The following is a 115,343-nucleotide window of genomic DNA, read 5'->3' as shown; positions in this document are numbered from 1 at the left end:
GCAGCAAAGATACCAGCTGTAAAGCCGATACATTGCCCTGCTGGGGTTGGAATAAGTCGTCACTTTGCGCCTGCTGCGGTGCAAATTGTGTCACCTCAAGCTGCAGGCCATATACCGGCGCAGTCAGGCGATGGCTTTCCAGTTGTAACTGACACAGTTTCAGCCAGTTTGCCGCGCGGTATTCACCCTGTGCCGAACCGACGCTGTAGCTTTTTGTCTCGCTGTCACGGCAATACAAACGCAGCGTCAGTTGATGGCACAAGGTATTACTGCGCTCCAACTGTTGCTGTAGTTGCTGCAGCAACTTGCTAAGCGGCGCACTGAGCACCGCCATATCACTGATGTCATACAGCAGCTCCAGATAACGGCTGAAGCCGGGCCCGGGCCGGATATAATCCAGCGCATGAAAAAACTCACCGCGTAAACGGCCAAGATAACTGACCAAACGGTTATCAAAACGCCGCGCCAGCTCTGCTGTTGATAACGCCAGTAAACGCCCCAGGCTATCAATACCCAAACGTTGCAGCTGCTGTTGGATATCCGGCTCAAGCTCAGTAAAGCTAAGCGGGCTGCGTTTAAGGGCAGCGTCTGTGCCGGTGCAGTCCTCTGTCAGTAAATTAAGCCGCTGCAGCGCCAGACATTTAGCCGCCAGTGGTGTAGCGGCGCTGGCGTAATAATACTGATATGGCAATAGCGCCAGAGCAGCCATTAACGCCGCGCGGTAACCAGCCAAGCCCTGATATAACTGCAACATATTACACAAGCGTAAATACAGGCCGTCCGGCTCGTCTAATGCAATATCAGCGCTTAGCTGATACAGCTGCTGTGCAATCGACATTAATACCGCCTGCTGCTGATGTTGCTGATAAGGCAGCAGGTGCAACTTATGGCATAGCGCTGCGGCGCTGGCCAGCCCCATATCTAATTTAACGCCCTGCTGCGCGGCCGCTGTGTTTAACTGCACAATACGATGCTGTGCATCCACTACCGCTACCGGCAAGCCGGCCGTTTCGGCATCCGCTAAACTGTCGCATTGCAAAGATGGAAAATGTAAGTACAGATACAGCGCCATCTTAGCCGGCCTTACGCTGTGGTAATGCCGGGCTGTCCGCCGCCGGATACAGCGCCGGCCAGTACTGCTGCATATCCAGCAAAAATGCCGCTGCCGGCCAGCCACCTTTGCGTTTATGCACGCTAAGCTGCAGCCCCTGCCGGTGCGGTTTTAACTCCAGGCTTAAATTTACCGGCAAACTCAGGCCGGCTGCCGGCCGGCGCAGCAACACCAGAGTGGCTGCGCCCTGCTCTGCCGCCAGCTGTAAACGCCGTGCCAACGCCAGTTTCAGCGGCACCTGCCACAATAACACCGCAGCGGCGCAACCACTTTGCAAACACTGCTCTGCTGCCCACAGTGCTTCTTTGGCCGTTTCAGGCGTAATAATCACTAACTGCGACAGCACTATGCCGGCAGCGGCCAGCATATCGGCACACGGCTGTGCCGGAGGTGAGATAAATACCAGCAAACGGCCGCTGCGCTGCTGTTGTTGTAAATAGGGCAGCAACAGGCGTAGCTCGCCAATACCGGTGTCAGTTTGAATATCAATAAGGCCGGTAGATGGAAAGCCGCCGGCCAGCTGTTGATCCAGCTGTGGGTAGCCGGAGCTTACCGCCTGATACGCTGCCTGCTGGCTATTACCATGCCATACCAACTGGCGTCTGGCTAATTGTTGAAGTAACGCCGACATAACACACCCAATATTACTGTATATTGATACAGTATATACTGTGCTATGCAGGATGCAACTGCGGGGCTAAACCCGCCTTTGCAGCAGTGTCAGCACTTCATAATGATTACTGTGAGCAAACATATCAAAAAGCTGTACTTTCAGAAGTTTATAGTCTGTTAGTGCCGCTAAATCCTGTGCCAGGGTTTGCGCATTACAACTGGAATACAGCAACCAGCGTGGTGCCAGCCGCACAATATCCTGACACAGCGGTTTACCCAAACCGCGTCGCGGCGGATTAACCACCAGTAAGTCAGGCGCCTGTGCTGACGCTGCGGCAAATGCGGCGGAGTCCAATGTCTGAAATTGCACCTTGCTTAATCCCAACTCTGCAGCAGAGCGCTGTGCGCTGGCAATGGCAGCCGGCGCAATTTCAATGCCGGTTAGCTGCTGTGCCGGCTTAGTCAGGTGCAACCCAAAGCCGCCGACACCGCAAAACAGATCCCAAATCCGGCTGAAGTCACCCTGTTGCTGTTGCAACTGTACCGCCCAGTCGGCTGCCGTTTGGTAAAGCGCCGCGGCCATCACCGGCTGGGTTTGAAAAAAGCTTTGCGGCGTTAAATACAGCGGCACCTGGTTTAGCTGCTCAGCTAACAGTGTTTGCTCTGTCAGGATAATTTCTTCTTCGCCCTCCAGCAGCGCAGCCGCTTTAGGTTGCAGGTTTACTGAGCAGACCTCCAACTCTGGCCACTGTGCCAATAACCAGGGTAAGTGTTTTTCAATCGATGCCAGACAGTTTTTTGAGCGCAGTACAAAGCGCAGCATAAAACGGCCACTGTGCCGGCTTTGGCTAAGCAGAATAAACTTCAGCTCGCCGCGCCTGGCTGCAATATCGTAAGGGGTGAGTGTTGCCCGCCGTATAAAGGCTTTACACAATGTAAAGGCCGCAGCAAACGCAGGCGGATACAGCGGACAATCGCTTAAATCGACCACTTCAGCCTGGTTGTTAATAATGCCCAGCACCGGTTCGTCTACCGTGCCCAGCGCCACCATCTTGGCTTTGTAGCGAAAGCCCTGCTCCGCCGATGCTACCGGTTCAAGCAACGGCTCCGGATTAAACGGCGCCAGTAAACTTGCCAGCTGTTGCTGCTTTTCATTTAGCTGCACCGTATAGGGTTTATCCAGCCAGTGGCAAGACAGGCAGCGCTTTGCTGCAAAATGGGCGCAGTGCATAGATTATCCGCCGGCCGTTAAAAATTGGCGCCATTCTAGCGCAGCTGGCGGTTATACGCACCCATCCGCTACTGTACACGTAAGCGTTGACTGGCAACTCCACCCAAATCATCCACTACCCGCAATTGAAACTCCCCTGCTTCGCCCTGCCAGAATAAGGTTTCACCCGGCGCCACGGCACCGAGGTAACGGCTGTCAATAAACCAGTGTGCCCGGGTTACCGCGCCGTCAAAGCTGGCTTGCAGAGCGATTTTTTGTTGCTGAGCATTTTTGCCCAGCTGGTAAGTAAGGTTGTGCTGTGGCGAGCGAATTTGCGGCGCTTGTTGTGCAGCCAACGCCGTGCCACTGCAGGCGTGCTGATATTGCGGCGGCGTTAATACAAGACCGGACAGCTGATAAGCGCGGGCAATATCCGATGGCCAAAACTCAAATACTTTCAGTTCAGTTTGCGGCGGCTGATGACTACAGGCGCGCAGCCCGGTGGCGCGATATACCGGCACCGCACGATGCACATCAGACACTTTAATCGGTGATACGCCGGGAATAAACCAGCCGGGCCGGGTTTGCGGGCAGTATTTATTCGGTAATTCGCCACTGCGGCTACACAGCTCCACCTGCTTCAGGTTCAGCTTATCAGCGGCGCTGAATAAACGCTGCTCTGCGGCTTTATCACGCGGTAACAGCGCTAACAGCTCAAATAATAATGGCCCGGCTGCAGTGAGCCCCACCAGATTAGGGTTGCTGCTGCCGTCAAAATTACCCAACCATACCGCCAGCACATAGTCGCCGCTAAGTGCGACAGACCAGGCATCGCGAAACGCATAAGAAGTGCCGGTTTTCCATGCCACCGGCGCGCTGTCGGTTAGCTCGCTCAGTAAGCCGGCCTGTGGTTTAGCATGTTGGCGCAGCATATCCAATGTTAAAAATGCCGCTTCCGGCGTTAATAATGTTTGCCTTGTTGCAGGCATGGCGTCAGTTTCAGCCTGCCACTGCAGCGCTTGCCAGCTCCCGCCGTTAGCCAACATCGCATATAACTGTACCAGCTGCTGCATGCTGATTTCCATGCCGCCCAGCACCAGCGCCAGGCCATAATGTTCGGCATTTTGTGGCAGCGGCACCTGTGCCTGCTTTAACCAGTGGTAAAAATCCGGCTTATTTAAGCCGGCCTGCAGTTGCACCGCCGGCACATTGCGGCTGTTAATCAATGCTTCAGTGGCACTTATCGGCCCGGCAAACTGGCGGTCAAAATTTTCCGGGTTAAAGCTGCCATAGCGCCGCGGCAAATCCGTTAAAAGGCTTTGCGGATGAATAATGCCTTGCTGCAGCGCTAATGCATAAACAAACGGCTTTAGCGCTGAGCCCGGCGATCGCAGTGCCGTTACACCATCGACCTGGCCGGCAATGGCCGCATTATAAAAATCGGCCGAACCAATCCAGGCCTGCACCTGCATAGTGCTGCGTTTTACCAGCAATACACTGGCATTGCTGAAACCTTTATCGGCATTGCGGCGCAAATAGGCTGTCACTCCTTGTTGCATCTGCTGCTGCAAACCGTATTGCAGGCTGGTGTAAAAACGGCCGCCGCTGAGGCCCTGCGCTTGTAACTGATTAATAAAATGCGGTGCCGTGTAAGCTAAATCGGTGCGCTGATAATAGTTCAGCGGCAAGCTTAACCGCTGTGCCAGCTCCTGTTGTGAAGAGCCCTGCTCTGTCGGTGAATACTCTGCTAACCACAGCGCAGTTAAACGCTGCCGGGCCAGCTCCAGTTGCTGCGCGCCTTGCGTGCTCAACGGGCTGCGCTGGTTCGGGTTTTGCGGAATAACGCTCAGTGCTAAGGCTTCGGCCAGTGTTAAGCGCTGCGCTTCTTTGCCAAAGTAGATCAGGCTGGCGGCGGCGACGCCTTCAATATTGCCGCCGTAAGGTACATAGTTAAAATAGGCTTCGAGGATCTGTTCTTTACTAAAATGCCGCTCCAGATACAGCGCATACGCCAGCTGCTGTAACTTACCGCTAACGCTGGCGGTATTAAGCCCGAAACGCAACCGTGCCAGTTGCATAGTTAACGTGGATGCGCCCTGACGCCGGCCGCCTTTGATTACACCTTGCCAAAACGCCCGGCCAACAGCGCTGATATCCACGCCAACATGGCGATAAAACTGCCGATCTTCATATAACAGCGTAGCCTGTTGCAGTGCCGGAGCAATATCGGCCAGCGGTACCCGCAGCCGGTAGCGCTGATCCGCCGCCAGTCGCAGGCTTAACAGCTTACCGTCTGCAGCAAAGTAGGCACTGCTTTGCTGGTAGTGCGCATACAGCAGCGGTTTTGCCGACAGCCACAGCAAAAGCAGCACCGCCAGTAACATAATGCCCGGCGGCAACACCAGCCAGCACAGGGCTTTTTTAATGCGCACTGCCTGTACCGTCCGTCTTAATGCGTGCCGGCGGCAGTTACAACAAAGCGCCCCGCCGCCGTATTAGCATATACCGACAAATCATACATCGACTGCGCCGATACAGTTGGCAACACAAAGTCGCCGGCTGCGGTCACTTTTACCTGATAACGCAGCTCGGTCATTTGCGGGCCAAAGCCGGCGTAATACACCACTCTGTCTTCGCGGATATCGACATAGTCGGCACGCCAAACCCCGCTTTGACGTGGCACCGAGCTGCGCACCACCGCAAAACCGGCCGGCAGTAAATCCACTACCGCCACATTGCTGTGCCAGCTATCGGTTAAACTGCGCAGGCGCAGGCGAACGGTAAGCTCTTGTCCCTGTTTTGCCGCAGTAACCACTTTGCCTTCGGCATCCAGGTAATCGCGCACCACTTCCAACTGCTGTGCTACAGCTTTGGCCGGCGGCGTTTTAGCAAAACCGGCTTCGCTTAACGCATAAAACAGCTGCTGTTGGCTCTCTATCAGTATTTGCTCTGCCGCTGCACTAAAGGCCGCGCGTGGTATAGCACCGGCGTTATCGGCCGGGGTTAATGCCGTACGCGCACCTTTGCCATCTAATTGATAAAACGCTGGTGGCGTGGCGCCGGCGTCAGTTTGCAGTTGGCCATAGGCCGACAGCGCCAGTACGGTATAAGCCGAGGCAATAGTGTTGTACTGCCCTTTAAACACCGGCTGTAACAGGTTAAGAATATCTTTACCATTCAGCGCTTTGGCCTGCTCAGCAAAATGGCTGGAAAGTAGATACACATATTGCGCATCCAGGCTCAGCTGTGACTGAAACGCCGGGTTAGCAAAAGGCGGTAATGGCGTGGCGATGCGCGCCAGGTAGCCGCTTTGCAGCGCTGAGGTTTTACCCAGGCGATAACCGGATAATAACCCCCGTGCCAGCTCCGGCTTTTGCAGCAACTGATAACTGGCGGCGATATAAATGGCGGCAATATCGCCCTGCCAGGCTTGTTTATGTTGTTTTTCCAGCCGCTCGTGTAACTCAACCAAATAGTTGGTCGTTACCTCACCACTGCGGGTTAACAGGTAAATCGCATTAGCACGTAAGCGTGCCTGGTATAAATTACCGCCGCTTTGCCGCGCTACGTTACGCAGATATTCCAGCCCCTGGCTGTAAATATAGTCCGGCACCGCCAGGCCCTGCTCGCGTGCCGCCAACAGGAAGTGCATAACATAAATACTGGGGAAATCGGCACTGCTGTAACCGCCCGGCCAAAAACTAAAGCCGCCGTCACTTTGCTGGCGCTCTGCCAGCTTCTGGATTAACACGGCAAATTTCTCGTTCAACATCGGCCACTGCGCCTGATAGCTACTTTGTTGCACTAAACCAATCCAGGGAAATACCTGCGACACCACCTGCTCGGTACAGCCGTGCGGGTATTGCGCCAGGTAATCGGTAAAGCTCTCTGCCAGCACCAACGGGTTGGCCGAGGCAATAACATGCTGCTGGGCAAATTCGGTATACAGCGGATAACGGGTATCAAGCGTCACCGGGCCCTTGTCGGCGTAACCGGCCTGCAGGCTGGTGTGATAATGGCTGGCAGGGCGAATGCTCAGGCTGATACTGCGGCTGGCTTCTTCCACCAGGTCGCCCTGCTGATAACGGGCACTGAAGCTCAGGCTGGCTTCGCCGGGTACATCGCCGGCTTTTACCCGGAAGCGGGCACTTTGTTCGCTGTTTTCGCTGATATTAAGCCGCTGCTCAGTCGCACCTGTTGCGCTCAGGCTGTCAGGCAAGGTTAGTGTTACCGTCACGGCAGCATCTTTACCCGAGCCTTTTACACCATTGGCTACCGACACACTGATATCAAACTCATCGCCGGGCGCCGCACTGGTAAGGACATCCGGCGTTAACACAAAGGGGCCGCGCACGCGTAAATCACGGCTTACCGCCGATAAGGCTTCTGCACTTACCGCAACCGCCATCAGTTTTAAATTGCCGCTAAAGCTGGCCGGCACGGTAACCTGCTGCGTCGCCAATTCGCTTGAGGCTTTTACCACGCCTAACCAAAATACCCCCGGCTGTTCGGCGCGACGGGCAAAAGGATTAAGATTACTGTCTAACATCATCGCGGCCATGGCGCGGCGCTCGCTGTCACCGCCTACCCCGGCTAACTGGCGCTTAAGTGCACTGAATTCCGGCAGAATAAGATCCAGCATTTGTAAGCTGCGCACCTGCAGCGCGCGTTTTTGCAGGTAGTGCGATAACGGGTCCGGCAACTGATAACCGGCCACCTGTAAAATGCCCTCATCGACCCCGTACAGCAACAAATCGGCCGGCTGGTCGGTTTTATAACCCAGGGTAAAGGCTTTGCCCGGCCGTACTTCCTGCGGCGCCACCAGACTGATCGCCAGCTCACGCTTGCTACGGTCGATATTAAACGGCACCACCGCATAGCTTAGCGGGCTGACAAACAGCGCATCAGACTCACTGCCACGGACAAAGCTGACATTAATATAGGCGTTACCCTCAATACCGTCCGGCAGCACTATATGCTGAATACTGCTGGTGGTGTCGGCAGTAAACCAACTGAAAGCATGCACTTTGTCGGTTTCAATGCTGATTAAACCACTGCCGGTATAAGGTGCAGTAATATTCAGCTCGATACGCTCACCGGCTTTATAATCGGCTTTATCCAACCGCACGCTAAGGGATGCATTTTTTTCCAGCATGGCGCTGATATTACCGGCGCCTATTACGCTAAACGCCACACTGCCCAGCAGTTGTTCGCCCTGCAACAGTTGCAGCTCAAAATCACCGGCTTCAGCGGTGGGTACCTGATACGCCGTGCCGGTAGCGGCAATACTGAACGGCGCTTCACTGACCACAATATCCTGCACTATGCTCTGGTACTGATAAGTGCCGTCATGTTGTTTTACCAGACTCGATAACGGCCGCTTTTCTACCAATTTCAGCGTTAACTCATCCAGCGCTATCTGCGCTAAGCTGCGGTTAACGGCGATAAACTGCAGGCTGCGGCTTTGTTGTTTTTTCAGATAACCCAGCTCACCATCGCTTTTTACCCCCACCAATGCATTTAGCGGTGACAACAGCGCACTGTGCATACTTTGCACGCTTTTTCCGCCACCGCCGTCAAAGCCTTCTGTGGTCAGTACTAAGCGGTAAGTACCGCCGCTGTATTGTGCCAACGGCAGGTTAAAGTTGGCTTTACCGTCGGCATCGGTTTGTTGCTCATCCAGGTTTTGCCGCACGCTGCTACGGTTAAGTTGGCCGTCTTTTGGCGCGATAAAGCGATAGTCTTTATATTCGTTAAAGCTGAACGCCGCGGGGATCAGCTCAAATTTAGCGGTTACGCGGCGCTGCTGTGCCGGGGTACCGAATAAGTTATCCAATTGTACCTGCGCCACTAAATCCTGTGGCGATAACCAGCCTTCGCCCTGTTGGTTAAAACGGCTGGTTATTTTTAATGTGTCGGGCTGAAATTCTTCCACCGCAAAGCTGACCGAGCCCAAATGCCGCGCGGTATTGCCTTTGCTGTCCAGCAGGCTGATATTGGCATGGTAATTACCGGTATCGCTGTGCGCTTGAGTGTCCAGACTAAAGCTGTGCATACCCAGGCCGGTTAAACGGAAGTTTTGCTGCCAAAAGATACTGCCGCGCGGGCCCTGCACCTGAATTTTCAGCGGCAGTTTTTGCTCTGCCAGCGATAAATCGTTATGGCGGATAATAGCCGCCAGTTGCACCTGCTCGCCCGGGCGGTAAATGCCGCGGTCACTGAACATATAGGCACTTAATGCCTTGCTGCTTTGTTCATCCTGATAACGGCCACTGGTATTAAATTTGGAGTAATCTAACTGGCGGCTGTACCTGTCGTACGGAATAAAGCTGCTGTCTGTCACACCATCACGGCTGCGGCTAACCAGATACACCACCGGCTGACGCTCGCGTACCAGGCCATTGGTTTTAGGCAGCTTAACACTGCCCTGTGCATCGGTAGTGCCGCTTTGCACCGCCACGCCGTTTTTACCGAGTAATTCTACCTTTGCCCCAGCCACCGGTTTGCCATCGGCTACCGACATTACAAACACCTGTTGCGTGGTGTCGGCATTATGTTTTACCAGCAAGCCCAAATCGGTTACCAGTATCACGCGCTTATCCAGCTCGCGGCCTTCGCGTTTTGGCCGTGAGGGATCAAATTCGGATAGCTGAATAAAAAATACCCCCATGCCGGCTTGAGCCAGATAGGGCTTCAGCTCCAGTGCCAGGTAATTGGCCTGTTTGGCATGGCTGTTGGCCAGGCTAAAGGTTTTTTCATGCCGGCTGCCGATATTGCTTTCATCAAAGTTATAGTTAAAAAAGTACGGCTGGCTGATATCGCCACCGGTTTGGCTGATAAAGTGGTTCAGCTGCTGTGGCAGCAATTTATGCAGTTTTACCCGTACCCCTTTTACCCCACGGCTAAGCAACTGCACGGTTTGCTCGCCACTTAGGGTTAACATGGCGCCTTCACCCACTATGCGCGCCTCTACCGGATACTGCGGTGCCTGCACCACAGCGCGATACTCATTGGCCAGGGTAAACTCGCTGGCCGACTGCAACCCTTTGGGCACACTGACAAACAAGCTCTGGCCGGGTGGCAGATCCAGCTTAATGCTAAAGGCACTGTCATGCTGCTCTGCGGTGGGCATCAGCTCAAAACTGAGTAAATTGGCTTGCTGCAATACACTGCTATTTACCTCGCCGGCCGCCCAATAGTGCGAATTGCGCTGCGGGTGTTTGGGTAATACATACAGCTTCAGCTTATTTTTCAGCTCGGTACGGTCGATACGATCGGTAAAACTCAGCAACAGCATTTGCTCCGGCTCTTGGTCAAGCTGTTGCTCAGAGCCGCGGATAATGTCAGTGCGCAACTCTTCTACTTTTAAAAAGCTGCTTTTATCCGGCACCAACAGCTGCTGTGAGCTGTCTTGTGTGGTTTTGCCATTGCCGGCTTGTGCCTGCACCCCGGCTTTTAGCAGCAAAGTTAAATATTGCTCATGCTCAGGCAAGCTAAGCGCTGCCGACTGCACATACACCTCGCGGCCGGTTTTATCTGTGGTTAGCGTATACTCCAACGCATTACCTTTGCTGCGCACATCGCCGCCGTCGGGCCGCATCGTCATCGCGAGCTGCTTTTTCAGGCTGTCGATAGCTACCGGATGGCTGAAATTTAACGTAGCCACTATTTGCCGCGTAGTTTGTTCTGTGGGGTGCTGATAAAAACGCAGCCGGTTAATGGTCGCCGTTAACGGCGCAGTGTTAAAACTATATTGCTGTTTTGCCAGTAAAGTACCGGCGGCAAAAATGCGTTTGTCCAGTGTCAGCTGATACGCTATTGCCGCAGGCCAGGCCTGCTCCGGTGTAAACGTCAGGGTATTGTCATCCTGCCACAACCATTTACCGGCAATGGCGGGGCTGATACTTACACCTTCGCTTAATACCTCGCCGATTAAATCCAGCCGCGCCGCCGAAAGCTGCGGCACCGGCGCAATGCGCCCGGCCTGATCGCTCATATCATAGCTAAACTGCAGCCGCAGCGGCGTGGGCTGCTCAACATCATCCTGATAATGCCCAACTGCCGGGCTGTATACTGTTGCTTTAACTTTCAGCGGTTTAGGTAATTGTTGATAGTAATAATAGCCCCCTACTGCCGCACCGCTAAGCAACAGTAGCAGCGCTATACTGCCCCAAAAACCGGCCGGACGCTGCCTGGCATATTGTTGCAGCCGCTGTAACCACAGCGGTGCGGTCCAGTTTACCGAGCCGAAAATTTTACTGAGAAATGACGCAGAGGCAGGCATAACCAATCCTTGTTATTGGAGTGTCGTTGTTCGGGTGTGTTGGCCGAGTATAAGCGGCGAAAATTAATCACCGATGAACTATAGCAGTTTGTATTTAAACTCTTAATCCCCTAAGGGTAAAGAGTTGTTATATCGCTACTTTATTACCGGCATACGCGTTTTGCCGTAAAATGCGCCACTGCCGCCGGACAGGCATTGCGCGCAAAAAGACAAATAAATGATAAACATATGATACGAAATTATCATTTGACCAAGCTGAATTTCCACTGTTGACTGAATGCGCTTTAAGCAAAGCAATCAAGGTTTATTCAATATAAAACAGGACAATAACATGAAAAAAACACTTACAGCTTTAGCACTATTGCTTGCATCAGGTTCAAGTATGGCAGCGCAAATGGAGTGCATGGTTGATACCGCCGCTTATGATCGCTGGTCAACTGGTGGTTGCTGGGGATTTGAAAATACGCTTGATAATGCACCAAATGATGCGCTTTGGCGTATTGTTGACGTAACCAAAACCATATCATCTGTAATTTGGCAGGAAACAACATCAGGTTGTCCGTCAAATGCAACCTATTGCACTAAAGCTATCCAGCCTTATCAGGAGCATCTTGGTAAAGCAACAGTGTTGTATACCGATGGCACCTATGAAGTTCTGCAAGCTACAGCCCAATTTGAAACAGGTTTCTAAGTACCCGCTATTTAAACATTAAGGGGCGCTGCTCCTTAATGTTTATCTCAATCTAAAGGTTGTCAAAGGCTGATAACTAACGCCACTGCCACTATTTTTTGAACAATACAGTGCAAATTCAGTGACATTAAATATCAGTGGCGGCACGGGCCGGTAACAATCTTCAGCACAAACAGCGTGCCGTGCCAGGGTAATATGTGGCCGGTAGCTATCATGGATATCGCTAAAACCTTCTGCCTTACAACATTGCGCCACGCGCTGCTGCAGTTGCAACAGCGCATCGGGTAGCTGCGACGGTGCCAGATACAAAATTTTCGGTTTGGCAAAGCAGCTCAGCGCGTCCAGCGTCAGGCTAAAGGCAGACAGTTTAATTTGCTCTGCCGCGCTACTCAGCCGCTGTTGCTGTTCGCTATCTGTCTGGCTTAAGAAAAACAGCGTTAAGTGCAGATTGTCAGTATCGACCGCTTTGGCATCGGGGCACAATTTTAACACTTGCTGCTGATACGGCAGCAACTGCTGTTGCTGCGCGGTGGAGAACTTAAGGCTGAAAAACAGCCGCTGCATTAGCCTTTTGGCCGCTGTGGTGTTTTAGCTCCATGACTTTTACCACCGGCCTTTGCTGCTGGTTTGCCATTGGCGCTAAACGGCTTTTTGCCCTGCTTGTCGCCTTTTACCGGCGTTTCACTCTGGCTACGACTGGCAATCGCCTTCGCTGCGGGGTTTAAACCGGTGTGGCGGCTAAGCGCCGGTTGGCCGCCTTTTTGTGGCTTTTTAAACTGCTCGTCTTTGCCCTCTTCCGGCACCAAACAACCTTTACCGCGGCCAATTAAGTGCTTTAAGCCCATCTTTATTAAGGCTTCGCGAATCTGCGGCCAGCCTTTAGGGTCGTGGTAGCGCAGTATGGCTTTATGCAAACGGCGCTGACGCTCACCTTTTGGCACGGCTACTACTTCGTCATTGGCCTTGTTAATGTTTTTCAGCGAGTTCATTTCCGTGTGGTAAATGGTGGTCGCGTTCGCCATTGGGCTGGGGTAAAAGTTTTGTACCTGGTCCAGTTTAAAGTCGCGCTCTTTAAGCCATAGCGCCAGGTTAACCATGTCCAGATCGGTGGTGCCCGGGTGCGCAGCAATAAAGTACGGAATTAAGAATTGCTCTTTACCGGCTTCTTTACTAAAGCGGTCGAACATTTCTTTAAACTTATCGTAAGCGCCCATGCCCGGCTTCATCATTTTCGATAACGGGCCGTTCTCGGTATGCTCCGGCGCTATTTTTAAATAGCCGCCAACATGGTGCTGCACCAGCTCGCGCACATAGTTAGGGTCTTCTACTGCCAGGTCATAACGTACGCCCGAGGCCACCAACACCTTTTTAATACCGGGCAAGGTACGCGCTTCGCGGTACAGCTCTACCGTCGGGCTTTGGTCGGTGTCCATATGCTCGCAGATGGTGGGGTAAACACATGAAGGCCGACGGCAAGTTTGCTCGGCTTTGGGGTTTTTGCAGTTTAAACGGTACATATTGGCCGTTGGGCCACCAAGATCGGATATCACGCCGGTAAAACCAGGAACTTTGTCGCGAATATCCTTAATCTCCTGCATAATCGATTCTTTCGAGCGGCTTTGAATAATGCGACCTTCATGCTCGGTAATCGAGCAGAACGAGCAGCCACCAAAGCAGCCGCGCATAATATTCACCGAGGTTTTAATCATCTCGTAAGCGGGGATTTTTTCTTTGCCATACACCGGGTGCGGCACGCGCTGATACGGCAGGCCAAACACCAGATCCATTTCTTCTGTCGAAAGCGGAAAGGCCGGCGGGTTTACCCAAATATGCCGGTCGCCATGACGCTGCATTATCGCACGGGCACAACCCGGGTTAGTTTCCTGGTGCAAAATGCGCGAGGCATGGGCGTACAACGGTTTATTAACGCTTACCTGCTCAAACGCAGGCAGCTTAACGTAAGTTTGCTCCCACGGCTTTTGCCGTGGCGGCTGCACCATAATCGGTTTGGCTTCAACTTCTTGCGGTTTGGTTAAATCGATACCGGCTTTAGCAAATTCAGAATAGCTGCTGCAACCGACATCATCGGCGCCATAGGGGTTAGATATCGGGTCTATTTTGCCGATCTTATCCAGCGCAGTAGAATCCACCCCACGCCAGCCCGGCAGCGGCTCTTTACGAATAACCGCCGTGCCGCGTACATCTTGTATCTCGCTGATGGGCACGCCTGAAGCTATACGGTGCGCCACTTCTACCAATGGCCGCTCGGCATTACCGTAAATTAAAATATCGGCCTTGGCGTCAAAGATTACCGAACGGCGTACTTTTTCTGACCAGTAATCGTAATGCGCAATACGGCGTAAGCTGGCTTCAATGCCGCCGATTATCACCGGCACGTCTTTATAGGCTTCTTTACAGCGCTGGGTGTACACCGTAACCGCGCGGTCCGGCCGCTTGCCGCCAATATCACCGGCGGTGTAAGCATCGTCATGGCGCAGCTTTTTATCGGCGGTGTAGCGGTTAATCATCGAGTCCATATTGCCGGCCGACACGCCGTAAAACAGGTTTGGCTTACCCAGGCGCATAAAATCGTCTTTGCTGTGCCAATCCGGCTGGCAAATAAGCCCCACGCGGTAGCCCTGAGCTTCTAACATGCGCCCTACTACGGCCATACCAAAGCTGGGGTGGTCAACATAAGCATCGCCTACTACCAAAATAACATCGCAGCTGTCCCAGCCCAGTTTATCCATCTCGGCGCGTGACATAGGTAAAAACGGCGCCGTGCCATAGCACTCGGCCCAGTATTTCGGGTAGCTGAATAAATCGCGCTCAGGCGCCATGCGTGCTACAGGGGCAGACTTGCGGGAAACGGCAGTAGCAACAGTGGACATAAATTAAGCACCAGAGCGGAACAAGGGCGCGTATTATACAAGGAGTGTAAGGGAAAGGCGAATTAGGTTGATAGGTTCAGTCTGCCCCCAATTCTACGCACGTCCGACAAACCACCAAGTGGTTCAGCAGAATTCAAAAGACCAACTTTTTTATGCAGATAAAGTGTAACAAGCCTATTTTGAGTTTAGAGCTTTAAGTGCTTCGATTATGATATTGCTTTGGTTGATATCAGGCTCATTCTTCGAAAAAACCTGCATGATGAGCTTAATTTTAGTGTTACGCTGAAATTCCAATCGTTCCTGATCATTCATTTCTTTGCAATCTAGCGAATTCGTTATTTGCTCAGCTAAAATACCAGCCTTAAGCATTGTCATTTTTTCAGTGTTTAATGAAATAATATGTTTTATTAAATAGAAAAACACACCGGATAGACCACCAATTATAAGAGTGGTAGCGGCAACCAAAGGGAGTCTACTCAGTAAAATATTCCAGCCGCTTACATGTAACAAATAAGGAAATGAATCACTAAAATTTTGACTATTCCAATAGATATAAACAGCCATACACAACAAACCTGTAAAGGTCGCAGCAGCGAACAAGTAATAGGCTACCAATTGTCGACTAGTTTCAGTTGAGTGTCCTAATGTATCAAAATTTGTTAAGTTCTTTTCTCGTTTGGCATCAGCAAGCTCTGTTTTAATTGCTGTTAACGATTCACTAGCCTCACCTAATTCTTTCTGAAGTAATTTCAGTCTGTCTTCTTCCTTTTTAAGCAAACTAGTCTCGACTTTTAGTTTTGCTTGCACTGTTACTAACTTATCATTCTCATCAACGACTGAGTTGACTAATTTTTTGAACTCTATACTATTTTTGTCTAGATCATTGCGAACTTTATCTAATGCTGCTCTAGTACTTTCAAGAGTGCTTTCCGCATGAGATTTCTCAAGCTCAAGAGCATGAATATCTCCTTGAATCGTATTAAAAACGTCTCGACTTCGACTAATTATTGAATTTATTTCATTTGATTTTATTATTAAGTTCTGAACTTCTATCTTAGGAAGATCAACTGCCTCTTGTAACGACCTCCTTGCCTGATCTAACTTTTTATAATCTAAAAGCAATTCTTTATACTGGGCAACTTTTACAGATTCAAACTTACTTCTTTTTGGCAAAATAAGCCCAAAAACCATATCATAAATCAAATAAGTTTTTACTACTGTTTTACCCCTCCCCAAATCAACATAGTAAGATTTCCTAGTGGAAAATCTCTTCTCTTCAAATTTATGAGATATTAAACGAATTGTATCCTCTCTTTCATCCTCATAGCCTTTAGCACAATTTAAATCAGAAACTATAACAGGCTCTGAAAACAATATTACACACTCACCCCGCAAAGAAAATTCGTCATAGTTTGCAAACTGCAGTGATTTTGACGCAAAATCTAAAGAATCATCATCAAGCTTCTCGACATCAAAATTATTAAAGAATCGCATCAATGATTTGCGGGAATCCTGATGATACTCCGAGTAAAAACCACTCAAAAAACCCACATACTTCTCGAAAGATTCATTTATTTTTTTAAAATCAATGCCATCAAAAAGAGCTTTTTTATCAATTTGTTCAAAAAAATCGTTATTATTCATATCATTCATACTTTTAATATTATTCAGCACCAAAGAAAAATTTCTAGCCTTCGGACAGCCCCACTCCAACGGCAATAGAACTGATTGTTAAGCCTTAAACAAACGATTTAATTTACCGAAAAACCAAACTTGGTCAAGGCTTTATTTGCTGCAAAAGCAAAGGGCGCAAATATGCGCCCCTACTTTGGTTTGGTGCAGCAGCTATGCCGCTGGCTTTACGCTGAATTGCAAGCCAAGTGCTTTCGCTACTTTTAATACCGTGCTTAATTGGGGGTTGCCATCAACGGATAGTGCTTTATATAAACTCTCGCGACCCAGGCCGGTGTCACGCGCTAATGTTGCCATGCCTTTAGCGCGGGCAATGTCACCCAGCGCTTTGGCAACAAAGCTGGCATCTCCATCGCATTCGGCTATTGAGGCCTCAAGATAAGCCGCCATCTCCTCAGGTGTACGCAGGTGCTCTGCTACATCGTAATCTTGCAGTTTTATGCTCATGCTACACCTCAAGGTTGTTTACCAATTGATAGGCCATTTCGATATCGTTACGCTGGCTTGCTTTATCACCGCCACACAGCAGAATTATCATCACATTGTGCCGCTGCGTGTAATACACCCTGTAACCTGGCCCTACATCAACTTTCAGCTCAGATACGCCGAATTTTAAATTGCGATGTACGCCCGGGTTACCGGCAGCCAAGCGCTGAATTCGGGCCTGAATGCGTGCTCTGCCTTGAATATCTTTTAAATCATCCAGCCAATTGCTGAACTGCTCTGTTGCTTTAATTTGCTTTACCTTCACAGTGTATCCCTCAAGATACTTTTTGCAAGATTAACTTGTGTTACAAGCAATTCTTGTAAGCATGCGTAAATCGCTGCGCGCTTAAACTTAACTTTTAATTAACCTTAGCAAGCAACAGAAAGTAAGCAAATTTTTGGCATGATGGGATTAGGTGCTTAGTAGGTGGATGGCATCAAACCGCGTCAAAATGGTAAATATGATCTGCATAGCGCTTTCCGGCAATACTGTGCGCTTGTGGCACTTTTTCTGCCAGCTGAAAGCCTGTTTTTTGCAGCACCCGCTCTGATGCGGTGTTACCTTCAGTGACCACGGCTTTAAAGTGGCTAATATCCTGCGTGGTTGCGGCCCATTGAATAAGCGCTTGCAGCGATTCGGTGCCAAAACCCTGACCATAAAAAGCCGGTAGCAGTAAATAGCCTACTTCTGCCCTGCCTTGCGACAAACACATGCCGGTAACACCAATGGCCTCGCCGCTGCCATGTTGTCTTATTACCAAACATTGCCAATGATCAGCATCTTTATGCCATGGCGCTAAACGCTGCTGAAATTTCTGCTGCAACACTGTGTCGGGAAGTGGGTCAAAACATTGTGCTATCACTTGCTCTGTGCTGTGTAACGTTTGAAACAACGGCCAGTCATCTTTCCTAAGCGGCGTCATTTCCAGCCGTGCTGTGCGGATATTCATGGTACAGAGTTCTCAATGTAAGATGTTTGCATGAAAATAGTGCTGGTACATTTGGCTAAAAATCTAATCTGGTCAAGGCTTTGTTTGCTGCAAAAGCTAAAGGCGCGATATTGCGCCCTTACGATACATTGATGCACCGGTAAGTTTAGTGCGCGGCTAGTTGGTGGTAGAACTCGGGGTTATCCTGAATAGTGGCCAGCACTTTGGCTGCAAGGCCGGTTGGGTTACGGCGCTTGCTCTCCCAGCTTTTAATGGTATCGACACTGGTACCCAGCGCTTGTGCTAACTGTGCTTGGGTAATGGCTAAACTTTCGCGCAGGGTTTTAACATCAGCGACTTCATAGCGGATAACCCGGCTTGCTTCTTTTCTGCCTTGCTTAATATCCACCGCTTTGGTCAGAGAATCCTTTAGCTCGTTAAAGATACTCATACTCCCCCCCAAAGTTAATCTGCTCCGGCGCTTACTGAAATCGCCATCCAAATTTCATCACGATGCTTTCTGGCGCGATTAAGCGGCACAAAACCCATTGCGGTATATATATCAGTGAGTTTCTGGTGTGCTGCCTGCAGAGCCAACAGATCCAAAGTCACCAACTCTGATATTTTCTGTGCCATCAACATAATTTCTGCTATCACAAGCTCAGATAGCTTAAAGCCCGTTTGCTGAAATTGGGTTTTGCGATAGCTTGGCAATACATAAAGATAGTCAATAATCAGCCAACTGGTTTTCTGTTCAGGGGCGGCAAGTGACAACGTAAACAGCGCTACAATTTCATTGGTTGCGAACACACGCACATAATACAGGGTCGCTTCGCGGCGCAGGCTTCGCTCAAAGCAATGAAACAACCAGCTTCGTTCGTATTCAGATTGCGGAGAGAAAGCACTGACGGCCTTTTTGACTACAGAGGGTAAACGGTAAGCCTTGGGTAATACTACTTTTTCAAATAGTAAAACCTGAGACATCAGGCAACAGACGCCTCAGTTTTGATAAACCTCATGGCTTCCAACAAGCGCGCAGAAGCTTTGGCATTTTTCGCACGCTTAACTGCTGCAGCTGAAAAGTGAGGTACTTTCTGCGGCTGAGCATTTTGCGTGTTCGACTTTGTGCTGGTTTTGCTATCGGTCATATTTTCACCTCTAAGAGCTGGAATAATAGCACAGCATCTATAAATTCTGTAAGCCATTAGCGGGCAAGCTTTAACTTGCTTTTGATGTCATCCCAGCTAACCCCCTGAGTTTCACCAGACTCAAGCTCAAGTAGCCGTTGTTCAGCCACTGATGTCCAGGCGGCATCAACATTGTCATCCCGGGTTGTATCAAGGCTTGAAATCAGGCAGTGTGCCAACAACGCCCTATCGTTTACAGAGAGTGCTTTGGCATCTTCTATCACTTTTTCAAGTTTTACAGTCATCAGAAGATCTCTCTGTTCACAGTTAAATGAAGTCTAGCATGGAAAACCAATCGCTAAAACTAAGGGGCGCAATAATGCGTCCTTACGTTAGTTTGGTGTACCGCTCAGATCAGTGTGCCGCCAGTTGGTAGTAGAACCCGGGGTTGTCTTGAATAGTGCCCGGCACTTTGGCAGCAAGGCCGGTTGGGTTACGGCGCTTGCTGCTATTCGATTTATATCATTTTGACGACTGTAAACGCCTGTTAATGCTAGCCAGGCTATTCGCTGAGTTTTTGCTGCATTGTTGAATTTTCTCAATGACAGTTGAGAGCTTTTCTTTAAGGTTGGGAACCGTCGTCCAGCCGGAAAACGTGCGCTTGACTAATTCAGCCTCCTGCAATGAACAAGCCGTGAGAAAGTTATATGGAAACCATTGCAATTTATCATCAGCAATACGGTTACTTATCCTGGCTTTATTAGAGCGGAAAAACTCAGCGACAAATTCCCGATGCCTCGGTTGAAATGCCGGAAACTGAAACCGGTAGTCAATAACAAACTCATTGGTAACGTCGGAGAGTAAGAACTGATAAAACGCACTCAGCTGCTCATGCGTTGATACGTAGCCCAGCGCATTTAACAGGTCGTCTTTGACACTGCTATCTGCAGTAGCAAACATATCCAATAATGCGGTGTACTGTTGCATCGTGGCTATTGAAACAATGACACGCAAAACAGCCAGGCGATGCTTTAACTCTGTCAGCTTTGTTGTGCTATAGGCTTTTTTTGCAGCTTTAATGGCTTCATCCTGCTGCAGATACACGCCGTAAAACTCCACCCATTGCCCACCATTTTCCTGCTGCAGCAGGATATCCCACTGCAGCGCCTTCGGTAATCCGGCAACCAGATACTCTGCATAGTCGGCAATAAGCTCTTGGGGTAGCAATTCAATAAAGGCGTTTTGCAACGCTGACAGCGCTTTGGTCGCCTCCTCGCTGTGGTGAGGCAGTGTATTCAGAATATGCACCAAGCCATCGGTATACTCCATATAATCAAGGTAGGACGCTGTCGCTAACGCCTCCTGGTTGTTCATATATGACATTTTCTCCGGTTTTGACAATAAGCTGACAGGAAACGGTGCATTGCCTGTTTTATCATAAGACAGGTAATAACCAGCCCCGGATGTATCAATGAAAAAACTGTTGTCAGGGTTCACACTGTTTAGCTGCAAGCGCTTTCCCTGTAACACAACCGGAGTGTGTTTCACGATATGACCGTCCCACTCTTTTATCGTAAGCGGTATCGTCCATAACTTATCTTTTTCCTGTTGAAAACTCTGTTGCTGCAAATACAGTCGATTGTCTTGCCTGGTTAACGATACTAACGGATAGCCTGATTGCTCTGTGAACGACTGTAATAAAGCCGGAGCAAATGAATAAGATGAAAAATAATCAGAAAATATCTCAGATGCCGTATTTCCGCCGGCAACCTGTTTAACATATTCACGCATATGCTTTTTAAAATCTGCAGCGCCTACTGCTTGCTCTAACATTTCCAGGACCGTGCGGCCTTTTGTATAGGCCAGCTCACCAATCCCTTCGTTATCACTACGAAACCTTACCAATGAGCGAAGAGGTCTGGAGCGGACATTATCATCGGCAAACGCGCTAAACTGCGGCGTATAAATGCAGCGGTCTGTATCCGGATAGTGCTGTTGGATAATTTTGGCGGCAAAAAATTCCGCGAAGGACTCATTCATCCAGTAATCGTTATACCATTGCATGGTGATATGGTTGCCAAACCACATATGAACGATTTCATGAGCAATTAATTTACGAAAATGGCAGATGTCATTTTTGCCGGAACCGGCCTCCGGCAGCTGATTAGAATGCAGTGCGATTAAACCAACATTCTCCATTGCGGCCAGGGTAGAGATTGGCGCAACAAAAAAATCCAGTTTGTCGTACGGAAACGGCAACTTAAGATAGTCCGCCATGTAACTCACGGAGTTATTAATCAGTGCATCAATATCATCCGGCAGAGCAACATTCTGGCCTTCAGGCGAATAAAACGACGAGTTATAAGCGGTATTTGCTAATGTTACTTTCCTGAATTTGCCCACTGCCAGAACCAGAACATCTGTATATAATCTCGCTGTTTTCGCAAACTTGATAATTTTTTGGCTACCTGACACTGCAATAGAAACAGGATGGCTGTTATGCAAAGCGTCAAGATCCGCCGGTATTTTAACCGTAAATTCAAACACTGCTTTTTGACCGGGGTCATCAAAAGCAGGAAATACACTACGCGCTTCCATTTCCTGAAACTGAGAGAATATATAGGGTGAACCGGTGTTTTTCCCGTGCACGAATAACCCCTGAACATTGTCATTTATCTTGCCGGAGTAACTTATGTTAAGTGTGACCGGTCCGGAAATAGCCTTCTTAAGCTGATGGCGGACAATGTCGTATTCATCCGGGGCGACAACAGGCAGCCTTACTTTCTTATCCCCGTTAACCAGTTCTACCGATTTTATGGTTAAGTCACGGCTGTGATAAGAAATAACATCCGTTGCCTGGTCTATTGAAATATTTAAGCTTGTTTCACCAAGAAACGTTGCTTCATGCGGGGCGAGGGAAAGGTTCACCTTCTGCTGATTAAGCGTTACGCCTTCAGGTAAACGATATTCCACAGCGGCGCAATTAAGGGAAAGCAGCAGTAAAAAGAGGCTGAAGAAAACAGGAGTAGGCAATGTTATATTCCAAATTTGCAGCGGCTGAAAAATATAGCTTGTTACATTTACCGAAAAACAGAACATGGTCAAGGCTTTAAATCAACCCAGCTTAGGTTTTAACTGCGCATCGGATATGCCGATTATTATTACCTGCGTATTATCACTACTGCTTAACTGCACAATGCCCGTTTCATTACTCAGACTAAGCATATGCTGCGCTTGCAACGTTAGGCGCTTTGCACCAATCACTGCATTAACGCTGCCGCTGGCAATATAGATAAGCGTTTGTGTACTTAGCGCCAATGTTTGTTGCGTACGGCCAATCGTCAGCACCTGCAGGTTTGCCTGCACAGCACCGCGGCGGGTCATCAGGTTAAAATCACGCACGGCGCCGCTCATTAAACTGCAATGAATTGGCGTTTCACCGGCAAAGGCAAACGGCATAAGCGGTGTATCTAATAGCTGTGGGTTTGCGCCCACGCCATGCAGGCTAAAGCCCCCGCCACTAAGCAGCATAATAATACGGTCGATATTATCAAAGCGGGAAAAAGGCCCGTCGCTGGCCACTTCAGCAATCGACACACGCCACAACAAGCCTTGCTCATCGTCCTGCCGGCACAGCTGGTGGGTAATGCCGCCACCGTTTTGCCAGCGCTGGGTTTGCCATTGCTGTGGCGTAATCATTTCTATGCTCATAGTGTCTCTATTAAATGCGCAGACCAAAGCGCGTTATTTTACTTTAGTGGTTTGACTAATTGCCGGTGCCGGGCGGGATTGTTTTTGTTTCTGAACCCGTCTGTTGCCACGGCCATTTGCCGGTTAGCTCAAGCTCCAGAGTAAAGCTTAAAAAGGTGCGGATTAACACCACCAGCGCCAGCACGGCCACGGTTTCAAAGGTAAGCTCTACGGCAACGGTATGGATAATGTCTGCCGCGATTAACAGCTCCAGCCCGAGTAAAATACCGCGCCCCAACTGCTGACGCACCTGTTGCTGAATATCACTCAATGTATCGCCCTTTATTAAGCGTACAGCCCCATGCGCGAGGGAGTACACCGCAATAACTGTAATAATAGCAATACCCAACATTTCTATCGCCACAGCGCACCACTGTGGCACCGAACCCGGCATATTTGTTATTCCGTTTGTCATTTTTGAGCTTTCCCTCAGCTGTTTATCAATCACTGTAACGGCAAATGTTATAAGGCGATAGTTGTACCGGGCTAAAACCGGCAACATTAGCCAGCCCATACTTTGCCGGCAAAGCGTTAAAACAAGCATTGCTTAAGCCGCTATGGCTGTTAAAATCGGGCCTTATGTTAGCACGCAGCAAAGCAGAACCATTATGAGCAAAACCAACAGCGGCGCCCTGGCCTATCAGCAGCAGGAACAAGGCTATCGTGATAAAGCGCTGAAAATGTACCCTTGGGTGTGTGGCCGTTGTGCCCGCGAGTTTGTGCATTCCAATTTGCGCGAATTAACCGTGCATCATATTGACCACAACCACAGCAATAACCCGGCAGATGGCAGCAACTGGGAGTTACTGTGTATTTATTGCCACGATAACGAGCACAATAAATTCCACGAATTTGTGCTGTACGGCGGCACCACTGAGCAAAAAGTCGCGCCGGCGACCCATAACCCTTTTGCGGATTTAAAAGCGTTATTAAATAACCCTAAAACGAAGTAGCACCGCCATGCCGTGCCAGCTAATCGTTGAGACTCCATTAGTCGCTGAGAATAAGTACCACGATAACCAATAATGCTGCAGACGCCAATTGTGCCAATGTCAGTAACGGCAACAGCGTGCTGTCTGTGCTTAGCAGGCTGTTGTATGCCAACATCAGCAGCGGGGCCGGCAGGCAAAACAGTGCTATGACCACGCTGCGACGATGCTGCCACAGCCAAAGCCTGATTTTTTGCTGTAATGTCAGTTTCAGCATAGAGCGTTACTCCTGTCCAACGTAGTGCGCGCCTGCATCATATAGGTCTTTACGCTACCCAACGGGATCTGCAGTTTAGCTGCAATTTCAGTTTGCGAATACCCATAAAACTCAGCATAAACAAAAACTTGCTGTTGAATAGTTGATAACATCGCAATCAGCGTAGCGGCATCCAGCTGTGCGGCAGTGTTATCGCTATGGCTAAGTTTATCGGGTTCTGCAGCGAACCAGCGCTGTTTAAGCGCGGAGAGAATATTACCTGAGCGTTTAGCCTGCAGCATTTCATTGATAGCAATCCGCAGTAACCAGGTAGAAAACTGCGCTTGTTGCTGAAACTGCTGAATATTTAAAAAAGCTTTAACGTAAGTTTCCTGCACCAAATCATCGATTTCGTGGGGCTGTTCGCTTGATTTAAACGCCAGAAAGCCGCGCAACTTACTGTCATAGCGGCTGAATAGCTCATTAAAGGCCGCCGTATCTCCCGACACTTGCACTATGGCAATCAGTTGCTCAACCGAGGCCTGTTTTAGCGACACAGCATGATCTTAATACAGCCTTTGCCGATCAAGCCGGGCCAGCAGTAAAAACGCCAGCCCCAACAGCGCCGGCAAAATAGCAATGCCGTTTAAGGCATCGTTTAAATCCAGATTGCCATTTTGACGAAAATCGGCAAAGTAAGAGAAAGCCAGAATGCTGCCTGACAACACCAACAAGAACACGCCTTTACGGGTATCGCGGTTGGCGGAAAAAAAGTGCAGTGCCACTTCACGAATTGTCTGGGGCGGCAATGTTAGCTGCTGTTGTAATGAGCGCTCTATCATCTGCAAAAACAGACGTTTTTTCTTGTAGTTATACAGCAGTATTAACCCCATCAGCGCGACCAGCGCGCTGAAGACGATAAGCGGCACCAAAATCTCAGCCCATTCTTGTCCATTCATACTTATTTAGTTTCGTTGCCAAAGTTCTGTACCAAGGTACAGCTGCGACAGCAGTTGTTCAAGTACCGCTGTGGCATTGTCACCATTCATAAAAATAACATAACCGTTTTGGCTTTGCGGTGAGAACGCGGCTAAAGTAGACACCCCGGGATCACGGCCGCTATGCAGCAGCAACGACTGCTCCCCCGCAAAGCCACTGAAAATTTCCCAGCCCAAGCCAAAATAATGTTGTGGCCCGATACTGACATGATGCGCTTGCATGTCCTGATATACCGCCGGCATGGCCTGCTGCTGTGCCATAACAAACAGCATAAATTTGCTGTAATCGTCTACCGTGCTGATTAAATTGGCAGCGGCATTTGCCTTGTAGTATTTTTCGGTCTCAAATGCCTTGCCATCACTGTCGTGGTTGCGGGCATAGCGGTTTTCATCAACCCCTTGTGACCACCAAAAATAGGTGTCGGTCATACCTGCCGGTGCAAAGACATACTGCTGTGCCAGGGCTTCGAGCGATTGGCCAAATTTATGCTCCAGCGCGCGGCGTAAATATTCAAAGCCTTCACCGGAATACTGATGTTGCGTACCTGGCTTAAAGTGAAAACGTAAGGTGTTGTCTGTTTCCAGATAGCGCCAGTTGGCAAAGCCGGTTTGGTGCGTCAGCACAATACGTGGCGTCAGCAATAAATGCTTCGGGTCAGCTTTAATATCCGGGTCGACCCAGTAGGCGGCCAGGGGCTCGTCAAGCTGCAATTTGCCTGCACCAACCAGCCGCAACGTCAGCATGGTTACCACAGGTTTGGTTAACGAGGCCACTTTAAACAGGGTATTTTGCGGTGCTGCCCTACCCGGTGTCAGCTCACCATATACTTGAGTGGATACCAGTTTGCCATGCTCAATAATGCCAAGGCCCAGCGCCGGCACCTTATGTTGTTGCAGCAAACTCATAATAGCTACCGCTTGCTCATGCTGAGCCTCAGTCGACTGAGCCGTAGCAAATAATGTCGTGGTAAATAATATGCTGTAACACAGCACAATACAGGTTCGGTTGATAAATGTTTTAAGCGTCATAATAAGTTCCGGTTAGTTAATCTGAAACTTAGATGCACGCCGGATGCGCTTTGGATTTACTGCGGCAAAATATTTTTGTGCAAGCCGGTTAGCCAAGTGCAATATTAAACATATTTTCGGTTACTTTAGCGCCCGGCAATCTGCAGCAAACGCTCAGCATGCAGCTGTAGCGCCTGCTTTAGTTCCGGCGGCTGAATAATACTGAAATCAAACGGCAGTTGGCTTAACCACTGTGCTAAGCAATAACAGCTGTCGGTGCGGGTGTTTAGCAGTAAGCCATCAGCCTGCGGCTTTAACATCGATGCCGTTTCTCCCATCGCTTGTGCCGCTGTATGTTTATCGGTATGCAGCACAATTTGCACATCCAGATTACCCGGCATGCCATACAGGCTTTGGGTAAAATGTTCAGCCGAATCAAACTCAGTTGGTCGGGTAAAGCTATGGTCCAGTAACTCGATATGGTGCAGGCGGTCGAGCCGGAAGGTGCGCAGCTCCTGCCTCAGATGACAATAACCACTCATATACCAGCGGCCACTGCGAAATAACAAGCCATAAGGGTCAACATGCCGGTCTGCCGGCGCCTGCTGATATGACGCATAGCGAATACTGACCGAGCGTTGCTGTTCAATAGCATCAAGCAAAGGCCCAAGCTGCTGGCCGGAGGCACCGGCCTCTGCAGTCGGCAACATCAGTTTAATGCTATCGGCAACAGCACGGGCGCGGGACTTCAGCTTCGCCGGCATCACCCGCTCCAGCTTGGCCTGCACACTGCTGATAGCAGCCTGTGTATCCGCTAACTGCAGATTATTTGCCGCCAACAGCCCCAATGACAACGCCAGCGTTTCGTCATTGGTAAACATCATTGGCGGTAATTTAAAGCCGGCCACCAGCATATAGCCGCCGTCGCAGCCTTGCTCTGTGGTTACAGGAATACCCAACTGCTCCAATGCCTGAATGTAACGGCGCACGGTGCGTTTATCGACGCCCAACCGCGTTGCCAGTTCAGTGCCGCTTAAACGGCCATGCGACTGCAGCAACTCCAGCAAGCTAAGTACACGGATAGTTGGGCCGCTCATTGGATATCTCTGTTATACATCTGCTACTCCTAATGACGACTAATACAACAAGTAAACAAAATATAACCGATAATTAGGACACATTCTGTCCTACATAGCCATTATTGTGTGTCGGTGCCGGCTCTCTGGCACAGCGATGTGCTCAACACCAACAAGGAATAGCATGATGAAACCACTAACTTTATACACCAACCCACAATCACGCGGCCGTATTATTCGCTGGCTGCTGGAAGAACTGAATGTACCTTACGACGTGAAAGTAATGCAGTACGGCAGCGACATAAAAACCGCCAATTTTTTAGCCTTGAACCCAATGGGCAAAGTGCCGGTGATTACCCACGGCGATGTAGTAGTGACCGAAGCGGCTGCCATTTGTGCTTACCTGGCCGATCAATTTGCTGAAAAGCAGCTGGCCCCCAAGCCGGATAGCGCTGAGCGCGCCGCGTATTACCGTTGGTTATTTTTTGCTGCCGGCCCGCTGGAAATGGCTACTACAGCCAAAGCCTATAACTGGCGTATCGATGCCGACAACGCTCAGGCTGTTGGCTGTGGTATCTATGCCGACACGCTAAATGCGCTGGAAACCGCTTTAGCTAAAGGCCCGTATATTTGTGGTGAGCAATTTACCGCCGCCGATGTATACGTGGGCAGCCATATTGAATGGGGCATGATGTTTGAAACCCTGGAGAAACGGCCAGCGTTTATTGAGTACGTACAACGCTTACAAACCCGGCCCGCCGCCATTAAAGCCAATGAATTGGACGATGCGCTGCTGCCACAGCCGGCTTAAGCAGCACTTTACTGCGGCTGGTTAAACCGGCCGTGGTTCACTTTGGCAATAGCAATGCCTCGTCAATAGCAATAAAGCGGCTGGCAGCTTTTACCAGCGCCTGAGCGGTTAAACCCTCAACGCCATAAACTTCTACTTCGGTGTGGTATTTAGTGGTCAGTTTATCTGCCAGCAAGCCAAAATCACCGTCGCCGGAGGCCAGTACCAGCACCTCGCTATGCTGGCCGTATTCAATTGCATCTAACGTTATACCGACATCCCAGTCGCCTTTAGCGCTGCCGTCAGCACGCTGAATAAACGGCTTAAGTTTTACCTCAAAGCCAATGGCACGCAGAATATTCTGAAACTGGCGCTGCTTTTCATCACCGCGATCAATGGCATAGGCAATGGCTTTAACTACCGTACGTCCGGCCGTTACCTGACGCCAGAAAGCGTTGTAGTCAAAATTGCGGCCATAAGCCTCGCGGCTGGTGTAATAGATGTTTTGCACATCGACCAAAATAGTCACACTGGTCATCACAACTCCCTGGCTGGCAAAAGCGCTACGCTAACCGGCAACGCTGCAGCATGCAACTGCTTTTTGTCTGCGGCAATACCGGCTAATTAAGTTGAACCATACTGCGCTAAAGTTGCCGAATAAGCCATAAATATTAGCTAATTACACCATTTCTAATTCAAAAAACTGATTAACATGATAGAGAAATCCGGCTTTCGCAGTTTGCGCTTCAAGTCTATAGTCAATGCACTTATATCAAGCGGGTACTTGCTGTACCCCCTGTCCCCCACGTTGCAAGGAGTAAGATATGGACAATAACAACGGCTCAGCCGGTAAATGCCCGGTAATGCACGGTGGCAACACCAGAGTTGGTGGCACTGGTCCGAAGAATATGGATTGGTGGCCTAATCAGCTGAACCTGAGAATTTTGCACCAGAACGACAAAAAATCTAACCCGCTGGGCGAAGATTTTAACTACGCGGAAGAATTTAAAAAACTGGATTTAGCCGCGGTAAAAAAAGACCTTGAACATGTTATGACTGACTCGCAAGATTGGTGGCCGGCAGATTACGGCCACTACGGGCCTTTTATGATCCGCATGGCATGGCACGCCGCCGGTACTTACCGCATGGGCGACGGCCGTGGCGGTGCAGCTACCGGCAACCAACGTTTTGCGCCGCTGAACAGCTGGCCGGACAACGGCAACCTGGACAAAGCCCGTCGCTTGCTGTGGCCGGTAAAACAAAAGTACGGTAACAAATTATCCTGGGCTGATTTATTTATTCTGGCCGGAAATGTTGCGCTTGAGTCTATGGGCTTTAAAACCTTTGGGTTTGGTGGCGGTCGCGCCGACATTTTTGAACCTGAAGAAGATATTTACTGGGGTGCTGAACGGGAATGGCTGGCTACCAGCGATAAAACCAACAGCCGCTACTCCGGCGAACGTGAGCTGGAAAACCCGTTAGCTGCAGTACAAATGGGCTTAATTTACGTTAACCCGGAAGGCCCGGACGGTAAGCCGGATCCGCTTGGCTCAGGCCGTGATGTACGCGAAACCTTCGCCCGTATGGCGATGAATGACTACGAGACCGTGGCACTGACCGCCGGCGGCCACACCTTTGGTAAAGCACACGGAGCCGGCGATGCCGCAAACGTGGGCGCAGAGCCTGAAGCTGCACCACTGGAACAGATGGGCTTTGGCTGGAAAAACAGCTTCAGAAGCGGTAAAGGCCGCGACACCATTACCAGCGGTATTGAGGGGGCATGGACTCCTACCCCAACCAAATGGGACAACAGCTATTTTGATGTCTTGTTTGGCTACGACTGGCAGTTGGTAAAGAGCCCAGCCGGAGCCCATCAGTGGGCCGCAATTAATCTGGCGGGTAAAGATCATGCGCCGGACGCCGCTGATACCAGTGTCCGTGTTGGGCTGATGATGACAACTGCCGATATGGCGATGCGGGAAGACCCGGCGTATCGCAAAATTTCTGAGCATTTTCATAAAAACCCGGCTGAGTTCGCTGATGCCTTTGCCCGTGCCTGGTTTAAATTAACTCACCGCGATATGGGGCCAAAATCACGTTATCTGGGGCCGGAAGTACCCGCTGAAGATTTGATCTGGCAAGATCCGGTACCTGAAGTAGATCACGAGCTGGTTAACGATGCCGATATTACTCAGCTGAAAACGGCTATTCTGGCATCCGGTTTAAGCGTATCGCAGTTGGTGTACACCGCATGGTCGTCTGCTTCTACCTTCCGTGGTTCAGACTGCCGCGGCGGTGCCAACGGTGCCCGTATCCGCTTGGCGCCACAAAAAGACTGGCAGGTAAACCAACCGGCACAGTTGCAACAGGTGCTAAGTGTACTTGGCACTATTGCGCAACAGTTTAATGCTGCGCAAAGCGGCAATAAAAAAGTGTCGCTGGCCGATATTATTGTACTGGCCGGTGCTGCCGCAATTGAAAAAGCCGCAAATGATGCCGGTGTAGCCGTAGCCGTGCCGTTTGCGCCTGGCCGCACCGATGCCACAGACGAGCAAACCGATGCAGAATCGTTTGATGTATTAGAGCCAATAGCAGATGGCTTTCGCAACTACATGAAAAAAGCTTACACCGTATCGGCTGAAGAGCTGCTACTGGATAAAGCGCAACTGTTAACGTTAACCGCACCGGAAATGACAGTGTTAGTTGGCGGTATGCGGGTACTGGATGCTAACTTCGGCCAAAGCAAACAGGGCGTATTTACGGCAACCCCCGGCACGCTAAGCAATGACTTTTTCGTTAACCTGCTGGATATGAATACACAGTGGGCTCCGGTATCAAAAGACGCGCAGCAGTTTGAAGGCCGGGATCGTAAAACCGGTCAGGTAAAATGGACTGCCAGCCGCGTTGACTTGGTATTTGGCTCCAACTCGCAGCTGCGCGCTATTGCAGAAGTGTATGGCGCCAGCGATGCGAAACAAAAGTTTGTCACAGACTTTGTAAAAGCCTGGACCAAAGTAATGCACGCTGATCGCTTTGATTTAAAGTAATCACTGCCATAAAGGGGTGACAAGCAACAAACGGGCGCCTACACAGCGCCCGTTTTTTATTGCTAATTTTTATCACTACTTGTTTACAGATGCTTAAGGTGAACTGCTACGCAGCTTGTTGATAGCCGCCGCCAGGCTGGCATCAGATACCTCGCCCATATGGCTGTCTACCAGTTGGCCTTGTTGATCAAAATACAAGGTTACCGGCAAGCCGAATGCGCCAAACTGCTGCGGCACCTGCCCGGTGGTATCCAGCAGTACCTGCGAAAACTGTAGCGACATCTGCGTTAAAAACTGCGTTACCGTGTCGGCCGGTTCCCGCTGGTTTATCAGCACAAAATTAATATCCGGGTTGTTTTGCTCTGCTTTAGCCAGTACCGGCATTTCACGCCGGCATGGCGGGCACCAGGTGGCCCAGAGGTTAACCACGGTAAGCCGGCCTTTACTTTGCTGCAGGTTAATACTGGTGCCATCTAACTGCGACAGCGCTATATCAGGCAACTGCGCCTGTTGCCGGCCTGCCGTCACCACGGTAATTAATACTGCAAACAACGCTACAGCAGACAGCGCTCCGCTTAATAAGGCTTTACGCTGTTTTGGGTAACGCTTTATCTGCAGCATAAGCATGATCATGGCTGCCAGTATGCTGGCAGAAAAATCAAAACCCCGGTCGCGGATATCCAGCATTTGCCAGAACGAGCCATAACTTTGTATAAACCGCAGTACAAAAACGATACGGCCAAACAACAAACTTACCAGCAACACCGTTAACAACTGATCAGTCACCGGGCTTTGCTGCTTTTTCGCTACCAGAGAGGCGACAATCAGGCCCACAACAACACTAAACAACAACAGCAGCGGCGGTACCGGTAACGCCAGCGGCCCTATATTAATGGCAATCATAAGTCTCCGAACATAGCTGCCAATATTGTGGCAGAGGGCATACCCTGTATCATCTGAATATCACCGTTAACATCACGGTAGAAACTGGTTGGTGTAGCAGCTACCCCCAGTTGTTGCATTAATACATTGTTTTTTAAAATAACGGCTTCACCTTTTGCTACCGCTGCGTTATCTATTTTGCTACCACCTTGCTCATAGCGCTGAATATGTTGCTGCAATGCCATAGCAGGGTCTTTCGCTCCGAGAATATTCGCAGCTTTGGCTAAACTATCCTGGCGTAAAATACCCACCATAACATGGCGAAGCTGTACCTGGCCTTTGTCGATAAAAGGCGCTGCCGCCTGGCGTAAACGATGACAAAACGGGCAATTTGGATCAGTAAAGGTATAAATAATACGCGGTGCATCTGCTTTGCCGTCGGCCACCCAGTTTGCCTGTTCCAGTTGTTGCCAGGCCAGGTTATTTTGCGGCGCACTGATTAACCGCTGCAACGCAGCCGTGCCCAAATCTTCACCTTTTGCATTAATTAAACTGCCGATCAGTGCATGTTGGTTATCCGGTGTTAGGTAAATACTCAACTCCCGGCCCTGCACTTTGGCCGCATAACCTTTAATGCCAGCCTTAGTTTCAAAGGTACCAGCAATGGTAACACCTTGCTGCTTAATGTACTTTATTACTGCAGGCTCTTCTGCAGCACTAACATAGTTGCTAAAAGCGGTAGTTAACAAAAAAATACTTATACTCAAATTATTCATGGCAAGCTCCAACATGTTAAGTTGCAGCAAAACTATGGGCTTTAGATTAAGTCAGCATTAATTCTGACTTAATCTTGTTAAGCCAGACTGATGCCCTCAAACCGGAGGCACTTATGCAGCTACTACTTATTGAAGATGACACAGCCATTGCCAAGGCTTTAGTTGCAGGGCTGCAACTGCAACATTTCGAGGTGTATCATGCAGCAACTGCTGCCTCTGCCGGGTTGGCAGTTAACGCGTTTAACTTTGATATTGTTATTCTGGATTTAACCTTACCTGACGGTGATGGCATAACCCTGCTGCGCAACTGGCGTGCAGCTAACATGCATACACCGATACTTATTTTATCAGCCAGAGATCAAACTTCAGATAAAGTGCGAGGCCTGCAGCAAGGCGCTGATGATTACCTGCTCAAGCCATTTGACTTTGATGAATTGGTTGCCAGACTGCATTCATTGCTGCGACGCAGCATAGGTAAAGCCAGTGCTATGCTGCAATATGGTGCTTTACAATTTGACCCGTCTGCGATGCAGGTTTATCTGAACAACCAGCCTGTTTCTCTAACCCAAAGAGAAGTGCGTTTACTTGCCAAGTTTATCTACTCACCCAGGCAAATACTGACTACCGCACAACTGGAAGTGGCAATGTCAGGCCACGACAGCGAACTGGAAAGTAATGCGCTAAATGTGCACATTTATCATTTACGCCGCAAACTAGGTGCCGACGTTATAGACACTATCAGAGGCCTGGGCTACCGGTTAGGTTCAGCATTTAGTACCGCCAACATGGCTAAACACGCATGAGTTTAAAGCAGCGCTTGCTGGCTATGTTATTACTGTCATTCACCCTGCTGTGGAGTGTGTCGGCATACTGGCTGTTTGTTGATCTATCAAAACAAATGCAACACACGCTTGATCAGCGTCTGGCCGCGTCTGCCCGTATGGTGGCAGGCTTACTCAATCAGCTCCCTCAGGGCTGGCAACAAAACAGCTCGGCGGTAGAGTTACCAGATATGCCTGCTGTTGCCTGTGAAATAAGCCTGAAAACCGGCGAAGTGCTGCTAAAAACTCATGCCGGGCTAAGTAACAGTATGCGCCAGGCAGACAGCGGCTACAGCTTGCACAATAAAGGTGGTGAAGAATGGAGGGTGTACACGTTAAAAAGTGACGAGCTGGTGATCCGCACCGCAGACCGGATTGCCGAACGTCAGGCATTATCGCGGCAAATTTTGCTTACGGCAGGCCTGCCTTTTATTATTTCGCTCTGCGGTAGCCTACTGCTGGCAGCTTATGGTATCCACCGTGGTTTAAAGCCCTTGCTAGCGCTGAGTGTTAAACTAAAACAGCATAATCCGTTAAGCAGTGCACCTATAGCTATTGCGTCTGCCCCGGCAGAACTAACACCGGTGCTTAATGCACTAAACCATCATCTAGCTTACAGCAGCAGATTGATTAAGCGGGAGCAAGCCTTTGCTGCCAATGCAGCACATGAACTGCGATCCCCGCTTACCGCCATTAAAACCCAGGCGGCAATCAGTAAACAACTTTGCCCACCAGGCCCCGCAGCTGAACATCTACTATTGCTTGGTAACAGTGTTTTGCAATTACAACATACTGTTGAGCAATTACTGCTGCTGGCGCGGTTGGACTCTGCCGAAAACTGGCCGGATGAACCAAGCCAGCCTTTAGCAGAAATTATTGCTCAGTCCTTGTCTAAGCTTAACAAGATAAACCGGGTTGAATGCCTCAATATTGAACCGGTTTACCCTGCGCTACCAGCTGAGCTGGTGAGTGTTATGCTGCGTAATCTGCTGGATAACGCGTTAAAATACAGCCTCAATACTGGCCCGGTTTGTCTTGATACTGAGATTAAGCAATCAGCTTTACACATATATATCAGTGATCCGGGCCCCGGCATTAGCGCGGATGACATTGAGCAGGCCATGCAGCCTTTTTGGCGTAAAGGGCCAATACAGGGCAGTGGCCTTGGACTGACACTGGTACAGAATATTTGCCAACGTTTTAATGCCACACTCAGTTTTAAGCATACCCGGCATGGGTTTACCATTACGCTGACTCTGCCGTTGCAAAGCCACGGATAGCAACGTCACCCCTGACACAGCGGTGCAAACTTAGCGTTGAGTAACGTGCACAAATCTGCTGCGCTTAGCTCAATTTCCAGCCCGCGCCGCCCGGCACTGACATAAATAGTGGCAAACTGCTGCGCCGAACTGTCAATAACGGTAGGCAACAACTTCTTTTGTCCCAGCGGGCTTACACCACCCAATACATAGCCGGTGCTGCGCATAACATCTTGTGCGTTAGCCATATCGGCTTTTTTGGCGCCCAGTGCTTTAGCCGCCAGTTTCATACTTAGCAGCTGATCTACCGGCAATACAGCTACCGCTAACTGTTTTGCATCAAGGCTCAGCACCAGCGTTTTAAACACCTGCTGTGGCAATAAGCCAAGCTTTTCTGCTGCTTCCAGGCCATAAGAAGCGGCAGCTGCATCATGCTGATAGTGATGTAGTTGATGGCTTACCGCCCGTTTTCTTACCAGGTCTATTGCCGGCGTCATAGCGTGCTCACTTTATTTTTTACGTTTTAAATACATGCTCTGCAATATGGAAAAATTAAACACTTAAAACACGCACAATACTAACCGCTTTGTAACCACTTGCGTATTTTTACTGCACCTGACACCAACCTCCTACAACTGTTTTAAATTTAAGCCGTGGTGAAAAACAACACAGAACAAGTTGTATCATGACATTGTTTTTATTAGGATAGCTAAGATAACAAAACAAAATAATTACACATTTTACCGGTTAGCCATACTGTCCGGATCTGGCCTGCGCCCCTTATAACGGAAACACTATGTTAAGTCGTATTAAGCAGTTGTTATTTTTAACTGAGTCAGATCTTAACTCCACTTCTGTTCCGCGATTACAGCAAAGTACCTTAAGAATTATTTTAACCTCCGGGTTATTGCTGGTGCTGACTATTGCTCTGCACAGCTCCTGGCAAGCTTATCAACTGGGTGCCTGGTATATTATTGGCATTACCTCGGGGTTTTATCTGGTACTGCTGCTGGCACTGTATTTTTCTGCACGGTTTTTAGCCATAAGTAAACTGCTGGTACTGGTCGCTGTTTTTGCCGCAGGCCTGTGTATGCTGTTGTTTATTGATAACTTTGAAATATCTAAACTCGGCGTTATTTTTGTCTACACCGCTCCGGTTATTACACTGCTGTTTTTTTCTGCCAGAGCTACATTGGCAGTAATGTTGTTGAATTTTCTACCTTATTTGTACTTAATAAACGGCAATGCTCCGATTAACCTGTTTAATGTTTCTATTACGCTGCCGGCTACCGCAGAATATTTGCACAGCTTGCTGTTTCTGTTTTTTAACCTGTGCATTCCGCTGGCCGTCATGCGTTTAATCAGCACCTTAAAGCGCAACGCCGCCACCTTACAGCAACAAAACATGCAGATAAGTGAAAGCAATCTGCTGTATCAGGATATTTTCAACCACCACAGTAAAGCCACCTTGCTGCTTAGCGCTGATGGCGTGATTTTAAAAGCCAATGCTAAGGCAAGAAGCATTCTTGGTATTAATCATGCCGAACAACGCAATATTATTGAATTACTTAAAGCCACGCAGCCCGGCCAAACGCCGTTCTGGCTGGGGCACGAAACGGAAAGCACCCTGCGCAGCAGCCCGGCAAGCCATATACTGCTGAACCATATATGTCATACACAACAGCAGCATCATCTGGTACAACTGGACGACATTACGCCGTTAAAACAGCTGCACCAAAAACTGTCTGCCAATACCCAAAAAGAAGAGTTGTGGCGCAACTATGATCCACTGACAACCTTGCCTTGCCACAATTTTTTTCTGCAGCTGGTTAAGCAATATGGCGAATGTCCGGCCGGCAGCCTGATGATGATAGTTCGGCTGTGTCACATCAAAGCGTTTAACCATCAACACAGTTATGAAGCCGGCGATGAACTGTTAGCCGTTTTTGCCCGCGAGCTTCGCGCCGCACTGCCGGACCCGGTTATTTGCGCCAGGCTGCGTGGCGTAAAGTTTATTCTGTGGTGCCCGCTGTCAGAGCACAGCACCTCCTTTACCGAAGAAGCGCAGCGCATAAGTCATTTACTGCCTAAAGTGCTTGTATTGTCTGTCGGCACCATGCAACCGGTGTACGAAACCGGCGTAAGCATTTCAAACCAGCCACTGGCCGTGCCGGAGCACATGCGTGAGCAATGCGAGTCGGCCTTAGAGTCAGCAGAGGCCTATGCTAATCCTTTATCTTTTTATCAGGCCGATATACTTGAACAGCGTAATAACGAGCTGCGCTTACTGGCCGAGCTGAAAAAAGCCCTGCAATCGGATACACCTGAGTTGTGGTTACAACCTAAAGTGCATCCGGACGGCAGTATCATCAGTTTTGAAGCCTTGCTGCGCTGGCAAGACAACACCGGTAATTATATTGCACCGGATATACTGGTTGCCCTGGCAGAGCAATACGGCATTATTGTGCAGCTGTCTGCCTGTGTGCTGCGCAAAGCGCTGCTGATCATTGAGCAGTTTAACCGGCAGCAGATACCCTACCCGATAGCCATAAATCTGGCCGGCTCTGACTTACTGGCGAATGAGTTTTACAACACCCTGATTAATGTCGCTACCCACAAACCGGAAGTGCTGCGTATGTTGACGCTGGAATTAACTGAAAACAGCATTGTCAGCCATCAGCAACCATTATTTAATAAGTTACAGGTATTAAACCGGCTGGGCTTTGAGCTGGCACTGGATGATTTTGGTATCGGCCAGGCCTCGCTGAGTATTCTCAGCAAACTGCCGGTAAATTGCATTAAATTAGATAAAAGCTTTTTGCATAAGGTACCGGATGACCAACGGCAAACCCAGTTAATTCAGTCAGTAATGCACATGGCCAAAACACTGAAACTGCAACTGGTGATTGAAGGTGTGGAAACCGATATTCAGCGCCGCTTTTTGCAACGCCTCGGCGCACAGATTATGCAAGGCTACTTTTTTGCCAAACCCATGCCGGTAGAACATTGGTTAAAGCAGCTTAAACCAGCACAGCAAAAAGCCGCTGTTACTGAAGCCTGACGGTTTACTGTTCGGTTTTCCGGGATGAAAACACAGATATTTCGCAATCTTTAAGCTATTGCGTAGTAAGATTATCGCACGTAACCTGAGCAGCAGTTTAGGCAAAAAGGTACAACGTAATGACCTCATCTTTGGCGCCGGTATTTTATCTGCCGCATGGCGGTGGCCCTTTACCTTTACTTGGCGATCCACAGCACCTGGCGCTGACACAATTTTTAACTCAGCTTGGCAGTAAACTGCCAACCCCGGCCGCGATACTGGTGATCAGTGCGCATTGGGAAAGCCCGCACCCGGCGCTTACGGCGGCGGAAAATCCGGCATTGTTGTTTGATTACTCCGGTTTCCCGGCGCAAAGCTATCAGCTTAGCTACCCGGCACCGGGTGCACCACAACTGGCAGCCCAAATAGCAGACAAACTACAGCAGGCCGGTTTTAGCCCTCAGCTAAATACCGGCCGTGGTTGGGATCATGGTGTTTTTGTGCCACTACTAATGCTGCGCCCGCAAGCTGATATTCCTGTGTTGCAGCTGTCACTGCTAAAAGGATTGGATCCGGCGACACATATTGCTTTGGGTGAAGCAATCAGCTTTTTACGTTCACAAAACGTGATGATTATCGGCTCGGGCATGAGCTTTCATAATATGCAGGCGTTTTTCCGGCCGGATCTGGTCAGTGACAATCAGGTTTCTGAATTTAATCAGTATTTAATCGACAGCCTGCAACCACAGCACAGTTACGCTGACCAGGCACAACGGCTGATTAACTGGCAACAGGCGCCCCATGCCCGGCTAATACACCCGCGCGAAGAGCATCTGCTACCGCTGCATGTGTGTTTTGGTGCCGCTAAAGGCGCTACTGCGCAAGTACTGTTTAACGACAAGGTGTTAAACAAGACTGTACTGGCGTTTGGTTGGTAAAACCTCGCCGCTAAAATGCAATAAAGCAGCGCCATACCTGGCACTGCGGCTTTAACGCTGCGTTATTGCACTTTTATCCAACTTGTTTGCTACACCATCAGCCCTTTTGGGCGGCTGGTGTTACGCTAACACGCTCGATATCGGCTTGTATGTTATCCAGTTCAAAATCCAGTTGCACCATTTGCGCCGGATGCAGCTTGCCGGTAGCGGTATACTGCCATTGCGTCAGGGCTCGTAATGCCTCTTTGTCAAACACCTTTTCAGGGCTCGATTTCACAACACTGGCATTGACTACTTTACCTTGTGCATCGACATCAAATTTAATCTGTACATAACCTGAGATCCCCTGCTCTGCAGCTTGCTGTGGGTAACGTGGCTCAATGCGCATAACCGCCGCAAGCTGTTGTGTTTTGCTAACACCCGCCATAACCGGTTGCTGCAGCAATAATGTTGCCCCCATTACCAGTGCCATAGCAGCTAATACTGCCATTCTACTGACACCTTGCTGGCGCTGTAATTGTGTAATGCGTTGTTTCATAGTGTTAAAGTCTCCATAGTGATGAGTAAGCGGCCACCAATTTACTGATGACTGCTGCGCACTGCTTAGTAAGGCATAACCATAAGCAATTCTTTCTGCCTTGCTGGCATTTTTTGTTGCCACTGCATCGCAGGCCAGTTCCTGTGCGTTGCGGTATTGCCGATACGCCAGCCATACCAGCGGGTTAAACCAAAACAGGCTAACCAGCACCAGAGCCAGGTAGTTCAGATGTAAATCACCGCGGCGCCAGTGTGTCAGCTCGTGCTGCAAAATAAGCTGCTGTTGGGTAGCATCAAAGCGGGTAAAGAAATCATGCGGCAATAAAATGCGCGGTACAAAAAGCCCAGTGATATAAGGGCCGCTATTATCATCAGCCTGACGGCAATGCAGTATTGCGGGTGCTAGCTTGAGCGGTGCAGCGCGTAAATACTGCGCCCTGCTACTCAGGTAACTTAACAGTAAGTAAGCGCTGCATAACGCCACACCAAGCATCCACAGCCAAAACAACCAATTTGTCGTACTGACAGCGCTGGAAACCTGTTGCAGCCCAACCTGGTAGCGCTTAATCACGTCGCTGTGAATAGCAACCGGTGAAAAAGAAACCAACATAGTGGTCAACAAAAACACCGGCACCGCCGCCCATAATGCATAAACGCTGCGGGCACCGAGGGGTTTAAGTAACACTTTTTGCGCCAGCAATAATAACAGCAGCAATAGCGTTAAAGGCAGTGACAGTTGCAGCAGATAATCAGTCATTCTTCTGCTCCTGCTCCCATTGTGCAATCAGGCTTTTTAATTGCTGCACATCGTCGGCGTTGAGTTTGTTCTGGCTGGCAAAGCCTGCCACCAGCGGAGCAACCCGACCAGAAAACAAACGGTCAACAAAAGAGCGGCTTTGCTCAAGCTGATAATCCTGTTGTGCCACCAGCGGATAATATAAATAGGCCCTGCCATCTTTATCAAAGCCCAGCGCGCCTTTAGCCACCAAGCGGTTTAATAAGGTTTTTACTGTTTTTTCATGCCAGTCTTTGTCATTACCCAGTGCAGCCACCACATCATTGGCCGATAACGGCTGACGCTGCCACAGCACTTGCATCACACTAAGCTCAGCGTTGCTGATTTCAATCATAAGTTGCCTCAACGATTACACCCGTAATACAAATACTATTACAGATGTAATCAAAGCATGCAAGCTTCAGCTGTTAATTTTTTTATCCCGTACAACTCGCCATCGCTCTCTTATCGTGACTGAACCAGACGCAGCCGATACAATAGCGTTATGTCAGACCAGCGAAATGGTGTCTTATGACCAGTTGGCAAGTTGCCGGTGCCCTGTTGGCAATGCTGTTTATGTTATCTGTTTACCCGCGGGAATTGTTGCCGAAGCTGCGCGATGAGCAAGGCTATCAGCATTTTGTGTTCGCTTCCGTGGTGGCGCTAAGCTTACTCTGGAGTGTGCAGGCCGGTATTAAGGATGGCTTAAACCTGCATTTTCTGCTGCTCACTACTCTGGTGCTGTGTCATGGCTGGCGCATTGCGGTGTGGATTTGTCTGCTGCCCACCTTGCTGTTAGTTTGCTTTGAAAAGCTGCCGTGGCAAGACAGCGGCTTATTTTTACTCAGCACTGTGATACTGCCGGCGCTGTTCAGTTACCTGCTGTTCCTGGCAAGTTACCGCTACCTGAACCGGCATCTGTTTGTGTATATTTTTGTCGCGGGGTTTATTGCCGCAGCGCTGACCATTGTGCTGCAAATTAGCCTGACATCGCTGTGGTTTGGCCTGGAAGGCCGCTATGACTGGCATACGGTTATTAATGATTACTGGCAGTTAGCGCTGTTAATCTGGTTTCCCGAGGCCTTGCTTAACGGCAGCGCTATTACCTTAATGGCGATATACCGGCCGCACTGGTTGCGCACCTTTTATGACCGGGAATATTTGGCTCCGGATAAGTAAAACGCCAGTTGCGGATAAAAAAAAGCCTGCCACAAACCAGGCTTTTTGCTGTATCAGTATTCTTTATGCCGATGCGGTATCCGGCTCGATATCATCTTCTGCGGCTAACTTGTCTTTACTGTGATCTTTGGCAATCAGCATATACACCGACGGCAATACAAACAGCGTAAACAAGGTACCGATGGTCATCCCCAGTACCAATACGATACCGATAGAATTACGCGCTCCGGCACCGGCGCCGGTAGCAAATATCAGTGGTGTATGGCCGGCAATAGTGGCCAGGCTCGTCATCATAACCGGGCGCAAACGTAATACTGACGCTTCGCGTATGGCATCCAGCTTGGCTTTGCCCTGCTCTTGCAGCTTATTGGCAAACTCCACCACTAAGATACCGTTGCGGGCAATAAGGCCGATTAATGTCACCAGGCCCACCTGCGAGTAAATATTTAACGTGCTGGTAAAGGCATCGGTAAAGTGCGGCATCGGTGCCGGTATTTTTAAGAAGGTAAACACTAAGGCACCGAACAGTGCCATCGGCACCGAGCCCAATAAAATTACCATAGGGTCGCGAAAGCTGTTGTACTGCGCCGCTAACACCAGAAAAATCATGGTAATGGCTAACAGGAATGCCGGCAAAAAGGTATTACCTTCACGCTTTAACTGCCGCGATTCACCGGTGTAATCAACGGAATAACTGGCCGGCAGGATTTTTTTCGCTTCAGCTTCCAGATATTGCAGCGTTTCATCCAATGGCTTAATGGTTACAGCGCTGATTTTAACCGCGTTTAACTGCTGCATGCGGTTAATACTGCGCGGCACTGTGCTGTGGCTCAGGCTGGCAATTTGATCGACACGGATCATTTCACCACCAGGACCGGTAATGTACAGATCAGTCAAACTGTCCGGGGTTAAACGCTCGCTGCGTTTTACCTGCGGTATCACTTTGTAACTCTGCCCGGCCATATTAAAGCGGTTAACATAACCACCGCCTAATAAGGTGCCTAAATCGTTAACCACATCACGCATATTCAGCCCTAAATCAGCGACTTTTTCGCGGTCTATATTCAGCAAATACTCGGGTTGATCGACCTTCATATCGATAAGCTGAAACGGAAAGGTGCCGCTTTCGCGCATCACTTTTTCCAGTTGCAGCGCGTAGTCATAAATTTCTTTTGAATTTGCCGTAGAGGTAATAACAAACTCAACTGGGAAATTACCACCGCCAGGCAGTGCCGCCGGCGTAATCGGTAAAATACGCACCCCGGCAATTTGCGATAACTTCTGCTGCACTTCCGGCATCATGTCAAATACCGTGCGCTCACGCTCATCCCATGGTTTGGTAACCATGCCGCCAAAACCGCCGGTCGGAAAGGTGATCTGGAAGGTAAAGTCGGTTTCTTCTACCGACATAAAGGCTTCGTTCACCGCCTTACCGTAAAACGACGATTGATCTACCGTCGAGTTAGCCGGTGAGTCGACAATACCAAATATAACGCCCTGGTCTTCTGTTGGTGCCAGCTCTTTGGGTGACATGCTGTACAGCGGCACACAAAGCGCACTGATACCAATCCAGAACACATAAACACCAATGCGGTTATTCAGGCTTTTATCCAACTGACGGCTGTAAAAATGCTTAAAGCGGTTAAAAATGCCGTCCAGCGGCGCTTTTAAACTGCTGTGTGGTTTGAGCATTTTTGACGCCATCATCGGCGATAAGGTAATAGCAACAATAGCCGAAATGGTTACCGCGCCGGCCAGGGTAATGGCAAATTCACGGAATAAGGTACCGGTTAAGCCGCCCTGCAAACCAATAGGCACATACACAGACACCAGGGTTATGGTCATGGCAATAATGGGCCCACCGAGCTCGCGGGCAGCGACAATAGCGGCTTTAAACGGCTTTAAGCCATCCTGAATATGCCGCTCGATGTTCTCTACCATCACGATGGCATCATCTACCACCAAGCCCACGCTGAGTACTATCGATAGCAAGGTCAGCAAGTTCAGCGAGAAGCCAAACACCTTCATAATAAATACCGCACCAATCAGCGACAACGGAATGGCAACCAACGGGATTAACACTGAGCGGCTAAAGCCAAGGAACAAAAAGATCACAATAACAATAATCAGCAGGGTTTCAGCGAGAGTTTTCAGCACATCATCAATAGCGGCCTGAATATATTTAGTCGCGTCATACGACACTTCACCGGTAAGGCCGGAGGGTAACTCGGATTGGATCAGCGCCATCTCTTCTGTTACGGCTTTAATCACGTCCAGTGAATTGGCCGTGGGCGAGACAAATACGCCCATAAACACCGCCGTTTCACCTGAGTAGTTTACGTTGGTATTGTAATCATCAGCACCCAGTTCAACATCGGCCACATCGGACAACCGCACTACGCCAGCGTCACTCTGGCGTAGCACAATGCGCTTAAACTCATCAACGCTTTTCATGTCGGTATTGGCGCGCAAATTCACCTGGGTATAAGCACCGCGCGTCTGGCCGATAGCCGCTTGTACATTGTTGTCGCTAAGTGCCTGGCGCACATCTGACGCCGTTACACCCAGCGCGGCCATCTGCTCTGGTTTTAACCAAATACGCATAGCAAAAGTACGGCCGCCTAAAATGTCGGCTTTTTGCACCCCGGCAATTGCAATTAAACGCGGCTGCACCGAACGGCTTAAAAACTCGGTAATTTGGTTTTGCTGCAAAATGTCCGAAGAAAAACTTAAATAAGCCGAGGCAAACTGGCTGTCAGCCGCTTCTACCGCAATAGCCGGCAGCTCAGACTCAGGCGGTAATTCGCCGCGTACCTGATTCACCTTAGCGCTGATTTCTGTCATGGCCTTGAGCGGATCATAATTCAGCTGTAAGTGCGCCGTAACGGTCGATACGCCCATGGTGCTTTGCGACTCGATATAGTCGATGCCACCGGCAGAGGCTATAGCCCGTTCTATCGGTGTGGTAATAAAACCGCGTACCAGCTCAGCATTAGCGCCGACATATACAGTAGTAATTTTAATCACGGCAATGTCAGAGCGCGGATACTGCCGCACCGTCATATTGCTCATTGACTGAAAGCCTGCCAGCAAGATAAGTAAGCTGACGACAATGGCCAATACCGGTTTTTTGATAAAAATATCGGTGAATTTCATAATTATCTCAATACGTTATTTTTAAACTAACCGATATCAGGCATCAGCCGGCGTAGGGGTTGTGCTGTACTTTGGCGCCGGGCTGTCGGTTTTAATCACACTTTGGCCGTTAAACAATTTAAATGCACCTGAGGTAACCACTTCATCACCTTGTTTAACGCCTTCGAGGATTTCAACAAAATCGCCGCGCGACGCGCCCAGCCTTACAAACTGCTGTCTGGCTACCAGACCTTCACCTTGTTTGGCTTTTTCAACGACAAAGACCGTGTCGCCATAAGGCGCATAAATCAGCGCTGTTGCCGGTACCACCAACACATCTGACGGCTGCTCTAAAGTTACCTTCACCGTTACCGCCATGCCGGGTACTAAGGCATTGGCTTTGTTATCCAACAGCGACTGCACCACAGCATTACGGGTAGCGCTGTTAAGTTGTGGTGCAATGGCGGTAATTTCGCCTGCCACCAGCACCGCGCCACCATTAACGCTAACGCTTACCGGCAAGCCGATACGCATCACAGGCAATTTGTGTTGCGGTACCGGGAAGTTTACTCTTACCGCGTTACTGGCCTGTAATGACACCACAGCAGCACCCGGCTGTAAATCGGCACCGACATCTACTACCCGAATACCCAAACGGCCGGAGAACGGCGCCCGCAGCACTTTTTTATCTAAAGTAGAACGTAAGCTGTCAACTTCGGCCTGTGCCGAATCCAACTGTTGTTTACTGCCGTCCATTTCGCTTTGGGTGGCAATTTTATCGCGGCGCAGTTCAACCAGACGTTGATAGTTTTGTTGTGCTAAGGTTAAGCGCGCCAATGCAGCCCGCAGCTGAGCTTGCTCGTTACCGGACTCTTGCTCTAACAGCACCGTGCCGGCCTCAACATAAGCACCGTTTTTAAAGCTTATACGCTTCACTTTACCGGATACTTCCGCTGAGATAGTGATACCTTCATCAGCCAATACAGTACCGGTTGCAGTAAAATGATTACTCCAGCTTTGTTGCTCGATTACAGTAGTGCTGACTGACTCCGGCGGCGGCACAAACTGCTCACCCGATTCAATCATCATCACGATTTGATTACCTTTTACCCCGGCCAATACAGCAAACACCACTACCAATAGTATGACGGCGATAACAAAAGCTTTAATTTTATTCATAAATTCAACCAGATAGTGCGTAATAGACAATGGCGTTTATAGTATTAGAACTGTACTGCCAGGCAAACAAAATGCCCCGAACCATTACAGCGCAACGGCGTAATAAGATCAGAGCAAAAGTAACGATAAACATTCTACATTAAGACAGTGATAAAATGATGACAAAAAATGTAACAAAATAGCAGGCACAGCGCAGCAAGCCTGCTTTATTTACAGCTCGGTACTTATTTTCCGGCATTATTGGTTGCCGGCATTATTGGTTAAAAGCCGGACCCGGAAAAAATAATCAGCACACCAATCAGCATAAACACGCCACAGGCACAATAGCGCGCAACATTCAGCGGTATACGTTGTAATAACCAACTGCCGGCATACACTACCGGTACATTAGCCGCCAACATGCCAAGCGTTGTGCCCCAAATAACCCACCAGACTGCATCAGGGAAACTGGCCGCCAGCAGCACCGTCGCAATTTGGGTTTTGTCGCCGATTTCAGCCAGGAAAAATAAGATACAACTGGCGGCAAAGGCGCCGTAACGTAAAACGCCTGTGTCTTCGCTGTCGTCTTTATCCGGAATTAACAGCCACAGCGCCACAGCAATAAAGCTGCCACCAAGCAATGCGCTGTGCCAGCCCTGCGGAATAAACTGCGCCACCCATACGCCAAGCCAGGCTGACGCTGCATGGTTAAGCAAGGTCGCGACCAAAATGCCGGCAATAATGGCGCCTTTAGCGCGAAACCTGGCAGCAAGAAACAGGGAAAGTAACTGGGTTTTATCGCCAATTTCAGCAATAGCCACAGCAGTAAAAGAGGAGAACAGCGCTTCCATCAATAACACCTTAGCGGGAATAACATAAGACACAGAAACGACTCCCGCAGTGGGCCGTTAATGTGTCTTAAGTCTCATCAATTCAGCGGGCGCTGAACGCTGTAACCATGTGCATTGAGGCACAAGTATGTTGACCACAGCGCAACTGCATAATGCAGTTGCAGATTACTCCCTTAAGGACCGGCGCATTCTAATCAGTCTGCCGGCAGCTGTAAAGCACTAATCAGGCCCACACTTTATCGGCCCAGCGTTTGGCGTTAGCGCGCCAGTTGGCCCAACCGGCAGTAAGATTAACCAGGCCCTGGTAAGTTAGCGGCACCAGCACCAGGCTGGTTAGGGTAGAAAACAGCAGGCCGCCGATAATGGCTATCGCCATCGGGGCATAGCTTGGGCCGTCGCCGCCAATTTGCGTACCGCCCAGCGCCAGTGGCAGTAAGCCCAATACGGTGGTTGATACCGTCATCAATATCGGCCGTAACCGCGACTCACACGCCTGAATAATCAGTTCACGCAGCGGCGCTTGCGGGTTATCCTGCCGGTCCTGGTTTATACGGTCTACCAACACTATGCCGTTGTTAACCACTATCCCCATTAACACCAACATACCTATCATGCCCATTATGCCCATGGTGGTGCCGGTAAACATAAAGGTCCAGAACACGCCTGCCAGAGAAAACAGTAGGGAGCCGATAACTGCAGTAGGCAATAACAGCGACTCGAATAAGGCGGCCATAACGATGTAAATCATGGCCACGGCCAGTAACATATTGACTACCATTACTTGCTGCGACTCGTCCTGACGCTGAAAACCACCCTGAAATGACCAGCGATAACCCGGCGGCAACGCCAGCTGATCCATCACTTTTTTAATGTCTTCACGGGCGGTGTCCATTTTGTAGTCTTTGGCCAAATTCATCCGTACCGCTATGCCGGTTTGCCGGTCAAAACGGCGAATTTGATCCAACCGTGGTGCTATTTTCAGTGTCGCCAGCTGCTGCAGGCTGATTACCACGCCGTCTTTAGTTAAAATGGGTAACGCCGAAAGCTCAGCAAACGAATGGCTGACTTTCTCATCGTACAATACCCGCATTAACAGCTCGCCCTGCTCTGCGCTGCGATAAGTACGTAAATTAGTCCCGCGCAGGGCCAGTGCTACGGCACCGGCAACTTGTTGTGCTGTTAAACCATGGCGCTGCAGTTGCTCCAGTTGCAGGGTTATTTGAATTTCCCGCTGCCCTTGGGCAATTTCAGAGCTGACATCCTCCAGGCCTTTAACGGCGGCCAGCATTGGCTCAATATCTGTGGCCAGCGCCATTAAAACTTCCGTAGAGCTGCCCAGCAAATGTACTTCCAAGCCGCCGTTATCACCCCAACCAAAAGACGGTTTTGATCGCACCAGCGCCGGCCAGTCTTTGCGGATATTCTCTTTTAATTGCGCTAATGGTTGGCTTAACTGCTCTTTGAGAATAATGATTGAATTAGCGTAGCCGGCACGGTAATAGCTGTACACCGACGCAATATCAAAACGCTCTTTATTGGCATACAAATAGGCTTCCATAATGCTGACTTCCGCCTCAACTTCAGCCAGCGCATAGTTACCCTGCACGTTGTAGTTTAAAAAAATACGACCACTGTCTTCATTGTCATCGTCACCGCCGGACACCGCGCCCATCGGGATGACGATACTGCACAGCAACAGTACCGCACACAGTGCCGACCAGCGCGGATGATACATCACCCAACGCAGCACCTTAGAGTAGCGTGCTTCAAATGCACCGGCTCTATCCGGCGCATTGTTCTGCTGTTGCGGCTGCATTTTTAAGCCGGTGGTGAGCAGCGGGATCAAGGTTAGCGCCATCACCAGGCTTACCGCCAAACACAAGCAAATTGCGATGGCGACATGCTCAAGAAAAATAGTCAGCTCCATTTTCTGGCCGACAATATTAGGTAAGAACACGATGGCCGTTGTGGCGGTGCCGGCAACTACCGCCAGGCTTACCCTGCGCACCCCGCGTGCAGTAGCGGCTTTTACATCGCCACCCGCCGCCCGTTCACGAAAAATGCTTTCGGTCACCACCACAGCGTTATCTACCAGCATACCGATAGCCAGCATCAGGCCCATCATGCTTAAGATATTCAGGCTATAGCCAAGAAAATACATCAGCCCCAGCGCAATACAAATAGACACCGGTACAGCCAGCACCACCACCATAGTGGTACCGATATGACGTAAAAACAGATATAACACAGCAAAGGATAATAATGCGCCGATACCACCGGCGCTGAGTAAATCTGCCAGCGAGGTGGTTACGCCTTTGGCGGTATCATCCATTATGTATAAGCTGATGCCGTTAAACGCCGGATCTTTATCTGCCGCTTCTACCACCGCCAGCGCCGCTTTAGCCACCTCAACCAGGTTGGCACCGGACTCTTTAAACACATTCATGCCTACCGCATAGGTTTGATCCAGATGACGGCCGTCCTCACGCTTTGGTAACTCCAACTGCACCGTGGCGACCTCGCGCAAGCTTAAACCGGGCCGCAGCGGCAACGCAGCGATCTGCTCCAGATCGCGGTATTCGCCCACCGGCTTTACCAAAATGCTGTTTGTACTGTTGCGCAGCTCTCCGGCTGTCATAGCAAAGTTATTGCTTTGCAACATGCTGACAACAGCAGTAGCGTCAATATTTAATGCCCGCATTTTGTCAGGGTTAAGCCTGATAACTACCTGGCGTTTTTCCACGCCATACAGTTCCACCTTAGATACGCCCTGCACCCGTTCCAGCGGGCGTTTTATCTGGCGCTCCAGCAGGTCGTAAGCCATGGCCAGGTCGCGCTCACTGGAAATACGCAGTTGAAAAATCGGCATATCATTGGTGTTAAACTGAAACACCAGTACCCGTTCGACATCTTTTGGCAATAAATGCCGGATACTGTCCAGCCGCTCGCGCACTTCAATGCTTTTACTGCTGATGTTCTCTTCCCAGTTAAACTCCAGCGACAGCTCAGCGCTGTTCTCATTTGACCAGGAGCGCATCTGCTTAATGCCGGTAACCGTAGCCAGTGCTTCCTCCAGTGGCCTTGTGATTAAGCGTTCAATTTCGGTAGGGGTGGCGTTGTTGTACGGCACATTAATAAAGATTTGCGGAATATCAATGCCGGGGAATTTCTCCAGTGGCAGCATGCGGCTGGCGATAATACCAAACACCAGCATCGACAAAAATAACATGCAAATGGTCACCGGCCGCGTTAGCGCAAACCGGGTAATGGCTAAAGGCTGCTGGTTCATACGCCGGTCTCCTGCGCCACATGTACCGCAGATGGCGCCGCGTCACGGCTTACCAGTGCATACAATACCGGGATAAACAACAGTGTCAGCATAGTGGCCAGCGCCAGGCCAAAGATCACCGTGATCGCCATCGGCGCGCGAATTTCACTGCCATCACCGGTACCCAGTGCCATCGGCAGCAAACCTAAAATGGTGGTAAGGGTAGTCATTAATACCGGTCGTAACCGGCTGGCGCCGGCCTCAATAACGGCCGGCTGCAACGCCATGCCCTCGCCACGCAGCTGATTAATACGGTCTATCAATACTATGGCGTTATTTACCACTATCCCGGCCAGCATAATCAGACCTATAAACACGATTACCGACAACCGCGTATCGGTTAGCCACAAGCCTAAAATAGCACCTGCAGCTGCCAGCGGTACGGTAAACAGAATTAACAGCGGCTGCAGCAAATTTTCAAACTGCGACGCCATCACCAGGTACACCAAAAACACCGCCAACAACAAGGCCATCGTCAATGAGGTATAAGCGCGCTGCATCTCTTCGCTTTGGCCCATCACTGCAGCCGTAACACCATAGGGCAAAGATTGGCCGGCTAAAATCGCAGCGGCGCTTTGTGTTGCCTGCTCCAGGTCACCAAAGGCCAGGTTCGCACTCACCAGAGCGACACGTTGCTGGCCAATCCGCGTAATTTCACTCGGGCCGGTTTCACGCTTTATTTCAGCAACCGCTGACAACGGCAGTGGTTTGTTGCTGCCGGGGTTAATGATCAACTGCGCTAACTGTTGCTCTGACTGCCGGTACTGCTCAGCTAACCGCACGCGGATATCCACTTTACGGTCGTTAACCGAATACTGCCCCGCCAGCTCGCCGCCGACATAGGCCGCGACCCGTTTAGCCACATCATGTGAAGTCAGGCCAAGTTGCGATAACAAACCGTGGTTAAAGTACAGCGTGATCTCCGGCTGGCCCGGCCGCAGGCTGGTTTTCACATCGGTAAAACGCGGATCGCCGGCCAGTGCGGTTACCAGGCCATCGGCCGCCGTTTTCAGCTGCGCTAATTCATAACCGGACAACTCTATTTCCAGCGGCGTGGAGAAACTAAACAACTGCGGCCGGTCAATTTTTACTGTGACATCCGGTTGTTGTGCCAGATAATCGCGCAATGTACCGATAACCAGCTGCTCTTGCTCAGCACTGCTGCCGGGCTGTAAGACTATATTTAACCGGCCCCAGTGGCTACCGCCGATATCGGGATCTACTGTCATCTGCGCACCGGTACCGGCCTGCGCATAGCTGCGTTTTACTGCCGTTTGCTCAGCGGCCAACAGCGCCAGTTGCTTCAGCACCTTATCGGTTTGCTCAATAGCACTACCCACCGGTAATTGCACTTCAACATAAAACTCGCCCTGGCTCATCGCCGGGATCACGTCGGCACCTAAACGCGGTAACAATAAAAAACAACCGCCGGCGATAAGCAATGTCAGGCCAATAGTCAGCGCTTTGGCCGCCAGCGCCGCCTGCAGCGCTATACGGTAAAAGGCTTCAATAACACTCAGCAGCCATTGCACCAGCCGCAACAGCGGTTTAAACAACAACGCCAGACCACGGCTGATTACACGAAACACCAGGGTTGCTGCGGTGACCAATAACATCAATAAGCCACGCAGCGCTTGCCCCAACATACGCAGTGGCCATGTTGGCCAGTAATACCAGCGCCGTGGTTCAACCGCAGCCGTAGCCGGCACCACCGGTGCAGGTATAGCTTTGCCGGCATATTCGCGGGCAGCCATAGTCGGTATCAATGTAAGCGCCACCACCAGCGATGCCAGCAACGCAAATGTCACCGTTAACGCCTGGTCACGAAACAACTGGCCGGCAATACCTTCAACAAATACCAGTGGAAAAAACACCGCCACAGTGGTTAAGGTAGAGGCGGTAATGGCCATAGCCACTTCCCGTGTGCCGGTTTTTGCCGCTTCAAACGCCGGTTTGCCCTGCTCTTTGTGTCTGGCAATGTTTTCCAGTACCACTATGGCGTTATCAACCAGCAAACCTACCGCCAGGGCGATACCGCCCAGGCTCATCATATTCAGCGTAATACCCTGACCGTACATCAAATTAAAGGTCGCGATAACTGACACCGGAATAGATATCGAGATAATCAGCGTGGCCCAGACATTACGCAAAAACAGATACAGCACCAGCATAGCCAGCAAACCGCCGATAACCGCCGCCGATTTTACTTCGTCTATAGCTTGCTTAATAAACTCTGACTGGTCATACACCAGAGTTAAGCGGTAACCGGCCGGCAGCGCTTTTTCCAACTGCGGCAATTGTGCCAGCAGCGTTTTCGCGACCTGTACCGTATTGGCATCACCTTCTTTATATACTGCTACTTCAATGGCTTCTTTACCGTCAACATAGGTAATACTTTGCCGGTCAACAAAGCTGTCGCGTACTTCGGCCACATCTTTTAACCGTACCTGGCTGCCGTTAACCTGCGCCACGTACAGATTTTCAATCTGCTTTAAATCTTCGAACTGATTAATGGTACGCACTAAATAGTCATAACTGCTGGTTTCCAGCCGGCCGCCGGCCTGGTTCAGGTTTTCTTCGCGTAAACGTTCGGTTATATGGCTGATATCCAGTTGCAGTTGGCTGAGCTTTTGCGGGTCAACCAGAATTTGAATTTCCTGGCTTAAGCCGCCATCGGGCCGCACCGCGGCCACACCGGGTAAAGACTCCAGCGCGCGGCGTAAATCTTCTTCGGCAAAGGTACGTAAACTAACCAATTGCGCCGGGTTTAACGCTTCACCGGCATTTTCACGGCTTAGCGCCAGCCGCACTATAGGGTCGAGGTTGGGGTTAAAACGCAGCAACAGCGGCTTTTCAATTTCCAGCGGCAGAAACAGTACATCGAGCTTTTCGCGCACTTCCAGCGCCGCCACGTCCATGTCGGTGCCCCAATCAAACTCCATTACCACATCAGAGCGGCCGGAGCGCGATACCGATTGCACCTTGCGCACGCCTTTAACAATGCCTACGGCTTCTTCAATCGGCTTGCTGACCAACTGCTCGACTTCAGCCGGTGCAGCGCCAATAAATTCGGTACGAACTGTTAATGACGGATAGGATAAATCCGGCAGTAAATTCACGGCCAGGCGGCCGGCAGCCACCAAACCAAAGAGTAAAATACCCAGGGTAAACATCCAGATAGTAACGGGGCGGGTTACAGCTATATCGACCAGCTTCATAGCATCAAGTCCTGTGAGCGTTATTATTATTGTCTTAGTTAAATTGAGTTATCTGCGCTGGTAAGAACCGGTTTACCCACACCAACACGCCGTAAACCCATCCCTGGGGGCTCGATTATAAACTTCATCCTTGAAGTTTATCCTACGGACCAGCTTCGCTGTTCAAATTCGTTCCTGACGAATTTGTCAGCATCCGGGCCTGCAACGGTTGGCTTAGGGTAAACCGGTTCTTACTGAAAAGTCCGCCGGTTAAAACTCGCGAACAGTAACCACATTAACCAGGGCTTCATCTTTCAGTGCAGACTGACCGGCAATAACCACTTGTTCACCAGGTGCCAGGCCGGACAATACTTCAACGGTATCGTCGGCCTGATAACCCAGATGAACCTGCTTGCGGCTGACTTTATTCTCGCTGTCGATAACAAACACGGTTTGGTTGTTATCTGTGCTCATCAGAGCGCGTTTGGGCAGCAATAACGCATTGGCTTTTACATCAAACTGTAATTGCACCTGAGCAAACATACCGGGTTTTAGCAGTTGCTGAGCATTTGCCACTTTTAATATGGCACGCACTGTACCTGAGGCAGCGTCTACCACCGGTGAAATACGTACCAGCTCTGCTGTTACCGGTGTCATGCCGGCAAATTGCAATAAGGCATTTTGGCCAACCCGCGCCTGTGCCAGTTGCTGCTCCGGTAAATGCACTACCGCTTCCAGTTGTTGGTTAGACACGATGTGAAACAATGACTGCGTAGCATGCTGATTAATCAGCTGGCCCACTTTAGCGTAGCGGCGTGATACCACACCGTCGATAGGCGCACGAATATCGGTTTCCCGCAGTGCCAGCTCAGCCATGTTTACGCTGGCCTGCAGAGCGTCATATTGCCATTGCAGCTTTTCAAACACGTCGGCGCTGATTAATTTACGCTGAAACATTTCTTCCATGCGTTTTAACTCGCTGCCAAGCCGGCTTAATTCTGCTTGTTCTTTGTTCAGGCTGTATTGCTGGCGTTCATTGTCTAACTGCGCCAACAACTGGCCGGCGACAACCTTATCGCCCTCTTCCACTAAAATTTTCTGCACTATGCCGGTAGCTTTACTAATCACTTCTGCTTCGGCACGCGCCTCTAAGGTCGCGGTAGTGCGGTAGCTGCTACTGATCTCGCCCTGCCGCGCCAGTGTTGCTTCCACCGGAATGGCGATAACAGCCTCAGCCGTCGTGGCGGCCGTTGAGCTGTTGGCCTGGTTACAACCGGATAACAACACGCTGGCCAAAATGGCAGCAGCAGCGGTAAGGGTAAAACTGTGTGACGTTTTCATGATTCATCCTTTGGAAAACTAAAAACTGAGCAAGTTATAATTGCTAATGCAGCAGCCGTGCCAGCCATGATTATCGTTAATTCATTAATAATTTCAACTACATAAAACAAATTCATTTTGGTTATCGCTTCGTCTGCTGCTTAAGTTTGGTCAAAATCACTAACTATTAGTCAGATAGCTCACATAACTGCATCGCCGCGGCAATTCAGACCGTCAAACCGGGACCAAGCCACAAATAAATCCGGGCTAGAGCATGTACTCTAAGGTCTGACCTGTCTATACTGCTGACTTTTTACATTCAACAGGGTATGTATATATGATTAGAAAAACCGCCGTCTCCGTAGCCGTACTTTCCGCTCTTATCAGTCTGTCGGCGCAGGCTGAAGGTTATAAATTATTCGAACAATCGGTCAGCAGCATGGGTAATGCCTATGCCGGCCGTGGCGCCCAGGTTACCGATGCTTCCCTGGTGTACTCTAACCCTGCGGCTTTAACCCAACTGGACGGCGCGCAGTTGTCCGGTGGTTTAAACCTGATCAGCGCTAAAACCAATTACCGCAACGCAACAGCACAAAGTGCTAACGGCCAGTCTGTAGTTGGTCGCAGCGAAGGCGCAAATAGTTTGAACGAACTGGTGCCTTTTGTGTTTTACAGCGACAAGATGTCAGAACAATTAAGTTGGGGTATCGGTTTTTATGTCCCTTTTGGTTTGTCATCTGATTACGACGACGACTTTGTCGGCCACTATTTTGCCGATGAAACCGCTATTCAAGTGCTTAGCCTGCAACCGGCTATCGGCTATAAACTGAATGAGCAATGGTCTGTCGGCGCCGGTATTTCAATCAACCGAGCTGAAGGCACCTTGTCAAAGTTCAAAGATCACAGCGGCTTATGTGAACTGGGCGAAGCCACTACCAATGCTATGTTTGGTGGTATGCCGGTATACAACGACGCTTACTGCAACAGCCACTACGAAGTTGAAGGTGACGATATTGCCTTTGGTTATACCTTAGGCATTCACGGCGAACCGGTTAAAGGTACGCGCGTGGCATTAACCTGGCACTCGGCGGTGCGTTACACGCTAAAAGGCGATTCCGTTATTACCAATACACCCATTACCGGTGCCAATGTTGCAGGCAACCCAAACTTTGCTGTGGTAGCCCCTAACCGGCCGGCAATTGATTTACGCACCGGCAAGCTGGCCGCAAATAACCGTTTGGTTGAAGGTAGCCAATTAGATTTAACCACTCCGGCCAGCGCCGCCTTTAGCCTGGACCAACAGCTAACAGAGGCGCTATCAGTACAATTCAGCGCTGCCTGGACGCAGTGGAGCGAGTTTCAAAGCATTGATATTGTCAGCAATGATGCCAACCCAAGCATTTCTTTAAATACCCAATTACCACCCAACCTGAACAGTGAGGGTTATATTGGTTATATTCCGGAATACTGGCAAAACAGCTGGTCTTTTGCACTGGGTGCCACTTATGTTTATCAACCGGAGCTGACGCTTAAAGCCGGTGTAGCCTATGACGAGAACCCGATTGAGCAAAGCCATAAAACCGCCCGTATCCCTACGAATGACCGTGTCTGGTTAACAGTTGGTGCTAACTGGCAGTTAGGCGATAAGCTAAGCCTGGACTTCGCCTACGGCTACTTGTTTACCGGCGATGTATCGGTTGATGAGCGCGAGTACAATGTGCAGAACGAGCGGCTGTACAACAGCGGTTATCAGGGCGATTACAGCAATAAAGGCCAGCTGTTTGCGGTTCAGGCTAATTACAGCTTCTAAGTAAATCGAATTAACGCCTCGTGAGAACCGGGTTACCCTAAACCAACCGTTGCAGGCCAGGATGGCCGAATCGAGCCCCCAAGGATGGGTTCACGGCGTGTTGGTGTGGGCAAACCGGTTCGTGAGTTTCTACTAACTTACCGGTATTGTTTTAGTTGTTCTTAATTTACCAGCTTTAACTTATAACCTGACGGTGCTGAGGCATCCTGTTCAGCCAGCAAGGTATAGTGCTCACCCGGCGTTAACATCATGCTGTCAGTTTTATCCAGTAAGGTGGTGCTGCCGTTTTCAGCCACATGCACCAGTGCTATAGCATAGTAATCTTTAGCCAGGCTGATGTACTGCTGCTGTTTAAACTTCAGATTCTTAATGTGGTTTTTAGCATTGGCGATAGTTTCGTTCTGGCGCACAAAATACACCTGCAACTGCTCAAAATCCGTTACCAGGTTAGCTACGCTGACATCATGCTGTTTTACCTGCGGCACGTCTTTTTCTGTAATGCTCAGTGCTTCGGTGTTGGCATCAGCATCAGCGTACAGGAGTACGGTTTTGCTCTCGCCGGCCGCCAGGCTAAGCAGCGCACTGTTTAATAACAACGCATCGGCGCCATCCCGTGCCGACAAACTGTAGTCACCTTTTTCGCCGTCGATATAGCTGCTTAATTCGCCGGCTGCCAGAGTGGCTACCGCGCTGTTATCCAATGCCACTTCTACCGGCTGGTTCAGGCTGTTGTAAACACGAAACTGGGCACTGGCATCAACATGGTTATACGCCTCCACACTGGATGAATTAAGCACTAAATCCAGTGACAGCTGCTGCGCTAACGGGCCATGCTTATCACGTACAATCAATACATAGGTATTTTCATAGGCAAAGTTAACCGCTTCAGCGACAAACAGCGGTGTAGTGGCACCGGCTAACGTCAGGTAAATATTAAATTTACCGGTATCTTTGGTTACAACGGTGCTGATTTCATGCCGGCTTAATGAGTCAACTAATTCCGCATCGCTAAAGGGTTTATTTTCTGGGGCAAAATGCACATCTAACTGCGGATACTCATCAGATAAATTCACCAGATACAGGTTAAATTTATCTTCCAGTTCCTGCTCACGCTTAAAGCTGAGGTTTAAATAATCGTACTGTTCATCGGTCTGCGTCAGGATTAGCAGCGTTTTATCGCCTTTGGTCAACGTCACATCATCGCTTAACAGCTCGTCTGTAGTGGCAACATCGGTCAGCTCTACGGTATAGGTATCCGGCTTAAACGCACTAAGCGTACTGACATCGCCAAAAGTGGCTGTACCGGCATTGGTATCACCGGCTTTCAGTAACGTATTGGCCGATACGGCGGCGCCGTTGTAAAACTGAATGTAACTGTCTGCCGTAGCGTCGTTACTGCTACTGCCGCCACAGCCGGCCAGGCCTGACAAGGTCGCTACGGCCAGCAATGATACTAAATAAACTGATTTCATATATGCCTTTTCCTGAGGATGGTGTAATTCCGGCTCAGGGTAAGGATTTACCTTGCAGAACACCATGGCGCTTTACTATTAAAAACAGTTGGTTACGCTTAATTACAAAAGCCATTATTTTGCATACTACACCGGCATACCCGACCGCCGGTTAAGGCGGTAAACAACAGCGCAGACCGATTCAGTTACGCTACAGTTTCTGCTACACTCTGCGCGCCTTTTCTCAGCCTCAGAAGAAGTGAAGATGACTCTTGCAACTCAGGTTCTGGCGGTCAATGACGACTTGCCAATTCGTACAGATTTACCGGTCCACTCCGGCAAAGTGCGCAGCGTATACTGGTTAACCGCAGCAGACAGCGCCAGGCTTATCCGCGAGAAAAACTACCCGGTCGCTGCCGATACGCCGCTGGCGATTATGGTAATCAGTGATCGCATCTCGGCCTTTGACTGCATTTGGCATGGTGAAAACGGCTTAAACGGCGTGCCTGGCAAGGGAGCGGCGTTAAATGCAATTTCCAACCATTGGTTCTCATTGTTTAAACAACATGGGTTGGCCGACAGCCATATTCTGGATATCCCACACCCGCTGGTATGGATAGTACAAAAAGCCAGGCCGGTAAAAATTGAAGCCATCGCCCGCCAGTACATTACCGGCTCGATGTGGCGTGCTTACAGCAAAGGTGAGCGTGAATTTTGCGGCATCACCTTGCCTGAAGGCCTGCAAAAAGATCAAAAACTGCCACAGATTTTAATTACGCCTTCTACCAAAGGTATTCTGAGCGGATTAGACGGCGTACCGGAAGCAGATGATGTCAATATTTCCCGTGCTGATATCGAACGTCACAGCGCTGCCTTTGGCTTTGAACAAGCATCCGATATCGACTTATACGAAAAGCTGTTGAAACAGGGCTTTGGCGTAATAAGCGATGCCCTGGCCAAACTGGACCAGATATTTGTTGATACCAAATTTGAGTTTGGCTACGTTAAAGATGCCACAGGCAATAGCAAACTGATTTATATGGATGAAGTCGGGACGCCGGACAGCTCACGTATTTGGGATGGCGCCGGCTGGCGTAACGGCAACATTATAGAACAATCAAAAGAAGGCTTCCGCCAGTGGCTGCTAAACAACTTCCCCGAGCCGGATATTCTGCTGAATAAAGACCGTATGCCCGAGCGCGAAGCACTGGCACGTGATAATGCCCTGCCCACACAAGTGATGCTGGATATCTCCCGCACTTACCTCGGTATAGCCGAAAAAGTAATTGGCAAGAAGATTGAGCTGTCGGCCAACCCGAAAGCAGAAATTATTGCCGTGCTGGATAAGCACTACGGCCTGATTGTTTAGTACAAACCTACCCTTCGACAATAAAAAACCCTGATTTCAGGGTTTTTTATTGTCGCAAAGATATCTTACATATAATCCACACTATTGTTGTCGGTAGCCTAGTATAAAACCATGTGCCTACCAACTCGCTCAGTAGAGTCGTTAAAGTTTACAGCGAAACGTTTTTGGCATGCATATTGTGGTTATTTATATCCACCGTCCCTCACAGTAAATTTTAATGAGAATATTTTATGTCTTTAAAAAACAATTTGAGCGTAATGTTGGTCGCCACCATTGGTCTTTATGGTTGTAATGATAACTATGATGAAAATAATATTGAAGAGCCGCAGATATCATATACGATAACAGCCTTGGCAGGGGCTGGCGGTGAAGTAACACCTGAGTCCGGCCTGGTGATATCAGGCCAGCAAGCAACAGTCACTATAACAGCAGACACTGGTTATGCGATAGCAGCAGTGACTGGTTGTGGCGGTAGCCTTTCCGGTGACACTTACACCACTGCAGCTGTTACTGAAGACTGTATTGTCACTGCCACTTTTTCGCCGCCGGTTATGGTTACCAGCGTAGCCAGCGTGGGTGGCAGTATTACCCCTGCAACCCAAACTCTGGCGCCCGGCAGTACCGCAACCCTCACTGTAACTGCAGACTCTGGCTATAATATCGGCTCTGTCGCCGGGTGCGGCGGAACGCTATCCGGCAACAGTTATACTACGGCAGCACTCAGCGCAAATTGCGCAGTTACCGCCAGTTTCTCACTTGAGGCGGCTGTTGCGCCTGCCGTTACCGTAACCAGCACTGCAGGTGCAGGTGGTACAATAAGCCCTGCATCACAAACCTTAGATCAAGGCGATACAGCAAGCCTTACTGTTACTGCCAATGCAGGATTTACTATCGATAGTGTCAGCGGTTGTGGCGGTTCATTAGCCGGAGCAAATTACACCACTACCGAACTGTTTACCAACTGTGCAGTCTCTGCTACGTTTCGGGCGCTATACACTGTTACCGGCGCTGCCGGAGTTGGCGGCAGTATTAATCCTGCAACGCAAAATGTTGCTGAGGGCGATACGGCAATACTTACTGTTACGCCAGACAGTGGCTACTATGTTAATTCAATAAGCGGCTGTGACGGCACGTTAGACTTGGGAACAAACTATACATCCGCAGCAGTCATTGCGAATTGTGCCGTTAATGTCACTTTTGCCGAACGTACTACTGTTTTTGCCGGCGGGAGCCAAAGCTGCGTAATTCTGGCAGATGGTAACGCCAAGTGTTGGGGTCAAAACTCAAGTGGCCAGCTTGGGGTGTTAAGCTTTTCACTTACAGCAAAAGGTGATGAGATTGGCGAAAGCCCTGTTACCAATACCACTATAGATTTACCTGACCCGGGTCTTACCATTAATGATATATCGGTTGGTTCTCAGCATGCCTGCGCTATATTAAATGACCGCAATCTTTATTGTTGGGGTGAGGGCCAAAATGGCCAGACCGGTTTGGGTATCAACTCAGACCGTAAAGCAATGACAAGCGCAATTAACTTTGACAGTGAACCGGTAGCTGAAGTGTCGGTCAACGGACAGCACAGCTGCGCCCGGCTTGAGAACAACGAAGTATACTGTTGGGGTTTAAATAGTTCAGGAGAATTGGGCACCGGCGATTTTAGTACATTGTATATCCCCTCCGGCAATGTTGTATTAGCAGATACGCCGGTTCAAATAGCAACCGGTGCTGCACACTCTTGTGCCCGGCTGATCAATAACACAGTGTATTGCTGGGGTGATAACAGCTCAGGTCAGCTCGGCGACAACAACGGCGGTGTCGACTCACCAACACCAAGCCAGATAACGTTACCGGTAGGTACAGTTCTGGACATAGACTCAGGCGGCCTGTTCGGTTGTATGATTATCGATACCAATGTGTATTGCTGGGGTGAAAACGGCTCAGGTCAACTGGGCAACAACGATGGTACTAATACTGATTTAGACGTGCTCTCTTTTGCATTGAATTTAGGCGGCGCTATACCGGTTAAACTTGCTCTGGGTGGTGAACATGCTTGTGTATTGACTTCAGTTGGCACAGTGTATTGTTGGGGCGAAAGCGATGCAGGACAAACCGGCCAGAATGATGTTACAGATGACCTGGCTCCCCTTTTACTTAACTTTGGTGCTTACACCGTAACTGACATTGATGCCGGCAACGATCATACCTGTGTAAGGCTGCTACCGGATGATGCGTTGGACACCAGCCGGCCAATTCGCTGCTGGGGCGAAGGCGGCGTAGGCCAATTGGGATTGGAAAACCCAAGTGACATCGGCGACGACGAAGTTATTGATAACGATGCATTCAATTTGAACTTTTAAAGCCGCAGATGTTTAGCCATTTTACTAAAAAGCCCCGCATTGCTCTGCGGGGCTTTTATTATGCGCTATACCGCTATTTTGTTATCCGATTACAAGACTTTAGTCATAAAGTACTTGGCACCGCCGGCAAAAGGGTAATCTTGTTGTACCCACTCCACCTGATAACCGTGGCGCTGATAAAACGGTTTAGCCTGAAAATCCAGCGTGTCCAGTACCACAAAACGACAGCCTCGCGCCCGGGCGATAGCTTCCGCCTCTGCCAGCATAGCACTGCCGGTACCTCTGCCGCGCTCAGCCTCTGTCAGCCAGAACGACTCTAAATAAAACCAGTTGCCAAAAGTACGCCCGGCCAATGCCGCCACCAGTTCACCGGCAGCATTTAACTGCTTAAGCCCAAGAGCCTGCCGCTTACTTGCATCCCAATGCAGCGCATTAAACTCCGCTATTTTTTGTTTTGCCTGTTCGGCAAATTCGGCACTGTTGTCGCTGATAAAATTGCTCATGGCTATCTGATTTAATCTGCAATGATTTGCGGCATAGCATAACAGCAAGTACAGTTATATCTCTCAACTGCATTGGTTTAATCGTCATTGTTTTTTAATGCCATAAATCCAATCCAGCCCCTGAATTGCAGTAGTTGGAAATGCCGTGGCATGACTGGCGCTGGGCACCACTGAGAATCGCAAGTCAATATTACCGCTGTCCAGTGCCAGAATTTTATCTGTTAACTGTTTAGCCCCGGCCAGCATATCCTGGCCTTCGCCGTAAGCCGGTGTCTCGTATTCCCCAACAGAGATATACACCCTGGTAGCAGCCTTGGGTTTAACCACCGACGCCGCCAGAATCTTATTGTTATCAAACCACACTGACGGGCTGCCAAGTATGTAGTTGGTAAACAGCGCTGGCTCAGTAAATAAAATATAAGCGCCGAATAAGCCACCTAAAGAGTTGCCGACAAAAGTGCGGTTGGTGTTGCTGGCACGGTAGTTTTGCTCAACAAATGGAAATACTGTGTCACGGATAAAGGCCATATGGCCGCTGGCATTGCCGGTTTCCTGCCGCCAGGCTTTGGCCTTTGACGGTGTGTAATCGCGAATTCTGCTGCCGGCACCTTCAGAGCCTTGCTCATACGATACGGCAACAATAATTGCCTGCTGCATAACGCCGCTGTTCATCGGAAATCGTGTCGCGCCGCTTACCAGCGGGAAGCTGTAATGCGCATCAGTAAGATAAATTACCGGATACACTTTATCCGGCTGTTTGGCATAAGAAGCGGGCAGTTGAATAAACAGCGGGTAAACACGACCGCTGGATTGCTCTTTAAGCTCAATAACGGCACTGCGCGGTATTTCGTAAGCGGTATTGGCATTAACTTCAATGCAAAATAACAGCAGAACCACCGGTAATAATAACAATTTCATTTGCTTAACCATATGTGTAACGGCAATTTTTGACGCAGTCTTGCGCCGTAAAATACATATTACTGATGATACTTACGGATCACCGCAACTTTACCATTCTCCATTTCCAGTACCTCCATCATAATCTGGCTGTAAGAAATGGCTTGCTTATGCTGCGGGTGAATACCTTTGGCACTGTTACTGTAGCGAATGGCGATGGCCGACTGGTTAAAGGTAAACACATCCAGCAGTTCTGCGTTATGTTCGGTGTGGGCGCCCAAATAAAACGTCATGCCTTTGCGCATCGCCTGTTTGCCATCAGGCTGGCGCGAATCGTCGGTAACATAAGGTAAATGCGAATGGCCGATATCATCGGTTAAAAGTGCCAGATAGTTTTCCAGATCCTGTTCTGTCGCATCAGGCGCCTGAGTCGCCACCATCGCCTTAAAGTACTGCTGCGCAAAAGCATTTAAGTCTATTTCTGTCTCAGTTTCTGCTGTTACAGATAGGGATAACGACATAACAACCGTATAAGCGGCAAGTAACTTATTTTTCATAGCAAACTCCATTTCTGCTTATTCAAGCGTTTGGTTTATAAAGGCTTACGCTGGCTATGCATTCTGTAATGCCATATGCAGCAGCGGGTAAGGCTTGCCCTGGCCATCGGTTGGCGAGCGCCCGGTTACTGCAAATCCTATACGCTGGTAAAACCCCAACGCCTGCGGGTTTTGCTCATTCACGTCCACTTTTGTCGCGCCCTGCGCGGTAATAGCATGAGCTGCCAGCAAGGTGCCAATCCCCAGCATCCAAGATCCGTACTTTTCATACTTCATCGTCAGCAAGAAACATCGAGCCTATTGATGTAGATATCGCCTTAGTAAGCAATTCACGCATTCGCTTACCCATTTGTGGTGACATTTCAATAAAGTTATCGTCATCAATTTTTAGAACAATCATCCCGCGCGAATTATTAAAAATAGTTAACTCTTCAGATTCAATTTCTGGACCTCTAGAATAGTAATTAACCATGACAGGGAGGTCTTCTTGCATATGATCAGACTCGTGCTCCGCTGCATCCAGAATCCATGAAGCCACCAGCCCCGCTTGTTCCTTCGATATAGTGATTATGGGATCTGGTTCATTCATGTCGTTGAACTCCTGCTTGATCAAAATATCTTGGCTAGCATTTGTTGATACTTCGATGTGATACATTGTTTTTCTCATTGTGCAGAGTTCCAATATAATAGATATGCCTGACAACTTGTTTTAAAGCTCTAAATCCGTGAGCTACGAGATTTAGATCCCGCAAGTTCCAAAATTGAATCCAGTCTATGCTGCTATATAAATGTAAATCAAGCATTTTTAACTTGTATCAGCTTTTGTTGCTATACCTTATTTTCTGTTGAGGCAGACAATCAAGAATGGTACTTTTGTCGCGTAAAAGATGCTGTAGCTCCCGAACCCAAACAGAACTATATGTGACATCCCGTTTGGCCACTGGCACTAAGGACAGTTAATGACAAATCGCACCGGCTGGAAGCTATTCTTTATTCTTACTCTGATTTACCTGCTACTCGGCGCTTTCAGCTTTGTACAAGCAACACAACAACCGGTCGCTATGAATAGCGCCGAGATCCTTGGTTGGTTGTTGATGCTGGCTTTTGCCGCACTCACGGCAACCGCCGGTTATGGCTATGCCTGGCGCAAAATTATCGGCTTCGGCAAATTTTGGTATCTATTGTTAGCAGTTGCACTTGCCGCTGTAGCTTACGAAGGCGTGCAGCTTTACCAAGCTACAGATACCGACAACAGCGAAAAGCTCTTTGTCGCAATTATTGGCATCGTGTATTTCGGCTTTTTCAGCCGCCTGATGCTGAACTACGCCGCTGAAGATAAATAAGCTGCACTCAGGCTCTGCTTCAGCCCGGCAATAAGTTAACGGTCAACACTGTTGTCTTGCTCCAGCAAGATAAGCATTTCTTTTGCTACCAGCGCGGCTGATGGCAGAAACATGGTTGAAACAAGGCGCTGATCAATAATTACATCATGCTTGTCAGCAATATTGTCTTTGTTGATTATAACGGCGCCATTTTTGCGCAACTGTGCTTCAACCAAAAATGGCAGCAATGCTCCCTGCTTCGCCCAGCTCTTTTCTTTCTCTGTCGAGTCCGGAAAACCGGCCACGCGCTTACCCTGCACCAAAAATTTTCCGTTACTCAGTTTTACATTGGCAAAAGCGCCGGCTCCGTGGCCACTGCTGCCGATTACTCCGCCGTTCTGATAAATACCCGCCATAATATCCAACAGCGGCTGATTGGCCGCAACATCGAACAAGGTGCCATAGCCGCCACCGATATAAACAGCGGCGTAGTCTGCAATGTTAACCTGCGCCGGAGCCAGTGAACTGTTAGCCCTGGTTAAAAACCCCTCATATTTTATCGTATAGCTACTGATCCCCAGCGGGTCCATCATAAAGGGTACAGCGCCTCCGGCAGGAGAAGCAAAGTCAACACTGTAGCCATGGGAAACAAAGATATGATACGGCGGTGCGTATTCCCACAGGTTGTTCCTGGCATCGTGCTTATCCGGGTCGCCCATATGCTCAAGGTTTGAAGCAATAATCATAATTTTCCCGGCATCATTGGTATCAGCCTGAACAAAAAACACCGTAAATATCAGACCCAGCGCCAAAAGCAGATTTTTCATGTTCATTCCCTTACAAGGACAAAGGCCGCATTCGCAGCCTTTGGTTAATGGATAGATTACCGCTTCAGAGCAACTTACAACTTATCCAGCTCTACATCACCGCTTACGGTGCTTAGCTCTACACTGCCGTCACCGCTACCTAAGGTGAATTGCAGGCTGCGGGCCGGGCCGTATTTGGCTTTAGTGGCTTTGTCGTTGCTGAGTTTGTTATCAATGCTGCCGCCGGCTGAGGCTTTAATATCAAACCGGGCGTTAACATTAGTGTCCAGCTTCAGCTCGATATCACCGCTTACGCTGCTGCCACTGATGCGCGGGCTAACTGAATTGGCCAGCTCAGCATCAATTTCGCCGTTTACTGTGCTCAGCTTAAGACGCTGTGTGCCGCTCATTTTCAGCTTAGCGTCACCGTTTACTGTGCTGACACTGATTTCTTCTGCACTGGTTCTGGCTTCAATTTTGCCGTTTACTACACTGTAGTCCAGCCGACCGGTTGAACCAACATCAGTAATTTCACCGTTTACCGAACTCAGTTCAATTTGGCCGCTGTTGTCTTTGCTGCCTATTTCGCCGTTCACGGTATTTAACTGCACCAGTGTTGACAGGTTAGCCGCAGCAATTTTGCCATTCACGGTGCTTATTTTACTGCCGCCGCTAATGCCGCTCAGGCTGACGTCGCTATTTACACCTTTAAACTCCAGGGTGCTACCGATGGGCACTTCGACACGTAAATCAGCGCCGTTGGATTTCTCATTACCTCGGTAATTGACCTGGCGTGGCATGGTCATTTCAAACCGGGTAAAGCCGTCTTTTGAATCCAGTGTATAGCCGGTGGCCTTTTCATCCAGTTTACCAACGATTTTGAACTGGTTGCCGTCAACGGCTTTAATGGTTACTTCGCCGCTCATTACTTCAAGGTAAATTTTCTCGTTTGCCGTTACGCTGCGGCTTTCATCGACAGTTTCGCGCGCATCGGCCCATGCCAATTGGCTGACAGCCAGTAGTACTAATCCTGCCAGGCCGGTAAACCGGGTTTGGGTTGCTGTTTGCATGCTACTCTCCTAACTGACTATTAAAGGTTGTTGCAGTGTCGCTTGTTGAATAAAGCTAAGCTGCTGTTGATATAAGCTTTGCAACTGCGCTAACAGCTGCGGTTCATCCGGATAAAATTGCAGGGCCCGGCGCACCTGAGCGATGGCCTGCTCCCAAATTTGTAGTTGCTGCTGCCAATTATCAAAGCCCTCGGCGACAGCGGCAACCTGGCTTAATTGCTGTGCTTTTTGTTGCTCGTACACCTGCAGTAACATCAGCTCTGCTGTCGGCATGGCGGCTGAGCGCTGCGCCGGTGTGGGCAAAATAGCCAGTTGCCAGCCTATTAAGCCCATTAACACCGCAGCGGCAGCACTGGCCCAATAGCCCAAAGGGGCTTTGGCCGTTGCCCGTGCCGGTAGCCGGTCGGCAATGTCCGGCCACAGCTCACGCTGCGGCTGCAGGTCCGGCGTTAACGCGCGGATAGCGTCATCTAATTGTTGTTCATTCATCAGCTAACCACTCCTGTAACAGTTGTCTGGCGCGGTGATACTGCGCTTTTGACGTGCCCTCTGCGATACCCAACAGTGCAGCAATTTCCTGATGCTGATAGCCTTCCAGCGCAAACAATACAAATACAGCCCTGGCTTGCGCCGGTAAGCGCTGTATTGCTTGTTCCAGCGGCGCCTCGTTACTGCTGCAGGCAACGGCTTGCTCTGCTAATTCCAACTCGTCACTGCTATCGGTCAGGCGCAGATATTTTTCTGTGCGCCAGATATCTATTGCCGTGCGGGTCGCTATGCTGTGTAGCCAGGTGGCAAAACTGCTGTCACCACGAAACGCCGGCAACTGCTGCCACACTTTTATAAACACATCCTGGCTGGCATCTTCAGCCTTTTGCCGGTTGGCCAGCAGGCGCCAACACACTGCATATACCCGACCGATAAACTGCTGATACAAGCAGTGAAACGCCTGCTTATCGCCGTTTTTTGCCGCCGCGATTGCCTGCGCAATCTCCATTGCCATAAATGCCCTTAGTTAATCTGCCGCATAGTTTTTATTGCTATTGTCAGGTTAGTCGCCAGCCTAACGCCAAAGGTTTAAACAGGGGAAATTTTTTTATTGCGCTGCAGAAAAAGAAAACCGGGAGCCGGGCTCCCGCCACTAAATAGTGAATAATAATCCAGGAAGGAAGGTGTAACGGCACGCAGTATGACGCCGGCCAATGTCAGTTATGTTACAAAAACGCGATCGTTTTATGAAATGAGCGGCAAAAAAAGCCGGATACGCAGATCCGGCAAAATGTTAAGCACTGGAGGAACAGATTTGCCTGTAAAGGCCTGCCTACTGTGCCGTTGTTATATGACAAGCAGATGATTTGTTTGCGTCATATCGGTTACCATTGTGCACTTCAATGACCACCAGCACGACAATAACATGACTCCCCTGCCCACACAGCGCTTAGCCAAATGGATAGCACAAAGAGGCCACTGCTCGCGCCGCGCGGCTGAACGCTTGATTGCCGCCGGTGCGGTCAGCGTTAACGGCGCGGTGGCCAAACATACCGATGCCGTCAGCGCTTTGGACAGGATCTGTATTAACGATGAGCCATTGGCCGGCCCACCGCCGCTGTGCTATATGCTGTATCACAAGCCGGTGGGGGTAGATTGCAACAACCGGCCGCAAGACCCGGCAAGCTTATATCAGGTTTTAAAAAATCTGCCACAACGCGTATTTGCGGTAGGCCGGCTGGATAAAGACTCAAGCGGCTTATTGCTGTTAACCAATGACGGTGAGCTGTGCCAGCGCCTGCTGCACCCGGCTTATTACCATGAAAAAAGCTACCGCGTAGACACAGACAAAGCCGTAACGCCCGCGTTTATTGCCCAAATGGCAGCCGGTGTAAGCTGGCAATTGGGTGAAAAGATGTATCAATCCAGCCCTTGCAAAGCAGAACAAAGCGGCGCACAGCAGTTTTGCATTACGCTGACTCAGGGCCTGCACCGGCAAATCCGTTATATGTGTAAGACGCTGGGTTACAAGGTTACCGCGCTGCAGCGAGAACGCTTACATAATTTGCATTTAGCCGGCCTGGCCGTCGGCGAGCTTCGTGAACTCAGTGCCGCCGAATTAGCACAACTGCCAGGCACAGCTGCGCCGGTTTAACATAGCTGCGCCAGCCGGGCGCGCTGCCACAACCACAAGCAGAGTAAAAAAGTAACGCCATACATCAGTAAAGCCCCCACTACCACGCCTTGCCACTGTAACCATTGCCAAAATGGCTGCAAATACAGGCCACCGGTGCTGGCGCCAACATAATAAAACACCAGATACAACGCACTGGCGCTGGCTTTAGCGCGGCTGGCGCATTGGTTTACCCAACTACTGGCCAATGAATGACATAAGAAAAAGCCAAAGGCATTAATAAAAAAGCCGGCAATAATCAACCATAAGCTGCTGCTAAGGGTAACTATGGTACCCAGCATTAAAATCAGCACCCCCAGCGCCATGGCCAGCGGCACCGGCAGCTTCAGCGCTACTTTGGCAGAAATGGCCGAGCCGATGGTACCTGTAAAATAAGTAATAAACAGCAGGCCAATCCAGAAACTGGACAAGTTATAGGGTGCATCCGACAGCACAAAAGCAATATAGGTATACTGGTTTAAAAAGATAAAAAAGCTCAGGCCGCCAATTAAATAGGTAAGCAGCAACAACGGCTGACGCAGATGAAACAAGCTGTCAGCCAGCGCCTGACGCAAGCGGAACGGCTTGGCGCTAAAGCCTTTAGCCGCCGGCAGATCACGCCATATCAAATAACAGCTGAGTGCACCAAGCACGGCCATCGGCCAAAACACCCACTGCCAGTGGCCGACATCAGCCAGGGCGCCGGCCATTAAACGCCCGCTGATCCCGCCCAAAGAATTTGCACTGATATAAAACCCTACCGCCGCTACCAGCGCCGGCTTAGTGTATTCTTCGCCCATATAAGCAATGGCAACTGCCGGCAAACCGCCGAGAAAAACCCCCTGCAACGCCCGCCAAAACAGCAAGGAAGCATAGCTTTCCACCTGCGTTAGTGCCAGAGTGCTCAGCGTCATACCAATAAGCGTAAACAGCAGAATTGCTTTGCGGCCACGCGCATCTGATAACGCCGCATACACCAGCAACGACAAGCCCAAACACAGAGTCCCTATGGTGTAAGCCCAGCTGGTTTGCAGCGGTGTTAAGCCAAATTCGCGGCTAAGCACCGGCAATAACGGTTGTAGCAAATGCAAATTGGCAAACACCACCACAGCCGCTAAACACAGCGCAAAAGTGGTGCGGTAAAATGCCGGGCTTTTGTATTCAATCACTACGTAGCGCCTTGGTTGATCAGCTTATGTTTTGCCGGGGCTGCCAGTATAAAACTATTTATGCGTACAAACGAGCGCGCCGGCGCCATTGCAACAATCTCAGGCAAAAAACACAATATTGGCTAAAGTTTCGGTAGCAGCGGCCGATACCCGTCCACGGGCTATACTAAAGCCACTATTTCAGGAGTTACAGTATGAGTATTTCTTCCGGCAGCACTTCAGCTAACAATGCTGCGGCTATTGCTGCAGCAAAGCAAAATACCGCGGCGGCAAAAACCGACGATAACCGTGGCATTAAAGATGCAGCGGCACAGGCGAAGCAAGCGCAAAACACGGCAATTTTGCGTGCCAATGAACAGGTATCGCTGCGCAGCAACAATGACTCACTCAGTTTACTCTACAAAACCGCACTGGAAGGTATCAACGCTGAGCTGGAACCGGTACTGGGTGAAAACGCCGCGCAAAAAATCTACGACTCCGGCATTGATACCTCGCCCGAAGCAACCGCCGATCGCATCGTTGCCTTTGCTACCGGCTTTTACAGCCGTTACAAAGAGCTTAACCCCGGGGCATCGGAAGAGGAAACCCTCGACAGCTTTATGCAAATAATCGGTGGCGGTATCGAAAAAGGCTTTAGCGATGCCAAAGATATTCTTAAAGGCTTAAAAGTCTATGAGGGTGAAGTAGAAAGCGGCGTAGATAAAACCTATGGTTTGGTGATGCAGGGCTTAACCAGCTTCCGTGAAAAAATGCTGGAAATGGCTGCAAACCCGCCGGCTGACGACACAAATACCGACAGCGACAATAATCCGGCCTGACAGCAGCCCTAAGGCTGCTGTTTTTAATGATTACGCTTTTTCGACAGCTTCCGCTGCGGTTATCCGCGTGACTAACAGCTGGTCTATTTTGTAGCTGTCGATATCGACGACTTCAAATTTATAGCCACCGTGCAGGACGAAGTCGGTACGTTTGGGGATTTTACGCAGCGTATACATCATAAAGCCGGCGATAGTTTCATAGTTTTCCGGACTGGGAAAGGTATCAATATCCAGCACCCGCATAACATCCTGCAGCGGTGTTAAACCCTCCACCAACCAGGAATTAGCATCACGGGCGACTATTTGATCTTCCTCTGAATTAACCAGCTCGCCCATCACTATGCTCATTACATCTTTTAACGTAATAATACCCACCACCAGCGCGTATTCATTCATGATAATGGCAAAGTCGAGCCCGGCCGATTTAAAATGTTCCAGCACTTCGTACAGCGACAGCGTGTCAGGGATGATCAGCGGCGAGCGCACTATGCCTTCTTTTTTTAACGAAATGGGTTGGTCGTGCAATACCTGCATCAGAATATCGCGGGTATCAACATAGCCCACAACTTTATCCAACACCTCGTCACAAACAATAAATTTGGCATGCGGATGTTCCGCAATCTTGGCTTTGATATTGTCCTGGGATTCATTATTGGTGAAGAAAATTAAGCTTTCACGCGCCGTCATCGCCGAGGTTACCGTGCGCGACTCCATATCAAATACGTTTTCCAGCAGCTGATGCTCGTGTTCCTGCAACACGCCGGCCTGCGCGCCGGCTTCCATCATGGCAATAATATCGTCGGGGGTAATATCGTCTTTGCGCATAGTGGGCACATTAAACAGGCTGAAAAACAAATTCGCCAGGCCGTTAAATAACCACACAAACGGCTTAAGTAAGGTAATTAAAAACAGCATCGGGCTTACTACCCTGGTAGCAATTTTTTCCGGTGCTATCATCGCCAGCCGCTTGGGCATTAAGTCGGCAAATAAAATAAACAGCGAGGTAACAAAAAATACCGACAACGCAAAACCGGCGTTGGCAACCCAAGCACCCTGAAAAAACAGTGCCAGTAACGAGCTGAAATAAGGCGTAAACGCCGACTCACCTAAAATACCACCGAGAATAGCCACTGCATTTAAGCCAATTTGTACTATGGTGAAAAAGTTACCGGGGTGTTCCTGCAACGCCAGCACTTTTTCTGCATTCACATTGCCTTCGGTTGCCATTAAGCGCAGACGCATTTTGCGTGATGCCGCCAGCGCAATTTCTGAAATAGAAAAAAATGCACTGCTGGCGACCAGCAATAACATTAACAACATATATTCCGGCGTAGACATGTGTTCTCCTGCAAATCTGCCTCAGCATACTGCGCTGATACCTTGCGCCATTATAGCCGCAGTTACCGCAAAACCATGCTAACTAACTGAAAATAATCAAACAGAAATAAAGTTACTGCACCGCAGGCAGTTTTTTTTACGCTGACTATACTTCAGCTGACACTAAACTACGCGGAGCAGTACTATGAAAAAAGTCGTGTTAACCCTGGCAGCACTGTGTGTAATGAACACAGCAATGGCCGATGAACAAATAGCAGAAACTTTATGCGGCTATATAAAAGAGGACAACCGGAATCAGCTGCGCAAAACCCTGTCTGAAAACAAACTTAACGTGCGTAATATCTACAGCAGCATTAAATGCAACAACGAGTCTATGCTGCAGTTCGCTATCCGCCACGACGCCTTTGAAAGCGGTTCTTTTATTGTTAAACAAATGCCGTCAAAAACCCTGGCCGAATTTGATTACAGTGGCTGGGCCGCCGGCAACGGCTTTGAAGCATCCGCGCTGGTGGATGTTATAAAAACCCGTATCGGCGAGTAATACTGCTTGTTGCCAGCAGCGTTTTGCGATGCTGTTGGCATTATCACAATTTCATTTGATACATATCAAACTGCTTCACCCGTCATGGTGTACATTTATTAACCAAGCCATTTGCGCGGAGCCTGAACATGACTAATGTACTTAGCATAGTGTTGGCCGGCGGTGCCGGAAAAAGACTGCAGCCATTAACGTTAAAGCAGGCCAAACCGGCATTAACCTTTGTGCAGCGCCGGCGTATTATCGACTTTGTACTTAGCAACCTGTGGCACTCCGGCTTTAAGCAACTACTGGTACTAACGCAATACAAACCTGACAGCCTGCAGCGTCATATACAACAACTGTGGCAACCGCTGTTTGGCAGGGACGGCGGCTTACAGCTGTGTCAGGCAGCAGAGCAATTACAACAGGGCACCGCCGGTGCCGTGGCAGCTGAACTTGCTAAGGTGCGCGATTTGCGGCCCGATGTTATCGCCGTATTAAGTGCCGACCATGTGTATAAAATGGATTACCGCCAAATGCTGGCTGTCCACCAACAGCAAAAGGTCGCCGTTACCGTTGCCGCTATTGCGGTACCGCTGGCGCAGGCACGGCAGTTTGGTATTTTCGCCGTCGACAACAATTTTAATATTACCGGCTTTATCGAAAAGCCGCAGGGGGCGGTACCACAAATACCCGGCCGGCCTGGCTTTGCTCTGGCGTCGATGGGTAATTACCTGTTTAATGCCAGCAGCCTGTATCAACTGCTGGATACAATTGATGCCGGCACGCCCTGTGATTTTGGCCATGATTTGCTACCTGCACTTTTTGAGGCGGGCCGGGCCGGCATTTATGACTTTAGCACCAACCACTTGCCAGGCGAGCAAAGCCTGCCGCATTACTGGCGTGATGTCGGTACCTTAGCCGCCTATTTCCACAGCCGGCTGGACGTATTGCAGCACCCCGACTGGCTGGACGGGCCTGAACAATGTTGGCCAATACTGGCGACAAGCGGCAGTATAAAGCAGCGGCGCACTGCGCCTGGTTTAATACAGCGTTTAAGCCGCAATGGCTTGCATCCGCTGTATCTGTAACCTTACTGCGGCTATAACAAAGCAAATGCCAGCGCTAAACTGCGGCCGCTTAAAATCAGGCTAACCAGTAACACCACTACCCCAAGTACATTTTGCCAGCGGCTGTTTTTATACGGCGCCGGCAGGCTGTAATTCATCGCCAGCAATAAACACAGACAAATCAGCGGCAGTAAAATGCCATTAGCGACCTGGGCAAACCAAATAACCTTCAGCGGCCTCACACCTATTGACGCCAGCGTTACGCCACAAACGATAATAACCAGCCAGGTAAGCCGGAACAGCGGTTGTTTTAAATCCAGTGGTTTACCTAAAATGCCGGTCAGCGCATAAGCGGCTGCCAATGGTGCAGTAATAGCCGATGATAACCCTGCTGCCAGCAGCCCCAGCGCCAGACACCAGGTGGCCGCATTACCGAATAACGGCGTCAGCGCCTGCGCCAATTGCGCTACGTTTTCTAAGGTTTGCTCGCGGCCAAAAAACGCCGCGGCAGCAGTGGACACTATGGCAATAGAGATTAAGCTGCCCAATGGTATTGCCACAGCAATGTCGCGCGCCGAAGCACGCAGTGCCAGCTGCGTCGTCGTTTGGGTAGCTGTTTGCGACTGCGACCACTTTTGCGCCGCAGCCGCCGCGTGCAGAAATAACGAATACGGTACTACCGTAGTGCCTATCAGTGCCACTACGCTTAGCACGGCGCCCGGCGGAATAAGCGGCCAAAATGCACCTTTGAGCAGCGCCGGTATATCCGGCTGTGTCAGCAGCATAGTGCCGATAAAGGCCAGGCTCATCAGCAGCACCAACACAATCAGGCAACGCTCAATCAGCTTATACTGACCAAACCACAGCACCATAGCGGCAATAAAGCCCAACAACAGCGCCCACAGGTTAATGCCGCCAGCATTATGCCAACTTTTAATCAGGCCGATATCACCAAACAGGGCGTCAGCGCCCAGCGCCGCGCCGCTTATATTGCCGCCCTGATAGGCGCTGTTACCCACAACAATAGCAGCAATAACCAACAGCAATAGCGGCCAGCGCAGCAGCGGATGCTGTAACAACTCCCGCAGGTTCTCGCCCAGCCCGCGGCCGGTAACAATACCCAGCCTGGCCGCCATTTCCTGCAGCACCATGGTAGCAAATACCGAGAACAGCAGCGCCCAAACCAGCGCATAACCATAGTTGGCGCCGGCCAGCGAGGCGGTAATAACGGTGCCGGGGCCAATAAATGCCGCAGTGACTAAGGTTGCAGGGCCAAAACGTGAGGTTTTTATTGTCATATTAAATAGTTAACCGGAAAGCATGGCGCTACCTTAGCACAAGGCAGCGCCACCGGGTCAACTGTGCACAACATCCCTGTTAACCGCGCACCAGAGATAAGGTTAAGCCCGGATATCCTGCTCTTCCTGCTCTACCGGCGGCGGTGGCAACATATCTTCCCTGCTGATGCCAAGAATTTCTGCAATCGCGCTGGCCACATAAATGGACGAGTAAGTCCCCACTGCAATACCAAACAGCAATGCTGTGGCAAAGCCGTGAATGAGTGCGCCCCCCAGATAAAACAGCACTATTAACACCAACACTGTGGTCAGCGAGGTGATTACGGTGCGGTTAAGTGTTGAGGTAATGGCGGTGTTAATCACCTCTGCTGCACCGGCATCACGTAGCTTGCGAAAACTCTCACGAATGCGGTCAAACACCACTATAGTGTCATTAATGGAATAGCCTATCAGCGCCAAAATGGCCGCCAGTACGGTTAGATCAAACTCGAGCTGCAACACAGAAAACAGCCCCAGCGTAAGAATAACGTCGTGTGCCAGTGCTACCACCGCCCCGACGGATAAACGCCACTCAAAGCGCATCGCCACGTACAGTAAAATGCCGATCAACGCGACTAACATGGCCATGCCACCGTCTTGTTTTAACTCTTCGCCGACACTGGGGCCGACAAACTCGACGCGGCGCATGCTGACCGGCTCAGTTTGTTGTGCATTCAATGCCTGCAATACACTATCGCCCACCACTGCCTGCGCAACATCAGCTCGCAGCGGTATGCGAATCAATACATCACGGCTGCTGCCGAATAATTGCACCACCGCATCGCCATAACCGGCGCTGTCCAGCGTTTGCCTTACCGCAACTAAATCTGCCGGTTGGGCAAACCCGGCTTCAATTACGGTGCCACCGGTAAAGTCCAGCCCCCAGTTAATACCGTTGAAACTAAAAGACAGCACTGAGCCCAGCAGCAACAGGCCGGATAACACTACCGCCGGCCATTTTAACCGCATAAAATTCAGTGGCCGGCTAAAAGAAAATACTTGCATAGCGTGCTCCTTAAACCGGCAGTGACTGCAAACGGCGGCCACCCCAAATTAAATTAACCATTAAACGTGTCCCCACCACAGCGGTAAAAATTGACGTCAAAATGCCTATTCCCAGTGTGACGGCAAAGCCTTTTACCGGTCCGGTACCGATACCAAACAACACCAACGCCACCAACAAGGTGGTAATGTTCGAGTCAGCGATGGTAGCAAAGGCACGGTCGTAGCCCAGATGTATGGCTTGTTGTACAGAGCGCCCCTCTGCAAGCTCCTCCCGAATACGCTCAAAAATAAGCACATTGGCATCCACTGCCATGCCCACTGTCAGCACGATACCGGCCATACCGGGCAGGGTTAACGTCGCGCCCGGGATCATCGACATTACCCCGACCATCAGCACCAGGTTGGCGACCAGCGCAAGGTTAGCCACCATGCCGAAAGCTTTGTAATACAACGCCATAAACAGCAGTACCGCCGCCATGCCCCAGCCAATAGCAGTCAGCCCCAGCTCGATATTTTCCTGCCCCAGGCTTGGGCCTATACTGCGCTCCTCTATGATTTGCACCGGCGCTATCAGCGCCCCGGCCCGTAATAACGTGGCCAAATTTTGCGTTTCTGCCGGGGTACTGATACCGGTAATAGCAAAGTCGTGTCCCAAGCGCGTGGTAATAGTGGCATCGTTAATCACCTCCTGACGCTTGACTAAAATACGGTTGCCATCTGCCCCCACCTCGCTGCCGGGAGTGTACTCGGTAAATACCGATGCCATGCGCCGGCCCACTGCATCTTTACTGGCTTGCGACAACATAGCGCCGCCTTTGGCATCGAGCTTAATCAGCACCTGCGGCCGGCTGTATTCGTCATAACCGGCGGCGGCATTACTGATATGGTCGCCGGTCAGCATAATGCGTTGCTCCAGTAATAACGGCCGGCCATCCCGGCTGTAAAACAGCGCAGAGCCGGGCGGCACTCTGCCGGCCAGGGCAGCGGCCATATCGCCGTCGGTATCGACCAGGCGAAACTCCAGCGACGCGGTAGCACCCAGAATTTCTTTTGCCTGCGCCGTGTCTTGCACGCCGGGTAGCTGCACCACAATGCGATCTGCGCCCTGGCGCTGCACCAAAGGTTCAGCCACACCAATATCATTAATACGGTTGCGGATAATGCTGATATTTTGCTCCAGCGCATAATCGCGAATGTCCTTTACCCGCTGCTCAGTCAGGCTAAGTTGTAAACTCAGGTCATCACGCCCTTGCGTAAGCAGTAAGCCAAGGTCCTGTTTCGCTATCAGCGCTTTTGCGGTGACGACATCGTCTGCAGTGCGCAGCACAAGCTGCACCCGGCCTGCGGCAGTATCGGCTTCAATGCTGCGATAACGGATGCCCGCATCACGTAATTGGCTGCGCAGCGTTGGCACCAGATCATTGAGGGTTTTGTCCAGCGCAGCGTTAATATCCACCGCCAGTAAAAAATGCACACCACCGCGTAGATCCAACCCCAGCTTCATCGGCGTAGCGCCAATAGCGCTTAGCCAATCCGGCGTAGCCGGTGCCAGGTTCAGCGCAGTGATATAGCCATCGCCCAACTGCTTGTTGGCAATGTCATGCGCCTGCAGTTGCTGTTCAGTACTGTTAAAACGCACCAGCAAACGGCCGTTTGTCAGCAGCATTGATTTTGCCGCTATACCGGCGTGATCAAACTGTTGTTCAAGCACAGCGCGTTGCTGCTCTGTGACCACAGCGCCGCCTCTGGCACTGATATTCAAGGCAGGATCTTCCGGGTATAAGTTTGGCAAGGCATACAGCAATGCCAGCAGCAGTAAGCCTGACACCAGAATATAGCGCCATAACGGGTTTTTATTTAACATGGTTGTTCCTTCACATCGCTTTGGCCGGTGCAGCAGTGCCATACCGGGTAAGCAAAAACACAGCAGGCTAAGCCGCTGCAGCGTTAATGTTTAACGTGAAGAAAAAGATGGCGGCGCGCGCGCCTGAAGGTTAACAAGAAAGTGGCTGGCCAGCTGCAGCTTTGCCGTAGCGGCCACGGTGACACTGTGGTATTGCGCCAAAGCCAGCGGCGCAGGTAACAACGCTGCGGGGGGCGTATCATCAGTCTCTGCTTCAGTATTTAGCAGATGTTGCGGCAGCGCTGGTGCTATAGCATAAAGTTGGCTGTCAGCCAGTGGTGATAAGCGTACATCGTGCACGGCAAAGGCTTGCGGCGTACACAATAAACTCAGATAAAACAGTATGGCGACACTACTCAGCCAACGCATAACACCTCATTGCTACCTTTACACGCGCTATGCAAAGCAAGGCGGCGTAACGGCATAATGGGCGCTAATGCGTTACAGCACAAGTCGTCGCCAAAAAAATAGTCATTTAGTTGCCGGGCTTTGCCACAGCGCTGTTAAGCTGCCGCTTGCCTGGCTTGCTGCTCCAGCTCAGCTTTTAATGCCGGCTCCAGCTTTAACTGGCGTGCCAGCTCAGCTAAATAGCTGCGTTCCATAAAATTTTCTTCATCCACTACCAGCACGCTGGCCAGGTACATTTCCGCCGCCATTTCGTGCGTTGTAGCACTTTGGGCTATTTCTGCCGGGTCCAGCGGTTTTTTCAGCTCAGTGTCAAACCAGCGCTGCAACTGGCCATCGCTGGTTAAGCGGGCAATTTCGTTGTCAATCAGCTCGCGCTCACGATCATCAATATGACCATCGGCTTTGGCAGCACCGATAATGGCGCGCAAAATAGCATGGCTGTGCTGTTCAGCTTGTGGCGCCGGTAACCGGTCAATGGTTTGCGGCTCAGCCTGTGACACTTTGGCGCCCTGTTGTTGCTGATAATTACTGTACGCTTTATATGCCACTACACCCAGTGCCGCCAGACCACCATAAGTTAAAATTTTACCGCCCATTTTACGGCCTTTTTTACTGCCCAGCAGTAAACCCAGAGCCCCACCGCCTAAGGCCGCGCCGGTTTTACCGGATAACAAGCCACCCAAACCACTACCGCTGCTTTGACCACTACCGCTGTTGCCCGACAGTAACTGCGAGCCCTGCTGAAACAGCTGGTCCAGTAACCCTTTGGTATTCATAATCTTGCCCCTGAGTATTTATATTGATTGCTCTGACCGTTGATGCCGCAAAAAATTCCGTTTTGACATCAACTGTTACAACCTGATGTTTTGCCATCAGCACACACTGTGCTTTACTTGTTGTCGATTCAGAACCAGAACAACAAGGAATTCTCATGTTTAAACCACGTTATATTGCGCTGCTTTGCGCGCTGGCCAGCGGCTCTGCCTTTGCCGCTGACGGCACCCGTTTGCTGCGTCAGCCGGATATTTCAGCAGATCATCTTACTTTTGTTTACGGCGGCGATATCTGGCTTAGCGATAAAGATGGCAAAAACCCGCGCCAACTTACCAGCCACGCGGCCAGCGAATTTGCCCCGAAATTCTCCCCCGACGGCAACTGGATTGCCTTCTCGGCGGCATATGATAACAATACCGACGTCTACGTTATGCCGGTTAGCGGCGGCGCGGCCAACAGGCTGACCTTTCACCCGGGTGCAGACACGGTAAACGGCTGGAGCCCGGATGGTAAAAGCGTCATTTTTGCCTCTAACCGCGAAATCGCCAACAGCCGCAGCAATCAGTTATATAAAATCAGTGTGACCGGTGGCTACCCGGATAAATTAATGCAAGCGGTGGCCTTTGAAGGTGATTTAAGCAGCGACGGTAAAAAACTGGCTTACCGCCCCAATAATATGGCCTATAGTGGTGCCAGTGGTTGGCGTTTACACCGTGGCGGCAGCACGCCGCCGGTATGGATCATCGACCTGGAAAAACAACAGCTGGAAAAAATCCCCCACCCGAACGCCAATGAATTTAACCCGTTTTGGCTCGGCGATACGGTGTATTTCCTATCCGACCGCGATAACAAAGCAGTAAACCTGTTCCGTTACGCCGATAAACAAGTCACACAGTTAACCAACAGCACCGATTGGGACCTGCGCAGCGCAGCCGGCCACGGCAACAGCATAGTGTACGAAGCCGGCGGCTATTTGCACCGCTTTGATGTGGCCAGCGGCCAAAGTACACCTGTGCGTGTCGACATTAACAGCCAATCGCCACAGCAACGGCCACAGTGGAAAGATGCCGGCAAAACACTGACAGCAGCACGCCTGTCGGCAACCGGCCAGCGGGTGGTGGTTAGTGCCCGCGGTGATATCTTTACCGTACCGGTAAAAGACGGCAGCACACGCAACCTGACACAAAGCAGCGGCGTGCGCGAATTTGACGGTCTGTGGAGCCCCGACGGCAGCAAAGTGGCCTATATTTCTGACGCCGGCAATAAGCACCAACTGGTGCTGGAAAGCCAGGATGGCTTAAGCACTGCTGAAACCTTTGCCTTATCAGACACAGGTTATTTTAATCTGCTGAGCTTTTCGCCCGATGGCAACCTTATTGCTTATCACGACAACCATTTAAATCTGTATGTGTTTAACCTTAAAACCAAACGCAGCCAAAAGCTGGATACGTCCGCGCGGCGCGATGGCTTTAAAGTGTCGTTCTCGCCCGACAGCCGGTATTTAGCCTACACCGTATCTGCGGCTAACTACTTCAGCCAAATTAAGTTATTTGACTTTAATACGAATAAAGCCAACCAAATTACCGATGGCCTGAGCCACGCTGACGACCCGGTGTTTACGCAGGACTATCTGTACTTTACCGCCTCGGTAAATACCGGCCCGTCGCAGGTAGGGCTGGATTTATCCACCCGCGAGCGGCCGGTGCGTAAAGCCATTTATGCTTATGTACTGGCCAGCGATGGCAAATCGCCGTTACTGCCGAAAACCGGTGATGAACCACTGAAAAAAGTTGACGAAAAAGCAGCGAAAAAAGATAAAGATGACGACAAGCCAGCAGTAAAAGCTGTGAAAATCGACCTTGCCTGGCTGCAAAACCGCATTATTGCGCTGCCACTTGCCGAGCGTAACTACGACAGTTTAAGTGTGGCCGATGATGGCGCACTGTTTTATGTTGAACGCACCCAGCCCGGCAGCAGTAACGAGCCACCGGCACAGCGTAGTGACAACGATGGCAGCTTATACCGCTTTGACTTTGAAGAGAGAAAAGCTGAATTGGTTAAAGACAGCCTGGCCGGTTACAACCTCAGCAACGACGGTAAAAAGCTGCTGCTGGTAAGTGCGCCTGACAGCCTGCAGGTAGGTGATGCCAAAGCCAAACCGGATGCCAAAGCCGTTAGCCTGGCCCAGGTACGCAGCTTTGTAGACCCGGCGCAGGAGTGGCAGCAAATCTTTAATGACGCCTGGCGGATGCAAAAAGAGTATTTTTACGATGCCAAAATGCACGGCATTGACTGGCAGGCTATTTACGACAAATACCAGCCCATGCTTAAGCACGTGCAGCGCCGTGAAGACTTAAACGACGTGTTGGTAGAGATGATTGCCGAGCTACAGGTCGGCCACAACCGCATTGGCGGTGGTGATGTGCACCAGGAAGGCAGCAGTAAGGTCGGTCTGTTAGGTGCCGATTTTACCATCAACAACGGCAAATACCAGTTTAAAACAGTGTATCAGGGCGACCGCTGGAGCCCGTTCTTAAAGGCGCCGTTAAACGTACCGGGTGCTGCTGCCAAAGCCGGTGACTACCTGCTGGCGGTAAACGGCCGCGAGCTTAGCGCCAACGATAACGTGTTTGCCTTGCTCGACAATACTCTGGGCAAACAAGTGGTGCTGAGTATTGCCGACAATGCCAAAGGCTTAAACCGGCGCAATATCACCATAGAGCCGGTAGCTAACGATAGTCAACTGCGCTTATGGCACTGGGTAGAGCAAAACCGCCAATTGGTGGCAGAAAAAACCGACGGCAAAGTGGCTTATGTGTATCTGCCTAATACTGCAGACGGTGGCTTTTACTTCTTTAACCGCATGTTCTTCGCGCAAACCGACAAGCCGGCCGTTATTCTGGACGAGCGCAAAAACGGCGGTGGTCAGGCGGCAAACTACATTACCGAAATTCTCGGCCGGCCGTTTTTATCCGGCTGGAAAGACCGTGATGGCTTAGTCTTTACCACCCCGGGCGGCGGTATTTACGGCCCGAAAACCATGCTTATTGATCAAGACGCCGGTTCAGGCGGTGACTTCCTGCCGTGGGCGTTCAAACGGTTGGAATTGGGTAAAACCATCGGCACCCGTACCTGGGGTGGCTTAATTGGTATTTCGGCTAACCCGAATATGATAGACGGTGGTTTCCACGTAGTGCCGTTTTTCCGCTTTTACACCCCGGATGGTGAATGGCGGGTAGAAAACGAAGGCGTAGCGCCGGATATCGAGGTAGAACTGGATCCGATAGCGGTGAATAAAGGCATTGATGTGCAGTTAGAGCGTGCCATAGCGCACACGCTGAATGAGCTGAAAGCCAACCCTCCACAAGATCACAGTAAAGCTCCGGCCATGCCGACTAAGCTGGGTTTATAATCTGCCGTAAGTAACGCAAAAACCGCTGCCCTGCAGCGGTTTTTTTTGGCAAGTATTCCGGATTCTCGTCACTAACATGCTTGAAGTTGCCACATACCAAAAGGATTGTTAAACAAAGAGTTTTCTCCGTAATTAATCGCTGGGTGTGCTTTAATCCGGTATACAGGAGAATCTGATTCTGCCGAGAAAGTCTGACCTTCTTTTATTTCAGGCGATTCGGACAATAAATAGTGCGTAAATACCCTCAATAGCTCAGTTGGATTTTCAGCTTCATTCCTTTCTACGATTGCGTCTGGTAAGCCGAAATTATGCATGCCGCAGGAATAAGTACTTTCTGAGGTTATGTAGACAACATATGACGAGTGGCTTTTGAACAGATAATTGTATTTACACTGCTCACGCCAATCTTCCGGAGGGTGCGCCAAGCCAGAACTTTCAACTTTAACTCCAAATCCGCCAGCATTAAGTAATGCATTTGCTGCATGCATTATTGAGTGTGCAGACTCAATTGAACCACCCTTGGATATCAGATAACAAACAGATTTATGGGCGGAAATCAGGCTCATTTCCGGACTATTTTTCCAATGAGCGCCTGCAGCCTCAAAAGCCGGCAACATTCTTTCATCCCGGCCTTCAAACTCCAATTCAAAACATTGTTTTGTTTCCAAATGCATCAAGACCCTACCTGCAAAGATATAACCACCACTATCTTTGACAATGCTCTCCACGAGTGCACTCCTGTCTGCCCATGGTCCGGGTACACACAAAACGATTTCAATTTCTATGTCTGACATGCTCATATCTCAATTCAAAAAATCAACGCTGTGCGAAAGCACACGAATTTGTGAACATCGCAAAGCCTCCCAAAGCCCCGAATGACGCACATTGCTAACTTTAGTTAGCGTTATCTAATAACTCGCTTAGCCAATACAAATCCAGAATGTCAGGCTCAATTTCATGGCGATGTCTATTATTATCAATAAAAATCAATTTGTTAGCGCCTACAACAAGATCCTCACCTTTATGAAGAACATAATCCGGATTCTTTTCAAGCGCGGTGGCATAAAACCAAGAGTTACCTTCTGTATCAACATTAAGCCATGAAGGATTGATTCCTCGGGGATATGAGACACCTAACAGTTCAGGAAACGCTGCTCCTGTTCTTACAAGGGCCTCAAAAACCATCCAAAGCTCGTCTCGTAACTCTAAGTATTTATCGTGGAATTTCATAACCTATATGACACTTATCTGTTGGTTCAAAAGATCTAAACACGTAAGTTGCAAAACTGATTTCAGTCTATTGTGATAGCTGCATGCATATCAAGCTTATATAGCTCACCGGGCCGCCCCCCGGTATTGCACTTTTTAGTATTTTAATCCTCGCTGAAGAATGCGGAGCTATATTTAACAAAACCACGTTTAACTGAGCCTTTAAAACCCTGTTTCTCAAAAAACATATGCGACTCTAAACGTTGTGAAGAGCTCAGCAGCATGATTTTGGAGCAGTGAGTTTTTAAGCAAAAACGTTCAATTTCTCTGAACATAGCAGCACCAATACCCAGTCCCCGGGCTGTACTGTCAACGATGACATTTTCTACCACAGCAAATGGCTGTTTGCGAAACATAACATCGGGACACAGTGAAAGCAGAGCACTGCCCACAACGTTGCCTTTGTGCTCACAAACATAAAGCATTGTTCGTTCATCAGTGGAAAGTGCAAGGAGCTGTTCTTGCTCCACCTCTACCGCCGGATTATTTACTAACTGGGCGTATAATTTTGCAATACTGTCAGCATCTTTAGGCTCAGCCTGGCGAACTATCATATAAAGCCTTGTAATAAACATGTACCTGTAATTACCGTCACAGCCGACGACAGCAAACCACTTGAATTTCTATGCTTGTATCTTAACCCTCCAGGGTGGATAAAGCCTGTTTTCACCTGCCCGGTAAAGCTTAATTTTATTTCCGGAAGGATCTCGCAGAATGGCTTCTTTCCACAAATAACGTTGCTCAGTTGGTTGTTGGTCGAATACAAAGCCTTTAGCTATTAACTCTTCGACAAGTGCATCCAGCCTTTGGCTTTCAAAGTACACTACCGCACCATTTTTAAATTCTCCCTGCTCCAACGCAAGCGAAAAAGTTGAACTACCAACCGGACAAGAGAATCTTGCATAGTGGGGTGTATCTACGATTTGAGTAAAACCCAGTTGAAGATAAAACGCTGTGGCTTCTGACATGCTTTTTACCGGAAGAGTTACCTGGTTAAGTTCCATCAAAACTCCTTTGCAGCCGCGGTTAAGCGGCTTTGCTTTGCATTATGTGCTGCTGCAGTGTCAGTGCCGCGTGTTGCAACTGCAAAAACAGCGTGCTGTCTTTTATCTGCTGGTATTGCTGGTCAAACACTTGCGGAAAATTCGCTACTGATAAGCTGCTTACCAGCTTTGCGCCCATATAGGGGGCGGCTTTTACCGCGGCTTGCAGCACACTTTGCGCGCCGCCGGCGCCGGGCGCGGCTGAGAGAAACAGTGCCGGCTTGTGCTGAAAAATATGCCGTTGGCTGCGTGAGGCCCAGTCATACAAGTTTTTAAACGCCGCCGTAAAAGTGCCGTTATGTTCGGCAAAAGACACTATCAGGCCGTCAGCTGCGGCTATCTGCTGCAAAAAAGCAGTTACCTTTGCCGGTGTACCAAGCTCAGCCTCACGCTGCCCGCTGTATATCGGCAGCTCGTAATCATCGATATTTAAACTTACCACCTGCGCCTGCGGCAGCAACCTGGCCACACTTAACGCCAGTTGCTGATTAATAGACTGCGGATTATTACTGGCGGCAAAAGCAAGAATTTTCATACTACCTCCTTACGCGCTTTGTCCTGGTTGAAATTACGCTCGGCCGGGATATCACTTAAATACTCAACAAACTCCACTTCAAACCCGGCCGGATCAACAAAATAGATATTTTTACGATAAGGATCGTCGGCGCCGGGTTTGGCAATGGCATAGCCGGCAGTATTAAGTCTAGCGATAACCGCCGCCAGGTTATTGGTCACATAGGCAAAGTGCGCCAGACCAACGCTGTGGCCGGCTAAATCGCGGTTGTCGCCCTCGCCGTGGTCGCTCAGTGCCAGATAATGATAATCGTCACCAAAGTGCAGCCATTTGCGTGGCTTGCCATACCATTCACCCCTACCCTCGTCGCGAATGCGCCAGTGCGGAAAAGCAGCGCCGTAAAAATGCAGCATGGCGTCGATATCAGCCACCACCAAATTAACGTGTTCTAAGTACATAGGTTGTCTCCTTGCATTAAGTCGACCGGCAGGTTAAAACCTTAACCTAAGTTAAGGTAAAGTGTTTTTTTGAAAAAAATGGCAGAAAAATGAAGGGGCTTGAGATGACTGATGCAACCTGGAGTGTCGGGCGCGTAGCAAAGCGCTGCGGCGTGAAGGTAAGTACACTGCACTTTTACGAGCAAAAGGGCCTGATTAAAAGTTGGCGTAATGACGGCAACCAGCGCCGCTACAAGCCGGAGGTGCTGCGGCGTATTTCGGTGATTAAAGCGGCGCAAAAGGTCGGCATTAGCCTGGAAGAAGTAAAACAAGCGTTTTTATCCCTGCCCGACAGCCGAACCCCTACCGTAGAAGACTGGCAACTGTTATCCGGCAACTGGCAAAAAATGCTCGATGCCCGCATAGCTTATCTGCAAAAACTGCGCGACTACCTCACCGGCTGTATTGGCTGCGGCTGTCTGAGCATGAGCAAATGCCCGCTGTATAACCCGGACGATGTGCTGGGCGCCGAAGGTACCGGGCCGGTTATTCTCGAACAGGCTGAGTAGCGACAGGCACAATCTAAAAAGTACATATGTTCACTGAAAAACCTGAAACAAGCAAATAATGACCAATAATTAACTTATTTATATTCAATTACATACTAGCAAGCAATACAGTCAAACAACAAACAAACTGGCCAAACCAGATATTTTAGTGTACAACTGTACGCTGAAATTAACTGAACGTGTGAAGCTGTAGTGAAGTCACTTTTTGCCCGCCTCTGGCGTAGTTTTTGTTTAATGCTGGGCAACCAGCCTTCTTTAACCTTATATTTTCTGCCACTGCTGCAGCGCTTTTGGCCGGGCTTTGTGCCGGGCCAATACCGGGCCCATTTAGTGGCGAAGCAGTGGCAAACGGCTGATATGCTGCAGCTGACTTTTCAGGTATCCGGCCGTTGGCCGGGCTTTGTGCCTGGCCAGCATCTGCTGTTAACCCTTTATCATAATGGCCGCTATATCAGCCGGCCGTTCAGCATTTGCTCAGCGCTTAGCCTGTGGCAAAGCCGGCAGCGCATTCAACTGTGCTGCAAAATCAACAGCCCGGGCGAATTTACCCCGCTGCTAAACCAGCTGCAAAACGGTGCTGTGGTAAATATCAGCCAGGCGCAGGGTGACTTTTACTGGCAACAACCTGCTGCGCCCTCGGTATTTGTCGCTGCCGGCTCCGGTATTACGCCCATTGCCGCTATGCTGTTAAGCCAGCGCCACTGGTTAGCGCCGGCAACCCTGCATTACCGGGTACGCGGCACAGAAAACGCTGCCTTACTCAAAGAGCTAAAGCAGTTGGCTGATAAGCAGCCGCTGTTTACCCTGCTGCTGTCGGATAGCCTTACTGAGCCTGCAGAAATGCTGCAACAACAACTTTGCGCCGATCTCAACAATAAACAGTTTTACCTCTGCGGCCCGCAAACATTTATGCAGCAGCTGCGCAATACGCTAAGCCGGCATGGCGTGCCGGCAGAGCATATTAAGCAAGAGCAATTTGGTTTAGCCCTGCCCGCGGCCACAACCGACTTAAGCAGCACCAACAATCTGCTGCTAAGCGCTAATTTTATCCGCGCCGGTATCAGCACAGCGGTAATGCTGAACAGCCAATACAGCCTGCTGCAAAGTGCCGAACAACATAATCTTGCGCCGCGATTTGGCTGCCGTATGGGCGTGTGTTTTCAATGTGTCTGCGACAAAGTGTCCGGCCAGGTGCGTGATATCCGTAGCGGTGCTTTAAGCGGCCATGGCGCCGAGCAAATTCAGCTGTGTGTCAGCCAACCGGTAACCGAATTAGTGATTAAGCTGTAACAGGATTATTGATGAAACTTTCCACTGAACAATTTAACGCACTTGAGCACGAGCTCGACAGCGTAAAACAGCAGGTGCAACAGCAACTGGGCGACGCCGATGCGCGTTATATCCGCCGCGTATTGCTGGTGCAACGTTTAAGCGCCCTGAGCGGGCGGGTATTAATGGTGCTGGGCTTTATTACCCCCTGGCTTTGGCTGGCAGGCGTATTGCTGCTGGCACTGGCAAAAATTCTCGACAATATGGAAATCGGCCACAATGTACTGCATGGTCAATACGACTGGATGAATGACCCGGTGCTGCATTCGAAACGCTACGAATGGGATATTGCTTGTGATGCCGGCTCCTGGCAGCGCACGCATAATTTTGAGCACCACACTTACACCAATATCATAGGTAAAGACCGCGACTTTGGTTACGGCCTGCTGCGTTTAAGTAACGATTTTCGCTGGCGGCTGCGTAACCTGTGGCAAGGCGGTACTTACTTGTTGCTAAGCATGTTATTCCAATGGGGCGTGTCGTATCACGAACTGGCCGCGCAGCGCGTTTTTGCCGGTAAAAAGAAGGCCGATCGCCACACTCAGGTTAGCGACAGTGAACTGAAAAAAGCATTCTTTGGCAAGGGTGCCCGCCAATTGGTTAAAGACTATGTATTTTTTCCGCTTATCGCCGGGCCAATGTGGTTGTGGGTACTGTGCGGTAACTTGCTGGCAAATTTAATCCGCAATTTGTGGACATCAACGGTGATATTTTGCGGCCACTTTACCAAAGAGGTGTATGCCTTTGATGCTAAAGAATGCGAGGGCGAAAGCCGTGGCCAGTGGTACTACCGGCAAATGCTGGGCTCGTCTAATTTTACCGGCCCAACCTGGCTGCATATTTTAACCGGCCATTTAAGCTGCCAGATAGAGCACCACCTGTATCCGGATATCCCGGCGCGGCACTACCCTGCAATGGCCAAACAGGTGCACGCCATCGCCGCTAAATACGGCATTCCATACAATACCGGCAGCTTTGTAAAACAATACAGCACGGTATTTGGCCGCATTATGCGTTATTCACTACCGGGTGGCGCAAAGGCCGTAAAAGCGCTGTAGTTCGCGTATCGGAAACCAGTTTACTCACGCTAACACGCCGTAAACCCATCCATGGGGGCTCGTCTCAGCCCGTCCGGGGCTTCAACGGTTAGCTTAGAGCAAATTGGTTCCCTCACAAGAGTCTGGCTAACACCAACAAGCAGTTACGGCTCAGTACGCTTATCGGTGCGGTCCAGAGCGCGGATAATATCGCGCCAGCTGATAATACCTTGCGGCCGGTTGTTGCTGTCTACCACCGGAATGCAAGATACCCCTTCGCTGTTAAACAGATGAATGGCATCCATTACCTTAGCCTGCGGTTGCAGCGTTACTGGCTTGCGCCGCATAACCTGGTGCACTTTTTTATTTAACGTCGCCAAATCCCGCGGCGTTTCAGCTGCAGTGCCGATATGCGGGCTAAGGGCTTTAAACAAATCGCGGTCAGATAATACGCCCAGTAAAATGCCGTTTTCCACCACCAGCACATGGTGAAACTTTACATGATCAAAAATCTGCTTTACCACCGCCAGGCTATCATCGGGCGATACACTTACCGGTTTCAGCGTCATTAACTGCGCGACATTCAGCATAAATCACCATTGGCTAAGCCATTGTATTACTTCACTGTTAATGGCATGACTATAGCGTTTTTTAACGCTATTGCCAGCGCTTTGGTCAGCACCATGATATTAGGGTTAGCAGACAGCATGTTGCTACTGTTGTAAAAAACGCTGCATTTGACAAACGCAGGAAGATAAGCAGCAGCATATAACATAAGCTATACTGCACCAGTAGTATGACTATTGGTGAGGAAAATACATTATGGCTGCTATCCGAAAAACAATTACCTTGACCGAACAGCAAGGCGAATGGGTAAAAACCCGTATTGCCGCCGGCGATTTCACCAATGACAGTGAATATTTCCGTGATTTAATCCGCCGCGATCAAGCGCGTAACGCGCAGCTGGATGCATTACGCGCAGCACTGATTGAAGGTGAGCAAAGCGGCGTAAGCCCACGTTCTGCTGATGATATTTTGCAATCTGCAAGAGAAAGGCTTAAAGCTGATGGCACGATACCGGCTTAGCCATAGCGCAGATCGGGATTTTTTCGACATCTATATCTATGGGGTGCAAAATTTCGGGCTTAAGCAAGCTGAAGCCTATGCTGCGGGTATGAAAGCACGTTTTCAGGACATTGCCGATACGCCCCATCTATATCAGGCTGTCGACAGCATCCGACCGGGGTATCGCCGCAGCGTGTTCGGCGCTCATGCCATTTATTACCGACAGGACAACGCAGACGTGCTGATCGTTCGTATTCTACGAGCCCAGAATTTACACACTGCACTGACGGAAGACATTAACTAGCAGGTTGCGGTTAGCTTCTGTGCTGTAATACCAAATACAGGCCACTGAGCATAATTACTGCCGCACCGGCCAGCGTGCTAAAAGCCGGGTACAGCTGCCACAGCACAATATCAAAGCCAATACCCCACAGCAGTGCCATATATTCAAACGGTGCCACCACAGCAGAGGGCGCCACTTTAAACGCCTGCGTAATGGCTATTTGGCCGCCAAAGCCGGTAACACCAATCAGCACAAAGCTGAGCCACAGCTCGCTGCGCAGTGGTTGCCAGTCTGGTAGTGCTAACACCCCAGCGCCCAGCGCCAGCAAGGTCATCAACCAAAACACCATATTGCCGGTGCCCTCGGTACGGCCCAAAATGCGCACCGTTATCGCCGATACCGCATAACAAAATGCTGCTAACAGCGCCATTAAGGCGCCAAAGCTAATCAGCTTGTCACCATCGGGTTTTAGCATAAACAGCACGCTGATAAGGCCGATAGCAATGGCGACCCAATGCCGCGGCGCGACATATTCTTTCAGCCAGAACGCCGACATGGCGGTAATTAACAGTGGTGCAGTAAAGAAAATGGTGTATGCCTCGGCCAGCGCAAGGCTTTGCAGGCTATAGACAAAAGCCCATAACATGATTACGCCAAGCACTGCCCTCAGAAAATGCAGGCTCCAGCGGGTTTTAAGTAAGCTTTTATGCCGGCCACTGCTGATAAGCCACAGCACCACCAAAGGCCAGGCTAAAGCGCCGCGTAAACAAGCAATTTGCATCGCGCTGTAATAAGGTGTTAGCGACTTCATCGCTGCGTCCATAGCCGCAAACAGCGCCACAGCCAAAATCATGCACAAAATACCGCGCAGCGGGTTATCGACGTTAGATAAAGCAGGAGCAGACATTAAACAAAACCAGCGAATTGGACAGGGCGCTATTGTAGCGCCCTGTGAGCGTAAAACGGCAGTAGCTCAACACAATTTTGCGCCACTGAGCAGGCAACAAGCGATGGGTTAAAACTGACACATATTCAGACCACCGATCAATCTGCCAATTGCCTTACTCTTTACTGCGCAGAAAAAACGCCACGATAACCGAGGTGAGTACGCCCATAATGGCGGCGCCGATAACGCTTTGCAGCATATAGTTATTTAAGCTGAAATACTCTGCGGCCCGCTCTGCGCTCATCATGCCTTGCGCGACGGCGTAAGCCTGCACATTCGCGAAATAATCCGGCGTAATAACGTTATGGGTCAGCCACTGCGCGCCGGGGCTTAGCAGCACCACCACTAAGGTGATAATAAGCCCCGCTTGCATGCCCTGCTTCCAGCTCATACTGCCGTTGTAATCACCCGACTTTTTCTGCCTGAGCGCCAATACGTAAACCAGTATTGCCGGTATGGCGAATAAATTAGTGTAGGTAGCATGCTCTGCAATATACCGGCCGTGCAGGCCAACCAACTGCTCGGCCCACATCCACAGCAACATCACAGCGGTGAAAATAACGCCCCAGCGTATTTCTGTCAGATATTTTTGCATAACTTATTGTTCTTGATAGCTTAGACACGGCAAAACTATAGCGCTTTTACATCGCTTTACCAGCCGTTTGCGCTGAGATACCTATACTTAATCTCTGCAGCAGATAAAGGTAGCCCCCATGCAACAGCAAATTCTCGATACCGCACTGCAACTGGCAAGCAAAACCGGTTGGGAGCAATTAACCTTACAACAGCTGGCCGCTGCCATGCAGATCAGCCTGGCGGATATTTACTGCCATTTTCGCACCAAAGATGAGTTAGTTGACGCCTGGTTTGACCGTGCTGATATGGCGCTGCTTAGCGCGCAAATAAGTAAAGAGCTACCCGCTGCGACGCGGCTACAGCAGGCAATACAACACTGGCTGGCAGCGCTTGCTCCCTACCATAAGCTTAGCAGCCAGATGCTGCTGTATAAGCTGGAGCCTGGCCATATTCATTTACAGTTTGGCGGTATTTTGCGCATTAGCCGCACCGTGCAGTGGCTGCGTGAAGCAGCCGGTTTAACGGCCAGTGGCGTGGCACGTATTGGCCAGGAGCTGGCGCTCAGCAGCCTGTTTGTTGTGGTATTTGTTTACTGGCTGAAAGACCGGTCGCCTGCGCAGCAGCGCAGCCTCAGATTACTGCAGCGCAAATTACAGTGCGCCGATATCTTTGGCCTGTGGCGCTGATGGCGGTGCTAGCCGTCACGTAATTGCTGATGCAGCGCGGTTAATATTTTAATATCTTCGCTGTAAGCCATAGCATGTTCAGCACGGGCCAGCGCAGCTGCAGAATGGCGCAGCGCATGCGGGCGAAATTCGCCGCTAAGCTCAGCCAGCGCCAGCAGGTTTTTTTGTAACCGGATTTGTACTTCCAGCATAGCCGCACTATCACGTGCTATCGGGGTGTAAAAGTCGTCAAACAATTCTGCCAGCGGTAAAGACAATACCAATACCTGCGGGTACTTCACCTCTGCCTGCTCAGCTGCAGTGGGTTGCCAGTTAGTTAATACCCGCATGCCGCGACCAAGAATCTCAATAGCAGTGCCGGGATCGTTAATCGCCGGCGACAGTGCCTTAGAGGCAATTTCGGCCAATACCAACAAGCCAAAGCGCGGGTCCTGGTCAAAAGTGCGGTAATCGCGGATACAAAATGCTTCGGTCAACGTGTCGCTGCTGCCATCCGGTGCCGGGTGCAACCACAACAGTGGCCGGCGGGGCTCAATAAACACACCGGGCCGCACGCTGATATAGGCACAGCAGTTATTGGCCGCTGCCCACTGGTTAATAGCCTTAATATCAATATGTTGCAGATAGCCAATGGTATTGGTTAACAACGGTTTTGCTTGCGGCGGGATATCATCATAATCTTGCAGCGGCCGCGCATCCAACCAGGGGTGAGCATTGTGCCGTGTTAAGGCAGCGTAGGCTTCATCTTCTACTTTATTCGCAGTTTCGCCGACGCGGCCCAGCCCGGACAGGTGATTTATCCATACCAGTATCATTACCACTATTAACGCCACTACCAAAATAGTGGTAAGAAACAACACCACTTCGCCGCGCTTGTTATACAGTTCGGTGTTTAACAAAATAATGCTGACGATACTGAATAAAAACGAGCCGACAAAGGTTGCCAGCGCATTTTGCGTAGTGCTGTCTTCCATTAATAAACGCGTGGCGCGCGGTGACACATTGTTGGTTGAAGCGCTGTATGCCGCCACCATGACACTAAGCGAAAAAGTGGTAACGGTAAGCATGCTGGAGGCAAGAATGGTAAGGATTTTCTCTGCCGCACCGGCACCGATAATATCGGCTAAGGCATCGGGGATCACGCCCTGCAGCATTACTGCCAGCACAGCCGAAAACAACGCTAACACAGCAAAAGCCACAGTGCGCAGCCATAACTTACGGCTTAGCTGCAGCAACTGCCAGCCCCATTTAGATACCATAGTCGCGTCCTTTATCTTAATTAAACTCCGCCCCGACCACAGCACTGTTACTGCTGTACAGATGCATCACGCACGGCGCGGAACTCCTTACCCTGATACCAGTTTGGCCAACTGTCGCTGTTAGCCAACTCATGCCCTACCTGGTAGTACAGATGTAAATCCTGCTGCGCACCGCGCAAGTCCCAGCCGGGGTCAAACTCGTCATTTACTTTGTGGTAGTAGTCGCGTACATAAATGCGTCGCTGCTCCAGGCCCCAGTCTTTACCGTGAATAAAGCTGTCTACCCCGCCACGGGCATACAGCATAGGTACGCCTTTTTTCGCCAGATTAAAATGATCTGAGCGGTAGTAAAAACCATCCTGTGGTGTCGGCTCCGGTGCGGTATAACGGTTTTGCGCTTTGGCATACTTCTCCAGTATCGGCTCGAGCTCTGAGCTGCCATAGCCAAACACCATCACATCACGCATTGGGCCGTACACGTTAATCACGTCCATATTAATACCGGCCACGGTTTTGTTTAATGCAAATAACGGGTTATTCGCATACCACGCCGAGCCCAACAGGCCACGTTCTTCTACCGTTACCGCTAAAAAGGCCACTGAGCGTTTCGGCGCCGGGCCGGCTTTAAACTGTTCAGCCAGAGCCAGTAAAGCAGCAACGCCGCCGGCATTGTCCTGGGCTCCGTTAAAGACTTTGTCGTCCGGACGGCTGAAGTCCAGGCCGAAATGATCCCAATGCGCCATATAAATAATGGCTTCGTCGGGCTTTTCGCTGCCTTGGATATAACCAATAACATTGCTGGAGTTAAGCTCACGCAAATTATTGCTAATGCTTAAACTGGCTTTAGCGTTAAGTGGTACCGGCTTAAAATCTTTGCTGAGAGCCTGCTCACGCAGCTGTTTTAACGAGGTGCCATTGGCAGCAAACAGCTTTTCTGCCGCATCCAGCGACAACCAACCTTCCACTTCAGTTTTATGCAGGTTTTTGTTGTCGTTAGCCAACTCAAACCGAATGGGCGAAGTGCCTGCCACTACATTCCAGCCATAGCTGGCAGCGTCGGTTTCGTGCACTATCAGCGCCATAGCGGCGCCCTGGCGAGCGGCTTCTTCGTATTTGTACGTCCAGCGGCCGTAGTATGTCATGGCGTTGCCGGTAAACAGCTGTGGGTCTTGCGTGGCATAACCCGGGTCGTTTACCAGTATTACCACGGTTTTGCCTGTTACATCTAACCCGGCGTAGTCATTCCAGTTATATTCCGGTGCCACTATGCCATAGCCAACAAACACCACGTCGCTGTCGGCGACATCAATTTGCCCCAGCATACGGGTAGACCAGGCCATCATATCGGTTTTATAGGTCAGTGTAGTGTTGGCGCCGCTGTTATCAGTTAGGGTTAATGCCGATACTTTAACCGGATCTATCTGCACCACCGGTACGCTCTGGCGATAACTGTCACCGCTGTAGGGCGTTAAACCAATGCGGGCGAACTGTTGTTCCAGATACTGTACGGTGTTTTCTTCACCTTTAGTTGCCGGAGCCCGGCCTTGCATATCATCTGAGGCAATTGTCTCAAAGTAGCCGGCAAAATTAGCGTTAAAACCGGTTTGTAACAACGCTTGCTCTTGCGCTGAGGGTGGCGGCGTATTCTGTTTTGAACACGACGCCACTAACAAGCTGGCGCCAACCGCGGCGACCAGCAAAGGGCTGAACTGAAGTGTCATCAGGCTTCCTTAAATACAGCTGAGATAAACACTTACCTTAGCCTATTGACGCCGCAGACACGACAGCATTGAGACAGATAGCCTGGATCAAGGCTTGATTTTGTAGATCACATTCACCGATTTTTGCAGCGTAATATGTCGTGGCAACACCAGGTTACCGCTGCTGTCGGCCATTTCGGCACTTTTACGCAGTGCGCCATAGCTTACAGCAGCGCCGCTAAAGCCAAAATCACCGGCTAAACTGCCCCAGCCTGCGGTTTCGCTGATGGCAAACACACTGCTGATTTTTACACCCTGAGCAGCAGCCAGATGATTAGCACGGCGGCGGGCATCGGCACCGGCCTGCTCGCTTAGCTTAAGCTCGTGCTGTTCGCGTTGGCTGCTGTCGAAACTGCCCTGAATAGAAAAAATCTGCGGCTGCTTAAACAGATAATCCATCACCGCCACGTAGTTACCCAGCTGCTCCAGCGTTACGCTGATGGGTTGGCTGGCTTCATAGCCGGTAATGGTTCTGTCGTTGTAGTCTTTGTACAGTGCTTCTTTATTCACCTGGGCGGCGTCAATGTTGGCTTCAGTCACACCCTGCGTCGCCAGAAATTGCATTAGATCACGCCCCTGTTTGTACACCGCCTCTGTGGCCGCATCCGCTTTGGCCGCGGTGTGGCGGATAACAAACTGAATACGGGCTTTGTCCGGTGCAACATCCAGTTTGGCTTCACCGGTAACAGTAATAAACGGGAAATCCGGCAGCGGGCTGGCCTGGGCAATGCCGCTAAAGGTTAACAGCACAGCAGTAGTAAGTGTGGTTAGTTTCATATAAACCTCGTGTTGTGTTTAATAAGCATTACAGCAAAGCTTAGCGCGTTAAGTTGTTACTATTTGTAGAGTTGTATTTAGCCGGAGTTTGCCTTTACACTCAGCCATCTGTTGATTTTAAGGAACCACCATGTCTGTACGTTTGCTTACCCTGGGTGCTGCGCTGCTGTGCAGCACTAATGTTTTGGCTGCAACCGATGCTTACAGCTATGCCAATTTTGATGCGGTAACAGTAAAGCACCTGCACCTGGACTTAGCGGTTAACTTTGAGCAAAAAGCCTTAACCGGCTTTGCCGATTTGCAGCTTAACTGGCTAAACAACACAGATAACACTGTGTATCTGGACACCCGCGATCTGGTTATAGACCGCATTTACGCCAAAAGGGCCGACGGCAACTGGCAAAAAGTGCCCTTTACCTTAGCTGAGCGCGATGCCGTGCTGGGCAGTAAACTCACGGTAAGCCCGGCGTTTCAGGCGCAAACACTGCGTATTTACTACAGCTCTACCGACAAAGCCTCCGGCCTGCAGTGGTTAACGCCCGAACAAACCGCCGGTAAAACCACGCCCTTTATGTTTAGCCAAAACCAGGCTATTCATGCCCGCAGCTGGATCCCGATTCAGGATACCCCGGCCGTACGCATGACCTACAGCGCGCGCATTCAAAGCCGCGATGATGTTCTGGCTATTATGAGCGCCAATAATGAACCTGGCATGAGCCGCGACGGCGATTACCAATTTGTGATGCCACAGGCTATTCCGGCCTATTTAATTGCCATCGCAGCCGGCGATTTACAGTTTAAAGCCATGAGTGAGCAAACCGGTGTCTATGCCGAGCCTTATATTCTTAATGCCTCGGCGGAAGAATTTGCCAGCACTCAGGCGATGATTGACGCCACTGAACAGCTGTACGGCGACTACCGCTGGGGCCGTTATGATTTACTGATGTTGCCGCCCAGTTTCCCGTTTGGTGGTATGGAAAACCCGGTGCTGAGCTTTATTACCCCCACCGTAGTGGCGGGTGACGGCAGCCTTGTAAGCTTAATTGCCCATGAGCTGGCACACTCCTGGTCAGGCAACCTGGTCACCAACGCCAGCTGGCGCGATCTATGGCTGAATGAAGGTTTTACCTCCTATGTCGAAAACCGCATTATGGAGCAGGTATTCGGCGTTGACCGTGCCGTGATGGAACAAGCTTTATCGGTGCAGGGCTTAAAAGATGAACTGACTGAATTACCGGCCAACGACAGCATTTTACATATCGACTTACACGGCCGTGATCCGGACGACGCTTTCAGCGGCGTGCCCTACACCAAGGGCCAGCTGTTTTTAATGTTTCTGGAGCAAAAATTCGGCCGCGATAAGTTTGACCCGTTCGTACGGCAATACTTTGATGACCATGCCTTTCAAAGCATTGATACCGAAAGCTTTGTTAAGTACTTAACGGCCAACTTATTGCAAAAGTACCCCGGGGTTGTGTCATTGGATGAAGCGAAAACCTGGATTTATCAGCCGGGCTTACCGGCCACTGCGCCGGATCCGCAATCCGACGCGTTTAACCAGGTACAGCAACATGCCAACAACTGGCTGGCCGGTAACAGCGACCTCAGCGCCCTGCCTACCGACAGCTGGACAGTGCACGAATGGCTGTATTTTATTAATAACCTGCCGCTTTCTATCACGCCGGAGCAACTGGCTGAACTGGACAGCAGCTTTAATTTAACCCTGTCAACCAACAGCGAAATTGCCCACGCCTGGTATTTGCTGGCACTGAAAACCGGTTATCAGGATATTGCCGCGCCATTAGAGCAATATCTGGTTAATATCGGCCGGCGCAAGCTGATTATTCCGTTGTATAAACAACTGGCCAGCACGCCTGAGGGTCTGGCGTTTGCCCGTGCGGTGTATGAAAAAGCCCGCCCCGGTTATCACCCGCTGGCGCAGGGTACAGTAGATGAGCTGTTAAAGTAATTTAACCCGGCCTGATCTACAGCGCACTAATCTAAAGCACACTGATCTAAAGCTCATTGGCAGCGTAATGGCTGGCAGTGGGCTTTTTTTATGAGTGCGTAATGCAAAAACTGTTTTTTGACGGCAGCTGTGCCTTATGCCGGCGCGAGATAAACTGGCTGGGGCCTAAACTGAAGCCACATCTTGAGCTGGTGGATATCAGCAAAGATGGCTTTACCGGCTTTGCCGGCGTAAGTAAAACTGCCATGATGCAGCAAATTCACCTGTGGCAGGATGATCATTTTTTAATTGGTATCGACGCTACCCTGCACTATTGGCAGCTGGCCGGGCACAACTGGCTGGTGAGGTTGTTGCGTTTAGCGCCCTGTTATTGGCTGGCAAAAAAAGCCTATGCTTATTGGGCGACCAAACGCAGTAACTGCTCAAACAACGACTGCGCCATTTAAGATAACGCACTATGTCACGCTCTGCGATACGCCGGCGCAGTGTCAGCAAAGCTGCCACTGCCACCGATAAACACATATTGCACCTGCACCGCGCTATGGCCGGTAAACTGCTGGCCGAGCCCTGGCGTATAACTGACATACGCCAAACGCTGGAGCGCCGTTATCAGGCTGGCCAGTTAAAACACAGCGGTTATATTCACTGGAACAGTATTTTAGATTGTATTGACCAACCCGAGCTGTTTCTCAGCGCGCTGCTGGATAACGGCGAACGCATGTGCAAACTGCGCCGGCGCACAGTGTTGGTAGGCATATTAACCGAGCCAGAGCGCCTGGCACTGCTATCGGAGACACCGGAATGACACTGATAAACCGCCTTGGCTATGCCGGCCTGCTCCCCTTTATCGTTCTGCCGCTGCTTTACAGCCGGCAACTCTGGCTGAGCAGCGCCGATATTATCCAGCTGTATCAGCTATACAGCGCATTGATATTGGGCTTTATGGCCGGCGTACTGTGGCCGGTGTTGCACAGCAACAGCGCAACTGCCGCCAAAATAAGCCGGCTGGCACTGCTTGCCGTAACCTTTCCGGTACTCAGCATCATTGCGCTGCTGTTTGCTGACGATTATTTCTTAGCGACCCAGGCCTGCTTGTTTGTGTTGGTGCGCACAGCAGAGTACCGCAGCGGATTAAATCAGCAATACTCCGCCCAATACCGTGCCCTGCGTAACCATCTGACATTGGTGGTTTGTATCAGCCATCTGCTGCTATATTACCTGGTAATGGCAGCAGGCTAACCCAGCTTGCTGCGACAATATGTCACACCCGCATAACCATTTGAGTTTATTACACTAGCGGCCTGACTTTTTGTTAAGGACTGCTTTATGTTATCCACGCCCCCCGCCATGTCGTGCCGCCAATGCCCTGCATCACGCTATACTGCCCTTAGTTTGTTACTGTTAACCTCTTGCAGCGCTCTGTCGCAAGCGAGCAATACTGAGCTGGAAATAATTGAAGTTAAGGGGGTAAACTGGCAAACCAGCCAAAGCGGCAGCGAGCAGTTATTGCGCGCAAAAGGCGTTGATTTCTCTGCCGCCGGCGGGGTTTCAGCCTTACCGCTGTTAAACGGCATGATGGGCAACCGCATTAAAGTATTAATTGATGGCAGCGATATCGGCGCAGCCTGTGCCAACGAAATGAACCCGCCGCTGTCGTATATTTCCGCCAATCAGATATATGCTGTCTCAGTGATTGCCGGTATTTCCCCGGTTAGTATGGCTGGCGATAATATCGCCGGTGTGATTAGCGTAAGCAGCATCAACCCAACCTTTACCGACAGCGCCAGCCTGTCTCACCAACAAAGTTACCTTGGTAGCCGTTATCAAAGCAATGGCGACGCAATTAACATAACTGGCGGCACGGAGTTTTCCAGCAAACAATTCAGCCTGAAATACGACGGCGCCTATAGCGATGCCAACAGTTACCGCGACGGCAACGACGAAAGAGTGCCTGATACCTTGTACCGGGCGCAAAACCATCAGCTGGTTGGTGCCTGGCAGGATGGCGAAGAGCAACTGGCGGTTAAGCTTAGCCATCAGTACATTCCGTTTCAGGGCTTTGCCAACCAGTATATGGACATGACAGAAAACCAGAGCTTTGGCGTAACGCTGCAATACCAGCGCCCACTGGCCGACGGTGATTTGTTGGCCCGTGTTAACTGGCAAGGTATCGAGCACGAAATGGGCTTTTTTAGCGCAGAAAAGCCCGGCACCATGCCGATGCTGACCGACAGTGACGATTACAGTTATCAACTGCATTGGCAAACTGCAATATCAAGCGACACTACGCTAAAAGTCGGCCACGAGTTTTATCAGTTCCGTTTAAACGATATCTGGCCGGCAGTGCCAGGCTCAATGATGATGGGCCCGGACGATTACATCAATATTAATGATGGCAAACGCCAGCGTCTGGCAATTTTTGCCGAACTTAACCAACAATTAACGACAACATGGCTGCTTAACTATGGCCTGCGCCTGGAGCAAGTTAGCACCAATACCGGCGATGTTCAGGCTTACAACAACATGATGATGGGCATGATGGCGGCCGATGCTGTAGCAGCACAGGCGTTTAACCAGCAAGACCGCAAGCAGAGCGATACGCTGGTAGATCTGAGCTTTTCAGCCAGTTATCAGTTGGATGACGCGCAGCAACTGCAGTTTGGTCTGGCACAGAAAAACCGCGCCCCCAACCTGTACGAACGTTACAGCTGGGGCCAGGGCCAAATGGCCATCACCATGATTGGCTGGTTTGGTGACGGCAACGGCTATATCGGCGATATTAACCTGAAGCCCGAAACCGCCCGCACCCTGAGTATTGCTTATCTTTACAGCAGTGATAACACCATGCTGCAATTGCGGCCGTTTTACACCAAGGTTGCGGATTTTATCGACGTGAGCATTGCTGGCAGCTTTAATACCGGCGACAACCTGCGTCACCGGCTGCAGTTTGTTAATTTAGACGCCACTTTATATGGCATTGAAGCCAGTGGCGAATGGCTGTTAGCGTCTGACGCCCGTTTGGGTCAGTGGCAGTTGCAAGCAGAGGCCAAAGTAAACCGGGCTAATCGCGACAATAGTAACGAGCCCCTTTACCAGCAAAGGCCATTTAATACGTCAGTTCAGCTGCAACATCAGCTGGGTAAGCTGCAAACTGCACTAAAATGGCAATGGCAGGATGGCAAAAGCCGGCTGGACAGTCGCCGGCTGGAAAACCCAACCGCCAGCTATGCCTTATTGGATCTGAATAGCCAATGGCAACATAATCAGTTAACACTGAGTTTTGGCATCAGCAACCTGCTGGATAAAGACTATGAACTGCCACTTGGCGGCGTCAATATCGCTGAATACCGCCAGGACAACAGCAACGGCTTTAGCCAACTGAAAGGTGCCGGCCGCTCGGTAAATGCCGGTATCCGTTTTAACTTTATGTAGTCGAGTGCTATTTATGATCAAAGCTTGCCGCTGGTTGCACAATTGGCTGGGTTTAATCTTGGTTCTCCAGATTATATTCTGGTTTTTAAGTGGCCTCGTGATGGCGGTTATGCCTATTGAGCAAGTACGGGGGGAGCATTTACGTTTCAGTAGCACCCTAACCTGGCATACAGCATCTGTAGCGCCGGCGAGCATACTTAAACACCATAGTGCGAACGCCAGCTTAAGCCTTAGCCAGCAACTACATATTAGCGACCAGCAACTTAGCGCAAGCCCGGTGTACCTGGTAGCAGATGATGATCAACATTACCGATACTCAGCCACTACCGGCAAACCGGTAGCAAATTTAACCGAACACCAGATCCGGCAACTGGCGACAGCACAATACCTTGGGCAAGGCCAATTGCAAAAGGTACAGTTATTACAGCAACTGCCACAGGAAGTTAAAAATCTGACCGCACCGCTTTGGATAGTGCAATTTAACGATGCCAATAACACCAGCTTTTATCTGGACCCGGCAACAGGCTTGGTACAACGGGTAAGAACCAACGGCTGGCGTGTGTTCGATTTTTTCTGGATGCTGCACATTATGGATTATCAGGATCGCAGCAACTTTAATAACCCGCTGCTTATCGCCACTGCCGCAGCGTCCTTGCTGTTTACCCTAAGCGGTTTGGCATTATTATGGCAACGCTTTAAACCGGCCCGACGTCGTTCACGCCTGGCCGGTTTACCGGACTAACGGAGCATTCACGACCTTATTAGTACGCCACACTAAAGCGTTTATTCAAATGCTGCGGTTGCTCTGTTTCATCCAGCATAGCTGCAGCATAATCACCGTTAGATATGCGGCTTTTGCCCTCAGCGTCGGTAAGTAAATTATCTAAGCCCAGCCGGAAATTGCCGGTTTTATCGCCCGGGAATATTTCAGCCGCCGGCGATAAAAAGCTCCAGTTAAGCGCACTTTGTTCGCGTAACTGCTGCAGCACTTCAGCCGCACCTTCAGCGGTAGCGCGGTATTCCGGTGGAAACTGCGGGCTGTCCAATAAGCGGCTGCCATCGGGTAGCAGTAAGGTTGCGGCACCGCCTACCACCAGCAAGCGGCCTACGTTAGCGGCCGTTGCCGCATTCAGTACCGAGTTAAACGCCTTTAAGTAATAACCCTTTACATCTTGCTGCGCGTGGCCGCTAAAGGCGCTGATCACCACCGCTTTACCACTAAGCAGCCGGGTTAACGCCGGGGTGTCGTTAATATCCAGCCCCACTACGGTTAAGCCCGCTTGCACCGCTACGCGCTCAGGCCGGCTTACCACCGCTGTTACCTGATGGCCGCGTGCCAGTGCTTCAGCAGTAATGGCCGAGCCGATAAATCCTGATGCGCCTAAAATGACTAATTCCATCCTGTTTTCCTCACAAGGTTGTTGTCTGAACAATTAATGTGACGACATTATGGCGGCTCGATTAACACAGAAAAATAGCTTAATATTAAAATCACTGTTTAATAAATTAAAACAATCATGCTAAAGCAAGCCGATTTAAATAGCCTGCAACTGGTGCAGCGCCTGGCGCAGGCCGGCAGCTTTACCGCCGCCGCCGAACAGCTGGGCTGCAGTAAAACTACCATTAGCCTGCAGTTAAAAGCGCTGGAGCAACACCTGGAGGTAGCACTGTTTCGCCGCACTACCCGCCAGCTCAGCTTAACCCGTGCCGGCGAACAGTTACTGCACGATTGCCTGCCACTGCTGGACCAGCTGCAACACGCGTTGCAGCAATTGCAAAGCAGCGACAAAGTATTACAGGGTAAGCTGGTATTAAGCGCACCGGAAGATTACACCAACCGCATATTGGCGCCCGCCGTAGTCGCCTTTATGGCGCGGCATCCGGCGTTAGAGGTAGAGTTTCGCAGCAGCGACCAGGTCAAAGACCTTATCAAAGAAGGTATCGATTTAACCATCCGCGCCGGTTGGTTAAAAGACTCCAATCAAACCGCACGCAAACTCGGCAGCTTTGAACAATGGTTACTGGCCGCCCCGGCCTATCTGGCAAAAGCCGGCACACCACAACATCCGCAGGATCTCACCAGCCATGCCTTTATTGCTTTTACACCGTTAAACCAGCCGCAGCAGTGGACTTTTAGCCACACTAACCCACACACAGGGGCAAAGCAGCAAGTTAGTCAGTATTTACAGGCACCGCTTAAAACCAGCTCTACCCATACTATTACTGCCTTAATGCTGGCCGGCGCCGGCCTTGGCATACTGCCCGACTACAGCGCCCGCGAGTTAGTTAACAGCGGGCATTTAGTCCGGCTATTGCCGGACTGGAGCTTAGCGCAAGCCGGTATTTACGCAGTATACCCACCAGGGCGCTTTCGCCCGGCACGGGTAACCGCCTTTGTCGATTTTTTGCAGCAGTATCAGCAAGTTTGACCGAATGAGCTTTAATCAGCAGTGGAAATTGGCTGTTAAAGGTCGGGTGTGTGCCAAATTTCTAATCTCTAGCAAAATTATCAGCGCTGTGAAGATATCCAGTTCACATCTGGTTACCGTCGTTGCCTGTTAGGCGGGTTAGCTAGCATAGTTGTCAGCTGTACCTATAAGTTATTGTAAGTTCTAAAGAAGCCGTGTAGTGTTCTGTACATTAAATTTACAAAGGCAGGTTGCCCCGTGTTTAACTACGGATCGATTCGCCTAATAAGCGTTAAGAGTCATGGAGGATGTATGAACACCGAAATACTTATTGAACGTGTTGAAGAGTTAATCACCTTAGGTAACAACGTTCTCAAGACGGAAGCTCAAAGTGGACAATTTATTAGAGTAGATCTGGTCTTGTTCTATCAATTCAGAGCTGCGTCAATGTCATTTATACTCAAATTATTTGGTCTGACTCATCCATATTTCACGGATTTCTCCGAAAAAGTAAGTGATGCTCAGCCATCTACAACCAAGCGTGGGATCGGGATATTATCAGCTGTAAAAGGTGAAATAGAAAATGGCTGGTTAACCACAACAAGGGGCTTAATCTCGGCAGACATTTTCGCAGATTTTCTCGAAATGGCGGAACACCAGCTTAATGAAGGTTATAAAGACCCAGCAGCTATACTTGCCGGAACTGCGTTGGAACAACATTTAAGGATACTGTGTAAAACTCATCAAATAGATGTTGAAATTGAACGCAATGGTAAGCTGGTGCCGAAAAAAGCAGATGTTGTAAATGCGGACTTATGTAAGACTGGTGTTTACAACAAAATCGATCAGAAAAACGTTACTTATCTGCTTGGCATTCGCAATAACGCGGCTCACGGTGAATTTGAACAATATGACTCAAAGCAGGTTGAGTTAATGATAGTCTCAATATCTGACTTCATTGGCCGAACGAATGACACTTAACTCACTCGTCCCGCTCGCTGTGACGCAAAAACGGCGCGGCTTCGCCATGACCGCGCCGTTATTGGGGCGTATAGCAGTCCGAGTTAACTGAGAGCGATAAAATGACTGAAAAAAATATAGTTGAAGAGACTGCTAAAGCTTTAGGGCTAAAAGATCTTGCTCCAGAAATCTATAAAGACTTATTACAACCAGCAACTCGTGAAGTTGGAAAGGCGTTATTAACAACAGCCAAAACGGTCTCTATCGCTCTCGCACCTCTAGATGCAGTAAATTGGGGGTATCAACAAAGCAAGCAATGGCTTTCGGCTAAAGTGACCCAAAAACTCGCAAATATTCCCGTATCCGAAATCCAGCCACCGCCTATGAATATTGCTGGCCCAGCTGCACTTAATCTGTATTTTTCGTATGACCAAGAAGCACTAAGAAACATGTACGCACAACTCATTGCTTCGTCTATGAAAAAAAGTACATCAGGAAACGTACATCCGGCTTTCGTTTCAATAATTCAGCAGCTTTTACCTGGAGAAGCCATTTTGTTAGAAGTCCTATATAGAGAGGCTGGTTCGAATATCATTGGGGAAAGGAATCGTAGCAATTATTCTGGAGAAACAAATGCTGTTGAATGGGCGTCAAACATAATATTTGAAGTTTGTAAAAAGAGTAATTTAGTACTAGAGCTTGATTTTAACTCTAGTTTATTAAATTTAATGAGATTAAAACTAATAGATTTAGAATCCGAAAGTGAAGCAGAGTACGTTCCTGAATATGGAGATAGTAAAGGTATATACAGTCCCACAGTAAATTTACATATTACTGATTCTCTCGCTTTTACTGTGCTTGGAAATAGATTTGTTAGATCTTGTATCGAAATTGAGAACTGTAGATGAAAAGTGGCTGCATGCTGATAAACCCCGCCCTGCTAGGCTCTGTTTTTGGATTATTAGGGTCACCCATTAGCCTCTCGGAGTCAGATCAAAATTAACCTTACCGTTTGCTTATCGCTCATTGCCGCTTTGACGAAGCGCCGATATGCTCCGGCGGTACGGAGCACTTGCCGCTTGATATTTGCGATAGCCGCAACTTACCGCCTATCGCTTAAAAGCGTTAATCTGCGGCAATGGCTTTTATTCTCGCACTTTAAGCTCCATCACCACACCGTCGTTTTCATCTTCTTCGGTAACCACAAAGCCAAAGCGGGCGTAAAAATTGCGCATGGCATCATGGCCCGGCATATACAAAATAGAGATAATTTTACACTCGGGTATTTGGCTTATTTCTGCTATTGCCAACCGGGTTGCTTCAGTACCTATGCCCTGCCCCTGCAGTTTCAGGTCGACCATAAATTGGGCGATATAAAACTCATCCGGCAAGCCCTCTTCCAGCTCTTGATAATACTGTAAAAACCCCACTACCTGTTCGCCGCGGTAAATGGCTCGGTTTACGTAATGATCAAAAAAGTGTGATTCCGCTATCGACTCCGCATTTTGCGCAACATAGTCTTCTTGCTGCCGGCTTATTTGCAGGTTAATAACATCCAGCCAATTATCCTTTGTTACTTCGCGCAAACTAATTTCCACGTTATTTCCTTATTTTTAACAATCGCAGAGATTAATTGGGCCTTGCCGTGGGTTTTCAACTTCAGACAGAAAATTTAGTATGCCCATGCTTAGACAGCAGCGCCGTTAAATTATCAGGCCTTGCTGCTAGTGCGCGCCGCTGCGCCGCATATCCGGCAGCCAAATAGCTAACATACCCAGCAGCGGTAACCAGGCACACAATTTAAAGATATAAGTAATGCTGGTGGCATCTGCCAGCACGCCTAATACGGCGGCAGCAATGCCGCTAATACCAAACATTAAGCCGTAAAAAATGCCCGAGATCATACCGATGTTGCGCGGCACAAGCTCTTGGGCAAACACAATAATGGCCGAAAACGCCGAAGACATAACCAGGCCAATAAGCACTGTCAGCACTGCCGCGCCAAACAGGTTGCTGTAAGGTAACAGTAAAGTAAGGGGTGCCGCGCCGAGGATAGACACCCAGATCACCGGTTTGCGGCCTATTTTGTCACCTACCGGACCACCAATTACGGTGCCTACGGCAACAGCGGCCAAAAACAGAAATAAAAATAACTGCGAGTCGGCAACCGATACGGCAAACTTTTCAATCAGATAAAAAGTGTAGAAGTTACTCAGGCAGGTCATATACACGTACTTGGAAAACACCAGCAGCGCCAGTACCAGCAAGGCCTGTTTGGTTTGCCGTGCTGATAAACCGTTATCTGCAACCACACTGCTGCGTTTGGCCGCCGTAGCATGCGAGGCAATAACCCAGCGGCTAACGCGCTGCAGCACTATGATGCCGACAATAGCAAATAAACAAAACCAACCTATGCTGCCCTGGCCGCGCGGAATAATAATCAGTGCAGCAAGTAATGGCCCCAGCGCCGAACCGGCATTGCCGCCCACCTGAAACATCGCCTGCGCCAGGCCATAGCGGCCACCGGAAGCCATACGTGCCACCCTCGATGCCTCGGGGTGGAAGGTGGATGAGCCCAGGCCAATCATTGCCGACGCCAGCAGTAGCATGCCAAAGCTGTCTACCAGACTTAGCATGGCCAGCCCCAGCAGCGTAAACAGCATACCCAGCGGCAATAAGCCGGGTTTAGGGTGTTTGTCGGTATAAAAGCCTACGGCGGGTTGCAACAGCGACGCAGTAAGCTGAAAAATCAGCGTGATCAGGCCGATTTGGGTAAAACTGAGCAGATATTGCTGTTTTAACATCGGATAAATGGCCGGTAAAACCGCCTGGATCAGATCGTTTAGCAAATGCACAAAACTCACTGCGCCAACCACCGGCAGTGCCAGTGCCGCAGGTGCGGCAACCGCTAACGTAGCAGCGGCTTTATTAACGCCTGTCATAATTCTCCGGCGACGGCTTAATGTAAAGGGCAGCAACTATACACTATCGAAACATTTACCGAATAAGACCAGCGCCGGTTTGCTGCTGAGCTGCGATATCTGCCGCAAGCCGGGCACAAAGCAATATCAGTTTAATAACACCTTTGTTTGGGCCGGCTTAGCCATTGCTTCTTTTTCTGAACTGCGCGGCTTTGTAGCGGTTGCCACATAACGCCATACTGCACCAACGCCGCTTGTGGGCTTTAGTGCGATCATAAAACCACAAAATACAGTCCGGATGTTCGCACTGTTTAACCAAATCAATATTAGCCTCAACCAACAATAGCGCCACAGCTTCGGCTACCGGCCCCAGCAACGAGGCTATGGTTGTACCGCTGGCTATGCGCCGTAGCAGCGGCTTGCCTTCTTTATCTCGCTCTACATGCAGTGCACTGTGGTATGTATGCAGATAGGTATTTAACCCACTGATATCTTCTGACTTGCCCGCTTTAAATGCGCCAATAAGCTGCCTGGCAAGCGTTCGCAGTGCTTTGGCCTGTAGCAGTAATTCTCCCTTAGCAAATGCGCTGCTACCTGCGACAGGAAAAATGTTGTGTTGTGCCAGCCAGCGCAGTACATCCGCATCGCTGTGCCAGTATTCAACCGTCTTGTCGTCGTTACGCGCTTCGGTATTAAGCAAGTCCATCGCCAGGTGATCACCCAGCATGGGGGCGGCGTTCAGGTTGTCGTCGTGCGGTTGTGCAGAAGTAGCCATACAGTAACCCCTAAAAATTAATTTGACAGGTTAGCACAAATACACCAAACTTACACTATAACCACTAAATTACAACTTTACTGGTTACTAAATTAATCTCAAGCCAAACTATATGGAGCCATCATGACAACGCCAAAAATGCTGCTTGCCGCAGCAAGCTTAACCGCTTCTTTGTATGCCAACAGTGCAGAAAATCCGCCACAGGTGCACCACCAGACCATCGATATGCAGGGTGTAAAGCTGTTTTACCGCGAAGCCGGTTCAGTACAGGCACCTACGGTATTGCTGCTGCATGGTTTTGGTGCCTCGTCGTATATGTTCCGCCGGCTGATACCGCAACTGGCAACGAAATATCATGTTATCGCGCCGGACTTGCCGGGCTTCGGCCAGACAACCGTTAGCAGCGACGTTAACTTTACTTACAGTTTTGACAATCTGGCCACCGTTATAGATGCCTTTACCGTGGCGAAAAAGCTGGACCGTTATGCCCTGTATGTATTCGATTACGGTGCTCCGGTGGGCTGGCGCCTGGCAGTAAATAATCCGGAAAAAATCACCGCCATCGTTAGCCAGAACGGCAACGGCTACGAAGAAGGCTTAAGTGCCGGCTGGGCTGATATGCAAAAAGCCTGGGCTAATCCTACAGCGGAAAACCGTGAAGCACTGCGCCACTTTAATAACGCCGACATGCTGAAATGGCAGTACACTGAAGGCGTTACAGATACCTCGCTGATTGCGCCTGAAACCTACCAGTTGGCCCACTCAGCAATAGAGCGTATTGGCGTGGACGTACAGCTGGATTTGTTAGTCGACTACGGCAACAATATTAAGCAGTACAGCCGGCTGCACGACTATTTCCGCCGTTACCAGCCACCGCTGCTGGCTATTTGGGGCGAGAACGACCCGTTCTTCTTGCCGGCAGGCGCCAATGCCTTTAAGCGTGATAACCCCAACGCTGAGGTGCAATTCCTTAACACCGGTCACTTCGCCATTGAAACACACGGCAATGAAATCGCCGCCGCCATGTTGGCGTTTCTCAACCGCAGCATCACACCTTAACCGGCGAGCTGGTATGTCAGCAGATTTTACCCATAAGATCTGCCGGCAACATCAAAGAAATAGCTGTTGTGCCGCTATGGTTACTGCTGCCATCCTGGTGTACGCCTGTGCTAACATGCCAAACACTGATAACCGCTTGATGATACACACGCTTTGCTGAACTTTTTCCCGCCAAAACAAAAGCAGGTGCTGTTAATTGCCCTGCCGATGATTGCCTCTAACCTGACAATACCGCTGCTGTCGCTGGTAGACACTGCCGTGGTGGGCCATCTTGACCATGCCTGGTATTTAGGTGGCGTGGCGCTGGGTAGTAGTGTGATTAGCCTGCTGTTTTTACTGCTGGGCTTTTTGCGTATGAGCACCACCGGTTTAACGGCACAGGCGTTTGGCGCTGCTGATAAACCGGCCATACGCAGCGGCTTGCTGCAAGGGGCGATAGTAGCGCTGGCATTAGCATTGCTGTTGTTACTGCTGCATCCTGTGGTGTGGCCGCTGGTGCAATGGTTCAGCGCGGCCGGCAGTGACGTATTGCAACAGGCGGGGATTTATTTTCATGTCCGCATCTGGAGCGCGCCGGCGGCTTTGCTGAATATGGTGCTGCTGGGCTGGTTTTTAGGCCTGCACAATGCCCGATACCCCATGTGGCTGCTGTTACTGGGCCAAAGTATTAATATCGTGCTGGATATCGTGTTTGTGTTGGGGCTGGGCTGGAACGTTGCCGGTGTGGCCGCCGCCTCGGTAATTGCCGATTACAGCACGCTGCTGGTTGGCCTGGTGCTGGCACGGAGGGTATGGCAGCAGCAAAAGCTTGGCGCGCTAAGCCGGTTAAGCCTGCCGCAACTTAGCGGTTATGGCCGCCTGTTTGCGCTTAACCGCGATATTTTTATCCGCAGCCTGTGCCTGCAACTGGTGTTTGTGTTTATTGCCTTTCGTGGTGCCGCCTTTGGCGACAACATTGTGGCGGCCAATGCGGTGCTGATCACGTTTTTAATGCTGGTGTCTTACGCGCTGGATGGCTTTGCCTATGCTGCTGAAGCGATGACCGGCAAAGCGGTAGGCGCAAAAGATCACAACGAATTGCATCAGTTGTTTGCCATACTGGCACAGTGGGGCCTGCTGCTGGGTATAGTGTTCAGCCTGCTGTTTTGGCTGGGCGGCCCGGCATTAATCAGCGTGCTTACCTCTATCGCTGTGGTGCAAACTACCGCAGAGCTTTACCTGCCCTGGCTGATAGCCCTGCCCTTACTGGCGGTATGGAGCTACCTGTTGGACGGTATTTATATCGGTGCCACCCAAGGGCGCGCTATGCGTAACAGTATGCTGTTATCCTTCGGCGGTTTTGCCCTGTGTTACGCCCTGACACAAAGTGCCGGTAACCATGCCCTATGGCTGGCGCTGTGCGTATTTATGTTACTGCGCGGCCTGACACTGGCGTGGCCCCTATACCGGCGCACAGCGACGGTATTGTTTAAATAAGAAGCTCCGCCGTGGTACGGCGATATTGTTTGAATCTACACCCGGTGCTTTTAAAAACTAAAACGGTGCCGGGTATTGCTGTAAAAACAGCGCAATATCGTCCTGCATAGCCGGGGTTAATTGCAGTGTAAAAGCCGCAATATTTTGCTCTAACTGGGCCATGGCTGTAGCGCCGATAATGGTCGAGGTAACACCCTCTACCTGATTAACCCAAGCCAGTGCCAGGCTGGTGGCTGCCACCTTGTGGCTGCTGGCCAGCCCGGTAAAGGCAGCGATGGCGTTGTTGGATTGCGGCGTATCACGGAATAAACCATTGCGCTGCAGCATGCTCCAGCGCGTGCCCTGCGGCCGCGCGCCGGCCAAATATTTGCCGCTTAACGCACCACCGGCCAGTGGTGACCAGGGTAAATAAGCAATATTCTCATGCAGGCATTGCTCAATTAAATACGGCCAGTCTTTTGTGTGCAGCGGGCTGAACTCGTTTTGGATTGACACCATGCGCGGCAGCTTATACTTAGCACTTAACTGCAAATATTGGCTGATACCCCACGGCGTTTCGTTAGACAAACCACAGAAGCGGATTTTGCCGGCTTTCACACAACTGTCCAGCGCCTGCAGCAAGCCCAACATTTGTTCGGTTTGTTCAGCGCTGTTAATGTCGCTAAAACCAATGCGGCCAACACGATGCTTACCAAAATGCGGTGACACCCGGTTAGGCCAGTGCAACTGGTACAAATCGAGGTAATCGGTTTGCAGTCGCGCTAACGAATCATCTACTGCTTGCAGCAGGGTTTGCGGTGTCATATCGCCGCCACCGCGTATATAGGCCAGGCCGCTACCGGCCATTTTGCTGGCCAGCACAATATTACTGCGCTGCGCACGGTTACGGCTTAACCAGTTACCGATAATCCGCTCGGTGGCACCATAGGTATCGGCTGTGGGCGGAATGGCATACATTTCGGCAGTGTCGATAAAATTAACGCCTTGTGCCAGGGCATAATTCAACTGCGCATCGGCATCGGCCTGCGTATTCTGGCAGCCCCAGGTCATAGTGCCCAAACACACCCTGGACACCTTAAGCTTACTGCTGCCCAATACAGAATATTGCATACTCACCTCTTGCTCTGACAATGTGCCGGCACCTTAGCGAAATAGCGCGGGGCAGGCAACACAGTGGTAAAAATTACCTGAATGTAAATAAAAGCATGAAATTTATGCTTTGCGTGTTTGGCAACCAGCTAAACCCAGCCCGTTACACTATGACTGACGAGAAAATTTTTAATCAAATTAAATCAAAACTTTAGCACATAAATACTGCTATCATTTTCAGCTATCGCCACAGTATGGCCCATATGCTGCAGCGTAGTAATTGTCCTGTTGCCCGGACGTGTTCACCAGCGGTTTGCCACTAAAGGTAACCGTTATCGTTTTACTTATTAAGGAGAACCTTACTATGGCACAGTTAAATACCCCGCAAATGAAGCATGCCAGCGATATTATTCAGGTATTAAACAGCGGCATTGAGTTTTACCGCGATGCTAAAGAAAAAGTTGACGATCAACAACTGGCACAGTTTTTTGACCGTATGCTAAATGCCCGCCGCATGGTTAAAGAACGCTTACAACCTTTTGTCGTGCAGGAAGATGGCAAGCGTGAAGACGGCTCAGCTTTTTCAGTTGAAGCGCGTAAAGTGTATACCAAAGTAATTGGCGCAATATCTTCTGACAAAAATCACACCTACATCAGCCAGCTGGAAGAGGTAGAAGATAAAACGCTGGATGAACTGCGCATAGCGCTGAAAGATAACCAGCCACCACAATACGAAGCCGCGTTATTGCAATCTATGGCAACCATGCAGGAATGTCATGATGAAATGCGGGCACTGAAAAAAAGCACCCGCCATTAAGCTGATGACTGCCTGGTGTTAATTCACCAGGCAACCGGCGCAGTGTCTGTTAATCTGTGGTCGCGGTTACATTTGCGCCGGTTACACTGTTCTCAGCAAAGCTGACAACCAGCTCTACCCTGCGGTTAGCAGCACGGCCCTGTACGGTAGTGTTATCTGCTATCGGCTCTGCCGGGCCGCGGCCCTCTGCAACCAATTGTGTAGCTGGCAGGCCCTGCTGCTGTAAAAACGTCATCACCTGCTCTGCCCGCTGTTGTGACAAGGTGTTGTTGTACGCCAGCCGGCCTGAGCTATCGGTATGGCCAAGTACAGTAAGATGTTGATAGTTAATGCCGTCTAAAGCGCTGATTACTGCAGTGAGCTGACGTTGCAGTTCGTCGCTAAGCCCGGCACCGTCATGAGAAAAGGCAGTAACACCGGGAAAAGACACTTTAAGCAGATGTTCTGCCGGTGTTGAAAGCGCAATACCGTCGGCCGGCTGTAACCTGGCACTAAACAGGGTTTGCGCTCTTGCTGAGTCGGCATTTGCGGCTACGCTGGCCGAACTGTTGTTGTCAGAGGTAGCAACACAGCCTGTTGCCAATAACACAGCAAAAACTACTGTAAAAAAAGCTAAAGTGCGCAAAATTGATACTCCGCTATTCAATGTTAAATAATTGCAGCACACTTTAAAGCTTTTATTTGAGCAAATAAACACCTTTTATTAACAATAAGTGAAATTAAGCTGCTGTAGCCGATTGAGTTACTTATCTTGCTGCTGCGGTGCTTCTTTTGCGGCCGCGTTAGCATGAAATATTGCAATCGCCTTATTCAGCCGCTGCAGAATATCCGGTTGCACTGCCAGATAGCTGTTACTGACATAAAAACCAAACGGCAAGCTTATTTCCTGCTGAATGTTGTAGCGCGATTCGTCCAACTGTTGCCTGGCGATAAGGGCACGGGCGACACTTGAGGGCAACATAATGGCATCTACGCGGTTAAAATCCAGCAAGTTAAATAAGCCGTGAATGTCGTTAGTACCGGCGGTGATCTTATAGTTATGCTGCTCCAGCCAGGAGAACACATTACTGTTCATTTGTGCCGACACCAGCGCATTTTGCTTAAATTTAGCGCTGCCCGGGCTAATTTCAGTGCGTTCTTTCAGCCAAACCCAGCTCCAGTCGGTGATGATCACCGGCGCAGAAAAGCGTGCAACTTGGTTACGCCCGGCATTTTCAGTTGCCAGAAAAAATACATCTATCAACTGGTTTTGCATATCAACCAAAGCACGGCCGAAATTGGGTACAGGCTGCAGCTGATAACGCAGCCCGGCTTCAGCCATAATGGCCACAAAGGCATCGTAACCGGGCCCACTGAACCCGTCCTCTGCCAGCACGGTATAAGGCGGATAATCCGGTATGGCAATGCGCAGCGGTTTTATTTCAGCGCTGCACAGCGCCGTGCTCAAGCACAGTAAAACCCAACTCAAAAACAGCTTCATTTACCACAACCCTGTATTAGTTATCCCTAAACCGCTACGTCTGCTGATATGTTAACAAGTAAATATCGCCCGGAACACGCCGGAATGCAATTGCTGCGGGTTGGTGAGGCGGCAATGATATTGCAGTTTTGCGGTCAATGCATTATGGTTGCCCCATGCAAACTTACCTTAAGCTTAAGGCACTAAACTGCAAAGTTTACTGCCGGCACAATACCGCTATCGCCTGCCATTCCTAGGCCGGTTTTGCCCTGCGCGAAACCGGCGTAACACCTGCTTATCACCCATACCATTTTTATCTGTGTAATGCGGAGCTGTAATGTATTTTTGCTACCCGAAACAATCCAACAAGATTGTTGCCTGCACTATTGCCCAATTGGCCTGCCGGCAATTATTTCCGCTGACCGCGCTGCAACTGAGCCACATGTTGCATGCTATTGCCGACAGCAAAAATCAAAGCCGGCTGAGCTGCAACGGCTGTATTCGCCCGGGCAGTACGGTTGAACTGCAAAACCTTGACACCGGCGAGCGTGGCTGGCTGCAACTGGTTAATCCGGCGCAAGCGGATTTTCACAAAGGCCGCATTTCGTTGTTATCACCACTGGGCTGTACCTTGCCGGGTAAAACGGCTGACACCGTTATCTCACTGCAACTGTTAGGTTGCACCCTGCGCTTTCGCATACTCACTGTGCTTTACGTTAAACACACTGTTAAGCACGACACATCAACGAGCTTAAAATAAAGGAGCTGACAATGAAAACCCCCGATATCGTTCTGTCCACTACCGATTACGACCGGCTGGATGCCCTGCTTGCCAACCTGAGCGCTGACAGCGTTGGCTATGACACCTTAAGCCAGGAGCTGGAGCGCGCCAGTGTGGTGGCTCCGGAGCAACTGCCGGCCAATGTGATCAGCATGAATTCCAGCGTACGTTTTCGCTTAGGCAACGGCAAAATAAGCACCTTAACCCTGGTATACCCGAAAGACGCCGGCCAAAGCGGTAATACTATTTCGGTGCTGGCGCCGGTAGGTTGTGCCTTACTTGGCTTGAAAACCGGCGATAGCATTAACTGGCCTTTACCCGGCGGTGATATGTCGACTATTACCGTGGAAGACGTGGTATACCAACCGGAGCGCGAAGGCGCTTACCATCGCTGAGCTGCTACGCTGCGGTTATGCTGCTAAGCCCGGCCGCAGCATAGGCATAACCGCAGCGGCAATGTTACACTAGCGCGGTTGTCAGATGATATCCCGATAAAAACTTAACCTG

At 50.0% G+C, this 115,343-nt stretch carries 109 protein-coding genes and 1 pseudogene (1 of these 110 cut by a window edge); 38 read left to right on the top strand and 72 right to left on the bottom strand.

Features of this window, described 5'->3' with window-relative positions:
* The 5 genes from HRH59_RS02680 to HRH59_RS02660 form a co-directional block, all read right to left on the bottom strand.
* On the bottom strand, positions 1–1,072 hold the 5' portion of the coding sequence (locus HRH59_RS02680) for a Y-family DNA polymerase (protein ID WP_173499724.1). 326 nt of this gene lie to the left of the window's left edge; only the first 1,072 of its 1,398 coding nucleotides appear in the window; it begins with the start codon at positions 1,070–1,072; its stop codon lies off the left edge, out of view.
* Between the two features lies 1 nt (position 1,073).
* Complete coding sequence (imuA, locus tag HRH59_RS02675; protein ID WP_173499723.1) at positions 1,074–1,742, bottom strand: translesion DNA synthesis-associated protein ImuA; 669 nt, start codon at positions 1,740–1,742, stop codon at positions 1,074–1,076.
* Between the two features lie 66 nt (positions 1,743–1,808).
* A complete protein-coding gene (rlmC, locus tag HRH59_RS02670) occupies positions 1,809–2,954 on the bottom strand; it encodes a 23S rRNA (uracil(747)-C(5))-methyltransferase RlmC (RefSeq protein WP_173499722.1) in 1,146 nt (381 codons plus the stop codon).
* Positions 2,955–3,022: 68 nt separating this feature from the next.
* Positions 3,023–5,365, bottom strand: coding sequence for a penicillin-binding protein 1C (pbpC, locus tag HRH59_RS02665; protein ID WP_331460143.1), 2,343 nt, complete (start codon positions 5,363–5,365; stop codon positions 3,023–3,025).
* A gap of 17 nt (positions 5,366–5,382) precedes the next feature.
* Entirely contained in the window at positions 5,383–11,217 is a 5,835-nt protein-coding gene (locus tag HRH59_RS02660; RefSeq protein ID WP_173499721.1) for an alpha-2-macroglobulin family protein, read from the bottom strand.
* A 331-nt stretch (positions 11,218–11,548) separates the two neighbouring features.
* On the opposite strand from HRH59_RS02660, the gene HRH59_RS02655 reads away from it, so the two are divergent.
* Complete coding sequence (locus tag HRH59_RS02655; protein WP_173499720.1) at positions 11,549–11,908, top strand: hypothetical protein; 360 nt, start codon at positions 11,549–11,551, stop codon at positions 11,906–11,908.
* A 42-nt stretch (positions 11,909–11,950) separates the two neighbouring features.
* Here HRH59_RS02655 and thpR read toward each other — a convergent pair whose 3' ends face one another.
* From thpR to HRH59_RS02590, 14 genes and pseudogenes are all read right to left on the bottom strand, one after another.
* Positions 11,951–12,472 carry an RNA 2',3'-cyclic phosphodiesterase gene (thpR, locus tag HRH59_RS02650; RefSeq protein WP_173499719.1) on the bottom strand — a complete coding sequence of 174 codons (522 nt, stop codon included), beginning with the start codon at positions 12,470–12,472 and terminating at the stop codon, positions 11,951–11,953.
* Positions 12,472–14,748, bottom strand: coding sequence for a YgiQ family radical SAM protein (locus HRH59_RS02645; protein WP_173499826.1), 2,277 nt, complete (start codon positions 14,746–14,748; stop codon positions 12,472–12,474). The genes thpR and HRH59_RS02645 overlap by 1 nt, the downstream gene beginning before the upstream one ends.
* A 225-nt stretch (positions 14,749–14,973) precedes the next feature.
* The gene (locus HRH59_RS02640) at positions 14,974–16,443 is read right to left on the bottom strand and encodes a coiled-coil domain-containing protein (RefSeq protein WP_173499718.1); all 1,470 of its coding nucleotides are present in this window, start codon (positions 16,441–16,443) and stop codon (positions 14,974–14,976) included.
* A gap of 201 nt (positions 16,444–16,644) precedes the next feature.
* Positions 16,645–16,938 carry an addiction module antidote protein gene (locus tag HRH59_RS02635; protein WP_092791923.1) on the bottom strand — a complete coding sequence of 98 codons (294 nt, stop codon included), beginning with the start codon at positions 16,936–16,938 and terminating at the stop codon, positions 16,645–16,647.
* Position 16,939: 1 nt separating this feature from the next.
* Positions 16,940–17,242 carry a type II toxin-antitoxin system RelE/ParE family toxin gene (locus tag HRH59_RS02630; RefSeq protein WP_173499717.1) on the bottom strand — a complete coding sequence of 101 codons (303 nt, stop codon included), beginning with the start codon at positions 17,240–17,242 and terminating at the stop codon, positions 16,940–16,942.
* A 172-nt stretch (positions 17,243–17,414) separates the two neighbouring features.
* Entirely contained in the window at positions 17,415–17,927 is a 513-nt protein-coding gene (locus HRH59_RS02625) for a GNAT family N-acetyltransferase (RefSeq protein ID WP_218573442.1), read from the bottom strand.
* 145 nt (positions 17,928–18,072) lie between these two features.
* Positions 18,073–18,357, bottom strand: a complete 285-nt coding sequence (gene nadS, locus HRH59_RS02620; RefSeq protein ID WP_173499716.1) for a NadS family protein — start codon at positions 18,355–18,357, stop codon at positions 18,073–18,075.
* A gap of 14 nt (positions 18,358–18,371) precedes the next feature.
* Complete coding sequence (locus HRH59_RS02615; RefSeq protein WP_173499715.1) at positions 18,372–18,890, bottom strand: hypothetical protein; 519 nt, start codon at positions 18,888–18,890, stop codon at positions 18,372–18,374.
* Positions 18,890–19,054, bottom strand: a complete 165-nt coding sequence (locus HRH59_RS02610) for a hypothetical protein (RefSeq protein ID WP_173499714.1) — start codon at positions 19,052–19,054, stop codon at positions 18,890–18,892. Before HRH59_RS02610 ends, HRH59_RS02615 begins: the two co-directional genes overlap by 1 nt.
* A gap of 56 nt (positions 19,055–19,110) precedes the next feature.
* On the bottom strand, positions 19,111–19,338 hold the full coding sequence (locus tag HRH59_RS02605; RefSeq protein WP_173499713.1) for an addiction module protein: 228 nt from the start codon (positions 19,336–19,338) through the stop codon (positions 19,111–19,113).
* Between the two features lie 109 nt (positions 19,339–19,447).
* A pseudogene (locus HRH59_RS19525) lies at positions 19,448–19,552 on the bottom strand (NadS family protein); the annotation flags it as partial.
* Positions 19,553–19,555: 3 nt separating this feature from the next.
* Complete coding sequence (locus HRH59_RS02600) at positions 19,556–22,132, bottom strand: M1 family metallopeptidase (protein ID WP_173499712.1); 2,577 nt, start codon at positions 22,130–22,132, stop codon at positions 19,556–19,558.
* A 15-nt stretch (positions 22,133–22,147) separates the two neighbouring features.
* Complete coding sequence (locus HRH59_RS02595) at positions 22,148–22,744, bottom strand: HutD/Ves family protein (RefSeq protein WP_173499711.1); 597 nt, start codon at positions 22,742–22,744, stop codon at positions 22,148–22,150.
* A gap of 55 nt (positions 22,745–22,799) precedes the next feature.
* Entirely contained in the window at positions 22,800–23,198 is a 399-nt protein-coding gene (locus HRH59_RS02590) for a DUF1622 domain-containing protein (protein ID WP_173499710.1), read from the bottom strand.
* Between the two features lie 193 nt (positions 23,199–23,391).
* Here HRH59_RS02590 and HRH59_RS02585 point away from each other — a divergent pair, with 193 nt between their 5' ends.
* Positions 23,392–23,736 (top strand): YajD family HNH nuclease, encoded by a 345-nt coding sequence (locus HRH59_RS02585; protein WP_173499709.1) that lies wholly within the window; start codon positions 23,392–23,394, stop codon positions 23,734–23,736.
* A gap of 37 nt (positions 23,737–23,773) precedes the next feature.
* Here HRH59_RS02585 and HRH59_RS02580 read toward each other — a convergent pair whose 3' ends face one another.
* The 5 genes from HRH59_RS02580 to HRH59_RS02560 form a co-directional block, all read right to left on the bottom strand.
* Entirely contained in the window at positions 23,774–23,989 is a 216-nt protein-coding gene (locus tag HRH59_RS02580) for a hypothetical protein (protein WP_173499708.1), read from the bottom strand.
* On the bottom strand, positions 23,983–24,525 hold the full coding sequence (locus tag HRH59_RS02575) for an RNA polymerase sigma factor (RefSeq protein WP_173499707.1): 543 nt from the start codon (positions 24,523–24,525) through the stop codon (positions 23,983–23,985). Before HRH59_RS02575 ends, HRH59_RS02580 begins: the two co-directional genes overlap by 7 nt.
* Positions 24,526–24,534: 9 nt before the next feature.
* The gene (locus tag HRH59_RS02570; protein ID WP_173499706.1) at positions 24,535–24,927 is read right to left on the bottom strand and encodes a DUF6249 domain-containing protein; all 393 of its coding nucleotides are present in this window, start codon (positions 24,925–24,927) and stop codon (positions 24,535–24,537) included.
* A gap of 6 nt (positions 24,928–24,933) precedes the next feature.
* Positions 24,934–25,995 carry a serine hydrolase domain-containing protein gene (locus HRH59_RS02565; protein WP_173499705.1) on the bottom strand — a complete coding sequence of 354 codons (1,062 nt, stop codon included), beginning with the start codon at positions 25,993–25,995 and terminating at the stop codon, positions 24,934–24,936.
* 125 nt (positions 25,996–26,120) lie between these two features.
* Positions 26,121–27,071: a helix-turn-helix transcriptional regulator gene (locus tag HRH59_RS02560; protein WP_173499704.1), complete on the bottom strand. Its 951-nt coding sequence runs from the start codon at positions 27,069–27,071 to the stop codon at positions 26,121–26,123.
* Positions 27,072–27,234: 163 nt separating this feature from the next.
* Between HRH59_RS02560 and HRH59_RS02555 the strand changes: the two genes are divergently transcribed.
* Complete coding sequence (locus tag HRH59_RS02555; protein WP_218573441.1) at positions 27,235–27,861, top strand: glutathione S-transferase family protein; 627 nt, start codon at positions 27,235–27,237, stop codon at positions 27,859–27,861.
* Positions 27,862–27,898: 37 nt separating this feature from the next.
* On the opposite strand, the gene HRH59_RS02550 is transcribed toward HRH59_RS02555, so the two are convergent.
* Positions 27,899–28,378, bottom strand: coding sequence for a LabA-like NYN domain-containing protein (locus HRH59_RS02550; RefSeq protein WP_173499703.1), 480 nt, complete (start codon positions 28,376–28,378; stop codon positions 27,899–27,901).
* Between the two features lie 286 nt (positions 28,379–28,664).
* On the opposite strand from HRH59_RS02550, the gene katG reads away from it, so the two are divergent.
* Positions 28,665–30,887, top strand: a complete 2,223-nt coding sequence (katG, locus tag HRH59_RS02545; RefSeq protein WP_173499702.1) for a catalase/peroxidase HPI — start codon at positions 28,665–28,667, stop codon at positions 30,885–30,887.
* Between the two features lie 93 nt (positions 30,888–30,980).
* On the opposite strand, the gene HRH59_RS02540 is transcribed toward katG, so the two are convergent.
* Positions 30,981–31,790 carry a TlpA family protein disulfide reductase gene (locus HRH59_RS02540; RefSeq protein ID WP_173499701.1) on the bottom strand — a complete coding sequence of 270 codons (810 nt, stop codon included), beginning with the start codon at positions 31,788–31,790 and terminating at the stop codon, positions 30,981–30,983.
* Positions 31,787–32,545, bottom strand: coding sequence for a thiol:disulfide interchange protein DsbG (dsbG, locus tag HRH59_RS02535; protein ID WP_173499700.1), 759 nt, complete (start codon positions 32,543–32,545; stop codon positions 31,787–31,789). Before dsbG ends, HRH59_RS02540 begins: the two co-directional genes overlap by 4 nt.
* Before the next feature lie 113 nt (positions 32,546–32,658).
* On the opposite strand from dsbG, the gene HRH59_RS02530 reads away from it, so the two are divergent.
* Together HRH59_RS02530 and HRH59_RS02525 are read left to right on the top strand one after the other, a co-directional pair.
* Positions 32,659–33,348, top strand: coding sequence for a response regulator transcription factor (locus HRH59_RS02530; protein WP_173499699.1), 690 nt, complete (start codon positions 32,659–32,661; stop codon positions 33,346–33,348).
* Positions 33,345–34,646 (top strand): sensor histidine kinase, encoded by a 1,302-nt coding sequence (locus HRH59_RS02525; RefSeq protein ID WP_173499698.1) that lies wholly within the window; start codon positions 33,345–33,347, stop codon positions 34,644–34,646. Before HRH59_RS02530 ends, HRH59_RS02525 begins: the two co-directional genes overlap by 4 nt.
* Positions 34,647–34,651: 5 nt before the next feature.
* Here HRH59_RS02525 and ybaK read toward each other — a convergent pair whose 3' ends face one another.
* The gene (gene ybaK, locus HRH59_RS02520; RefSeq protein WP_173499697.1) at positions 34,652–35,122 is read right to left on the bottom strand and encodes a Cys-tRNA(Pro) deacylase; all 471 of its coding nucleotides are present in this window, start codon (positions 35,120–35,122) and stop codon (positions 34,652–34,654) included.
* A gap of 299 nt (positions 35,123–35,421) precedes the next feature.
* On the opposite strand from ybaK, the gene HRH59_RS02515 reads away from it, so the two are divergent.
* Positions 35,422–37,686 carry an EAL domain-containing protein gene (locus HRH59_RS02515; RefSeq protein WP_173499696.1) on the top strand — a complete coding sequence of 755 codons (2,265 nt, stop codon included), beginning with the start codon at positions 35,422–35,424 and terminating at the stop codon, positions 37,684–37,686.
* A gap of 119 nt (positions 37,687–37,805) precedes the next feature.
* The gene (locus HRH59_RS02510; protein ID WP_173499695.1) at positions 37,806–38,603 is read left to right on the top strand and encodes a DODA-type extradiol aromatic ring-opening family dioxygenase; all 798 of its coding nucleotides are present in this window, start codon (positions 37,806–37,808) and stop codon (positions 38,601–38,603) included.
* Between the two features lie 97 nt (positions 38,604–38,700).
* Here HRH59_RS02510 and HRH59_RS02505 read toward each other — a convergent pair whose 3' ends face one another.
* Together HRH59_RS02505 and HRH59_RS02500 are read right to left on the bottom strand one after the other, a co-directional pair.
* Complete coding sequence (locus HRH59_RS02505) at positions 38,701–39,897, bottom strand: M56 family metallopeptidase (protein ID WP_173499694.1); 1,197 nt, start codon at positions 39,895–39,897, stop codon at positions 38,701–38,703.
* A complete protein-coding gene (locus HRH59_RS02500; protein ID WP_173499693.1) occupies positions 39,890–40,270 on the bottom strand; it encodes a BlaI/MecI/CopY family transcriptional regulator in 381 nt (126 codons plus the stop codon). Before HRH59_RS02500 ends, HRH59_RS02505 begins: the two co-directional genes overlap by 8 nt.
* A 176-nt stretch (positions 40,271–40,446) precedes the next feature.
* Here HRH59_RS02500 and HRH59_RS02495 point away from each other — a divergent pair, with 176 nt between their 5' ends.
* Positions 40,447–41,094, top strand: coding sequence for an energy-coupling factor ABC transporter permease (locus HRH59_RS02495; protein WP_173499692.1), 648 nt, complete (start codon positions 40,447–40,449; stop codon positions 41,092–41,094).
* A 63-nt stretch (positions 41,095–41,157) separates the two neighbouring features.
* Here HRH59_RS02495 and HRH59_RS02490 read toward each other — a convergent pair whose 3' ends face one another.
* The 6 genes from HRH59_RS02490 to HRH59_RS02465 form a co-directional block, all read right to left on the bottom strand.
* Positions 41,158–44,250 (bottom strand): efflux RND transporter permease subunit, encoded by a 3,093-nt coding sequence (locus tag HRH59_RS02490; protein WP_173499691.1) that lies wholly within the window; start codon positions 44,248–44,250, stop codon positions 41,158–41,160.
* Between the two features lie 36 nt (positions 44,251–44,286).
* Positions 44,287–45,408: an efflux RND transporter periplasmic adaptor subunit gene (locus tag HRH59_RS02485; protein WP_173499690.1), complete on the bottom strand. Its 1,122-nt coding sequence runs from the start codon at positions 45,406–45,408 to the stop codon at positions 44,287–44,289.
* Between the two features lie 260 nt (positions 45,409–45,668).
* Positions 45,669–46,271: a TMEM165/GDT1 family protein gene (locus HRH59_RS02480; protein WP_456239043.1), complete on the bottom strand. Its 603-nt coding sequence runs from the start codon at positions 46,269–46,271 to the stop codon at positions 45,669–45,671.
* A gap of 190 nt (positions 46,272–46,461) precedes the next feature.
* A complete protein-coding gene (locus HRH59_RS02475) occupies positions 46,462–49,527 on the bottom strand; it encodes an efflux RND transporter permease subunit (RefSeq protein WP_173499689.1) in 3,066 nt (1,021 codons plus the stop codon).
* Complete coding sequence (locus HRH59_RS02470; RefSeq protein WP_173499688.1) at positions 49,524–52,784, bottom strand: efflux RND transporter permease subunit; 3,261 nt, start codon at positions 52,782–52,784, stop codon at positions 49,524–49,526. The genes HRH59_RS02475 and HRH59_RS02470 overlap by 4 nt, the downstream gene beginning before the upstream one ends.
* A 249-nt stretch (positions 52,785–53,033) precedes the next feature.
* Positions 53,034–54,104: an efflux RND transporter periplasmic adaptor subunit gene (locus HRH59_RS02465; protein ID WP_173499687.1), complete on the bottom strand. Its 1,071-nt coding sequence runs from the start codon at positions 54,102–54,104 to the stop codon at positions 53,034–53,036.
* A gap of 316 nt (positions 54,105–54,420) precedes the next feature.
* Between HRH59_RS02465 and HRH59_RS02460 the strand changes: the two genes are divergently transcribed.
* The gene (locus HRH59_RS02460) at positions 54,421–55,893 is read left to right on the top strand and encodes an OmpP1/FadL family transporter (RefSeq protein WP_173499686.1); all 1,473 of its coding nucleotides are present in this window, start codon (positions 54,421–54,423) and stop codon (positions 55,891–55,893) included.
* 161 nt (positions 55,894–56,054) lie between these two features.
* On the opposite strand, the gene HRH59_RS02455 is transcribed toward HRH59_RS02460, so the two are convergent.
* Positions 56,055–57,365: a DUF4397 domain-containing protein gene (locus HRH59_RS02455; protein WP_173499685.1), complete on the bottom strand. Its 1,311-nt coding sequence runs from the start codon at positions 57,363–57,365 to the stop codon at positions 56,055–56,057.
* A 244-nt stretch (positions 57,366–57,609) separates the two neighbouring features.
* On the opposite strand from HRH59_RS02455, the gene HRH59_RS02450 reads away from it, so the two are divergent.
* Both HRH59_RS02450 and HRH59_RS02445 read left to right on the top strand, forming a co-directional pair.
* Positions 57,610–58,713, top strand: a complete 1,104-nt coding sequence (locus HRH59_RS02450; protein WP_173499684.1) for a phosphoribosylaminoimidazolesuccinocarboxamide synthase — start codon at positions 57,610–57,612, stop codon at positions 58,711–58,713.
* 230 nt (positions 58,714–58,943) lie between these two features.
* Positions 58,944–61,070 carry an InlB B-repeat-containing protein gene (locus tag HRH59_RS02445; RefSeq protein WP_173499683.1) on the top strand — a complete coding sequence of 709 codons (2,127 nt, stop codon included), beginning with the start codon at positions 58,944–58,946 and terminating at the stop codon, positions 61,068–61,070.
* Positions 61,071–61,159: 89 nt separating this feature from the next.
* Here the strand turns inward: HRH59_RS02445 and HRH59_RS02440 are convergent, their stop codons facing one another.
* The 5 genes from HRH59_RS02440 to HRH59_RS02420 all read right to left on the bottom strand — a co-directional run bounded on the left by HRH59_RS02440 (position 61,160) and on the right by HRH59_RS02420 (position 63,682).
* Positions 61,160–61,573 carry a GNAT family N-acetyltransferase gene (locus HRH59_RS02440; protein WP_173499682.1) on the bottom strand — a complete coding sequence of 138 codons (414 nt, stop codon included), beginning with the start codon at positions 61,571–61,573 and terminating at the stop codon, positions 61,160–61,162.
* Positions 61,574–61,657: 84 nt separating this feature from the next.
* The gene (locus HRH59_RS02435; RefSeq protein ID WP_173499681.1) at positions 61,658–62,491 is read right to left on the bottom strand and encodes an alpha/beta hydrolase; all 834 of its coding nucleotides are present in this window, start codon (positions 62,489–62,491) and stop codon (positions 61,658–61,660) included.
* A gap of 59 nt (positions 62,492–62,550) precedes the next feature.
* A complete protein-coding gene (locus HRH59_RS02430; RefSeq protein ID WP_173499680.1) occupies positions 62,551–63,027 on the bottom strand; it encodes a nuclear transport factor 2 family protein in 477 nt (158 codons plus the stop codon).
* A 54-nt stretch (positions 63,028–63,081) separates the two neighbouring features.
* Positions 63,082–63,276 carry a GNAT family N-acetyltransferase gene (locus HRH59_RS02425; RefSeq protein ID WP_231702376.1) on the bottom strand — a complete coding sequence of 65 codons (195 nt, stop codon included), beginning with the start codon at positions 63,274–63,276 and terminating at the stop codon, positions 63,082–63,084.
* A 16-nt stretch (positions 63,277–63,292) separates the two neighbouring features.
* A complete protein-coding gene (locus HRH59_RS02420) occupies positions 63,293–63,682 on the bottom strand; it encodes a hypothetical protein (RefSeq protein ID WP_173499678.1) in 390 nt (129 codons plus the stop codon).
* A 304-nt stretch (positions 63,683–63,986) separates the two neighbouring features.
* Here HRH59_RS02420 and HRH59_RS02415 point away from each other — a divergent pair, with 304 nt between their 5' ends.
* The gene (locus tag HRH59_RS02415; RefSeq protein ID WP_173499677.1) at positions 63,987–64,370 is read left to right on the top strand and encodes a hypothetical protein; all 384 of its coding nucleotides are present in this window, start codon (positions 63,987–63,989) and stop codon (positions 64,368–64,370) included.
* Positions 64,371–64,405: 35 nt separating this feature from the next.
* Here HRH59_RS02415 and HRH59_RS02410 read toward each other — a convergent pair whose 3' ends face one another.
* The 4 genes from HRH59_RS02410 to HRH59_RS02395 form a co-directional block, all read right to left on the bottom strand.
* Positions 64,406–65,176, bottom strand: a complete 771-nt coding sequence (locus HRH59_RS02410) for a type 1 glutamine amidotransferase domain-containing protein (protein WP_173499676.1) — start codon at positions 65,174–65,176, stop codon at positions 64,406–64,408.
* A 74-nt stretch (positions 65,177–65,250) separates the two neighbouring features.
* Entirely contained in the window at positions 65,251–66,225 is a 975-nt protein-coding gene (locus tag HRH59_RS02405) for a DUF4097 family beta strand repeat-containing protein (protein WP_173499675.1), read from the bottom strand.
* A gap of 9 nt (positions 66,226–66,234) precedes the next feature.
* Positions 66,235–66,714, bottom strand: coding sequence for a hypothetical protein (locus HRH59_RS02400; RefSeq protein WP_173499674.1), 480 nt, complete (start codon positions 66,712–66,714; stop codon positions 66,235–66,237).
* Complete coding sequence (locus HRH59_RS02395) at positions 66,707–67,228, bottom strand: RNA polymerase sigma factor (protein ID WP_173499673.1); 522 nt, start codon at positions 67,226–67,228, stop codon at positions 66,707–66,709. Before HRH59_RS02395 ends, HRH59_RS02400 begins: the two co-directional genes overlap by 8 nt.
* Before the next feature lie 411 nt (positions 67,229–67,639).
* On the opposite strand from HRH59_RS02395, the gene HRH59_RS02390 reads away from it, so the two are divergent.
* Positions 67,640–68,368, top strand: a complete 729-nt coding sequence (locus HRH59_RS02390) for a pseudouridine synthase (protein ID WP_173499672.1) — start codon at positions 67,640–67,642, stop codon at positions 68,366–68,368.
* Here HRH59_RS02390 and HRH59_RS02385 read toward each other — a convergent pair.
* Positions 68,365–69,555: an MFS transporter gene (locus tag HRH59_RS02385; protein WP_173499671.1), complete on the bottom strand. Its 1,191-nt coding sequence runs from the start codon at positions 69,553–69,555 to the stop codon at positions 68,365–68,367. The genes HRH59_RS02390 and HRH59_RS02385 overlap by 4 nt on opposite strands.
* Positions 69,556–69,749: 194 nt before the next feature.
* Here HRH59_RS02385 and HRH59_RS02380 point away from each other — a divergent pair, with 194 nt between their 5' ends.
* On the top strand, positions 69,750–70,373 hold the full coding sequence (locus HRH59_RS02380; RefSeq protein ID WP_173499670.1) for a DUF5610 domain-containing protein: 624 nt from the start codon (positions 69,750–69,752) through the stop codon (positions 70,371–70,373).
* Between the two features lie 30 nt (positions 70,374–70,403).
* Here the strand turns inward: HRH59_RS02380 and HRH59_RS02375 are convergent, their stop codons facing one another.
* Positions 70,404–71,711: a hemolysin family protein gene (locus HRH59_RS02375; RefSeq protein WP_173499669.1), complete on the bottom strand. Its 1,308-nt coding sequence runs from the start codon at positions 71,709–71,711 to the stop codon at positions 70,404–70,406.
* A 184-nt stretch (positions 71,712–71,895) separates the two neighbouring features.
* On the opposite strand from HRH59_RS02375, the gene HRH59_RS02370 reads away from it, so the two are divergent.
* On the top strand, positions 71,896–72,252 hold the full coding sequence (locus HRH59_RS02370; RefSeq protein ID WP_173499668.1) for a DUF3718 domain-containing protein: 357 nt from the start codon (positions 71,896–71,898) through the stop codon (positions 72,250–72,252).
* A 128-nt stretch (positions 72,253–72,380) separates the two neighbouring features.
* A complete protein-coding gene (locus HRH59_RS02365; RefSeq protein ID WP_173499667.1) occupies positions 72,381–73,322 on the top strand; it encodes a sugar phosphate nucleotidyltransferase in 942 nt (313 codons plus the stop codon).
* An 11-nt stretch (positions 73,323–73,333) separates the two neighbouring features.
* On the opposite strand, the gene HRH59_RS02360 is transcribed toward HRH59_RS02365, so the two are convergent.
* The 5 genes from HRH59_RS02360 to HRH59_RS02340 form a co-directional block, all read right to left on the bottom strand.
* Positions 73,334–74,599: an Nramp family divalent metal transporter gene (locus tag HRH59_RS02360; RefSeq protein ID WP_173499666.1), complete on the bottom strand. Its 1,266-nt coding sequence runs from the start codon at positions 74,597–74,599 to the stop codon at positions 73,334–73,336.
* Positions 74,600–74,701: 102 nt separating this feature from the next.
* A complete protein-coding gene (gene secF, locus HRH59_RS02355) occupies positions 74,702–75,643 on the bottom strand; it encodes a protein translocase subunit SecF (RefSeq protein ID WP_173499665.1) in 942 nt (313 codons plus the stop codon).
* Between the two features lie 10 nt (positions 75,644–75,653).
* On the bottom strand, positions 75,654–77,507 hold the full coding sequence (secD, locus tag HRH59_RS02350; RefSeq protein WP_173499664.1) for a protein translocase subunit SecD: 1,854 nt from the start codon (positions 77,505–77,507) through the stop codon (positions 75,654–75,656).
* A gap of 90 nt (positions 77,508–77,597) precedes the next feature.
* The gene (locus HRH59_RS02345; RefSeq protein WP_173499663.1) at positions 77,598–77,915 is read right to left on the bottom strand and encodes a hypothetical protein; all 318 of its coding nucleotides are present in this window, start codon (positions 77,913–77,915) and stop codon (positions 77,598–77,600) included.
* 134 nt (positions 77,916–78,049) lie between these two features.
* On the bottom strand, positions 78,050–78,730 hold the full coding sequence (locus HRH59_RS02340; RefSeq protein ID WP_173499662.1) for a tellurite resistance TerB family protein: 681 nt from the start codon (positions 78,728–78,730) through the stop codon (positions 78,050–78,052).
* Positions 78,731–78,885: 155 nt separating this feature from the next.
* On the opposite strand from HRH59_RS02340, the gene HRH59_RS02335 reads away from it, so the two are divergent.
* Complete coding sequence (locus HRH59_RS02335) at positions 78,886–82,140, top strand: S41 family peptidase (RefSeq protein ID WP_173499661.1); 3,255 nt, start codon at positions 78,886–78,888, stop codon at positions 82,138–82,140.
* A 71-nt stretch (positions 82,141–82,211) separates the two neighbouring features.
* Here the strand turns inward: HRH59_RS02335 and HRH59_RS02330 are convergent, their stop codons facing one another.
* The 6 genes from HRH59_RS02330 to HRH59_RS02305 all read right to left on the bottom strand — a co-directional run bounded on the left by HRH59_RS02330 (position 82,212) and on the right by HRH59_RS02305 (position 85,424).
* Positions 82,212–82,934: a DUF4261 domain-containing protein gene (locus HRH59_RS02330; RefSeq protein ID WP_173499660.1), complete on the bottom strand. Its 723-nt coding sequence runs from the start codon at positions 82,932–82,934 to the stop codon at positions 82,212–82,214.
* A gap of 100 nt (positions 82,935–83,034) precedes the next feature.
* Positions 83,035–83,370: a hypothetical protein gene (locus HRH59_RS02325; RefSeq protein ID WP_173499659.1), complete on the bottom strand. Its 336-nt coding sequence runs from the start codon at positions 83,368–83,370 to the stop codon at positions 83,035–83,037.
* A gap of 143 nt (positions 83,371–83,513) precedes the next feature.
* On the bottom strand, positions 83,514–83,963 hold the full coding sequence (locus HRH59_RS02320; protein WP_173499658.1) for a GNAT family N-acetyltransferase: 450 nt from the start codon (positions 83,961–83,963) through the stop codon (positions 83,514–83,516).
* Positions 83,964–84,032: 69 nt separating this feature from the next.
* Positions 84,033–84,413, bottom strand: a complete 381-nt coding sequence (locus HRH59_RS02315; RefSeq protein ID WP_173499657.1) for a VOC family protein — start codon at positions 84,411–84,413, stop codon at positions 84,033–84,035.
* A gap of 22 nt (positions 84,414–84,435) precedes the next feature.
* Positions 84,436–84,987: an NADPH-dependent FMN reductase gene (locus tag HRH59_RS02310; protein ID WP_173499656.1), complete on the bottom strand. Its 552-nt coding sequence runs from the start codon at positions 84,985–84,987 to the stop codon at positions 84,436–84,438.
* Positions 84,984–85,424 carry a VOC family protein gene (locus tag HRH59_RS02305; protein WP_173499655.1) on the bottom strand — a complete coding sequence of 147 codons (441 nt, stop codon included), beginning with the start codon at positions 85,422–85,424 and terminating at the stop codon, positions 84,984–84,986. Before HRH59_RS02305 ends, HRH59_RS02310 begins: the two co-directional genes overlap by 4 nt.
* A gap of 104 nt (positions 85,425–85,528) precedes the next feature.
* Here HRH59_RS02305 and soxR point away from each other — a divergent pair, with 104 nt between their 5' ends.
* The 3 genes from soxR (at position 85,529) to HRH59_RS02290 (ending at position 88,359) form a co-directional block, all read left to right on the top strand.
* Positions 85,529–85,972 carry a redox-sensitive transcriptional activator SoxR gene (gene soxR / locus HRH59_RS02300; RefSeq protein ID WP_173499654.1) on the top strand — a complete coding sequence of 148 codons (444 nt, stop codon included), beginning with the start codon at positions 85,529–85,531 and terminating at the stop codon, positions 85,970–85,972.
* 192 nt (positions 85,973–86,164) lie between these two features.
* Positions 86,165–87,262 carry a flavin reductase family protein gene (locus tag HRH59_RS02295; protein WP_173499653.1) on the top strand — a complete coding sequence of 366 codons (1,098 nt, stop codon included), beginning with the start codon at positions 86,165–86,167 and terminating at the stop codon, positions 87,260–87,262.
* An 11-nt stretch (positions 87,263–87,273) separates the two neighbouring features.
* Positions 87,274–88,359 carry a fatty acid desaturase family protein gene (locus tag HRH59_RS02290; protein ID WP_173499652.1) on the top strand — a complete coding sequence of 362 codons (1,086 nt, stop codon included), beginning with the start codon at positions 87,274–87,276 and terminating at the stop codon, positions 88,357–88,359.
* Positions 88,360–88,502: 143 nt separating this feature from the next.
* Here HRH59_RS02290 and HRH59_RS02285 read toward each other — a convergent pair whose 3' ends face one another.
* Positions 88,503–88,928 carry a CBS domain-containing protein gene (locus tag HRH59_RS02285; RefSeq protein WP_173499651.1) on the bottom strand — a complete coding sequence of 142 codons (426 nt, stop codon included), beginning with the start codon at positions 88,926–88,928 and terminating at the stop codon, positions 88,503–88,505.
* A 232-nt stretch (positions 88,929–89,160) separates the two neighbouring features.
* Between HRH59_RS02285 and HRH59_RS02280 the strand changes: the two genes are divergently transcribed.
* Positions 89,161–89,424, top strand: a complete 264-nt coding sequence (locus HRH59_RS02280; RefSeq protein ID WP_173499650.1) for a type II toxin-antitoxin system ParD family antitoxin — start codon at positions 89,161–89,163, stop codon at positions 89,422–89,424.
* Entirely contained in the window at positions 89,405–89,707 is a 303-nt protein-coding gene (locus tag HRH59_RS02275; protein ID WP_173499649.1) for a type II toxin-antitoxin system RelE/ParE family toxin, read from the top strand. The genes HRH59_RS02280 and HRH59_RS02275 overlap by 20 nt, the downstream gene beginning before the upstream one ends.
* 10 nt (positions 89,708–89,717) lie before the next feature.
* On the opposite strand, the gene HRH59_RS02270 is transcribed toward HRH59_RS02275, so the two are convergent.
* Entirely contained in the window at positions 89,718–90,593 is an 876-nt protein-coding gene (locus tag HRH59_RS02270; protein WP_173499648.1) for a DMT family transporter, read from the bottom strand.
* Between the two features lie 154 nt (positions 90,594–90,747).
* Complete coding sequence (locus tag HRH59_RS02265) at positions 90,748–91,227, bottom strand: DUF4199 domain-containing protein (RefSeq protein WP_173499647.1); 480 nt, start codon at positions 91,225–91,227, stop codon at positions 90,748–90,750.
* Positions 91,228–91,345: 118 nt separating this feature from the next.
* On the opposite strand from HRH59_RS02265, the gene HRH59_RS02260 reads away from it, so the two are divergent.
* Positions 91,346–91,894: a TetR/AcrR family transcriptional regulator gene (locus tag HRH59_RS02260; protein WP_173499646.1), complete on the top strand. Its 549-nt coding sequence runs from the start codon at positions 91,346–91,348 to the stop codon at positions 91,892–91,894.
* A gap of 8 nt (positions 91,895–91,902) precedes the next feature.
* On the opposite strand, the gene HRH59_RS02255 is transcribed toward HRH59_RS02260, so the two are convergent.
* From HRH59_RS02255 to HRH59_RS02245, 3 genes are all read right to left on the bottom strand, one after another.
* Positions 91,903–93,153 carry a DUF2254 domain-containing protein gene (locus HRH59_RS02255; RefSeq protein WP_173499645.1) on the bottom strand — a complete coding sequence of 417 codons (1,251 nt, stop codon included), beginning with the start codon at positions 93,151–93,153 and terminating at the stop codon, positions 91,903–91,905.
* A 47-nt stretch (positions 93,154–93,200) separates the two neighbouring features.
* On the bottom strand, positions 93,201–94,874 hold the full coding sequence (locus tag HRH59_RS02250) for a M28 family metallopeptidase (protein WP_173499644.1): 1,674 nt from the start codon (positions 94,872–94,874) through the stop codon (positions 93,201–93,203).
* 87 nt (positions 94,875–94,961) lie between these two features.
* Entirely contained in the window at positions 94,962–95,690 is a 729-nt protein-coding gene (locus tag HRH59_RS02245) for an SIMPL domain-containing protein (protein ID WP_173499643.1), read from the bottom strand.
* A gap of 130 nt (positions 95,691–95,820) precedes the next feature.
* Between HRH59_RS02245 and HRH59_RS02240 the strand changes: the two genes are divergently transcribed.
* From HRH59_RS02240 to HRH59_RS02215, 6 genes are all read left to right on the top strand, one after another.
* Positions 95,821–97,659 (top strand): M1 family metallopeptidase, encoded by a 1,839-nt coding sequence (locus HRH59_RS02240; protein ID WP_173499642.1) that lies wholly within the window; start codon positions 95,821–95,823, stop codon positions 97,657–97,659.
* Positions 97,660–97,760: 101 nt separating this feature from the next.
* Positions 97,761–98,105, top strand: a complete 345-nt coding sequence (locus HRH59_RS02235) for a thiol-disulfide oxidoreductase DCC family protein (RefSeq protein ID WP_173499641.1) — start codon at positions 97,761–97,763, stop codon at positions 98,103–98,105.
* 11 nt (positions 98,106–98,116) lie between these two features.
* On the top strand, positions 98,117–98,464 hold the full coding sequence (locus tag HRH59_RS02230) for a hypothetical protein (protein WP_173499640.1): 348 nt from the start codon (positions 98,117–98,119) through the stop codon (positions 98,462–98,464).
* Entirely contained in the window at positions 98,461–98,898 is a 438-nt protein-coding gene (locus HRH59_RS02225) for a DUF3429 domain-containing protein (RefSeq protein WP_173499639.1), read from the top strand. Before HRH59_RS02230 ends, HRH59_RS02225 begins: the two co-directional genes overlap by 4 nt.
* A gap of 87 nt (positions 98,899–98,985) precedes the next feature.
* On the top strand, positions 98,986–101,091 hold the full coding sequence (locus tag HRH59_RS02220) for a TonB-dependent receptor (RefSeq protein WP_173499638.1): 2,106 nt from the start codon (positions 98,986–98,988) through the stop codon (positions 101,089–101,091).
* Complete coding sequence (locus tag HRH59_RS02215) at positions 101,063–101,833, top strand: PepSY domain-containing protein (RefSeq protein ID WP_331460142.1); 771 nt, start codon at positions 101,063–101,065, stop codon at positions 101,831–101,833. The genes HRH59_RS02220 and HRH59_RS02215 overlap by 29 nt, the downstream gene beginning before the upstream one ends.
* Positions 101,834–101,852: 19 nt before the next feature.
* Here HRH59_RS02215 and HRH59_RS02210 read toward each other — a convergent pair whose 3' ends face one another.
* On the bottom strand, positions 101,853–102,491 hold the full coding sequence (locus HRH59_RS02210; protein WP_173499636.1) for an NAD(P)-dependent oxidoreductase: 639 nt from the start codon (positions 102,489–102,491) through the stop codon (positions 101,853–101,855).
* Between the two features lie 117 nt (positions 102,492–102,608).
* Between HRH59_RS02210 and HRH59_RS02205 the strand changes: the two genes are divergently transcribed.
* The 3 genes from HRH59_RS02205 to HRH59_RS02195 all read left to right on the top strand — a co-directional run bounded on the left by HRH59_RS02205 (position 102,609) and on the right by HRH59_RS02195 (position 105,367).
* Complete coding sequence (locus tag HRH59_RS02205) at positions 102,609–103,520, top strand: LysR family transcriptional regulator (protein ID WP_173499635.1); 912 nt, start codon at positions 102,609–102,611, stop codon at positions 103,518–103,520.
* Positions 103,521–103,811: 291 nt separating this feature from the next.
* Positions 103,812–104,480, top strand: coding sequence for a hypothetical protein (locus tag HRH59_RS02200; protein ID WP_173499634.1), 669 nt, complete (start codon positions 103,812–103,814; stop codon positions 104,478–104,480).
* Positions 104,481–104,581: 101 nt separating this feature from the next.
* Positions 104,582–105,367 (top strand): DUF4393 domain-containing protein, encoded by a 786-nt coding sequence (locus tag HRH59_RS02195; RefSeq protein ID WP_173499633.1) that lies wholly within the window; start codon positions 104,582–104,584, stop codon positions 105,365–105,367.
* Between the two features lie 237 nt (positions 105,368–105,604).
* Here HRH59_RS02195 and HRH59_RS02190 read toward each other — a convergent pair whose 3' ends face one another.
* The 3 genes from HRH59_RS02190 to HRH59_RS02180 form a co-directional block, all read right to left on the bottom strand.
* On the bottom strand, positions 105,605–106,057 hold the full coding sequence (locus HRH59_RS02190; protein ID WP_173499632.1) for a GNAT family N-acetyltransferase: 453 nt from the start codon (positions 106,055–106,057) through the stop codon (positions 105,605–105,607).
* Positions 106,058–106,183: 126 nt separating this feature from the next.
* A complete protein-coding gene (locus HRH59_RS02185; protein WP_173499631.1) occupies positions 106,184–107,401 on the bottom strand; it encodes an MFS transporter in 1,218 nt (405 codons plus the stop codon).
* Positions 107,402–107,558: 157 nt separating this feature from the next.
* Positions 107,559–108,155, bottom strand: coding sequence for a CGNR zinc finger domain-containing protein (locus tag HRH59_RS02180; RefSeq protein WP_173499630.1), 597 nt, complete (start codon positions 108,153–108,155; stop codon positions 107,559–107,561).
* Between the two features lie 123 nt (positions 108,156–108,278).
* On the opposite strand from HRH59_RS02180, the gene HRH59_RS02175 reads away from it, so the two are divergent.
* Both HRH59_RS02175 and dinF read left to right on the top strand, forming a co-directional pair.
* Positions 108,279–109,214: an alpha/beta fold hydrolase gene (locus HRH59_RS02175; RefSeq protein ID WP_173499629.1), complete on the top strand. Its 936-nt coding sequence runs from the start codon at positions 108,279–108,281 to the stop codon at positions 109,212–109,214.
* A 153-nt stretch (positions 109,215–109,367) separates the two neighbouring features.
* Positions 109,368–110,690, top strand: a complete 1,323-nt coding sequence (dinF, locus tag HRH59_RS02170) for an MATE family efflux transporter DinF (protein WP_231702375.1) — start codon at positions 109,368–109,370, stop codon at positions 110,688–110,690.
* A gap of 57 nt (positions 110,691–110,747) precedes the next feature.
* Here the strand turns inward: dinF and HRH59_RS02165 are convergent, their stop codons facing one another.
* Positions 110,748–111,800: an aldo/keto reductase gene (locus tag HRH59_RS02165; RefSeq protein WP_173499628.1), complete on the bottom strand. Its 1,053-nt coding sequence runs from the start codon at positions 111,798–111,800 to the stop codon at positions 110,748–110,750.
* Between the two features lie 343 nt (positions 111,801–112,143).
* On the opposite strand from HRH59_RS02165, the gene HRH59_RS02160 reads away from it, so the two are divergent.
* Positions 112,144–112,596, top strand: coding sequence for a ferritin-like domain-containing protein (locus tag HRH59_RS02160; protein ID WP_173499627.1), 453 nt, complete (start codon positions 112,144–112,146; stop codon positions 112,594–112,596).
* Between the two features lie 49 nt (positions 112,597–112,645).
* Here HRH59_RS02160 and HRH59_RS02155 read toward each other — a convergent pair whose 3' ends face one another.
* Together HRH59_RS02155 and HRH59_RS02150 are read right to left on the bottom strand one after the other, a co-directional pair.
* On the bottom strand, positions 112,646–113,185 hold the full coding sequence (locus HRH59_RS02155) for an OmpA family protein (protein ID WP_218573438.1): 540 nt from the start codon (positions 113,183–113,185) through the stop codon (positions 112,646–112,648).
* A 153-nt stretch (positions 113,186–113,338) separates the two neighbouring features.
* Complete coding sequence (locus HRH59_RS02150; protein ID WP_173499625.1) at positions 113,339–114,076, bottom strand: substrate-binding periplasmic protein; 738 nt, start codon at positions 114,074–114,076, stop codon at positions 113,339–113,341.
* A gap of 316 nt (positions 114,077–114,392) precedes the next feature.
* Between HRH59_RS02150 and HRH59_RS02145 the strand changes: the two genes are divergently transcribed.
* Together HRH59_RS02145 and rnk are read left to right on the top strand one after the other, a co-directional pair.
* Entirely contained in the window at positions 114,393–114,815 is a 423-nt protein-coding gene (locus HRH59_RS02145) for a GreA/GreB family elongation factor (RefSeq protein ID WP_173499624.1), read from the top strand.
* An 11-nt stretch (positions 114,816–114,826) separates the two neighbouring features.
* Complete coding sequence (gene rnk / locus HRH59_RS02140) at positions 114,827–115,231, top strand: nucleoside diphosphate kinase regulator (RefSeq protein WP_173499623.1); 405 nt, start codon at positions 114,827–114,829, stop codon at positions 115,229–115,231.
* Positions 115,232–115,343: the final 112 nt, after the last annotated feature.

Source organism: Rheinheimera lutimaris (assembly GCF_013283795.1).
In the GTDB taxonomy this organism is placed as follows: Bacteria; Pseudomonadota; Gammaproteobacteria; order Enterobacterales; family Alteromonadaceae; genus Alishewanella; species Alishewanella lutimaris.
This window is presented reverse-complemented; position numbering and strand designations above follow the sequence as displayed.

Bases quoted from the DNA above. Each gene is read 5' to 3' on its own strand.
- imuA (WP_173499723.1), bottom strand. From the start codon at position 1,742: ATGTCGGCGTTACTTCAACAATTAGCCAGACGCCAGTTGGTATGGCAT.
- rlmC (WP_173499722.1), bottom strand. From the start codon at position 2,954: ATGCACTGCGCCCATTTTGCAGCAAAGCGCTGCCTGTCTTGCCACTGG.
- HRH59_RS02660 (WP_173499721.1), bottom strand. From the start codon at position 11,217: ATGCCTGCCTCTGCGTCATTTCTCAGTAAAATTTTCGGCTCGGTAAAC.
- HRH59_RS02655 (WP_173499720.1), top strand. From the start codon at position 11,549: ATGAAAAAAACACTTACAGCTTTAGCACTATTGCTTGCATCAGGTTCA.
- thpR (WP_173499719.1), bottom strand. From the start codon at position 12,472: ATGCAGCGGCTGTTTTTCAGCCTTAAGTTCTCCACCGCGCAGCAACAG.
- HRH59_RS02645 (WP_173499826.1), bottom strand. From the start codon at position 14,748: ATGGCGCCTGAGCGCGATTTATTCAGCTACCCGAAATACTGGGCCGAG.
- HRH59_RS02640 (WP_173499718.1), bottom strand. From the start codon at position 16,443: ATGAATAATAACGATTTTTTTGAACAAATTGATAAAAAAGCTCTTTTT.
- HRH59_RS02635 (WP_092791923.1), bottom strand. From the start codon at position 16,938: ATGAGCATAAAACTGCAAGATTACGATGTAGCAGAGCACCTGCGTACA.
- HRH59_RS02625 (WP_218573442.1), bottom strand. From the start codon at position 17,927: ATGAATATCCGCACAGCACGGCTGGAAATGACGCCGCTTAGGAAAGAT.
- nadS (WP_173499716.1), bottom strand. From the start codon at position 18,357: ATGAGTATCTTTAACGAGCTAAAGGATTCTCTGACCAAAGCGGTGGAT.
- HRH59_RS02615 (WP_173499715.1), bottom strand. From the start codon at position 18,890: ATGTCTCAGGTTTTACTATTTGAAAAAGTAGTATTACCCAAGGCTTAC.
- HRH59_RS02610 (WP_173499714.1), bottom strand. From the start codon at position 19,054: ATGACCGATAGCAAAACCAGCACAAAGTCGAACACGCAAAATGCTCAG.
- HRH59_RS02605 (WP_173499713.1), bottom strand. From the start codon at position 19,338: ATGACTGTAAAACTTGAAAAAGTGATAGAAGATGCCAAAGCACTCTCT.
- HRH59_RS02600 (WP_173499712.1), bottom strand. From the start codon at position 22,132: ATGTTCTGTTTTTCGGTAAATGTAACAAGCTATATTTTTCAGCCGCTG.
- HRH59_RS02595 (WP_173499711.1), bottom strand. From the start codon at position 22,744: ATGAGCATAGAAATGATTACGCCACAGCAATGGCAAACCCAGCGCTGG.
- HRH59_RS02590 (WP_173499710.1), bottom strand. From the start codon at position 23,198: ATGACAAACGGAATAACAAATATGCCGGGTTCGGTGCCACAGTGGTGC.
- HRH59_RS02585 (WP_173499709.1), top strand. From the start codon at position 23,392: ATGAGCAAAACCAACAGCGGCGCCCTGGCCTATCAGCAGCAGGAACAA.
- HRH59_RS02580 (WP_173499708.1), bottom strand. From the start codon at position 23,989: ATGCTGAAACTGACATTACAGCAAAAAATCAGGCTTTGGCTGTGGCAG.
- HRH59_RS02570 (WP_173499706.1), bottom strand. From the start codon at position 24,927: ATGAATGGACAAGAATGGGCTGAGATTTTGGTGCCGCTTATCGTCTTC.
- HRH59_RS02565 (WP_173499705.1), bottom strand. From the start codon at position 25,995: ATGACGCTTAAAACATTTATCAACCGAACCTGTATTGTGCTGTGTTAC.
- HRH59_RS02560 (WP_173499704.1), bottom strand. From the start codon at position 27,071: ATGAGCGGCCCAACTATCCGTGTACTTAGCTTGCTGGAGTTGCTGCAG.
- HRH59_RS02555 (WP_218573441.1), top strand. From the start codon at position 27,235: ATGATGAAACCACTAACTTTATACACCAACCCACAATCACGCGGCCGT.
- HRH59_RS02550 (WP_173499703.1), bottom strand. From the start codon at position 28,378: ATGACCAGTGTGACTATTTTGGTCGATGTGCAAAACATCTATTACACC.
- katG (WP_173499702.1), top strand. From the start codon at position 28,665: ATGGACAATAACAACGGCTCAGCCGGTAAATGCCCGGTAATGCACGGT.
- HRH59_RS02540 (WP_173499701.1), bottom strand. From the start codon at position 31,790: ATGATTGCCATTAATATAGGGCCGCTGGCGTTACCGGTACCGCCGCTG.
- dsbG (WP_173499700.1), bottom strand. From the start codon at position 32,545: ATGAATAATTTGAGTATAAGTATTTTTTTGTTAACTACCGCTTTTAGC.
- HRH59_RS02530 (WP_173499699.1), top strand. From the start codon at position 32,659: ATGCAGCTACTACTTATTGAAGATGACACAGCCATTGCCAAGGCTTTA.
- HRH59_RS02525 (WP_173499698.1), top strand. From the start codon at position 33,345: ATGAGTTTAAAGCAGCGCTTGCTGGCTATGTTATTACTGTCATTCACC.
- ybaK (WP_173499697.1), bottom strand. From the start codon at position 35,122: ATGACGCCGGCAATAGACCTGGTAAGAAAACGGGCGGTAAGCCATCAA.
- HRH59_RS02515 (WP_173499696.1), top strand. From the start codon at position 35,422: ATGTTAAGTCGTATTAAGCAGTTGTTATTTTTAACTGAGTCAGATCTT.
- HRH59_RS02510 (WP_173499695.1), top strand. From the start codon at position 37,806: ATGACCTCATCTTTGGCGCCGGTATTTTATCTGCCGCATGGCGGTGGC.
- HRH59_RS02505 (WP_173499694.1), bottom strand. From the start codon at position 39,897: ATGACTGATTATCTGCTGCAACTGTCACTGCCTTTAACGCTATTGCTG.
- HRH59_RS02500 (WP_173499693.1), bottom strand. From the start codon at position 40,270: ATGATTGAAATCAGCAACGCTGAGCTTAGTGTGATGCAAGTGCTGTGG.
- HRH59_RS02495 (WP_173499692.1), top strand. From the start codon at position 40,447: ATGACCAGTTGGCAAGTTGCCGGTGCCCTGTTGGCAATGCTGTTTATG.
- HRH59_RS02490 (WP_173499691.1), bottom strand. From the start codon at position 44,250: ATGAAATTCACCGATATTTTTATCAAAAAACCGGTATTGGCCATTGTC.
- HRH59_RS02485 (WP_173499690.1), bottom strand. From the start codon at position 45,408: ATGAATAAAATTAAAGCTTTTGTTATCGCCGTCATACTATTGGTAGTG.
- HRH59_RS02475 (WP_173499689.1), bottom strand. From the start codon at position 49,527: ATGAACCAGCAGCCTTTAGCCATTACCCGGTTTGCGCTAACGCGGCCG.
- HRH59_RS02470 (WP_173499688.1), bottom strand. From the start codon at position 52,784: ATGAAGCTGGTCGATATAGCTGTAACCCGCCCCGTTACTATCTGGATG.
- HRH59_RS02465 (WP_173499687.1), bottom strand. From the start codon at position 54,104: ATGAAAACGTCACACAGTTTTACCCTTACCGCTGCTGCTGCCATTTTG.
- HRH59_RS02460 (WP_173499686.1), top strand. From the start codon at position 54,421: ATGATTAGAAAAACCGCCGTCTCCGTAGCCGTACTTTCCGCTCTTATC.
- HRH59_RS02455 (WP_173499685.1), bottom strand. From the start codon at position 57,365: ATGAAATCAGTTTATTTAGTATCATTGCTGGCCGTAGCGACCTTGTCA.
- HRH59_RS02450 (WP_173499684.1), top strand. From the start codon at position 57,610: ATGACTCTTGCAACTCAGGTTCTGGCGGTCAATGACGACTTGCCAATT.
- HRH59_RS02445 (WP_173499683.1), top strand. From the start codon at position 58,944: ATGTCTTTAAAAAACAATTTGAGCGTAATGTTGGTCGCCACCATTGGT.
- HRH59_RS02440 (WP_173499682.1), bottom strand. From the start codon at position 61,573: ATGAGCAATTTTATCAGCGACAACAGTGCCGAATTTGCCGAACAGGCA.
- HRH59_RS02435 (WP_173499681.1), bottom strand. From the start codon at position 62,491: ATGAAATTGTTATTATTACCGGTGGTTCTGCTGTTATTTTGCATTGAA.
- HRH59_RS02430 (WP_173499680.1), bottom strand. From the start codon at position 63,027: ATGAAAAATAAGTTACTTGCCGCTTATACGGTTGTTATGTCGTTATCC.
- HRH59_RS02425 (WP_231702376.1), bottom strand. From the start codon at position 63,276: ATGCTGGGGATTGGCACCTTGCTGGCAGCTCATGCTATTACCGCGCAG.
- HRH59_RS02420 (WP_173499678.1), bottom strand. From the start codon at position 63,682: ATGTATCACATCGAAGTATCAACAAATGCTAGCCAAGATATTTTGATC.
- HRH59_RS02415 (WP_173499677.1), top strand. From the start codon at position 63,987: ATGACAAATCGCACCGGCTGGAAGCTATTCTTTATTCTTACTCTGATT.
- HRH59_RS02410 (WP_173499676.1), bottom strand. From the start codon at position 65,176: ATGAAAAATCTGCTTTTGGCGCTGGGTCTGATATTTACGGTGTTTTTT.
- HRH59_RS02405 (WP_173499675.1), bottom strand. From the start codon at position 66,225: ATGCAAACAGCAACCCAAACCCGGTTTACCGGCCTGGCAGGATTAGTA.
- HRH59_RS02400 (WP_173499674.1), bottom strand. From the start codon at position 66,714: ATGAATGAACAACAATTAGATGACGCTATCCGCGCGTTAACGCCGGAC.
- HRH59_RS02395 (WP_173499673.1), bottom strand. From the start codon at position 67,228: ATGGCAATGGAGATTGCGCAGGCAATCGCGGCGGCAAAAAACGGCGAT.
- HRH59_RS02390 (WP_173499672.1), top strand. From the start codon at position 67,640: ATGACTCCCCTGCCCACACAGCGCTTAGCCAAATGGATAGCACAAAGA.
- HRH59_RS02380 (WP_173499670.1), top strand. From the start codon at position 69,750: ATGAGTATTTCTTCCGGCAGCACTTCAGCTAACAATGCTGCGGCTATT.
- HRH59_RS02375 (WP_173499669.1), bottom strand. From the start codon at position 71,711: ATGTCTACGCCGGAATATATGTTGTTAATGTTATTGCTGGTCGCCAGC.
- HRH59_RS02370 (WP_173499668.1), top strand. From the start codon at position 71,896: ATGAAAAAAGTCGTGTTAACCCTGGCAGCACTGTGTGTAATGAACACA.
- HRH59_RS02365 (WP_173499667.1), top strand. From the start codon at position 72,381: ATGACTAATGTACTTAGCATAGTGTTGGCCGGCGGTGCCGGAAAAAGA.
- HRH59_RS02360 (WP_173499666.1), bottom strand. From the start codon at position 74,599: ATGACAATAAAAACCTCACGTTTTGGCCCTGCAACCTTAGTCACTGCG.
- secF (WP_173499665.1), bottom strand. From the start codon at position 75,643: ATGCAAGTATTTTCTTTTAGCCGGCCACTGAATTTTATGCGGTTAAAA.
- secD (WP_173499664.1), bottom strand. From the start codon at position 77,507: ATGTTAAATAAAAACCCGTTATGGCGCTATATTCTGGTGTCAGGCTTA.
- HRH59_RS02345 (WP_173499663.1), bottom strand. From the start codon at position 77,915: ATGCGTTGGCTGAGTAGTGTCGCCATACTGTTTTATCTGAGTTTATTG.
- HRH59_RS02340 (WP_173499662.1), bottom strand. From the start codon at position 78,730: ATGAATACCAAAGGGTTACTGGACCAGCTGTTTCAGCAGGGCTCGCAG.
- HRH59_RS02335 (WP_173499661.1), top strand. From the start codon at position 78,886: ATGTTTAAACCACGTTATATTGCGCTGCTTTGCGCGCTGGCCAGCGGC.
- HRH59_RS02330 (WP_173499660.1), bottom strand. From the start codon at position 82,934: ATGTCAGACATAGAAATTGAAATCGTTTTGTGTGTACCCGGACCATGG.
- HRH59_RS02325 (WP_173499659.1), bottom strand. From the start codon at position 83,370: ATGAAATTCCACGATAAATACTTAGAGTTACGAGACGAGCTTTGGATG.
- HRH59_RS02320 (WP_173499658.1), bottom strand. From the start codon at position 83,963: ATGATAGTTCGCCAGGCTGAGCCTAAAGATGCTGACAGTATTGCAAAA.
- HRH59_RS02315 (WP_173499657.1), bottom strand. From the start codon at position 84,413: ATGGAACTTAACCAGGTAACTCTTCCGGTAAAAAGCATGTCAGAAGCC.
- HRH59_RS02310 (WP_173499656.1), bottom strand. From the start codon at position 84,987: ATGAAAATTCTTGCTTTTGCCGCCAGTAATAATCCGCAGTCTATTAAT.
- HRH59_RS02305 (WP_173499655.1), bottom strand. From the start codon at position 85,424: ATGTACTTAGAACACGTTAATTTGGTGGTGGCTGATATCGACGCCATG.
- soxR (WP_173499654.1), top strand. From the start codon at position 85,529: ATGACTGATGCAACCTGGAGTGTCGGGCGCGTAGCAAAGCGCTGCGGC.
- HRH59_RS02290 (WP_173499652.1), top strand. From the start codon at position 87,274: ATGAAACTTTCCACTGAACAATTTAACGCACTTGAGCACGAGCTCGAC.
- HRH59_RS02285 (WP_173499651.1), bottom strand. From the start codon at position 88,928: ATGCTGAATGTCGCGCAGTTAATGACGCTGAAACCGGTAAGTGTATCG.
- HRH59_RS02280 (WP_173499650.1), top strand. From the start codon at position 89,161: ATGGCTGCTATCCGAAAAACAATTACCTTGACCGAACAGCAAGGCGAA.
- HRH59_RS02275 (WP_173499649.1), top strand. From the start codon at position 89,405: ATGGCACGATACCGGCTTAGCCATAGCGCAGATCGGGATTTTTTCGAC.
- HRH59_RS02270 (WP_173499648.1), bottom strand. From the start codon at position 90,593: ATGTCTGCTCCTGCTTTATCTAACGTCGATAACCCGCTGCGCGGTATT.
- HRH59_RS02265 (WP_173499647.1), bottom strand. From the start codon at position 91,227: ATGCAAAAATATCTGACAGAAATACGCTGGGGCGTTATTTTCACCGCT.
- HRH59_RS02260 (WP_173499646.1), top strand. From the start codon at position 91,346: ATGCAACAGCAAATTCTCGATACCGCACTGCAACTGGCAAGCAAAACC.
- HRH59_RS02255 (WP_173499645.1), bottom strand. From the start codon at position 93,153: ATGGTATCTAAATGGGGCTGGCAGTTGCTGCAGCTAAGCCGTAAGTTA.
- HRH59_RS02250 (WP_173499644.1), bottom strand. From the start codon at position 94,874: ATGACACTTCAGTTCAGCCCTTTGCTGGTCGCCGCGGTTGGCGCCAGC.
- HRH59_RS02245 (WP_173499643.1), bottom strand. From the start codon at position 95,690: ATGAAACTAACCACACTTACTACTGCTGTGCTGTTAACCTTTAGCGGC.
- HRH59_RS02240 (WP_173499642.1), top strand. From the start codon at position 95,821: ATGTCTGTACGTTTGCTTACCCTGGGTGCTGCGCTGCTGTGCAGCACT.
- HRH59_RS02235 (WP_173499641.1), top strand. From the start codon at position 97,761: ATGCAAAAACTGTTTTTTGACGGCAGCTGTGCCTTATGCCGGCGCGAG.
- HRH59_RS02230 (WP_173499640.1), top strand. From the start codon at position 98,117: ATGTCACGCTCTGCGATACGCCGGCGCAGTGTCAGCAAAGCTGCCACT.
- HRH59_RS02225 (WP_173499639.1), top strand. From the start codon at position 98,461: ATGACACTGATAAACCGCCTTGGCTATGCCGGCCTGCTCCCCTTTATC.
- HRH59_RS02220 (WP_173499638.1), top strand. From the start codon at position 98,986: ATGTTATCCACGCCCCCCGCCATGTCGTGCCGCCAATGCCCTGCATCA.
- HRH59_RS02215 (WP_331460142.1), top strand. From the start codon at position 101,063: ATGCCGGTATCCGTTTTAACTTTATGTAGTCGAGTGCTATTTATGATC.
- HRH59_RS02210 (WP_173499636.1), bottom strand. From the start codon at position 102,491: ATGGAATTAGTCATTTTAGGCGCATCAGGATTTATCGGCTCGGCCATT.
- HRH59_RS02205 (WP_173499635.1), top strand. From the start codon at position 102,609: ATGCTAAAGCAAGCCGATTTAAATAGCCTGCAACTGGTGCAGCGCCTG.
- HRH59_RS02200 (WP_173499634.1), top strand. From the start codon at position 103,812: ATGAACACCGAAATACTTATTGAACGTGTTGAAGAGTTAATCACCTTA.
- HRH59_RS02195 (WP_173499633.1), top strand. From the start codon at position 104,582: ATGACTGAAAAAAATATAGTTGAAGAGACTGCTAAAGCTTTAGGGCTA.
- HRH59_RS02185 (WP_173499631.1), bottom strand. From the start codon at position 107,401: ATGACAGGCGTTAATAAAGCCGCTGCTACGTTAGCGGTTGCCGCACCT.
- HRH59_RS02180 (WP_173499630.1), bottom strand. From the start codon at position 108,155: ATGGCTACTTCTGCACAACCGCACGACGACAACCTGAACGCCGCCCCC.
- HRH59_RS02175 (WP_173499629.1), top strand. From the start codon at position 108,279: ATGACAACGCCAAAAATGCTGCTTGCCGCAGCAAGCTTAACCGCTTCT.
- HRH59_RS02165 (WP_173499628.1), bottom strand. From the start codon at position 111,800: ATGCAATATTCTGTATTGGGCAGCAGTAAGCTTAAGGTGTCCAGGGTG.
- HRH59_RS02160 (WP_173499627.1), top strand. From the start codon at position 112,144: ATGGCACAGTTAAATACCCCGCAAATGAAGCATGCCAGCGATATTATT.
- HRH59_RS02150 (WP_173499625.1), bottom strand. From the start codon at position 114,076: ATGAAGCTGTTTTTGAGTTGGGTTTTACTGTGCTTGAGCACGGCGCTG.
- HRH59_RS02145 (WP_173499624.1), top strand. From the start codon at position 114,393: ATGTATTTTTGCTACCCGAAACAATCCAACAAGATTGTTGCCTGCACT.
- rnk (WP_173499623.1), top strand. From the start codon at position 114,827: ATGAAAACCCCCGATATCGTTCTGTCCACTACCGATTACGACCGGCTG.